The 112,316-nt window shown below is 45.2% G+C and carries 124 protein-coding genes, 1 tRNA gene and 2 pseudogenes (2 of these 127 cut by a window edge); 80 read left to right on the top strand and 47 right to left on the bottom strand.

What is annotated here, in order from left to right; translation table 11 throughout:
• Positions 1-91, bottom strand: partial view of an HD domain-containing protein gene (locus LP107_RS13155; protein WP_078274371.1) — the beginning only. 515 nt of this gene lie to the left of the window's left edge; only the first 91 of its 606 coding nucleotides appear in the window; the start codon lies at positions 89-91; the stop codon falls past the left edge of the window.
• Between the two features lie 55 nt (positions 92-146).
• Entirely contained in the window at positions 147-722 is a 576-nt protein-coding gene (locus LP107_RS13150; RefSeq protein ID WP_078274373.1) for a biliverdin-producing heme oxygenase, read from the bottom strand.
• A 271-nt stretch (positions 723-993) separates the two neighbouring features.
• On the opposite strand from LP107_RS13150, the gene LP107_RS13145 reads away from it, so the two are divergent.
• Together LP107_RS13145 and LP107_RS13140 are read left to right on the top strand one after the other, a co-directional pair.
• Complete coding sequence (locus tag LP107_RS13145) at positions 994-1,443, top strand: YbaN family protein (RefSeq protein WP_078274375.1); 450 nt, start codon at positions 994-996, stop codon at positions 1,441-1,443.
• Between the two features lie 73 nt (positions 1,444-1,516).
• Positions 1,517-3,325 carry a DUF294 nucleotidyltransferase-like domain-containing protein gene (locus tag LP107_RS13140; RefSeq protein WP_078274376.1) on the top strand — a complete coding sequence of 603 codons (1,809 nt, stop codon included), beginning with the start codon at positions 1,517-1,519 and terminating at the stop codon, positions 3,323-3,325.
• A 110-nt stretch (positions 3,326-3,435) separates the two neighbouring features.
• Here LP107_RS13140 and LP107_RS13135 read toward each other — a convergent pair whose 3' ends face one another.
• From LP107_RS13135 to LP107_RS13125, 3 genes are all read right to left on the bottom strand, one after another.
• Positions 3,436-4,023, bottom strand: a complete 588-nt coding sequence (locus LP107_RS13135) for a hypothetical protein (protein WP_078274378.1) — start codon at positions 4,021-4,023, stop codon at positions 3,436-3,438.
• A 66-nt stretch (positions 4,024-4,089) separates the two neighbouring features.
• Positions 4,090-4,212, bottom strand: coding sequence for a hypothetical protein (locus LP107_RS13130; protein WP_264676064.1), 123 nt, complete (start codon positions 4,210-4,212; stop codon positions 4,090-4,092).
• Positions 4,213-4,244: 32 nt separating this feature from the next.
• Entirely contained in the window at positions 4,245-4,709 is a 465-nt protein-coding gene (locus tag LP107_RS13125; protein WP_112742845.1) for an Lrp/AsnC family transcriptional regulator, read from the bottom strand.
• Between the two features lie 139 nt (positions 4,710-4,848).
• On the opposite strand from LP107_RS13125, the gene rarD reads away from it, so the two are divergent.
• Complete coding sequence (gene rarD, locus LP107_RS13120; RefSeq protein ID WP_078274380.1) at positions 4,849-5,763, top strand: EamA family transporter RarD; 915 nt, start codon at positions 4,849-4,851, stop codon at positions 5,761-5,763.
• A gap of 7 nt (positions 5,764-5,770) precedes the next feature.
• On the opposite strand, the gene argA is transcribed toward rarD, so the two are convergent.
• Positions 5,771-7,063, bottom strand: a complete 1,293-nt coding sequence (gene argA, locus LP107_RS13115) for an amino-acid N-acetyltransferase (RefSeq protein ID WP_078274382.1) — start codon at positions 7,061-7,063, stop codon at positions 5,771-5,773.
• Between the two features lie 242 nt (positions 7,064-7,305).
• On the opposite strand from argA, the gene LP107_RS13110 reads away from it, so the two are divergent.
• Together LP107_RS13110 and LP107_RS13105 are read left to right on the top strand one after the other, a co-directional pair.
• Positions 7,306-8,040 carry a hypothetical protein gene (locus LP107_RS13110; RefSeq protein WP_228157722.1) on the top strand — a complete coding sequence of 245 codons (735 nt, stop codon included), beginning with the start codon at positions 7,306-7,308 and terminating at the stop codon, positions 8,038-8,040.
• A 257-nt stretch (positions 8,041-8,297) separates the two neighbouring features.
• Entirely contained in the window at positions 8,298-9,575 is a 1,278-nt protein-coding gene (locus tag LP107_RS13105) for a glutamate-5-semialdehyde dehydrogenase (protein WP_078274385.1), read from the top strand.
• 36 nt (positions 9,576-9,611) lie between these two features.
• On the opposite strand, the pseudogene LP107_RS13100 reads toward LP107_RS13105, so the two are convergent.
• The 8 genes and pseudogenes from LP107_RS13100 to gatC form a co-directional block, all read right to left on the bottom strand.
• Positions 9,612-10,414, bottom strand: a pseudogene (locus LP107_RS13100) (SIR2 family NAD-dependent protein deacylase).
• On the bottom strand, positions 10,369-10,710 hold the full coding sequence (locus LP107_RS13095) for a hypothetical protein (protein WP_078274387.1): 342 nt from the start codon (positions 10,708-10,710) through the stop codon (positions 10,369-10,371). The pseudogene LP107_RS13100 and the gene LP107_RS13095 overlap by 46 nt, the downstream one beginning before the upstream one ends.
• Positions 10,711-10,817: 107 nt before the next feature.
• Positions 10,818-11,192 (bottom strand): hypothetical protein, encoded by a 375-nt coding sequence (locus LP107_RS13090; RefSeq protein ID WP_078274388.1) that lies wholly within the window; start codon positions 11,190-11,192, stop codon positions 10,818-10,820.
• A 52-nt stretch (positions 11,193-11,244) separates the two neighbouring features.
• Entirely contained in the window at positions 11,245-11,772 is a 528-nt protein-coding gene (locus LP107_RS13085; protein WP_264676065.1) for a hypothetical protein, read from the bottom strand.
• Between the two features lie 55 nt (positions 11,773-11,827).
• The gene (gene gatB / locus LP107_RS13080) at positions 11,828-13,297 is read right to left on the bottom strand and encodes an Asp-tRNA(Asn)/Glu-tRNA(Gln) amidotransferase subunit GatB (protein ID WP_264676066.1); all 1,470 of its coding nucleotides are present in this window, start codon (positions 13,295-13,297) and stop codon (positions 11,828-11,830) included.
• A gap of 33 nt (positions 13,298-13,330) precedes the next feature.
• Positions 13,331-14,272, bottom strand: coding sequence for a class A beta-lactamase (gene bla / locus LP107_RS13075; RefSeq protein ID WP_036364342.1), 942 nt, complete (start codon positions 14,270-14,272; stop codon positions 13,331-13,333).
• A 54-nt stretch (positions 14,273-14,326) separates the two neighbouring features.
• Entirely contained in the window at positions 14,327-15,805 is a 1,479-nt protein-coding gene (gene gatA / locus LP107_RS13070; RefSeq protein ID WP_264676067.1) for an Asp-tRNA(Asn)/Glu-tRNA(Gln) amidotransferase subunit GatA, read from the bottom strand.
• A 133-nt stretch (positions 15,806-15,938) separates the two neighbouring features.
• The gene (gene gatC / locus LP107_RS13065) at positions 15,939-16,226 is read right to left on the bottom strand and encodes an Asp-tRNA(Asn)/Glu-tRNA(Gln) amidotransferase subunit GatC (protein WP_112742709.1); all 288 of its coding nucleotides are present in this window, start codon (positions 16,224-16,226) and stop codon (positions 15,939-15,941) included.
• 366 nt (positions 16,227-16,592) lie between these two features.
• Here gatC and LP107_RS13060 point away from each other — a divergent pair, with 366 nt between their 5' ends.
• The 34 genes from LP107_RS13060 (at position 16,593) to LP107_RS12895 (ending at position 37,830) form a co-directional block, all read left to right on the top strand.
• Complete coding sequence (locus LP107_RS13060) at positions 16,593-17,624, top strand: rod shape-determining protein (protein WP_078274397.1); 1,032 nt, start codon at positions 16,593-16,595, stop codon at positions 17,622-17,624.
• Between the two features lie 93 nt (positions 17,625-17,717).
• Positions 17,718-18,569 carry a rod shape-determining protein MreC gene (mreC, locus tag LP107_RS13055; RefSeq protein WP_112742708.1) on the top strand — a complete coding sequence of 284 codons (852 nt, stop codon included), beginning with the start codon at positions 17,718-17,720 and terminating at the stop codon, positions 18,567-18,569.
• A gap of 31 nt (positions 18,570-18,600) precedes the next feature.
• Positions 18,601-19,089, top strand: a complete 489-nt coding sequence (mreD, locus tag LP107_RS13050; RefSeq protein WP_029102626.1) for a rod shape-determining protein MreD — start codon at positions 18,601-18,603, stop codon at positions 19,087-19,089.
• A complete protein-coding gene (locus LP107_RS13045; protein ID WP_112742707.1) occupies positions 19,089-19,676 on the top strand; it encodes a Maf family protein in 588 nt (195 codons plus the stop codon). The genes mreD and LP107_RS13045 overlap by 1 nt, the downstream gene beginning before the upstream one ends.
• A gap of 151 nt (positions 19,677-19,827) precedes the next feature.
• On the top strand, positions 19,828-21,486 hold the full coding sequence (locus LP107_RS13040) for an Rne/Rng family ribonuclease (protein WP_112742706.1): 1,659 nt from the start codon (positions 19,828-19,830) through the stop codon (positions 21,484-21,486).
• 478 nt (positions 21,487-21,964) lie between these two features.
• Positions 21,965-22,276 (top strand): 30S ribosomal protein S10, encoded by a 312-nt coding sequence (gene rpsJ / locus LP107_RS13035; protein ID WP_003656991.1) that lies wholly within the window; start codon positions 21,965-21,967, stop codon positions 22,274-22,276.
• Between the two features lie 44 nt (positions 22,277-22,320).
• The gene (gene rplC, locus LP107_RS13030) at positions 22,321-22,959 is read left to right on the top strand and encodes a 50S ribosomal protein L3 (RefSeq protein WP_029102628.1); all 639 of its coding nucleotides are present in this window, start codon (positions 22,321-22,323) and stop codon (positions 22,957-22,959) included.
• 14 nt (positions 22,960-22,973) lie between these two features.
• Positions 22,974-23,576, top strand: a complete 603-nt coding sequence (gene rplD / locus LP107_RS13025) for a 50S ribosomal protein L4 (protein WP_078274407.1) — start codon at positions 22,974-22,976, stop codon at positions 23,574-23,576.
• Positions 23,573-23,902, top strand: coding sequence for a 50S ribosomal protein L23 (gene rplW / locus LP107_RS13020; protein WP_029102630.1), 330 nt, complete (start codon positions 23,573-23,575; stop codon positions 23,900-23,902). The genes rplD and rplW overlap by 4 nt, the downstream gene beginning before the upstream one ends.
• 11 nt (positions 23,903-23,913) lie before the next feature.
• The gene (gene rplB / locus LP107_RS13015) at positions 23,914-24,741 is read left to right on the top strand and encodes a 50S ribosomal protein L2 (protein WP_029102631.1); all 828 of its coding nucleotides are present in this window, start codon (positions 23,914-23,916) and stop codon (positions 24,739-24,741) included.
• A 12-nt stretch (positions 24,742-24,753) separates the two neighbouring features.
• A complete protein-coding gene (rpsS, locus tag LP107_RS13010) occupies positions 24,754-25,029 on the top strand; it encodes a 30S ribosomal protein S19 (protein WP_062498708.1) in 276 nt (91 codons plus the stop codon).
• A gap of 9 nt (positions 25,030-25,038) precedes the next feature.
• Positions 25,039-25,368 carry a 50S ribosomal protein L22 gene (gene rplV, locus LP107_RS13005; RefSeq protein WP_029102633.1) on the top strand — a complete coding sequence of 110 codons (330 nt, stop codon included), beginning with the start codon at positions 25,039-25,041 and terminating at the stop codon, positions 25,366-25,368.
• 2 nt (positions 25,369-25,370) lie between these two features.
• Positions 25,371-26,096 (top strand): 30S ribosomal protein S3, encoded by a 726-nt coding sequence (rpsC, locus tag LP107_RS13000; RefSeq protein WP_029102634.1) that lies wholly within the window; start codon positions 25,371-25,373, stop codon positions 26,094-26,096.
• Between the two features lie 3 nt (positions 26,097-26,099).
• Entirely contained in the window at positions 26,100-26,513 is a 414-nt protein-coding gene (gene rplP / locus LP107_RS12995) for a 50S ribosomal protein L16 (RefSeq protein ID WP_029102635.1), read from the top strand.
• Positions 26,513-26,710 (top strand): 50S ribosomal protein L29, encoded by a 198-nt coding sequence (gene rpmC / locus LP107_RS12990; RefSeq protein ID WP_029102636.1) that lies wholly within the window; start codon positions 26,513-26,515, stop codon positions 26,708-26,710. Before rplP ends, rpmC begins: the two co-directional genes overlap by 1 nt.
• Positions 26,707-26,979, top strand: a complete 273-nt coding sequence (gene rpsQ / locus LP107_RS12985) for a 30S ribosomal protein S17 (protein ID WP_029102637.1) — start codon at positions 26,707-26,709, stop codon at positions 26,977-26,979. The genes rpmC and rpsQ overlap by 4 nt, the downstream gene beginning before the upstream one ends.
• 131 nt (positions 26,980-27,110) lie before the next feature.
• Complete coding sequence (gene rplN, locus LP107_RS12980; protein WP_029102638.1) at positions 27,111-27,479, top strand: 50S ribosomal protein L14; 369 nt, start codon at positions 27,111-27,113, stop codon at positions 27,477-27,479.
• Positions 27,480-27,497: 18 nt separating this feature from the next.
• Entirely contained in the window at positions 27,498-27,815 is a 318-nt protein-coding gene (gene rplX / locus LP107_RS12975; protein ID WP_029102639.1) for a 50S ribosomal protein L24, read from the top strand.
• Between the two features lie 20 nt (positions 27,816-27,835).
• Entirely contained in the window at positions 27,836-28,372 is a 537-nt protein-coding gene (rplE, locus tag LP107_RS12970) for a 50S ribosomal protein L5 (RefSeq protein ID WP_029102640.1), read from the top strand.
• A 10-nt stretch (positions 28,373-28,382) separates the two neighbouring features.
• Positions 28,383-28,688, top strand: a complete 306-nt coding sequence (gene rpsN, locus LP107_RS12965; RefSeq protein ID WP_029102641.1) for a 30S ribosomal protein S14 — start codon at positions 28,383-28,385, stop codon at positions 28,686-28,688.
• An 11-nt stretch (positions 28,689-28,699) separates the two neighbouring features.
• Positions 28,700-29,098 carry a 30S ribosomal protein S8 gene (gene rpsH, locus LP107_RS12960; protein WP_078274408.1) on the top strand — a complete coding sequence of 133 codons (399 nt, stop codon included), beginning with the start codon at positions 28,700-28,702 and terminating at the stop codon, positions 29,096-29,098.
• A gap of 183 nt (positions 29,099-29,281) precedes the next feature.
• Entirely contained in the window at positions 29,282-29,815 is a 534-nt protein-coding gene (gene rplF / locus LP107_RS12955) for a 50S ribosomal protein L6 (RefSeq protein WP_065255090.1), read from the top strand.
• Between the two features lie 15 nt (positions 29,816-29,830).
• Positions 29,831-30,181 carry a 50S ribosomal protein L18 gene (gene rplR, locus LP107_RS12950; protein WP_036387459.1) on the top strand — a complete coding sequence of 117 codons (351 nt, stop codon included), beginning with the start codon at positions 29,831-29,833 and terminating at the stop codon, positions 30,179-30,181.
• A 2-nt stretch (positions 30,182-30,183) separates the two neighbouring features.
• Positions 30,184-30,681 carry a 30S ribosomal protein S5 gene (gene rpsE, locus LP107_RS12945; RefSeq protein ID WP_029102645.1) on the top strand — a complete coding sequence of 166 codons (498 nt, stop codon included), beginning with the start codon at positions 30,184-30,186 and terminating at the stop codon, positions 30,679-30,681.
• A gap of 15 nt (positions 30,682-30,696) precedes the next feature.
• Positions 30,697-30,876 (top strand): 50S ribosomal protein L30, encoded by a 180-nt coding sequence (gene rpmD, locus LP107_RS12940; RefSeq protein ID WP_078274409.1) that lies wholly within the window; start codon positions 30,697-30,699, stop codon positions 30,874-30,876.
• Complete coding sequence (rplO, locus tag LP107_RS12935) at positions 30,876-31,316, top strand: 50S ribosomal protein L15 (protein WP_078274410.1); 441 nt, start codon at positions 30,876-30,878, stop codon at positions 31,314-31,316. The genes rpmD and rplO overlap by 1 nt, the downstream gene beginning before the upstream one ends.
• Positions 31,317-31,319: 3 nt before the next feature.
• On the top strand, positions 31,320-32,642 hold the full coding sequence (secY, locus tag LP107_RS12930; protein ID WP_078274411.1) for a preprotein translocase subunit SecY: 1,323 nt from the start codon (positions 31,320-31,322) through the stop codon (positions 32,640-32,642).
• A 14-nt stretch (positions 32,643-32,656) separates the two neighbouring features.
• Positions 32,657-32,773, top strand: a complete 117-nt coding sequence (gene rpmJ, locus LP107_RS12925) for a 50S ribosomal protein L36 (RefSeq protein WP_036364264.1) — start codon at positions 32,657-32,659, stop codon at positions 32,771-32,773.
• Between the two features lie 128 nt (positions 32,774-32,901).
• Positions 32,902-33,258 (top strand): 30S ribosomal protein S13, encoded by a 357-nt coding sequence (rpsM, locus tag LP107_RS12920; protein WP_029102649.1) that lies wholly within the window; start codon positions 32,902-32,904, stop codon positions 33,256-33,258.
• A gap of 20 nt (positions 33,259-33,278) precedes the next feature.
• A complete protein-coding gene (gene rpsK / locus LP107_RS12915; protein WP_003656963.1) occupies positions 33,279-33,671 on the top strand; it encodes a 30S ribosomal protein S11 in 393 nt (130 codons plus the stop codon).
• Positions 33,672-33,681: 10 nt separating this feature from the next.
• Entirely contained in the window at positions 33,682-34,323 is a 642-nt protein-coding gene (gene rpsD, locus LP107_RS12910; protein WP_029102650.1) for a 30S ribosomal protein S4, read from the top strand.
• Positions 34,324-34,345: 22 nt separating this feature from the next.
• The gene (locus LP107_RS12905) at positions 34,346-35,350 is read left to right on the top strand and encodes a DNA-directed RNA polymerase subunit alpha (protein ID WP_078274412.1); all 1,005 of its coding nucleotides are present in this window, start codon (positions 34,346-34,348) and stop codon (positions 35,348-35,350) included.
• 18 nt (positions 35,351-35,368) lie between these two features.
• Positions 35,369-35,728, top strand: a complete 360-nt coding sequence (gene rplQ, locus LP107_RS12900; protein ID WP_029102652.1) for a 50S ribosomal protein L17 — start codon at positions 35,369-35,371, stop codon at positions 35,726-35,728.
• A gap of 575 nt (positions 35,729-36,303) precedes the next feature.
• Positions 36,304-37,830, top strand: a complete 1,527-nt coding sequence (locus LP107_RS12895; protein WP_078274413.1) for a fumarate hydratase — start codon at positions 36,304-36,306, stop codon at positions 37,828-37,830.
• 83 nt (positions 37,831-37,913) lie between these two features.
• On the opposite strand, the gene LP107_RS12890 is transcribed toward LP107_RS12895, so the two are convergent.
• Positions 37,914-38,564 (bottom strand): phosphoglycolate phosphatase, encoded by a 651-nt coding sequence (locus LP107_RS12890; RefSeq protein WP_078274414.1) that lies wholly within the window; start codon positions 38,562-38,564, stop codon positions 37,914-37,916.
• A 498-nt stretch (positions 38,565-39,062) separates the two neighbouring features.
• Here LP107_RS12890 and LP107_RS12885 point away from each other — a divergent pair, with 498 nt between their 5' ends.
• Entirely contained in the window at positions 39,063-39,617 is a 555-nt protein-coding gene (locus LP107_RS12885) for a porin family protein (protein WP_078274416.1), read from the top strand.
• A 256-nt stretch (positions 39,618-39,873) separates the two neighbouring features.
• On the opposite strand, the gene LP107_RS12880 is transcribed toward LP107_RS12885, so the two are convergent.
• The 11 genes from LP107_RS12880 to LP107_RS12825 form a co-directional block, all read right to left on the bottom strand.
• Positions 39,874-41,229, bottom strand: a complete 1,356-nt coding sequence (locus LP107_RS12880; protein WP_078274417.1) for an FAD-dependent oxidoreductase — start codon at positions 41,227-41,229, stop codon at positions 39,874-39,876.
• An 18-nt stretch (positions 41,230-41,247) separates the two neighbouring features.
• Positions 41,248-42,366 carry an acyl-CoA dehydrogenase family protein gene (locus LP107_RS12870; RefSeq protein ID WP_078274418.1) on the bottom strand — a complete coding sequence of 373 codons (1,119 nt, stop codon included), beginning with the start codon at positions 42,364-42,366 and terminating at the stop codon, positions 41,248-41,250.
• A 109-nt stretch (positions 42,367-42,475) separates the two neighbouring features.
• Positions 42,476-43,831 (bottom strand): anthranilate synthase component I family protein, encoded by a 1,356-nt coding sequence (locus tag LP107_RS12865; protein ID WP_078274419.1) that lies wholly within the window; start codon positions 43,829-43,831, stop codon positions 42,476-42,478.
• 65 nt (positions 43,832-43,896) lie between these two features.
• The gene (locus LP107_RS12860; protein ID WP_078274420.1) at positions 43,897-44,106 is read right to left on the bottom strand and encodes a hypothetical protein; all 210 of its coding nucleotides are present in this window, start codon (positions 44,104-44,106) and stop codon (positions 43,897-43,899) included.
• Positions 44,107-44,410: 304 nt separating this feature from the next.
• Positions 44,411-45,643, bottom strand: a complete 1,233-nt coding sequence (locus tag LP107_RS12855; protein WP_112742705.1) for a beta-ketoacyl synthase N-terminal-like domain-containing protein — start codon at positions 45,641-45,643, stop codon at positions 44,411-44,413.
• Between the two features lie 305 nt (positions 45,644-45,948).
• On the bottom strand, positions 45,949-46,689 hold the full coding sequence (locus LP107_RS12850) for a single-stranded DNA-binding protein (RefSeq protein ID WP_112742704.1): 741 nt from the start codon (positions 46,687-46,689) through the stop codon (positions 45,949-45,951).
• A 459-nt stretch (positions 46,690-47,148) separates the two neighbouring features.
• A complete protein-coding gene (locus LP107_RS12845) occupies positions 47,149-47,466 on the bottom strand; it encodes an H-NS histone family protein (RefSeq protein ID WP_078274423.1) in 318 nt (105 codons plus the stop codon).
• A 208-nt stretch (positions 47,467-47,674) separates the two neighbouring features.
• Positions 47,675-48,745, bottom strand: coding sequence for a 5'-nucleotidase (locus LP107_RS12840; protein WP_078274424.1), 1,071 nt, complete (start codon positions 48,743-48,745; stop codon positions 47,675-47,677).
• Positions 48,746-49,031: 286 nt separating this feature from the next.
• Positions 49,032-49,457 (bottom strand): MAPEG family protein, encoded by a 426-nt coding sequence (locus tag LP107_RS12835; RefSeq protein ID WP_078274425.1) that lies wholly within the window; start codon positions 49,455-49,457, stop codon positions 49,032-49,034.
• A 2-nt stretch (positions 49,458-49,459) separates the two neighbouring features.
• Positions 49,460-49,873 (bottom strand): OsmC family protein, encoded by a 414-nt coding sequence (locus tag LP107_RS12830; RefSeq protein ID WP_078274435.1) that lies wholly within the window; start codon positions 49,871-49,873, stop codon positions 49,460-49,462.
• 32 nt (positions 49,874-49,905) lie between these two features.
• Positions 49,906-50,091, bottom strand: a complete 186-nt coding sequence (locus LP107_RS12825) for a hypothetical protein (protein WP_181879547.1) — start codon at positions 50,089-50,091, stop codon at positions 49,906-49,908.
• A 323-nt stretch (positions 50,092-50,414) separates the two neighbouring features.
• Between LP107_RS12825 and LP107_RS12820 the strand changes: the two genes are divergently transcribed.
• Positions 50,415-50,906 carry an RNA pyrophosphohydrolase gene (locus LP107_RS12820; protein WP_078274427.1) on the top strand — a complete coding sequence of 164 codons (492 nt, stop codon included), beginning with the start codon at positions 50,415-50,417 and terminating at the stop codon, positions 50,904-50,906.
• 112 nt (positions 50,907-51,018) lie between these two features.
• Here LP107_RS12820 and trxA read toward each other — a convergent pair whose 3' ends face one another.
• A complete protein-coding gene (gene trxA / locus LP107_RS12815; protein ID WP_208624111.1) occupies positions 51,019-51,345 on the bottom strand; it encodes a thioredoxin in 327 nt (108 codons plus the stop codon).
• A 222-nt stretch (positions 51,346-51,567) separates the two neighbouring features.
• Here trxA and LP107_RS12810 point away from each other — a divergent pair, with 222 nt between their 5' ends.
• Complete coding sequence (locus tag LP107_RS12810; protein WP_078274429.1) at positions 51,568-52,311, top strand: RluA family pseudouridine synthase; 744 nt, start codon at positions 51,568-51,570, stop codon at positions 52,309-52,311.
• A 15-nt stretch (positions 52,312-52,326) separates the two neighbouring features.
• Here the strand turns inward: LP107_RS12810 and LP107_RS12805 are convergent, their stop codons facing one another.
• The 3 genes from LP107_RS12805 to LP107_RS12795 form a co-directional block, all read right to left on the bottom strand.
• Positions 52,327-53,562, bottom strand: a complete 1,236-nt coding sequence (locus LP107_RS12805) for a hypothetical protein (RefSeq protein WP_264676068.1) — start codon at positions 53,560-53,562, stop codon at positions 52,327-52,329.
• A gap of 85 nt (positions 53,563-53,647) precedes the next feature.
• Positions 53,648-54,586, bottom strand: coding sequence for a D-2-hydroxyacid dehydrogenase (locus LP107_RS12800; RefSeq protein ID WP_078274431.1), 939 nt, complete (start codon positions 54,584-54,586; stop codon positions 53,648-53,650).
• A 78-nt stretch (positions 54,587-54,664) separates the two neighbouring features.
• Positions 54,665-55,633: a leucine-rich repeat domain-containing protein gene (locus LP107_RS12795; RefSeq protein ID WP_078274432.1), complete on the bottom strand. Its 969-nt coding sequence runs from the start codon at positions 55,631-55,633 to the stop codon at positions 54,665-54,667.
• 550 nt (positions 55,634-56,183) lie between these two features.
• On the opposite strand from LP107_RS12795, the gene LP107_RS12790 reads away from it, so the two are divergent.
• Positions 56,184-56,492 (top strand): IS630 transposase-related protein, encoded by a 309-nt coding sequence (locus LP107_RS12790; protein WP_112742399.1) that lies wholly within the window; start codon positions 56,184-56,186, stop codon positions 56,490-56,492.
• On the opposite strand, the gene LP107_RS12785 is transcribed toward LP107_RS12790, so the two are convergent.
• The 8 genes from LP107_RS12785 to rnr form a co-directional block, all read right to left on the bottom strand.
• Entirely contained in the window at positions 56,454-57,098 is a 645-nt protein-coding gene (locus tag LP107_RS12785; RefSeq protein WP_264676069.1) for an amidase family protein, read from the bottom strand. The two genes, LP107_RS12790 and LP107_RS12785, sit on opposite strands and share 39 nt — an antisense overlap.
• 165 nt (positions 57,099-57,263) lie before the next feature.
• Complete coding sequence (locus tag LP107_RS12780; protein ID WP_264676070.1) at positions 57,264-57,386, bottom strand: hypothetical protein; 123 nt, start codon at positions 57,384-57,386, stop codon at positions 57,264-57,266.
• Between the two features lie 76 nt (positions 57,387-57,462).
• The gene (gene hemJ, locus LP107_RS12775) at positions 57,463-57,888 is read right to left on the bottom strand and encodes a protoporphyrinogen oxidase HemJ (protein ID WP_078274281.1); all 426 of its coding nucleotides are present in this window, start codon (positions 57,886-57,888) and stop codon (positions 57,463-57,465) included.
• Positions 57,889-57,944: 56 nt separating this feature from the next.
• Entirely contained in the window at positions 57,945-59,795 is a 1,851-nt protein-coding gene (locus LP107_RS12770; protein WP_264676071.1) for an autotransporter domain-containing protein, read from the bottom strand.
• A gap of 157 nt (positions 59,796-59,952) precedes the next feature.
• Positions 59,953-60,780 carry a substrate-binding periplasmic protein gene (locus tag LP107_RS12765; RefSeq protein ID WP_079326087.1) on the bottom strand — a complete coding sequence of 276 codons (828 nt, stop codon included), beginning with the start codon at positions 60,778-60,780 and terminating at the stop codon, positions 59,953-59,955.
• A gap of 141 nt (positions 60,781-60,921) precedes the next feature.
• The gene (gene bioB, locus LP107_RS12760) at positions 60,922-61,971 is read right to left on the bottom strand and encodes a biotin synthase BioB (protein ID WP_112742701.1); all 1,050 of its coding nucleotides are present in this window, start codon (positions 61,969-61,971) and stop codon (positions 60,922-60,924) included.
• A 122-nt stretch (positions 61,972-62,093) separates the two neighbouring features.
• Complete coding sequence (locus LP107_RS12755; RefSeq protein WP_078274277.1) at positions 62,094-62,471, bottom strand: roadblock/LC7 domain-containing protein; 378 nt, start codon at positions 62,469-62,471, stop codon at positions 62,094-62,096.
• A gap of 368 nt (positions 62,472-62,839) precedes the next feature.
• Complete coding sequence (gene rnr, locus LP107_RS12750; RefSeq protein ID WP_112742700.1) at positions 62,840-65,080, bottom strand: ribonuclease R; 2,241 nt, start codon at positions 65,078-65,080, stop codon at positions 62,840-62,842.
• A gap of 82 nt (positions 65,081-65,162) precedes the next feature.
• Between rnr and rimI the strand changes: the two genes are divergently transcribed.
• Positions 65,163-65,642, top strand: a complete 480-nt coding sequence (gene rimI, locus LP107_RS12745) for a ribosomal protein S18-alanine N-acetyltransferase (protein ID WP_112742699.1) — start codon at positions 65,163-65,165, stop codon at positions 65,640-65,642.
• Between the two features lie 142 nt (positions 65,643-65,784).
• Here rimI and LP107_RS12740 read toward each other — a convergent pair whose 3' ends face one another.
• A complete protein-coding gene (locus LP107_RS12740) occupies positions 65,785-66,348 on the bottom strand; it encodes an NUDIX hydrolase (protein ID WP_112742698.1) in 564 nt (187 codons plus the stop codon).
• Positions 66,349-66,396: 48 nt separating this feature from the next.
• Between LP107_RS12740 and LP107_RS12735 the strand changes: the two genes are divergently transcribed.
• Complete coding sequence (locus tag LP107_RS12735) at positions 66,397-67,137, top strand: NUDIX hydrolase (protein ID WP_228157721.1); 741 nt, start codon at positions 66,397-66,399, stop codon at positions 67,135-67,137.
• A 29-nt stretch (positions 67,138-67,166) separates the two neighbouring features.
• Here the strand turns inward: LP107_RS12735 and rsfS are convergent, their stop codons facing one another.
• The 3 genes from rsfS to LP107_RS12720 are packed head-to-tail and all read right to left on the bottom strand — an operon-like array spanning position 67,167 to position 69,075.
• Positions 67,167-67,538, bottom strand: a complete 372-nt coding sequence (gene rsfS / locus LP107_RS12730) for a ribosome silencing factor (RefSeq protein ID WP_078274271.1) — start codon at positions 67,536-67,538, stop codon at positions 67,167-67,169.
• A 32-nt stretch (positions 67,539-67,570) separates the two neighbouring features.
• A complete protein-coding gene (nadD, locus tag LP107_RS12725) occupies positions 67,571-68,254 on the bottom strand; it encodes a nicotinate (nicotinamide) nucleotide adenylyltransferase (RefSeq protein WP_078274270.1) in 684 nt (227 codons plus the stop codon).
• Positions 68,254-69,075 (bottom strand): NYN domain-containing protein, encoded by an 822-nt coding sequence (locus LP107_RS12720; RefSeq protein WP_264676072.1) that lies wholly within the window; start codon positions 69,073-69,075, stop codon positions 68,254-68,256. The genes nadD and LP107_RS12720 overlap by 1 nt, the downstream gene beginning before the upstream one ends.
• A gap of 83 nt (positions 69,076-69,158) precedes the next feature.
• On the opposite strand from LP107_RS12720, the gene LP107_RS12715 reads away from it, so the two are divergent.
• From LP107_RS12715 to tuf, 11 genes are all read left to right on the top strand, one after another.
• Positions 69,159-70,109 (top strand): hypothetical protein, encoded by a 951-nt coding sequence (locus LP107_RS12715; RefSeq protein ID WP_115368758.1) that lies wholly within the window; start codon positions 69,159-69,161, stop codon positions 70,107-70,109.
• A gap of 119 nt (positions 70,110-70,228) precedes the next feature.
• Positions 70,229-71,266: a hypothetical protein gene (locus LP107_RS12710; RefSeq protein WP_264676073.1), complete on the top strand. Its 1,038-nt coding sequence runs from the start codon at positions 70,229-70,231 to the stop codon at positions 71,264-71,266.
• 10 nt (positions 71,267-71,276) lie between these two features.
• Positions 71,277-71,672 (top strand): lysozyme inhibitor LprI family protein, encoded by a 396-nt coding sequence (locus LP107_RS12705; RefSeq protein WP_158079657.1) that lies wholly within the window; start codon positions 71,277-71,279, stop codon positions 71,670-71,672.
• A gap of 229 nt (positions 71,673-71,901) precedes the next feature.
• Complete coding sequence (locus tag LP107_RS12700) at positions 71,902-72,291, top strand: hypothetical protein (protein WP_143821689.1); 390 nt, start codon at positions 71,902-71,904, stop codon at positions 72,289-72,291.
• Complete coding sequence (locus tag LP107_RS12695; RefSeq protein WP_078274265.1) at positions 72,269-72,760, top strand: hypothetical protein; 492 nt, start codon at positions 72,269-72,271, stop codon at positions 72,758-72,760. The genes LP107_RS12700 and LP107_RS12695 overlap by 23 nt, the downstream gene beginning before the upstream one ends.
• A gap of 62 nt (positions 72,761-72,822) precedes the next feature.
• Entirely contained in the window at positions 72,823-73,026 is a 204-nt protein-coding gene (locus LP107_RS12690; RefSeq protein WP_143821688.1) for a hypothetical protein, read from the top strand.
• Entirely contained in the window at positions 73,023-73,250 is a 228-nt protein-coding gene (locus LP107_RS12685; protein WP_078274263.1) for a hypothetical protein, read from the top strand. The genes LP107_RS12690 and LP107_RS12685 overlap by 4 nt, the downstream gene beginning before the upstream one ends.
• A 152-nt stretch (positions 73,251-73,402) precedes the next feature.
• A complete protein-coding gene (rpsL, locus tag LP107_RS12680; RefSeq protein WP_029102685.1) occupies positions 73,403-73,777 on the top strand; it encodes a 30S ribosomal protein S12 in 375 nt (124 codons plus the stop codon).
• Between the two features lie 153 nt (positions 73,778-73,930).
• On the top strand, positions 73,931-74,404 hold the full coding sequence (rpsG, locus tag LP107_RS12675; RefSeq protein WP_078274262.1) for a 30S ribosomal protein S7: 474 nt from the start codon (positions 73,931-73,933) through the stop codon (positions 74,402-74,404).
• 121 nt (positions 74,405-74,525) lie between these two features.
• Entirely contained in the window at positions 74,526-76,652 is a 2,127-nt protein-coding gene (gene fusA, locus LP107_RS12670; protein WP_078274261.1) for an elongation factor G, read from the top strand.
• A gap of 108 nt (positions 76,653-76,760) precedes the next feature.
• Positions 76,761-77,951 carry an elongation factor Tu gene (gene tuf, locus LP107_RS12665; RefSeq protein ID WP_029102688.1) on the top strand — a complete coding sequence of 397 codons (1,191 nt, stop codon included), beginning with the start codon at positions 76,761-76,763 and terminating at the stop codon, positions 77,949-77,951.
• 135 nt (positions 77,952-78,086) lie between these two features.
• Here tuf and LP107_RS12660 read toward each other — a convergent pair whose 3' ends face one another.
• Positions 78,087-78,926, bottom strand: coding sequence for an MFS transporter (locus LP107_RS12660; protein WP_078275290.1), 840 nt, complete (start codon positions 78,924-78,926; stop codon positions 78,087-78,089).
• 267 nt (positions 78,927-79,193) lie between these two features.
• Here LP107_RS12660 and LP107_RS12655 point away from each other — a divergent pair, with 267 nt between their 5' ends.
• The 7 genes from LP107_RS12655 (at position 79,194) to LP107_RS12625 (ending at position 87,168) form a co-directional block, all read left to right on the top strand.
• Positions 79,194-80,426, top strand: coding sequence for a multidrug effflux MFS transporter (locus LP107_RS12655; protein WP_228157719.1), 1,233 nt, complete (start codon positions 79,194-79,196; stop codon positions 80,424-80,426).
• A gap of 305 nt (positions 80,427-80,731) precedes the next feature.
• Positions 80,732-80,808: transfer RNA gene (locus LP107_RS12650), tRNA-Met, on the top strand.
• 208 nt (positions 80,809-81,016) lie between these two features.
• Positions 81,017-81,139 (top strand): hypothetical protein, encoded by a 123-nt coding sequence (locus tag LP107_RS12645; protein ID WP_264676074.1) that lies wholly within the window; start codon positions 81,017-81,019, stop codon positions 81,137-81,139.
• A 106-nt stretch (positions 81,140-81,245) separates the two neighbouring features.
• A complete protein-coding gene (rimP, locus tag LP107_RS12640; protein ID WP_078275289.1) occupies positions 81,246-81,743 on the top strand; it encodes a ribosome maturation factor RimP in 498 nt (165 codons plus the stop codon).
• 24 nt (positions 81,744-81,767) lie between these two features.
• Positions 81,768-83,249 carry a transcription termination factor NusA gene (nusA, locus tag LP107_RS12635; RefSeq protein ID WP_078275288.1) on the top strand — a complete coding sequence of 494 codons (1,482 nt, stop codon included), beginning with the start codon at positions 81,768-81,770 and terminating at the stop codon, positions 83,247-83,249.
• A 198-nt stretch (positions 83,250-83,447) separates the two neighbouring features.
• On the top strand, positions 83,448-86,255 hold the full coding sequence (infB, locus tag LP107_RS12630) for a translation initiation factor IF-2 (RefSeq protein WP_078275287.1): 2,808 nt from the start codon (positions 83,448-83,450) through the stop codon (positions 86,253-86,255).
• 73 nt (positions 86,256-86,328) lie between these two features.
• Positions 86,329-87,168, top strand: a complete 840-nt coding sequence (locus LP107_RS12625) for a 2OG-Fe(II) oxygenase (protein WP_158079716.1) — start codon at positions 86,329-86,331, stop codon at positions 87,166-87,168.
• 88 nt (positions 87,169-87,256) lie between these two features.
• On the opposite strand, the gene LP107_RS12620 is transcribed toward LP107_RS12625, so the two are convergent.
• The gene (locus LP107_RS12620) at positions 87,257-87,508 is read right to left on the bottom strand and encodes a helix-turn-helix domain-containing protein (protein WP_078275285.1); all 252 of its coding nucleotides are present in this window, start codon (positions 87,506-87,508) and stop codon (positions 87,257-87,259) included.
• Positions 87,509-87,672: 164 nt separating this feature from the next.
• On the opposite strand from LP107_RS12620, the gene LP107_RS12615 reads away from it, so the two are divergent.
• The 6 genes from LP107_RS12615 to LP107_RS12590 all read left to right on the top strand — a co-directional run bounded on the left by LP107_RS12615 (position 87,673) and on the right by LP107_RS12590 (position 89,988).
• Entirely contained in the window at positions 87,673-87,840 is a 168-nt protein-coding gene (locus LP107_RS12615; protein ID WP_158079715.1) for a hypothetical protein, read from the top strand.
• The gene (locus LP107_RS12610; protein ID WP_078275284.1) at positions 87,803-88,369 is read left to right on the top strand and encodes a hypothetical protein; all 567 of its coding nucleotides are present in this window, start codon (positions 87,803-87,805) and stop codon (positions 88,367-88,369) included. The genes LP107_RS12615 and LP107_RS12610 overlap by 38 nt, the downstream gene beginning before the upstream one ends.
• Positions 88,366-88,515 carry a hypothetical protein gene (locus LP107_RS12605; RefSeq protein WP_158079714.1) on the top strand — a complete coding sequence of 50 codons (150 nt, stop codon included), beginning with the start codon at positions 88,366-88,368 and terminating at the stop codon, positions 88,513-88,515. The genes LP107_RS12610 and LP107_RS12605 overlap by 4 nt, the downstream gene beginning before the upstream one ends.
• A 64-nt stretch (positions 88,516-88,579) precedes the next feature.
• Positions 88,580-89,287 carry a tetratricopeptide repeat protein gene (locus LP107_RS12600; protein ID WP_078275283.1) on the top strand — a complete coding sequence of 236 codons (708 nt, stop codon included), beginning with the start codon at positions 88,580-88,582 and terminating at the stop codon, positions 89,285-89,287.
• A 6-nt stretch (positions 89,288-89,293) separates the two neighbouring features.
• Entirely contained in the window at positions 89,294-89,617 is a 324-nt protein-coding gene (locus LP107_RS12595) for a surface lipoprotein assembly modifier (protein WP_264676321.1), read from the top strand.
• A complete protein-coding gene (locus LP107_RS12590; RefSeq protein ID WP_112742695.1) occupies positions 89,614-89,988 on the top strand; it encodes a surface lipoprotein assembly modifier in 375 nt (124 codons plus the stop codon). Before LP107_RS12595 ends, LP107_RS12590 begins: the two co-directional genes overlap by 4 nt.
• Here the strand turns inward: LP107_RS12590 and LP107_RS12585 are convergent.
• The 3 genes from LP107_RS12585 to LP107_RS12575 form a co-directional block, all read right to left on the bottom strand.
• Positions 89,985-91,676 carry a HAMP domain-containing sensor histidine kinase gene (locus LP107_RS12585; protein ID WP_078274809.1) on the bottom strand — a complete coding sequence of 564 codons (1,692 nt, stop codon included), beginning with the start codon at positions 91,674-91,676 and terminating at the stop codon, positions 89,985-89,987. The two genes, LP107_RS12590 and LP107_RS12585, sit on opposite strands and share 4 nt — an antisense overlap.
• A 127-nt stretch (positions 91,677-91,803) precedes the next feature.
• The gene (locus LP107_RS12580; protein ID WP_029103939.1) at positions 91,804-92,526 is read right to left on the bottom strand and encodes a response regulator transcription factor; all 723 of its coding nucleotides are present in this window, start codon (positions 92,524-92,526) and stop codon (positions 91,804-91,806) included.
• 231 nt (positions 92,527-92,757) lie between these two features.
• A complete protein-coding gene (locus LP107_RS12575) occupies positions 92,758-94,035 on the bottom strand; it encodes an efflux RND transporter periplasmic adaptor subunit (RefSeq protein WP_162860448.1) in 1,278 nt (425 codons plus the stop codon).
• Positions 94,036-94,269: 234 nt separating this feature from the next.
• Between LP107_RS12575 and LP107_RS12570 the strand changes: the two genes are divergently transcribed.
• The 11 genes and pseudogenes from LP107_RS12570 to LP107_RS12525 all read left to right on the top strand — a co-directional run.
• Positions 94,270-94,617 carry a response regulator gene (locus LP107_RS12570; RefSeq protein WP_036388546.1) on the top strand — a complete coding sequence of 116 codons (348 nt, stop codon included), beginning with the start codon at positions 94,270-94,272 and terminating at the stop codon, positions 94,615-94,617.
• Between the two features lie 63 nt (positions 94,618-94,680).
• Positions 94,681-95,055 (top strand): response regulator, encoded by a 375-nt coding sequence (locus LP107_RS12565; RefSeq protein ID WP_078274806.1) that lies wholly within the window; start codon positions 94,681-94,683, stop codon positions 95,053-95,055.
• A gap of 3 nt (positions 95,056-95,058) precedes the next feature.
• Entirely contained in the window at positions 95,059-95,589 is a 531-nt protein-coding gene (locus LP107_RS12560; RefSeq protein WP_112742693.1) for a chemotaxis protein CheW, read from the top strand.
• Between the two features lie 280 nt (positions 95,590-95,869).
• The gene (locus LP107_RS12555) at positions 95,870-97,933 is read left to right on the top strand and encodes a methyl-accepting chemotaxis protein (RefSeq protein ID WP_228157718.1); all 2,064 of its coding nucleotides are present in this window, start codon (positions 95,870-95,872) and stop codon (positions 97,931-97,933) included.
• Positions 97,934-97,952: 19 nt separating this feature from the next.
• Complete coding sequence (locus LP107_RS12550) at positions 97,953-98,822, top strand: CheR family methyltransferase (protein WP_078274804.1); 870 nt, start codon at positions 97,953-97,955, stop codon at positions 98,820-98,822.
• A 76-nt stretch (positions 98,823-98,898) separates the two neighbouring features.
• A pseudogene (locus LP107_RS14525) lies at positions 98,899-102,777 on the top strand (Hpt domain-containing protein); the annotation flags it as partial.
• A complete protein-coding gene (locus tag LP107_RS14520) occupies positions 102,763-107,052 on the top strand; it encodes an Hpt domain-containing protein (RefSeq protein ID WP_410173942.1) in 4,290 nt (1,429 codons plus the stop codon). The pseudogene LP107_RS14525 and the gene LP107_RS14520, both read left to right, overlap by 15 nt.
• A gap of 30 nt (positions 107,053-107,082) precedes the next feature.
• Complete coding sequence (locus LP107_RS12540) at positions 107,083-108,192, top strand: chemotaxis protein CheB (RefSeq protein ID WP_244893677.1); 1,110 nt, start codon at positions 107,083-107,085, stop codon at positions 108,190-108,192.
• Positions 108,193-108,318: 126 nt separating this feature from the next.
• Positions 108,319-108,819: a hypothetical protein gene (locus LP107_RS12535; protein WP_029103932.1), complete on the top strand. Its 501-nt coding sequence runs from the start codon at positions 108,319-108,321 to the stop codon at positions 108,817-108,819.
• A gap of 84 nt (positions 108,820-108,903) precedes the next feature.
• The gene (locus tag LP107_RS12530; RefSeq protein ID WP_078274802.1) at positions 108,904-109,431 is read left to right on the top strand and encodes a cytochrome b; all 528 of its coding nucleotides are present in this window, start codon (positions 108,904-108,906) and stop codon (positions 109,429-109,431) included.
• 573 nt (positions 109,432-110,004) lie between these two features.
• Positions 110,005-112,316, top strand: the 5' portion of a protein-coding gene (locus tag LP107_RS12525; protein WP_158079687.1) for an autotransporter domain-containing protein. Its footprint extends 376 nt past the window's final position; only the first 2,312 of its 2,688 coding nucleotides appear in the window; the start codon lies at positions 110,005-110,007; the stop codon falls past the right edge of the window.

Here is a 112,316-nt window from a genome sequence, read left to right as displayed (position 1 = left end):
GCTGTTGGTAGTGGGTGATGAGATTATCAAAAAGGGTTTGATGACCGTGATAAAATATAAACTGCCAATGAGAATTTAGATAATTTATCATATCATATACCAAAAACTAAGCCGTTTGATGAAGCAAACGACTTAGTATAGCATAATTACGCTTGAGTACCGTACACTTTACGAATCACTCGTTTAAAATACGCAAAGGCATCGTCCGCCCCTTTCATAGCGCTTTGTTTTTGCTCATCGCTCAGGGGTAGGGCGTCAATTTTGGCTTTGGTGGCACGCCAATGAGGCATACGTCCGTTTGCATGAGCTGCCAGATGAGATGCACCGAATTCATCGGACAGGTCAATTTTGCCTGCTTCTTTGTATAAAATCGCCGCCCCCACGTTTGAGCCTTCTAGGCAGTATAGCCAGCCAATGGCTTCACTATCGGTAAAGGTGGGGGTTTCTACGTCCCTGCCAAAAGGGGTGGCTTCTAGGTCTTTCATGTCGGATTTGACACGGTCAAGACGGGCAAGCTGTGCCAAGCCGTCAATTTGACTGGCTAGCTTTTCATTATGATAAATGGGGTTTACGGTGCTGTGAAACTCATACTGGGCTTGCAAAAATTTGCGGTAGTTGTCATGACTGGCAAAGGGCTCCATACTCATGACAAGGTTGTCCACGGCATCGTGGGTAGTGCGTGAATGCTCTTTTAGGGCTTCGGTTAGGGTAAGTTCGCTCATAAATCACCTGTGTGAAACACATATTAAAAACCGATATAAGATAACCTATTTTTATCAATTTGTAAACAAAAAATAATAATCATTTATGTTTACAAACATGCCTTATTTATGCTATGCTGTATCGCTCTATAAAGGTGGGTGATTTTTATTTTCAATATTTTAAATCTCGCCCTGACCGCCAAAGTGCTATAATAGGGCTTTTATGGCAAGATGAGCCTGCCTACCGTCTTGTCGATAGCAGGTACAAGCCTGCCTTGATTGTTGTATTGCCATGTCCGACCACACTGACCCTGATTATACCGACCCCGACCATACCTCATCATCACAACTGCCCAAACACGGCCTACATCAGAATGTCTTACTGCGTTGGGCGTTTTTTATCATGGGGTTTATTTTTGTGGGGCTTGGGATTTTGGGGGCGATACTGCCCGGTATGCCGACCACGGTGTTTATCCTGCTGGCAGGTTACTGCTGGGCGAAAAGCTCACGGCAGTTTCATGACAGGCTCATTAGGCACAAGATTTTTGGTAAAATGCTCATCGATTGGGAAGAGCGACGTGCCATGCCACGCTTTGCCAAATATTTGGCGTGGGGCATGATGACGGCATCCAGTGCGTTTTTGTTTTGGCGACTGCCTGCCGATAAGCTGTGGGTGGCGGTGCTGACAAGCATACTTTGTTTGGTGACTGCCATTTGGATGTATCGCCTGCCTGACGCTTAGTATGCCTGATGCCTTGTCCTGTGGTTATTTTATGCTATAATGTTTACCAACCAAAAAGCATGGATAAGCCATCATGGACAGATTTAATTTCAATTTTACCCCCTACAACACCCTAAACCCTGCCGAACAAAAACTTTTGCAAAAACAAGTGCAAATCGTCTTTTTTGACGACAACGCCCCGATTATCACCGCAGGCGAGCCGATGGACGCTCTGTATGTCGTCATCAAAGGCGTGGTCAAAGAGCTTGGCGATGATGGCGACGTGGTGGCGTTGTACCGCACCAATGACAGCTTTGAGGCTCGTGCTCTGTTTGAAGCAACTTCCGCCCACAGCTTTATTTCTGCCGAGCAGTCTTTGGTGTATGCCATTCCTAAGTCTTTGATTTTAAATCTGATTGGCTCAAATGTCCGCTTTGGGGCATACTTTTATACGGGCATTGTCGAACGCTTTAACAGCCTTACCCCCCACGATATAGGGCAGGACATCTCTGGGCTATTTCACGCCAAAGTCGCTGACGCTTACCACCACAGCACCCTAAGCGTTGATGGAAAACTGACCCTTGCCGAGCTTGCCCGCCTGATGAAGGATAACAAAAGCAAATCGGTGCTGGTCAATGATGGCAAAAAAATCGGACTGATTACCGAATCGATATTTCGTGATGTCATCGCGGGTGGGGCAAGGACGGACGACCCGATTCACACCTATGCCAATTTTAATATCATTGGCATTGATGGCGAGGATTTTTTGTTCAATGCCTTACTCACGATGATGAGCCACCGCATTCAACGCCTTGCTGTCAAGGACAATGGACGCATTATTGGGCTTTTGGAGCAGATGGACATTTTGGCGTATTTGTCCAGCCACAGCCATTTGGTTGCCGAACGCCTACACCGCGCCGATACTTTGTCCGAGCTTGCTCAAATCGCCCAGCAAATGACCGATTCGGTATCGTCCTTGCAAGCAGGCGGTATGAGTGCCGTTCAGCTTGCCAAACTCATGCAAGTCTTAAACGGGCAACTCTTTGAAAAGGCGTGGGGGCTGATTGCACCGCCTGAGATGGTTGCCAAAACTTGCCTGATTGTGATGGGTTCAGAAGGACGGGGCGAGCAGGTATTAAAAACCGACCAAGACAACGCCCTAATCGCCGATGACGATGTGGATATGGAAGCACTGCACGGCTATGCGGTAGAGTTTTCGGACACGCTTGCCAAATTTGGCTATCCGCCATGTATGGGTGGAATTATGGCATCCAATCCCAAATGGTGCCAGACGGTGAGCGATTTCAAACGCACGGTCGCCCATTGGTGCAAAAGTGCTGATGGTACAAGTCTTATGGATATGGCGATATTTCTGGACGCACGGACGGTGGCAGGCAAGGCGGATTTGTTTGATGAAGTCAAACGCCATCTGAATGCCCATTTGGATAAAGATGTGGGCATGCAGATGAATTTTGCCCGTGCGATTATGCAGTTTGACGAACACAATCGGGGCTTTTTTGCCAAGATTTTGGGTAAGGGCGAAACACACAAAATGGACATCAAAAAAATGGGGTTATTCCCTGTGGTGCATGGCGTGCGTGCGTTGGCACTAAAAGCCTGCCTTGATGAAACTTCCACCTTTGACCGCCTAATTACCCTTAAAAATCAAGGGATTATCAGCGAACAACTTGCCAAAGACACAGCAGATGCGTTGGCGTATTTGATGAATTTACGCCTAAAAGCAGGGCTGTTTTATGTGCGAAATGGCGAGCCGATTAGCCCCAATCAGGTGGATACCGAACTGCTTTCTACCTTGGAGCGTGATTTGTTAAAAGATGCGTTGGCAGTGGTCAAACGCTTTAAACATGAAGTCAAATCGCAGTTTGGACTGCATAATGTGTGATGATAAATTGACACAAGCACTCATTTAAATACAATACATAGGCAGGGCGGGCTATTATCCGTCCTAACCATGCCTTGAAAATAACATCTTTAACATCATTTCTTTTAACATCATTCCTTGGGCTGTATTATCACTGGCAACACCAAACCACGCCCGAACTCATCGGCAAAGACATAATCAAACTTATCCGCCACGACATCAGGGGTGGTCGTGATGACGAGCGTCATGTCTGCCCCATCGGTGAGCTGATGGGCGATGTATTTGCCGTCTCTTAATTGGTCTAGGATTTTGCTTAGCACTTCGGGGCTTGCCATGGCGATGACCATGCTGTGTTGGGCTTGTTTGTCCGTGATGTTATAGGCTTTGGCGTAGTTTTTTACCGCCATGCTGTCAAGGGCGATGGGGTAGTCATACGTTGCTGTGTCTGCCTTAGGCGTGTCGGTGAGAATGTGGGTCTTGTCAAGGGCGATTTTGCCATCAGTGGTGGTTAGTGGCTGTACATCAGGCAGGACAGATGGGTCGGATGTGCTAAGCTCACTGGCAAGGGTTTGTAAGTCGTGAGGATTCTCGGGGGTGGACGGCTTGCTCGGTTGCTCGGCAGGCGACTGACTTGTGGCAGGGGCAAAGTTATGCTCGGTGGCGGATTTATCGCAGGCACACAGGGCAAGCATGGCGACTAAAAAGGGGGTGTATTTCATGATAATCCTTAGGGCATGTTGAACATTGATAACATTTTTATAAAATAAGATGAAAATTTGACAATATCAATCAATTTTTGCATGAAAAATGGCTAAATCTTGTTTTTCATCGTCAAAAGCTCGTTTGATAGAACGACTATCAAACTTCATTTTTTCCTTGAAAAACGGGCGATTTTTCTCATTTTTCATTGCAAATACCAATATTCAACACGCCCTAGCAGTTAAAGCGTGATTTTGGTGCTTGATTTGACAAAATTCATGATAAATTGGCTGTTAAAATGGGCGACATTATTCTCGGCAGTTGGCACCGCTCGGGTAAAGGCGTGGTAGGCTTGCATGGACGGGCTATGTACCATGAGAGCAAAATCATAATCGCCCGAAATCTCATAGCACGCCACAATCTCGCTGTGGTGCTGACTGATGCGCTCAAAACGCTGTTGCATGGACACGCTAGACTGTGCCATTTTTACCAGTACGATGACGCTTAGGGTTTGACCGACTTTAACAGGGTTGATGATGACGACTTGTTTGGTGATGATTTTGTCTTGACAGAGCTGACCGATACGCCGTTGTACAGTGGCAGGTGTTGTGCCTGTATGCTCGGCAAGGGTTTTAAGCGGTAGGGTGCAGTCGTTTTGGAGTAGGTTTAGCAGGGTTTTGTCGGCGTCATCTGTGTTTTGAGTCATGATTGGCAAGCAAAATTTTTGGTAAATTTTATCAAAACCAGTCAATATTTGCAAAAATTCGTCATGATGATAAAGTTTAAAAATTTTATCAAAAAACCTTTTATAATACATCATCTTTTACCAGCACACCAACCAAGTCATGAACCTTGCCCTACCACGCCAATTTGCCCCACCCAAAAACACCCTTGCCTTAGGCGTAATTCTTGCCATTTTGTCCAATGTCATGTTTGCCATGGTCTATGCTTATAGCAAGTGGCTACCGCCTTTGACAGGGACAGCGGTGTTTTTGTGGCGAATGGTCATGATGTGGGGGTGTTTGGTGGTACTCATCAGCGTGCTTGGCAAATGGGACGCTGTACTGGGCGGATTGTCTCGGGTCAGAGGGGTTCGGGGCTGGGTGTGGTTACTCGCCCCCACGCCGATTTTCGCCAGTCAATTGTGGCTGTTTGTCTATGCACCCCTAAACGGTCATGGCGTGGCGGTGTCTATGGGCTATTTCTTGTTTCCGCTGGTGATGGTGCTGGTCGGCTTTGTCATGGGTGAGAGACTGACTCGTTTGCAGCGGCTGGCGGTGGCATGTGCAGGCGTGGGCGTGGGCATGGAGATTATGCGGACAGGGCAGGTCAGCTGGGCGACGTTTTGGGTGTGTTTGACTTATCCGATTTTTTATGTGATGAGACGGCGACAAAATATCCCTGCCTTGACAGGGCTGTTTGTGGATTTGAGTATCATCGCCCCCATTTGCCTTGTGGCATTGTGCTTTCATGCGTCTGCGATGTCGGCGGTCATCGGCTCGCCTGTGATGATATTAAAGGTTATCGGTTTGGGGCTCATCAGCGTGTTATCACAACAGGCGAACCTAGAAGCCAACCGCTTATTGCCCACGTCCTTGTTCGGATTGCTTGGTTATCTTGAACCTGCGTTATTGTTTATCCTTGCCATTACGGTGCTGGGCGGGGTGTTTGAATGGCAGATGCTGACAAGTTTTGGGCTGATTTGGGTGGGGATTATTTGTTTGTTAATACAGGGTGTGGCGAAGCGGTGGGTGCGGTAACATCAGGCTAAATGTGTTTAATCAGTACCTTGGAATTTCGCCCGTTTTGCCATTGTTTAAACCGCTCACAAGGTAGCTCGTTTGGGGTGGTTTCGCCAAATCCATGTTCAATAAACCAATGCAAGGTGCGTGTGGTCAGGGCAAACAGACGGGATTTGCCCCTGCGTTTGGCACTTTGTTCGGCAAATTTTAAAAGGTTCGCCCCACGCTCGCCACTACGATAGTCACCATGCATGGCAACGCTGGCAATCTCCACGCTCTCATCGTCTAACTCATGCATGGCGATACAGCCGATGATTTTGCCGTCTCGCTCCATGACACTAAACTCATTTATCATCTCTTCTAGGCGTTCACGACTGCGAGCAACCAAAATGCCCTGCTCTTCTAGGGGGCGAATGATTGCCATGATACCGATGATGTCAAGGGCGGTGGCTTGCCTGATGTGGTCATAGTTGCTTTGGCTTATCATCGTGCCACGCCCGTCTGTGGTGAACAGCTCGCCCAGTAAGGCATCATCTTTGTCAAAGTCGATAAGCTGAACACGCCCCACACCATGCTGGCAGGCGTGAATGGCGTGCGTGAGTATGGGGGCGAGCGTGGATGTTTCGATATGCTCGTGAGCTTCTGTGGCGGTGAGTTCTTTGATGAGCGAGCCGTGCGAGTCGGTCAGACTTTTGTCTAAGATGATGAGTTTGTCCGCCACCAGTGATGTGGCGATGTGCGTGGCGACATCTAAGGCATCAAGATTAAACAAATCACCCGTTGCTGAAAAGCCGATGGAGTTGGCGATGACGATGTGATGATTGTCAAGGCTGTGTTTGATGGCTTTGGTGTCGATACGGCGGACTTCGCCCGTCTGCATAAAGTCCACGCCGTGACGTACGCCAAAGGGCTTGGCATTGACAAAGTTGCCTGTTACTGTACTGATTTTTGCCCCAAATAAGGGAGTGTTGGCAAGCCCTTTGGAAAACTCGCCTTGGATTTTTAGGGTAAGCTGTCCGACCACCGCCAAAATGGTCGGCATGGCAGATGTGGGGGTAACACGCACGCCATGGCAAAAGGGTGTGTCATCGGACAGTCTCGCCTGTGCTAGGGCATCATTTATCTGCACCCTTGCCCCATGCACCAGCACCAAGCGAATACCCAAACTGTGCAGTAGTGCCAAATCCTGCACCAGCGTGGCAAAGCTGTCATGGGCGAGTGATTCACCAGTCATCATGACGACAAAGGTCTTGCCCCTGTGGGTATTGATGTAGGGCAAGGAGTGGCGAAACCAGTGGATGGGGTTTGGGTGGGTCATGGCGTGCTATGATGGTGTTTTTGATGAATTTTATCATAAAATCAGCAAAACTCATCAAATTATTGTCTCATGACTTGTCTTTTGTGCCTTTTTTATCGTGCCGTCTTTTGTTATGTCTTGCCATTTAGCCAAAATTTGGCAGAAAGTTACCATAAATAAACGCACGCTTAACGCACGCAACAGCTTTTCATGCTATCATGGGTAACATTTATTTTTACCATAGAGTTAATGAAGGAATGATTATGCCTATCCAAATGTTGCGTGGCGGTGTTGCCGTGTTGTCCCTGACCGCCTTGTCGGTTGCCGTGTCAGCCCATGCCATGCTACCCACCCCGACCGAGACCACAGAGTCAGTCCCAAACCAAGCCAGTGCAGGCGAGATTAGCTATACCGCCAACCCCCAAGCCAATCGGAATGCCCCAACGCTAAACACCCCAACGGCAGGCAGGGTGGTCACGGTCGCCCCGCAAAGTACCCCCATTTATAACCCATTGGGTCAAAACCCTGCCCCTGCCGTGATTCCGATGGCGGTTAGCCCCTTGCAAGCCCCTGCTCAAACCCAAGCTCCCCAACGCCAAGGCTCATCAGCAGGGATTCAAAGCGTGGTGAATGCGTTCATTGTGCAAAACATCAACGGTCAAGAAACACTAACCCCCATTAATGCCGGTACGCCCGTTAAATCAGGCGACATCTTAGAATATCAAGGTCTATTCACCAACAACAGCTCGGAGCGAGTGCGTTCGATGGACGTTACCCTAAGCATTGCCGATGGTTTGGCGTTGGTTGGCGGTATCCACCCCAGATTCCCCCATGCGACCATTGATGGCAGTCGCTTTGTCCGCTCGCCCATCCGTGCCAATGTCGGCGGACAAGTCCAAGAGTTGCCTCTGTCGGATTATAAAGCCCTAAGATGGACGCTAGAAGATATCGGTCTTGGTGGTACGAGCGTCGTTAAATACCGTGCTAAGGTAAAATAAACCACAAACAAATACATTTCTAAAACCTTAAAATGACGGCTTTGGGTTGTCATTTTTGTGTGTGTTTGTTTTTAAAAATCATGGCTTAAAAAGTGTGATGTTAAAAAATGGTTTTAAAAAGATGGTTTTTACAAGACCATTTTTAAAAGTCATGGCGTATCAGCGAGACAAAGCTGTTTTTACTGCTGTTTTGATAAAAGTTGCTTTTTATAAAAAATGCCTTTAATATAAGCCCATCACTCACATTAAGGATTATCATGACCGACCTTAGCACCTACATGAATGACGTGGGCGTGCGTGCCAAAACCGCTTCTGCTACGCTTGCCCGAGCCGACACCAAGACTAAAAACCACGCCCTAGCCTGTATCAAATCGGCTCTCATCGCCCAAAAAGATGAGATTTTATCCGCCAATGAGATAGACGTACAAAACGGCAAGGATAAAGGGCTAGATAGTGCCTTACTTGACCGCCTTATTATCAGTGATAAAGTGTTTAATGGTATATTAAGCTCGCTTGATGACGTGATGGCTCTTGCCGACCCTATTGGCGAGATGAGCGAGATGACCTACCGTCCCAGTGGCATACAGCTTGGCAAAATGCGAGTACCGCTTGGCGTGATTGGTATGATTTATGAAAGTCGTCCCAACGTTACCATAGAAGCAGGGAGTCTTGCCATCAAATCAGGCAACGCCATTATCCTGCGTGGCGGTTCAGAAGCCTTTCACTCCAACCAAGCCCTAGCCCATGCGGTGCATATAGGTTTGGAGCAGGCAGGGCTACCGACCGACTCGGTGCAAGTCCTAACCACGACCGACCGTAATGCGGTGGATAAGCTCATCGCTATGGTGGGCGTGGTGGACGTGATTATCCCACGGGGCGGGCGGGGACTGATAGAGCGTATCGCCAATAACGCCCGTGTGCCAGTCATCAAGCACCTAGACGGCAACTGCCACACTTATGTGGACAGTCTGGCGGACATGGACATGGTGGTCAAGGTGTGCGTCAATGCCAAAACGTCTCGCTACTCGCCGTGTAATGTCATGGAGACTTTGCTCGTTCATGCGGACATTGCTAATACCGCCTTGCCACAGATTACCCAAGCCATGCATGGCGTGGATGATGCCATGATATTTAGGGTGTGCGACAAATCTAAAGAGATTTTGGCAAATACTGGCGTAAACATAGAGCCTGCCACCGATGACGATTGGTACACCGAATACCTTGCCCCCATGCTGGCGGTAAAAGTCGTGGACGACCTAGACCATGCCATTGCCCACATTAACCACTACGGCTCGCACCATACGGACGTGATCATCACAAACAGCTATGAGAACAGTGGGCGATTTATCCGTGAAGTGGATTCAAGCTCGGTCATGGTCAATGCGTCTAGCCGTTTTGCAGACGGCTTTGAGTATGGACTGGGGGCGGAGATTGGTATCTCAACAGACAAAATCCACGCTCGGGGGCCTGTGGGACTACATGGGCTGACTTCCCAAAAATGGGTGGTGTTTGGACATGGAGAGATTCGCTCGTGATTGAAATTTGTTGTTTTAAGGTATATTGCCAAGCAATCACTCACACAACGCCCGCCAAATCTCATCTATCCCATGTATGCCCGCCATACCAAGCCCAATACCGCCTTGGGGCGTGGCAGGTTCTCGCAGGTTAATGCGAATCAGACGTGGGGCAAAGCCATCGCCAAAGCGTCTAACCGTCGGGATTGCTGTTCCTGCTCCAATCTCAATGACAACAGGATTTTGGTGGGTCGTCAAAAACTCGTGCAGGCGGGTCTCTTGCTTGTCCGTGCGATGAGATTGCCAAGCAAAATCGCCAAACATCAAAATATTAGGACGAGCCAACCCGCCACAGTCAGGGCAAGTCGGCAACGCCCCAAGCCACTCGCATTTGTCATTGTCAATCACAGGCGTTAAGTCGTCCGCCGTCCAAATTTTATCAGAGCAGGGTATGACACATTGCAGATGATGAATAGAGCCGTGACATTCATAAACCTTGTCAGCGTCAAACCCTGCCTTGATAAATTGCCCATCCACATTGCTGGTAAAGACAAAATAAGGCAAATCAAGGCGGTCAGCAAGTGCCAATAACTCACCAAAGCCTGCGTGGGGCGTGGTGGCTTTGTACAGTGCCAAACGGTGTCCATAAAATCCCCAAGCAAGGGGCGTGGATTTTGGGCGAAGGCCTCAGGGTTGGCGATGGTGGTAAAGTCCATCTGCTGTCTGCCAAGCTCGGGATAGGCTTGCCACATGCCAGTATTGCCCCGAAAATCAGGTAAGCCAGAATCCACGTCCATGCCTGCCCCTGCACTAATTAGTAGGCTATCAGCGGAGCGGAGTAGGGTTTTGATGGTGGGTATTTTTCATTCTCTTTTATGGTAAAAAATTCATCAATCAACCGCTCGTTTTTATCAAAATACAAGCGACAATCCGCCACCGCTAAATTTTGGTAAGTGATTTGACAAGTTGTTAAAATCATTGGTGCTGAATTTAAGGTGGGATTAATATGATATTCATCAATTTGCCAATGTTTTTCTACTTGGTCAAGTTTATAAGGAAATTCCGCCATAAACCGTTTATCATTACCATTTTGTTTAAATAAATGGGTTAAACGGTTATTGGTAAGGGTTAATAATTGGGTGTGGTTTGATTGCATTTATTAACACCAATGAATAGAATTTCCTGTTTCAATGGACGCTTTGGCGACTTGGGTTAATGACTGTAAGATACAATTAAAATCCCCCTGTCTTTCTGGAATATTCTCTAATTTGCATAATTTTTTAATAGTGGTTCTGCTAATTTTGGCGGTATAATGCCTTCATTTACTGTTAGTAAATATTGATATAATATTGGATAATCATCTTTATAAGTTTTAATAAAGTTTTTAAATTTATTCATTGTAGGAATATTGGCTACATCTTGATTGAATAAGTGCATATTTCTATGAGTACACGCTATTTCTACCCAATCATAGAAATCAATAAAAATGTCTTGCGATTTTTCTTGGTTGTTTTCTAATTCTTTTGGTAAATAAATATATAAACCACATTCATCATATTTTATAAAATCGGCAAAATAGGGTTTTGGAATTTTATCGTCTTGAAAACAGCGACAATGTACGAAAGCACCATAACTCATTTTTTTGTCCTTATATTTTTGGTGGTAAGGTGTGTATTGCGCACCAGTTTTACTACCTACTTTCTCGCACCCATAAAAAACGAATATTTTCGTCTTTATCTATCCAAAATATCAATTTGGATAATTTGTCAATCGGGTCTTGTATTTGGTCTAAAATAGCACTTCTAAATTTTTCTTGGTTTAATTCAAAGGTGTAAATTTTATCAACTTCATTTAGTTTTTCTAGTTTCCCGTTTAAAATTTGTTGTAATGAATGATGGTTATTGGTTTGATTTTCTGAATTTTGAATTTCTTGAATGGCTTCATTGATATAATTGCTTAATTTTAATGGATAACCTTCCTTAAATCTATAATAATCAAACCAAGTGGGTGATGATTGTAAAAAGTTTTCACAAGATTTAAGAATAAGATAAATGTTGGTTTCTAAATCAAAACGATAGCAATTCATTTGGCAATAGACAATGTAGCCACTATCGTTATAATTTGTTATCTCATTGGAGCAATATATTTTTAAAAAACTTTCTGAAAGATGGAGTTCTGGTTTCTTAAAATTCTGAGTAACTTTTGCAATATCAATCATCGTTATTTCTATAAATAAAACCCCAAACACCAACCGATATTTGGGGCTTATTATCCTACCCAATCAACTTCTTCAATAATTCATTCACCTGTGCAGGATTGGCTTTGCCCTTGCTGGCTTTCATTACTTGTCCGACCAGTCCATTAAAGGCTTTTTCTTTTCCGCCTTTATATTCATCAACCATTGCTTGATTATTAGTAAGCACTTCTTTAATAATGGCTTCAATCGCCCCTGTGTTGGTTTCTTGTTTTAAGCCTTTCTCGGCGATAATCTCATCGGCAGATTTGTCGGACTCCCACAGATAGCCAAACACTTCTTTGGCGATTTTACCGCTAATGGTATTATCCAATATGCGAGCAATCAGCCCCGCCAGGCGTTCGGCAGAGATTGGTGATTTATCAATGGTCAGCTCGTTTTTATTGAGTGAACCTGACAGCTCGCCCATGACCCAGTTTGCCCCGATTTTGGCGTTATTTTTGCCAATGATTTCAACCACTTGCAAAAAATAATCCGACAGCTCACGGCTACCATTTAGCACGTTAGCATCATAAGCGGTCAAGCCAAATTCATTGACAAATCGCTCTTTACGCACGCTCGGTAGCTCTGGCATGTCGGCACGCACTTTGGCAAGCGTCTCATCAGAGATAACGACAGGCAACAGGTCGGGGTCTGGGAAGTAGCGGTAATCGTTGGCTTCTTCTTTGGTGCGCATGGCACGGGTTTCGTCTTTTTCGGGGTCGTATAGGCGTGTGGCTTGCACGACTTTTCCGCCGTCTTCGATGACGTCAATTTGCCGTTCAATTTCGGATTTAATGGCTCGCTCAATAAAGCGGAACGAGTTTAGGTTTTTGAGCTCACAGCGAGTGCCAAAAGGCGTGTTTGGCTTGTGTACAGACACGTTGATGTCCGCACGAAAAGAGCCTTCTGCCATAATCGCGTCCGAGATACCAAGCCAAGTAACCAGCTCATGAATGGTCTTGACGTAAGCAACCGCTTCGCCCACCGAACGCATATCAGGCTCAGAAACGATTTCGATGAGTGGCGTACCAGCACGGTTCAAATCCACGCCCGTCATCTGTGGTACAGCGTCATGCACCGATTTGCCAGCGTCTTCTTCTAGGTGGGCTCGTGTGATACCAATACGTTTGGTGTATTCGTCTTTTTGTCCTGCGTTTACAAGGATGTCAATGTAGCCACGTCCGACAATGGGGTTTGCCATTTGCGTGATTTGATAGCCTTTGGGTAGGTCGGGGTAGAAGTAGTTTTTGCGGTCAAAGGTGTTGTATGTGCCAAGCTCGGCATTGACACCCATGCCAAATTTTAAGGCACGCTCAATCACGCCTTCATTTAGCACAGGCAATGCCCCTGGAAAGCCCAAATCCACAATGGTGGCTTGGGTGTTGGGTTCTTGCCCAAATTCGGTACTGGCGGGCGAGAAAATTTTGGTGGCGGTGTTTAATTGGCAATGGATTTCAATGCCGATGACAACTTCATAGCCGTCAATTAGGGGGGCTTGGTTAGTCATAAATTTTCCTATTAACTATAAAAATTTAATGGGTTATAAAAATGGATAAATTTCTTTACCAATTTGTGCCATTATTTCATCTTTTTGATTTTTAAAATCAAGGGATTTACCATCATGTGGCTGAGTGATAAATAAGCTGACAAAATAAGATTTATTATTTTCATTCCAAATCACAGCAATGATATTTTTTGATTCACTACCTGTGCCTGTTTTGTCGCCAATTCGCCAATTTTTTGGTAAATATTTTCTCAATAAATTATCAGCAACTTTATCATTGATAAGCCAAGTTATCAACTGTTCTTTGCTTTGATTGGATAGGATATTGTCTGTAATCAATGCTTTTAGGCTTCTTGTATAAGGAATTGGTTTTGCGGTATCACTGGTTTCACCATAATGTGAGCGATTTAGTAAAGGTTCATTATTTGCTAACACCATATCCGCCCCAATCTCTTTCAAAAATTGATTGAATGCAGTCAAGCCCCCAGCTCTATCCAACAAGATATTGGCAGAGCCATTATCACTCAGTGTTATGGTAGCTTCGCACAATTCACTAATAGAAATTGGTTTATTTTCATTAAAGTATTTTTTGCAGACAGGAGAATATTCTATCAAATCGCTTTCTTTAATGATGATTTTTTCATTTAAATCCAATTTTCCTTTATCTACAAGTAATAATATATGGCTTGCGATAAAGGCTTTAATGGTGCTATTAACAGGAAAATATTCATCACCACGATGGCTGGATATTTCACCACTGTCAGCAATAATCGTCATACCAATTTTGGCATTAAATTTATTTTCCCAAATTGGCAATATTTCTTTTAATTTATTTTGTAATAAATTTGGATTTTTTGTTATCTTGTCATTAGGTAAATGGTTATTGGATAAACTCGTTTTGCATCCAGTTAATAAATTGCCAGAAAAAATAATAGGTAGTGCCAATAAGGTTTTTTGTAAAAAATGACGGCGTTGCATCATTATCCCCTTTTATTGCTTGGGATAAATTTATCATTTATCCCAAATCCAAAATCACTTCACCAAATCCGCCATCTCTTGATGAAACTTGGTATTCGCCTGATACACATGAGCGGTTTTTAGAAGTTCGCTTTCCGCCCAATGTTTGCCAATTAGTTGCAAGCCCACAGGCAAGCCGTTCGCTTGTCCCACAGGGTGCGATAGGGCGGGCAGACCTGCCAAGTTCACGCCAATGGTATATACGTCACCAAGATAGATGCTGGCAGGGTCTAAGTTCTCACCCAGCTTATAGGCGGTGGTCGGTGCAGTAGGGCTTGCGATGATGTCGCATTTTTCAAACGCCTTTTTAAAGTCGTCCACGATAAGACGGCGAACCTTCTGGGCTTTGGTATAATAAGCGTCAAAGTACCCTGCCGATAGGGCATACGTTCCCATGATGATACGGCGCTGAACTTCAGTACCAAAGCCTTCAGAGCGGCTGCGCGTATATAGATCGATCAGATCTTTTGGATCTTCGCAGCGATAACCAAAGCGCACACCGTCATAGCGAGACAGGTTTGAGCTGGCTTCGGCAGGGGCGAGCAGATAATAAGTGGCAAGCGTTACGGCAGGGTCGGTGATGTCCACTTCCACGATTTGGGCCCCCAGCTCTTCATATTTGGCTAGGGCGGTGCGAATGGATTTTTCTACTTCACTATCAAGACCTGCCCCAAAATACGCCTTTGCCACGCCGATTTTTTTGCCTGCTAGGGGTTTGCCGTCTGTTTTTGTCACCAAAATGTCCGCCACATAATCTTCGGTGGAGCGGTTGATAGATGTTGCGTCTTTGGGGTCGTGTCCTGTCATCGGGGAAAGCAGGTAGGCACAGTCTAGGGCGGATTTGCCAAAAGTACCTGCTTGGTCAAGGCTTGACGCATAAGCAATCATGCCATAGCGAGACACACGCCCATAGGTAGGCTTAATGCCCGTGATGCCACAAAAGCTGGCAGGTTGGCGAATAGAACCGCCCGTATCTGAGCCTGTCGCCACAGGCACAAAACCGCTTGCCACCGCCGCCGCTGACCCACCAGACGACCCCCCTGGCACACGAGCGGTATCCCAAGGGTTGTGTACCGCCCCAAAGTATGAGCTTTCGTTGTCCGAACCCATGGCAAATTCGTCCATGTTGAGCTTGCCTAGGCTGATAAATCCAGCGTTGGCGATGTTTTCCACTACAGTTGCGTCATAAGGCGAGACGAAATTGGATAGGATTTTTGAGCCTGCCGATGTCAGCACGCCTTTGGTGCATAGGTTGTCTTTGTGAGCCATTGGCACGCCAAGCAGGGGGCGAGTGTCGCCTTCGGCACGCAATTTGTCGGCAAGTTCGGCGTGTTTTAGGGCGTTGTCAAAATCTTTGGTGATAAAGCTGTTGATTTGCTCGTCTAGGCTATCAATGCGACTGGCAAAATGTTTGACCAGCTCTTGACTGCTAAATTGTTTGTTTTTTAAGCCGTCTGCTAATTCATGGACGGATAGGTGGTGTAGGTCTGTCATAAAATGCCTTTTTTGTGTGTCATTTTCAAGATTTTAATATTGGGTATTGTAGGGGTGAATCACATTCGCCCTATCGGTTTTTTTTGGGCATTGTTTAAAATGTATCTTAATTTAACAATGCCAAATTTTGATATTATTCAATCACCTGTGGCACAAGGTATAAACCGTCTTGTACCGCAGGGGCAACCGTCTGAAAGCCGTCTCGGTTAATGCTCACATTGGCGACATCGGCACGCAGCTCGGTGCAGGCTTCATGAATGTTGGCAAGGGGCTTGATGTCATTGGTATTGACATCGGACAAGACATTCATCATGAGAAGGATTTTGTCAAGGCTGCCTGCGTAGCTTTGGGCGGTGGTGTCGTCAATGGCAAGACGAGATAGGTTGGCACAATTTTGCACATCTTGGGCGGTGATTGTCATAAATTTTCCTAAAATAACAGTTAAAATGTTAATGTTTGATAAAAGCGAGTAGACTGGCTAATTTTACCATAAAGTTAATGATTTCAAAAAATTAAAATTTACTCAATTATACTCTTACGTTTATCTTAATTTTTGGTAAAATTTAGTAACTTTGGTTAAAAATCGGCAAATTTAACCGATTTTGTAAAAATTTCTTGCAAATTAGGCAAAATTTTTCATAAATCATCATGATTTTTTTGCCATAAATCGGTATAATTTACCACAATTTTTTAACTATTTGGCATTTGGCTAATTTTTAATCATATTTTCACTCATGGATTAAGATGAGTGATGCCTTGCCACTCTTATTTTTTGGAATCATGCGTTATGAACCTGCTGGGATTTTTATCGACCAACATTGCCATTGACCTAGGTACTGCTAACACCTTGATTTATGCCCCTGGTAAGGGCATTGTGCTTGATGAGCCAACGGTGGTGGCACTGCGTTCTAACCGCACCCAAAACCCAACGGTGGCGGCGGTAGGTATCGATGCCAAGCAGATGCTTGGGCGTACCCCTGATAACATTACTGCCATTCGCCCCTTAAAAGATGGTGTGATTGCTGACTTTGAAGTTACCCAGCAGATGTTAAAGCATTTCATCAAAAAAGTAAAAGTCAAAAAATTCTTGGCTGACCCGAATGTGGTTGTGTGTGTGCCATGCAAATCCACGCTGGTAGAGCGACGTGCGATTGAAGAAGCGGTGCGTTCGGCAGGTGCGAACAGCGTGCATATCTTAGAAGAGCCGATGGCAGCAGCGATTGGAGCAGGTCTGCCTGTACATGAAGCCAGTGGTTCGATGGTGGTGGACATCGGCGGTGGTACGACCGAGATTGCGGTGATTGCCTTGTCGGGGTGTGTGTATGCAGATTCTATTACCATCGGCGGTGATAAATTTGATGAAGCCATCATCAATCACGTCAAAAAGACCCATGGCTGTTTTATCGGTGAGACGACCGCTGAGCGTATCAAAAAAGAAGTGGGTACGGCTGTCTTTGATGAAAAAGAAAATCTAGAAGTTGAAGTGCGTGGACGCTCGATGGCAGAAGGCGTGCCAAAGACTTTTACTGTCAATTCCAAAGAAATCCAAGAAGCACTTGCCGAGCCTGTATCAGGCATTGTTGATGCAGTCAAACTTGCCTTGGAGCAGACCCCGCCAGAGCTATCATCGGACATCGCCGAGCATGGCGTGGTACTGACAGGGGGTGGGGCGTTACTGCGCAACCTAGATAAGCTCATCTCCAAAGAGACAGGACTGCCTGTGTTTGTCGCCGAAGACCCATTGACCTGCGTGTCTCGTGGCGGTGGTAAGGCACTTGACTTTATCCATGATAAGTCGCTATCGATGATTTTTGTCTAAATCCACGAAATCATGAGCGGTGTTTACGCACCGCTTTTTGTGTTTTAGGCTTGTGAAATTATTTGTTCATAAGTACATAAAAAAGGTCTGGCAATGCTCCCAAGTATATTTTCACAAAAACCTGTATTTGCACGCATGACGGTTGCGTTTTTGGTGCTTGCCTTGATTTTTATGTTGCTTGACAGCAAAAACCCCCAATGGTTTGATGGCATTCGTCGCCTAAGCCATGCATCGATGCAACCCATTTATCAGGCGTCCCTAGGGCCGTCTTATGCCATGGAATATGCCAGCCATGCCGTCCACACCAAAGAAGCCTTGCGTCGTGAGAATATCCGTTTGCAAACCGAGCTACTCCAAGCTCGTGCCAAGCTCCAAACCCAAGATTATCTACTCGCCCAAAACGCCCGTCTAAAAGGCGTACTCAGCACCACGCAGTCCAGCGAGCATCATCTACTGCTAGCACGCATTATCGGCACGGATTCTAATCCCCTAAAACAAGTGGTGGTGCTTAACAAAGGCACCAATGATGGCGTGCAAATCGGGCAGACGGTCATCGATGAGCATGGCATCATCGGACAGGTGCTAAACGCCTACCCAAATACATCTCGCCTACTACTCATCACCGATGAACAGCAGTCGGTGGCGGTCGTGGTGGCACGCACAGGGCAGCGTGCGATGGTCTCGGGTGGGGGTAAGCCTGATAGTCTAAGCCTAGATTATATCTTTAAGACTGCCGATGTTAAAGTGGGCGATGAGCTTATCTCGTCAGGGCTTGGTGAGCGTTTCCCTGCAGGCTATAAAGTGGGAGAAGTCTCGGACATTGACACCACTCGCACCGATAATTTTGCCGACATTCGTGTCAATCCCGCCGCTGATTTTCTAAACAGCAGTTATGTGCTGATTTTACAGCCCAAAGATAGCCCTGCCTCAAAAAAGAACAGCTAATCACGCCATATAGGACTCATAAAGCCCACTTATGAACTCAAAACCCTTTTTAATCATCGGTATCATCATCAGCTTCGTGGTGGCATCCATGCTGAGTGTCTACCCTTTGGGGCATGACATGGCAAGTGTTCGCCCCATGTTTTTGGCGATGGTGCTTGCCTTTTGGGTGATGTATCGCTCGCCCATGATGGGGGTGTGGGTGGTATTTTTGGTGGGACTGGTCTCGGATTTGCTCTTGGGTACGCATTTGGGGCATCAGGCATTTAGTGCAGTGCTTATGGCGTTTGTCATACGGGTACTACTGCTGTATGCCAAAGAGCTTGCCCTGTCGCAGGCGTGGGTATTGGGGGCGATTGCTCTGAGCGTCTATCAGGTGTCGCTGTGGATATTGCAGGCATTTTCTCATGCTCAGTTTGTGTGGACAGGCATGGGGTCGCTCATGAGTAGCATTGTGCTGTTTCCTGTGATGTGGTATCCGCTGTACTGGATAAACCGCCAACTAAAAGAGCGAGCGTACTGATGATACCCCTTATCCTAGCGTCCACATCGCCCAGACGACATGAGTTATTGACGCAGTTGCAGATTCCCTTTACGGTCAAATCGGTGGAGATTGACGAGCGTTTTTATCCCCACGAAAGCCCCCACAACTACATCATGCGTATGGTTAAGACCAAGGCGGAAAAGGCGTGTGCGGACGTGTCATCGGCTATCGTTATCACGGCAGATACCATTGGCGTGGCAGAGGATGAGATTTTAACCAAACCTGCCGATAAGGCTCATGCTTTTGCCATGTGGGATAAATTATCAGGTGGTACGCACGAGATTTGGACGGCGGTGTGTGCCAGCATCGTCAAAGATGGGCAAATCATTTTTCAAAAAATCATCAAAGTCGCCACCGATGTGGTATTTATCAAACTCACCGACCACCAAAAAGAGCGATACTGGGCAACGGGCGAGCCTGCCGACAAAGCAGGGGCGTACGCCATTCAAGGCGGAGCAATGGCGTGGGTACGAGCCATCAATGGCAGTTATACCAACGTGGTGGGCTTGCCCCTTGCTGAGACAGCAGAGCTGATTGATGACTGTCTGCAAATATTGGCAGAGTGATGGCGTATTAAATGACGATAAAATCAGCCCACTAGCATAGCCAAGTGACTTCCTTCTAACTTGCCCAATCAGCGTTCAATCAGTCTACCAAGCCAACTTATCTTCAACCAACTTACCCTAACTTAATTCATCTAGTCTGCACACCATCTTTATGTCAAAACACGCCCTAATCAACGCCACGCCCTTTGAGACTCGCCTTGTTATCGTTGATGACGGTAGGCTTGATGAGGTGTTTATTGAGCGGGTACAGACACGCAGTTTGGTGGGGGATGTCTATTTGGGGACGGTGGTGCGGGTACTGCCTGCCATGGGGTCGGTGTTTATTAACATCGGGCGTGAGCGTTCGGCATTTTTGCACCAAAGCGACATCATGCTACCGACTCGCCTATCATCCCAAGATGATGTTGCCACGCCCACACTCATCACGACATTGCCCATGGCTCATCAGGCAAAAGATAAAAGCCCCACGCAGTTACAGTCTAGACCTAAGCCTAAGCCTGCCAAGCCCAAACTTGACCCCAAACTTCTGCCCAAGCTCCTACCCAAAGTTGGCGAACGAGTTGTCGTCCAAGTCACCAAAGATGAGTTTGGCACCAAAGGGGTGCGTGTGACCATGCACATCGCATTGGCAGGGCGGTATTTGGTCTATCTGCCCACATCGCCACAGTCGGTCGGTGTGTCCACTCGCATCGGCATAAAGGCTTATCGCACCAAGCTAAAAGCTCATTTGACGACCCTACTTAGCCAATCATCGCATGCAGGTGGGCTCATCGCTCGTAGTGCGTGCGAGCAGGCATTTGGTGATGATGAGATATGGGCAGACATGGGCGAGCGTATGCAGGCAGAGCTTGACCATCTAGGTGCGTTGTGGGCGGACATCAGCCAAGTACGCACACAGGCAAGCCTGCACAAAGCCAAGCACGCCTTGCTCTACCAAGAGCTACCTTTGGCTGAGCGTGCCTTGCGTGACATTATCACTGACGATATCCAAAGCGTGTGGATTGACGATAGGGCGACTTATGAGCGAGTACGGCATGCCAGTTGCACACTCATGCCGTCCATCACATCTGCCATTTATCATCATGATAAGCCGACACCACTGTTTGCCCAGTCTGTGCCTGATGAGCGTCGCTCGTCTACGCCTGACATTGAGACTCAGCTGGCACACGCCTTGTTGCGGCATTGCCCGTTGCCGTCGGGCGGTTATCTCATCATTGAGCATACCGAAGCGATGACGACCATCGATGTCAATACAGGCTCGTATGTGGGGCAGGGCAGGGCAAGCGTGGACGTGGTGTATGAGACCAACAAAGAAGCAGTAACTGCCATCGCTCGTGAGTTAAAAGTGCGTAACATTGGCGGTATTATTATCCTAGATTTTATTGACATGGACAAATCTGCCTATCGGCAAACAGTGCTAGACATGCTCGCCCATGCATTTAAAGCCGACCCTGCCACGACCAACATCACCCAAATCAGCGAATTGGGCTTGGTTGAGATGACTCGTAAACGCACCCGTCCCAGTCTGTCCGATGAGCTGCGTGAGCCTTGCCCTGTCTGTCATGGCACGGGCAAAATCAAAAGCGTGCAGACAGTGGCATTTGAGATTCTAAGGTCACTCATGGGTCAGCTGGCAAACAGCACTTCTTTTAAAAAACCTAATGTGACGATAAAGGTCAGTCAGTTGGTGGCGGACTATTTGTCATCACATCAGGATTTGTCAAATTTACAAAAATTAACAAATATATCCATTTATCTATCCATAAATACATCTTATCATCAAGAACAATATGTGATTTTGGTGGAGTAGAAATGGTTTTTTACCAATAAATCTGCCTAAAAATCAATCAATTTATTAAAATTGTAACATTTTGTAAATTTGATGAATTTTAAGGCAAAGACAGGTAAATTTAGCCACTTTTTTATCCAAAAATAAAGCATGGCTCTTGTTTTATCTGATTTTTCGTGTATAATACGCACACTTTTCTTGTTTAGCGTTGCATTTAAGCAAAAGTCTGTTTTTGACTACATTTGGCTTAGATGAGTAATTATCTTCGGATACATTACAAGTAGTGAGTAAGGCTTGCCCCAAAGCGAATCAACGCCACAGCCGAAGCATCGATTTTGGCACTATAAACAACAGCTCTGTTGCCAACATTCATGTCTGGCGGACAGGGATTGTATTATTTTGTCCAAAGCGGTTCTAGGACAAAATTTAATCAAAATAACATGACTGAAATCCAAGCGATGGAAGTTTTATAAAGCACTTAATTTAGGAGCTTGTTGGCATGGCTAACCAGAGAATCCGTATCCGACTAAAATCTTTCGACCATCGTCTGATTGACCAGTCGGCACAAGAGATTGTCGATACCGCAAAGCGTACAGGTGCACAAGTTTGTGGTCCTGTTCCCTTGCCGACTCGTATTGAGCGGTTCAACGTATTGACATCACCACACGTCAACAAAGACGCTCGTGACCAGTATGAAATTCGCACCCACAAACGCATGATTGACATCGTTCAACCTACTGACAAAACAGTAGATGCATTGATGAAGTTAGATTTGGCGGCCGGTGTTGATGTTCAAATCGCCCTAGGCTAAGAACAACTGGTTTAATATAAACGATTATAAGTAAGAGGTCTAAAATGGCGATTGGTTTAGTCGGTATTAAGCGTGGTATGACCCGAATCTTCACTGAGGCAGGTGCATCTATTCCTGTAACAGTGGTTGAGGTTAACGCAAACCGTATCTCACAAATCAAGACAGTAGACACTGACGGTTATGACGCAATTCAAGTCACCACAGGTGAGCGTCGTGAAAGCCGTGTAACTGCTGCACAAAAAGGACACTTCGCAAAAGCTGGCGTTGCCGCTGGTCGTGGTGTTTGGGAATTTAGAGCTGACGCAAGCGAACTTGAAGGTCGTGAAGTTGGTGGCGATATTTTGGTGGATTTATTTGAAGTTGGTCAGTTGGTTGATGTCACTGGTCAGTCTAAGGGTAAAGGCTTCCAAGGTGGCGTAAAACGTCATAATTTCCGCACTCAGGACGCCACACACGGTAACTCTGTGTCGCATCGTGTACTTGGTTCTACTGGTCAGAACCAAACACCAGGTAAAGTATTCAAAGGCAAAAAAATGCCAGGTCAAATGGGTAACAAACGTGTTACTGTTCAAGGCCTTGAAATTGTGTCTATTGATACCGAAAAAGGTGTACTGGTCATCAAAGGCGCCTTGCCTGGTGCTAATGGTGGCGATGTTATCGTACGTCCGTCAGTCAAAGCCTAGTTGAGGGGATTAACGTGAATTTAAAAACTGTTACAGGTGCGGCGGTTGAACTATCAGAGACGACATTTGGTCGTGAGTTCAATGAAGCCCTAGTACACCAAGTCGTAACTGCTTACCTAGCTGGTGCTCGTCAAGGTACTCGTGCACAAAAAACTCGTGGCGAAGTATCTGGTGGCGGTAAAAAACCATGGCGTCAAAAAGGTACTGGTCGTGCCCGTGCGGGTTCTATCCGTGGACCAATTTGGGTAGGTGGTGGTCGTGCATTTGCCGCCAAACCACAAGACTGGTCTCAAAAAGTAAACCGCAAAATGTATCGTGGTGCCATGCAGTGCATCCTAGCAGAGCTTGTACGCCAAGAGCGTTTGGTTTTGGTGGACTCTATCAGTGTTGATAGCCCAAAAACCAAAGGTTTGGTTACTAAACTTGCCGAGCTAAATGCCCCACGTGCATTGATTGTTACTCACGAAGTTGATGAGAACCTATACTTGGCAGCTCGCAACATTCCACACGTGAATGTGCTAGGTACTCGTGAAGTTGACCCAGTTAGCTTGGTTTCTTTCGACAAAGTTATCATGACGGTTGAAGCCGCCAAGCAATTTGAGGAGACACTAGCATGAGTAACGCAAGACTATATCAAGTACTAAAAGCCCCTGTTTTTTCTGAGAAATCTCAACGTTTGGGTGATAGCCTAGGTGTTCAAGTTTTCAAAGTGGACAGCAGTGCAACTAAGCGTGAAATTAAACAAGCCGTTGAGCTGATGTTTGAAGGCGTTGAAGTTGTCAAAGTAAACACGCTAAATACCAAAGGTAAAACCAAGCGTTTTGGTCGTGTTGTTGGCAAGCGTTCTGACGTTAAAAAAGCGTATGTAACACTAAAAGCAGGTTCAGACGTACAAATCGGTGCTGGTGAAGAAGCCACTGGCGAAACAGCGACTAACGAATAAGGATCATAACCATGCCTATCGTAAAAGCAAAACCAACCTCACCAGGTCGCCGCTTTGTTGAAAAAGTTGTGCATCCACACCTTTATAAAGGTCGTCCTTATGCACCGCTTGTTGAATCAAAAGCAAAAACTGGTGGTCGTAATAACAACGGTCGTATCACTACCCGTCATATCGGTGGTGGTCACAAGCAACATTATCGTCTAATTGACTTCAAACGCAACAAAGACGGCATCATTGCAACTGTTGAGCGTATTGAATATGACCCTAACCGTACTGCACACATTGCTCTACTAAAATATGCAGACGGTGAGCGTCGTTATATCATCGCACCTAAAAAATTGGCAGTAGGCGATCAGGTTCAATCTGGTGAGGGTTCTCCTATCCGTCCAGGTAACTGCTTGCCACTTAAAAATATCCCAGTGGGTACCGTTATTCACAACATCGAACTAAAAATTGGCAAAGGTGCACAACTTGCACGTTCTGCTGGTGCAGCGGTTCAACTGCTTGGTCGTGACGGTGCTTATGTGATTGTTCGTTTACGTTCGGGTGAGACCCGTCGTATTCACGCAAATTGCCGTGCGGTTATTGGTGAAGTGTCTAACACTGAAAATAACCTAAAATCACTTGGTAAAGCAGGTGCGGCACGCTGGCGTGGCGTTCGTCCTACCGTTCGTGGTACGGCAATGAACCCGATTGATCACCCACACGGTGGTGGTGAAGGACGTAACTTTGGTAAACACCCAACCAGTCCTTGGGGTCAGAAAGCTAAGGGTCTTAAGACTCGTTCTAATAAGCGTACTGACAGTATGATTATCCGTCGCCGTCGTGCCAAGAAATAAAGGAAGAGTTTTATGCCTCGTTCGTTAAAAAAAGGCCCGTTTATTGACGCACATCTGTTTGCTAAGGTAGAAAATGCCCTAGAAACAAACAGCCGTAAGCCAATCAAAACTTGGTCTCGTCGTTCCATGATTCTACCACAAATGGTCGGTTTGACCATTTCTGTTCACAACGGTCGTACCCATGTACCTGTTATCGTGAGTGAGCAAATGGTTGGTCACAAACTTGGTGAATTCGCCCCAACCCGTTCATATCGTGGTCATGGCGTTGACAAGAAATCTAAGAGATAAGGTGCTACCATGGAAGTAACTGCAAAATTACGTGGTGCCGCCATTTCGGCACAAAAAGTAAGATTGGTTGCGGACGAAGTTCGTGGTAAATCAATCGAGCGTGCTTTAGACATTTTGACATTTAGCAACAAAAAAGGTGCTAAACTTGTTAAAAAATGCCTACAATCAGCAATTGCAAACGCTGAACACAACAATGGTCTAGACATTGACACACTGCGTGTTTCTACCATTTATGTGGATGAAGGTATTACTTTGAAGCGTATTATGCCCCGTGCCAAGGGTCGTGCTGACCGTATCAGCAAACGCACTTGCCACATCACTGTTAAAGTAGGAGCATAATCATGGGTCAAAAAGTACATCCAATTGGTATTCGTTTGGGCGTTATCAAAAAGCACAACGCTAACTGGTACGCAAATCCAAAGCAATACTCTGAATATTTGCTAAATGACTTCAAAGTGCGTGATTTTCTACGCAATAAGCTAAAAGAAGCCATGGTAAGCAATATCAGCATCGAGCGTCCTACGGGTGCCGCTAAGATTACCATTCACTCAGCACGTCCTGGTGTGATCATTGGTAAACAAGGTGCTGACATTGAAGCACTTCAAAAAGACCTAACCAAGCTTATGGGCGTTCCTGCTCAGGTAAATATCCAAGAGATTACTCAACCTGATCTGGACGCACGTTTGGTTGCTGTTGGTATTGCCAGACAGCTTGAAGGTCGTGTGATGTTCCGTCGTGCAATGAAACGTGCTGTGCAAAACAGCATGCGTGCTGGTGCTGGTGGTATCAAAGTTGAGCTGTCAGGTCGTCTAGGCGGTGCTGAGATTGCTCGTACTGAGTGGTATCGTGAAGGTCGTGTGCCACTACACACATTGCGTGCTGACATTGATTATGCAGAAGTTCGTGCAGAGACCACTTACGGTACTATCGGTGTGAAAGTTTGGATTTTCCGTGGTGAAATTCTAGACGGCATGAACAGCGTTTACAATCCAGTTGCAGAAGAGAAGACTCGTGCACCAAAACGCCGTGGTCGTACCAGCAACCGTCGTAATTCAGACAAGGGGTAAGCCATGTTACAACCAAAACGTACCAAATTCCGCAAAATGCACAAAGGTCGTAACACAGGCCTTGCCCAACGTGGTAACACCGTTGCATTTGGTGAGATTGGTCTAAAATCTATCGGTCGTGGTCGCATGACTGCTCGTCAAATTGAAGCAGCTCGTCGTACCATTACTCGTCGCATCAAGCGTGGCGGTAAAATTTGGATTCGTGTATTCCCAGACAAGCCAATTACCGAAAAGCCATTGGAAGTTCGTATGGGTAAAGGTAAAGGTCCAGTTGAGTACTGGGTAGCCGAAATCAAGCCAGGCAAAATGTTATACGAAATCCAAGGTGTGAGCGAAGAGCTTGCGCGTGAAGCCTTGACATTGGCTTCTGCTAAGCTGCCTTTCAAAACCACCATTGTTAAACGGACGGTAATGTAATGAAAACAAGCGAATTACGTGAAAAATCAGTAGAAGAGCTGGCTACATTGCTTGACGAAAAGCAGCTTGACGCATTTCGCCTACGCATGGCAAAAGCAACAGGTCAGCTAGGTAACACTCACGAAGTTAAAGCAAATCGTCGCACGATTGCAAAAATCTTGACTTTGCTTAACGAAAAACAAAGAGGCGACGCATGAGCGAGAATAACCAAACTCAAGAAGTCGGTGTTGTGACTGGTAAAGTTATCAGCAACAAAATGGACAAGTCTATCACTGTCCTTGTTGAACGCCAAATTCGTCACCCAATGTATGGCAAGCAAGTTCGTCGTTCTACTAAGCTTAAAGCTCACGATGAGAACAACGTTTGTCAAGAAGGTGATATCGTTCGTATCAAAGAAACACGTCCTATCTCAAAGACTAAAACTTGGACTTTGGTAGACGTGGTTGAAACTGCGGTAAAAATTTAAAGTTATTTGCATTAAAAGTCATTTGCTAGTATAATGAATGTCTTTATTGGCGTTCATCTACCAAATTTGTGCAAAATAGCATAAATTGGAGCGAATGGCTTTTATTGTATTATTATTTATGGAGTAATGCGATGATTCAGACTGAAACAATGCTGGAAGTTGCAGATAACAGTGGTGCAAGACGTGTACAGTGCATTAAAGTACTGGGTGGCTCGCATCGTCGTTATGCATCAGTTGGCGATATTATTAAGGTAACAGTAAAAGAAGCCATTCCTCGCGGTCGTGTTAAAAAAGGCGACGTGATGAATGCGGTTGTTGTACGTACCAAAAAAGGCGTACGTCGTCCAGACGGTTCTGTACTACGTTTTGATGATAATGCGGCAGTTATTCTAAACAATAACAAAGCCCCTATCGCAACTCGTATTTTTGGACCTGTTACCCGTGAACTACGTGGTGAGCAATTCATGAAAATTGTTTCACTAGCACCAGAAGTACTGTAAACTTTTAGAGGCTATCCTATGGCAAAGTTACGCAAAGGCGATACCGTGGTTGTGATTGCTGGCAAAGATAAAGGCAAGCAAGGCACAATTTTGGCGGTTAAAGCAGACCGTGTAAAAGTTGAAGGCATTAACATTGTAACCAAACACCAAAAACCTAACCAAATGCTAGGTAAAGAAGGTGGTATTGTTAAGCAAGAAGCATTTCTACACATTTCAAACGTTGCGATTTATAACGCAGCAACCCAAAAAGCAGATCGTGTTGCTTACCAAGTAAACGAAGAGGGCAAAAAAGTCCGTATCTATCGTTCTACTGGTGAAGTAGTGGCGACTGCATAAGATACTAAGGGTATATAGTAATGGCAAGATTAAAATCTTTATACAATGATAAGCTAAAGCAACAAATCAAAGATGAGCTTGGCTTAGAAAATGTCATGCAAGTGCCAAAAATCACCAAAATCACTCTGAACATGGGTGTTGGTGGTGCAGCACAAGATAAAAAACTACTTGAAGGTGCCTTGGCAGACATGACTGTCATCGCTGGTCAAAAGCCAGTTGTTACCAAAGCACGCAAATCAGTGGCAGGCTTTAAAATTCGTGAAGAGTGGCCGATTGGCTGTAAAGTTACCCTTCGTGGCGACCAAATGTACGAATTCTTAGACCGCTTAATTGCCATTGCGATTCCTCGTATTCGTGACTTCCGTGGTTTTTCTGCAAAAGCATTCGATGGTCGTGGTAACTACTCGCTAGGTATCAAAGAACAAATCGTTTTCCCTGAAGTTGATTTTGATAAAATTGACCGTATTCGTGGTCTTGACATCACCATCACAACGACTGCTGCTAATGACGACCAAGGTCGTGCATTGCTAAAAGCATTCGGTTTCCCATTTAGATAAGGTAAATGTTATGGCTAAGAAAAGCATGATTAATCGCGAATTAAAACGCGAAAAAACAGTTGCTAAGTACGCCGAGAAGCGTGCACAGCTAAAAGCAGTCATCAGTGATGTAAATGCCAGTGATGAAGAGCGTTTAGACGCAATGCTTGCTCTACAAGCATTGCCACGTAACTCATCACCAGTTCGTTTGCGTAATCGCTGTGGCTTGACTGGTCGTCCACACGGCTATTTCCGTAAATTTGGTCTATCACGCAACAAACTGCGTGAGCGTGTAATGCAAGGTGATGTACCTGGCGTTCGTAAAGCTAGCTGGTAAGGAGTATCGCAATGAGTATGCAAGATCCAGTTGCTGATATGCTAACCCGCATTCGCAACGCACAATCAAGAAATAAACCCAGTGTAGAAATGCCTGCTTCTAAGCTACGTAAATCAATTGCTGATTTATTGGTTGCTGAAGGCTATCTAACTTCTGCTGAAGTTATTGACGGCGAAAACAACAAAAAAGTTCTAAACATTGAACTAAAGTACTACCAAGGCAAAGGCGTTATCTCTGAACTCAAGCGTTATAGCCGTCCTGGTCTACGCCAATATCGTGGGAAAGATGAGCTACCAAGCGTTCAAAAAGGCTTGGGCGTTGCCATCATCTCTACCAGCAAAGGCATCATGAGCGACCGTGCAGCACGTGCAGCTGGCATCGGCGGTGAAGTTATCGCTTTGGTTGCCTAATCACTTTATTTGTTATTTTTATTTAAAGTGATAAAAATAAAAATCCTTAGTTTACTCTAAGGATTTTTTGTGTTATAATACCCTGCTTTTTAACCAATTTAAATTATCTTGGATAGTGAGAGTTGGTTGCTATTCGTTGCCATCAGTTATTGATGGTTGTTTTTATCATTAAAGGAAATTCCTATGTCTCGTGTGGCTAAAGCCCCAGTAACGCTACCTGCGGGTACCAGCGTTACTTTGAACGGTCAGCAGGTTGAAGTTAAGGGCAAAAACGGTTCTTTGTCTTTACGCCTGCATGATTTGGTCGAGCTAAAGCAAGAAGATAACGTGGTTACTCTTGCTCCTGTCAAAGACACCAAAGAAGCGTGGATGCACACAGGTACTGTGCGTGCATTGTTGAACAACATGGTTCAGGGTGTGAGTGAGGGTTTTGAACGTCGTTTGCAACTTATCGGTGTTGGTTACCGTGCCCAAGTTGCTGGCAATGTGGTAAACCTTAACTTAGGTTTCTCTCACCCGATTGCTTATAATCTTCCTGAAGGTGTGACTGCTGAAAGCCCAAGTCAAACTGAAATCGTTCTAAAATCAAACGACAAGCAAAAATTGGGTCAAGCAGCAGCTAAGATTCGTAGCTTCCGCCCACCAGAGCCTTATAAAGGTAAAGGTGTTCGTTATAGCGATGAAGTGGTTCTTCGTAAAGAAGCTAAGAAAAAATAAGTAAGGTGAGCAAACATGTTGGATAAAAAATCAGCTCGTCTTCGCCGAGCAAAAAAAACCCGTGCCCATATCCGTCAATTAGGTGCTAACCGTTTGACCGTTACTCGCACGCCACGTCACATCTATGCCCAAATCATCGCCCCAACAGGCGGTGTGGTTTTGGCTCAAGCATCAACTCTTGATTCAACCCTTCGCTCAGGTGCGACTGGTAATGTTGAGGCGGCAAAAGCTGTGGGTGCACTGATTGCAGAGCGTGCAAAAGCTGCGGGCATCACTAAGGTTGCATTTGACCGTAGTGGTTTTAAATATCATGGCCGTGTTAAAGCATTAGCTGACGCTGCTCGTGAAAACGGATTGGAGTTCTAATCATGGCAAAAGTTGAACAAACTGACGGTTTGGTAGAAAAATTGGTTGCCGTTGACCGTGTGGCAAAAGTTGTAAAAGGTGGTCGTATATTCTCCTTCACTGCACTGACAGTAGTTGGTGATGGTAATGGTCGTGTTGGTTTTGGTCGTGGCAAGGCTCGTGAAGTGCCTGCTGCCATCCAAAAAGCACTAGAAGCTGCTAAGCGTAATATGATTACTGTTGAGCTTGCTGGCACAACACTACAACACCCTATTAATGCTCGTCACGGTGCCTCAAAAGTATACATGCAACCTGCATCAGAAGGTACTGGCGTTATTGCTGGTGGTGCAATGCGTGCTGTGCTAGAAGTTGCTGGCGTTCAAGACGTATTGGCGAAATGCTACGGCTCTACTAATGCTGCCAATGTGGTCTATGCAACCTTTAAAGGTCTGCGTGACATGGTTTCACCAGAGCAAGTTGCTGCTAAACGTGGCAAATCCGTTGAAGAAATTTTGGGCTAAGAGTAGGTGGGTGTTATGAAAATAATGAAAATTACTCAAACTAAGTCTAGCTCACACCGTTTGGCAAGCCACAAAGCCTGCCTAAAAGGTTTGGGACTACGTCGCATTGGTCATACCGTAGAAGTAGAAGATACACCATCTACTCGTGGTATGGTAAATCGTGTATATTACATGGTTAAAGTGGAGGAAGCGTAATGGGTCTTCGTTTAAATGAACTTGCCCCAGCAGTGGGTGCAAAAAAGACTGCCCAACGTCGTGGTCGTGGTATCGGTTCAGGTCTAGGTAAGACTGGTGGTCGTGGTATCAAGGGTCAAACTTCACGTTCAGGCTCAAGCATTCCAGCAGGCTTTGAAGGCGGTCAAATGCCTATCTATCGCCGTTTGCCAAAATTTGGTTTTACCAGCCAACTGGCCTTGACAACAGCCGAAGTGCGTTTATCAGAGCTTAACAAAATTGAAGGCAATCAGGTAACACTTGAAACGCTAAAAGCTGCCAACATCATCCGTGGTGACATGAAGCGTGCTCGTATTATCCTATCAGGCGAAATTAGCCGTGCTTTAACCTTTAAAGGCGTAAAAGTTACTAAAGGTGCAAAAGAGGCCATCGTTGCCGCTGGCGGTAGCGTCGAGGAGTAATCCATGTCTAAATCAACGTCTAAATCAGGCATTCCATTAAATCCATTGGCTTTTATTCGTAAGTATGATGAGCTATGGCATCGCATGTTATTTTTGCTTGGGGCGTTGATTGTCTATCGTTTAGGTTCGCACATTCCTGTACCAGGTATGAATCCTATCCGTCTTGCTCAATTTTTTGATGGCAGTCAAAACACCTTTTTGGGCATGTTTAACATGTTCTCAGGCGGTGCTTTGGAGCGTATGTCCATCATGGCACTGGGTATCATGCCTTATATCTCAGCATCCATTGTGGTACAGATGATGTCAGCGGTGATACCTTCGCTTGATGCCCTAAAAAAAGAAGGTGAATCTGGTCGGCGTATTTTAAATAAATACACGAGGCAAGGTACACTGGCTTTAGCATTTGTGCAAGCGGTTGGTATGTCAGCAGGTCTTGTTGCTGGTGGTTTGACATTAAGCTCTGGTTTGACTTTCATGATTCCTGCGGTGACTTCATTGGTCGCAGGAGCGATGTTCTTGATGTGGCTTGGTGAGCAGATTACTGAGCGTGGCATTGGCAACGGCATATCCATGCTTATTTTTGCCAGCATCGTATCAAGTGCCCCTGGCATGATTGCAGGTGCATTTAGTCAAGACATGAACTTAATGGTTGTCCTTATCTTTGCGTTGTTGGGCTTGGCAGTGACGGCTGGCATTGTTTATATTGAACGTGCCCAACGTCGTGTGCCTGTTAATTATGCTCAAAAACAGCAAGAAGGGCGTAAAGTTTATGCTCAGCAACAATCACATTTGCCATTAAAGCTCAATATGGCAGGGGTGATTCCAGCGATTTTTGCTAGCTCATTGCTGATGTTGCCTGCAAGTTTGGGGCAATGGGCAGGTTCTTCGGCGAATCCAACCACACTGCAAAATATCATACAGAACATTTCACTCATCTTACAGCCAGGCAGTCCTTTGTACTTATTACTGTTTGGCGTGCTAATCATCTTTTTCTGTTATTTTTATACAGCATTGATGTTTAACCCAGGTGAGGTGGCAGAGAATTTAAAGCGTAGTGGTGCTTATATTCCTGGTATACGTCCAGGACAGCAAACGAAACGATATTTGGATTTTGTCCTAAATCGCCTAACGTTTATTGGTGCGATGTATATGGCGATCATTTGCCTAATGCCAATGGTAATTCAAACGTCATTTGGCGTGCCTTTTCAGTTAGGTGGTGCATCTTTATTGATTATGGTGGTTGTACTTATGGACTTCATCGCACAGGTGCAAGCACATCTGATGACCCATCAATACCATGATCAAACTTTAATCCAGTCTAAATGACATTAGGAGTAGACATGAAAGTTCAAGCGTCTGTAAAAAAAATCTGTGGCAGTTGCAAAATCGTACGCCGTAAAGGTAAAGTACTCGTTATTTGCAGTTCAGAGCCACGTCATAAGCAACGTCAAGGTTAATTTTACAAATTAATACTTGCAATTTTGTAGCGGATATTGTATTATCCGCTACTTGCCATGCTGTTATCTAGGATATCAGTAGAGTAAAACAGCAAATGCCTAGCATTTGTGCTAACGGAGAGAAATCAATGGCTCGTATTGCCGGTGTAAACATTCCGGACAACAAACACGCTGTGATTTCGCTAACTTACATTTTTGGTATTGGTCGCACTACTGCTAAGAAAATCTTGGCAACCGTAGGTATCAGCGAGACCACCAAAATTGGTCAGTTAGATGATTCACAACTGGATGCTGTTCGTGCAGAAGTTGCAAATTACGCTACCGAAGGTGACCTTCGTCGCGAAATTTCAATGAACATCAAGCGTTTGGTCGATTTGGGTTGCTACCGTGGTCTTCGTCACCGCCGTGGTCTTCCAGTTCGTGGTCAACGCACTAAAACCAACGCGCGTACCCGTAAAGGTCCTCGCAAAGCAATTAAAAAGTAACTAATTTAGGAAGCTAAAAGATGGCAAAAGACACTCGTAGCCGCAAAAAAGTGGCACGTCGTTCGGTATCTGAAGGTATCGCCCATATTCATGCGTCTTTTAATAACACCATTGTAACCATTACCGATCGTCAGGGTAATGCATTGGCTTGGGCCACCTCAGGTGGACAAGGCTTCCGTGGTTCACGTAAATCAACGCCTTTTGCTGCACAGGTTGCTGCTGAAGTTGCTGGTAAAACAGCACAAGAAACCTATGGTGTTAAAAACGTTGATGTCTTGGTTAAAGGTCCAGGACCAGGTCGTGAGTCTGCGGTTCGTGCATTAGGTGCATTGGGTTATAAAATTAACAGCATCAGCGATGTAACCCCAATTCCACACAACGGCTGCCGCCCGCCTAAGAAACGCCGCGTTTAAGGAGATACTCATGGCCCGTTATATTGGTCCAAAACTAAAATTGTCTCGCCGTGAAGGTACTGACTTGCAACTCAAATCAGGTGTAAAAGCTTACGACGTTAAGACAAAAAAATCAGGTCGCGTACCTGGTCAGCATGGCAATAGCCAAAATAAGGCTTCTGAATACGCCCTACAACTTCGCGAGAAGCAAAAAGTAAAACGTATGTATGGTGTGCTTGAGCGTCAATTCTCAAACTACTATAAAGAAGCTGCTCGTATGCGTGGCGCTACTGGTGAAAACCTACTTGGTATGCTAGAACGCCGTTTGGATAACGTTGTTTATCGTATGGGCTTTGGTGCTACTCGTGCAGAAGCACGTCAGTTGGTAAGCCACCGTGCAATCCTGCTAAAAAAAGCAGGTCGTGATGAGTTTGTTCGTGTGAACATTCCTTCAATCCAAGTTCAAGACGGTGATGTGATTGCTGTGCATGAGAAGTCAAAAGAACAACTTCGTATTAAAAACGCAGTAGAGCTTGCGACTCAACGTGGCATTCCAGAATGGCTAGAAGTTGATCACAGCAAACTACAAGGTACGTTCAAAACTGCACCAGATCGCAGTGACCTACCTGCTGAAATTAACGAAAGCTTGATTGTAGAACTATATTCTAAATAATCCGAACTAATCGAGGTGACTTATGACAAATGTAACTGAGTTTCTAACACCGTCTGCAATTAATGTAGATACGGTTAATGAAACGACTGCTAAGGTCACGCTCGAGCCGTTAGAACGTGGCTTTGGGCATACATTAGGTAATGCTCTTCGTCGCATTCTTTTATCTTCGTTGTCTGGTGCTGCCGTGATTGAAGCTGAAATTGAAGGCGTTGATCATGAGTATTCAACACTAGAGGGTTTACAAGAGGATGTGCTAGATTTGCTTTTGAACCTAAAAGGTTTGGCAATCATTTTACATGACCAAAACGAAGCTTATTTAACATTGGATAAAAAGGGTGCAGGTGTTGTAACTGCTGCTGACCTTGAGTTGCCACATAATGTTGAGATTGCCAACCCTGAATTGGTACTTGGTACATTAAGTGAACGTGGGCATTTAAAAATGCGTTTGCGTGTGGTAACGGGTCGTGGCTATGAGCCTGCTAATCAGCGTCGTGAAGATGCCAATTCTAAAGCGATTGGGCGTTTGAAACTTGATGCAAGTTTTAGCCCTATTTTGCGTGTGGCTTATGACGTTGAAAATGCTCGTGTTGAGCAACGTACCGACCTTGATAAGCTCATCATTGAGCTTGAAACTAATGGCACGATTGACCCTGAAGAGGCGATTCGTAAGGCGGCTACGATTTTGCAACAACAAATTGCAATCTTCGTTGATTTAGAAGCCGAAGAAGCCCCTGAACCAGTTAAAGAAAAAGAAGAGATTGACCCTGTGCTATTACGCCCAGTGGACGACCTTGAACTAACGGTTCGTTCAGCAAACTGCTTGAAAGCTGAAAACATTTACTACATCGGTGATTTGGTGCAACGTTCCGAAACTGAACTTCTAAAAACACCAAATTTAGGTAAGAAATCATTGACTGAAATCAAAGACGTACTTGCGTCAAAAGGTTTGGAGTTGGGCATGCGTTTAGAGACCTGGCCACCAAGCGATTTGCGAGTTGATGACCGTTTTTCTTACCGTAGCCGTTAATTTTAAAGGATACTGACCATGCGACATCGTAATAGCGGAGTCAAGCTGGGTCGCACCAGCAGCCATCGTAAGGCTATGTTCCAAAACATGACCAATTCATTGATTGAACATGAGCTAATTAAAACTACGTTGGTAAAAGCAAAAGAGCTACGTCGTGTAGCAGAGCCACTCATCACTCTGGCAAAAGAAGACAGCGTTGCAAACCGTCGTCTTGCTTTTAATCGTACTCGTAACAAGGCAACCGTTGGTAAGCTTTTCAATGAGCTAGGACCACGTTACAAGACTCGTCCAGGTGGTTATTTGCGTATCATCAAATGCGGTTATCGTGATGGTGATAATGCACCAATGGCTTATGTAGAATTGGTTGACCGTCCATAATAGTCAATACTTCTACAAAAACCAAATCTTTTTTAAGGTTTGGTTTTTTTGTTGCATAAATTTTGGTTTGTTGGTGCTTCTGGCAAATAAAAATACGATTGGTGTTAAATTATAGCTAAAAACTTTAAAATTAGGGTGAGTCTGTTTTTGTTATTTCCCATGCAAAAATTGATTAAATCATCAAATTTTTATCATATCTGTAAAGATGCCATCAATGATGAGTACGCCTTGTTAATTTGTACTGTATTAAATTTAGTTTGAGTAAGTGGTTATGTCAAACTTTCTATTAAACATAGTAGAGTGAGAACTTTGTAAAATGGGTCTTATTTTAAACACTTGTTGTTTTGTGGGATGTGGTACAATTACCCTGTGCGGTAATTAGGAAAAGCATTTTAAAGCAGTAATAATCTGTGCTACAATAATACCGCTTTTAGTAAATGGTCTGCCAACTTTGCAATAATACTTGCGTCACACCCACTCATAGTACTATTTGTACAACTTCGTTTGTCTTATTGTAAATTTGTTTGACCATAAAAACAGCCAGCTTTTTAGCGAGCCAATCACAAGGAATTCACATGACTGTCATCAAAAAAGACGACTTTATCGCCTCCATCGCAGACGCATTTCAGTACATCAGCTACTATCACCCCACCGATTATATCGAAGCCCTGACCGAAGCCTTAGAGCGTGAAGAAAACCCTGCCGCCAAAGATGCCATGACTCAAATTTTGGTAAACAGCCGTATGTGTGCCGAGGGCAAACGTCCGATTTGCCAAGATACAGGGATTGCGACTGTATTTTTAAAAGTTGGCATGAATGTAACGTGGGACAGTGACATGAGCGTGGCGGACATGGTCAACGAAGGCGTTCGCCGTGCCTACAATCACCCTGATAACACCCTGCGTGCGTCTGTACTTGCCGACCCTGCAGGCAAACGTACCAACACCAAAGACAATACCCCTGCCGTCATTCACATGGAAATCGTGGCAGGCGACAAGGTAGAAGTTACCTGTGCCGCCAAAGGGGGCGGTAGTGAGAACAAATCCAAACTTGCCATGCTAAACCCGTCTGACAGTATCGTGGATTGGGTGTTAAAGAGCGTTCCTGAAATGGGTGCAGGGTGGTGTCCCCCGGGTATTTTGGGTATTGGTATCGGTGGCACGCCCGAAAAAGCCACGCTACTTGCCAAAGAAAGTCTTATGAGCCATATTGATATTCATGAGCTAAAAGCCAAAGCTGAAAGCGGAGCAGAGCTTTCTACCACAGAGAGTCTACGCCTTGAACTCTTTAAAAAGGTAAACGCACTTGGCATTGGGGCACAGGGCTTGGGCGGATTGACCACCGTGCTTGATGTCAAAATCCTAGACTATCCAACGCACGCAGCCAGTAAGCCTGTGGCGATGATTCCCAACTGTGCCGCCACTCGCCACGTGGAATTTGAGCTTGACGGCACAGGGGCGGTAAACCTAGAACCGCCAAGCATGGACGTGTATCCTGACATTACTTATAGTCCTGACAGTGGCAAGCGTGTCAATGTGGATACCCTAACCAAAGAAGAAGTGGCGACATGGCAAACAGGCGATGTGCTACTATTAAACGGCAAAATCTACACAGGGCGAGATGCCGCTCACAAACGCATGACTGACATGCTAAATAATGGCGAAACCTTGCCAGTAGATTTTACCAACAAGCTCATCTACTACGTTGGGCCTGTTGACCCTGTGCGTGATGAAGTGGTGGGGCCAGCAGGACCGACAACCGCCACTCGTATGGATAAATTTACCCGTCAAATGCTAGAACAAACAGGTCTTTTGGGTATGATTGGTAAATCCGAGCGTGGTAAAATCGCCTGTGAAGCCATTGCTGATAACAAAGCAGTCTATCTCATGGCGGTGGGCGGTTCGGCATATTTGGTGTCAAAAGCCATTAAAAATGCCAAAGTGGTCGCCTTTCCTGAGCTTGGTATGGAAGCGATTTATGAATTTGAAGTCAAGGACATGCCTGTAACGGTGGCGGTAGATAGCAATGGCGTATCGGTACACGCCACCGCCCCAAAAATCTGGCAAGCCAAAATCGGTAAAATCCCTGTGTTGGAAGGCTAAACGTCCAAATGTTCGGTCAATAAACCACAGCACACACCCCAAGCAAGGTCTCAAGCAAGGTCTTTGGGGTGTGTTTTTGTGAGTTATAAAAGAGATGTAACCAAATCGCCAAACTCATCAAACACTCCATCAGGGCGACTGTCGGCAATCGGCTCGCCATAGTTATAGCCATAGGTTAGGGCAAGCGTGGTTATCCCTGCGTTTTGTCCTGCTAAGATGTCATTTTTGGAGTCGCCCACCATGACCGCTTGCGATTTATCCATGCCAAGCGTGGTGCAGATATGCAAAAGTGGGGCGGGGTCTGGCTTGTTAGTAGGCAAACTGTCGCCCCCAATGACACAGGCGAATTTGTCCGTCCAGCCCATGTTATTTAAAATTTCGGGCAAAAATTGGGCAGGCTTATTGGTACAAAGAGCCAGTGTAAATCCTTGTGTTATAAGGCGGTTTAATCCGTCCGTTACCCCATTGTACTCCACCGTTTTGCCTTGACAAGTGGCGTATTCTTTTAAAAATATCTTATGGGCGTGGTGCAGATTGTCAAGTGATAGCTCCGCCCACACTAATGCCCGCTCCACGAGTTTTACCGAGCCATTACCCACCCACGTCCGTACGTTATCCGTGCCAGCAGGGGATTTGTCAAAATGAGCAAGCATTTTGTCCACGCCATCCGCCAAATCAGGCACGCTGTCAATGAGTGTGCCATCCAAATCAAAAATGATGAGTGATTTTGTCATAAATTTGCCTATTTTTTAAAATTTACCAAAAGATTTAACTTAGATTTTATCAAAAAGTTTGTAACATTGACCAAAAAATCATGAAAACTTGGCGTAAATTGTAACAATTTATGTAAAACTTACCCATTTTTACCAAAAATCGCCCAGAATTTTTGATGATTTTAAAAATTTTTGGGGAAAATTTGCTGAAATTTTCAAAAATTTTAAAAAGATTGAACTGATTTTGGGTGTTTTTGATGATAAATAAGAATGTTTTTTTTGGCAAAATAACGTAATATTTGGGCGTAGATTGTGATAAAAGTAACAAAATATTGCAAAATTGGGCAGATGTAAAAGGGGGTAGGGCGAAATTTTGCAAAACTTTACATTTAACACCACAAACACGCACAGTTTTTAAGAAATATTTTGTTACTATACACACATCGGCACTGATGACGAACCATCAGATGACGAGATAATAAACAAACTCGGTGCTTGCACCACAATTGGAGAGAAACCATGAAAACACTAAACAAAACCCTATTAGCTCTTGGTGCGTCATCACTATTGGCAATGAGTGCCAGTGCTGCCGTAAGCTACGGTGCAAATAGCGTGGGTCAGCCTTATGTGGGCGTAAAAGTAGGTCAATTTGACGTTGATAACGCTCGTGGTCATAAAGGTGACTTGACTGCTTATGGCGTATATGGTGGTTATAACTTCGACCAAAACGTCGGTGTTGAGCTAGAATACCAAGGTGCTGACAGCGAAAAATATAACCATAATGGCAATGAGTACGAACTAAAAGCGAAGACTTATGGTGCGTATGGTACTTATCGTTACCACTTCAACAACTCACCAGTCTATGCCAAAGGTAAATTGGGTCTGTCTAAAACAGAAGTTGAAAACAAAACAACCAACAGCAACCTATATTTTAGCGAAACAGACAAAACGTCAATCGCTGGTGGCGTGGGTCTGGGTTTCCAACCAACCGCTAACTTCGGTATCGAAGCAGGTTATAACTACCTAAACTCTGATGCCAACATGTGGGGCGTAGGTGCTCACCTAGCATTCTAATTTTGGCACTCCATGACATGAACAACCGTAGAGCGATTTACGGTTGTTTTTTTGTCGTTCAAAGTATTGTAAGCTCAATTATGGCAAATTAACCCCAATTTGCACCAATGCAAATATGAAAAATGTCTTTGTGGGGGCGTGCTTTCCATGCCCTTTGATGGTTTATTTGAGATGAACCGATTATAAAATCTCGTCGTTCATAAAAAACAGGGCAAATCATCGCCCCGAATATTTTTTATCTTTGTATTTTTACTTGTTAGGGCGATTTTATCGTTGCTGTTGCCACGACATTACCATGTTCTCTCATCTCAAGCACAAGCCCGTTTTCATCATCGCTAAGCACATGCCAGTTGCCCACGCCTTTGGGCAGACCGTTGGCGGTGACGCTGATGCATTTATTTTTTAGGCGAATCATCGGTGGGGTGTGTTTGTAGATGGTGCCCTGTCCGTCTTGTTGGGTGATTTGCCCTGCAATGACGCTCGCCTGTGAGCGGTGGGGGGCGACATATCGACAAGGCACGCCATCAATGCTGATACAGTCGCCTAGGGCGTAGATGTCAGGCACGCTCGTTTGTAGGGTTTGGGGATTGACGGCGATGCCTGTGTGTTTGTTAAAGGTCAGATTGGCACGCAAGGGCAGGCGTTCGTGAACGTGAAGCCCTGTGGCGACGATGATTTCATCGACCAGTAAGGGGCTGACCGTCTCGCTGTCGCAGTCAAATAAGTCAATCTCATAGCCGTGTGCGGTGGCATTTACACCTTTGACCATGCTATGACCGAGCCAATTTACCCCAAGGGCTACAATGGCGTTTAAAATCCGCTCACCTGCCATGGCAGGCAGTAGGGCGGATAAGGGTCGGGGGTGTACGTCAATGAGACTGACCTTATGACCTGCCTTTATCAAGTCTTCGCTAAGCTCGGTGCCAATCATGCCTGCCCCGATGATGGCGACGTGCTTGGGAGTAGTTAGGCGGGATTTGAGTTCGTCAAACCGTTCCAAATGATTGACGTGCCATGCCATCTCTTTGGCGATGGTGGGCGGATAGGCAGGGCTAGCACCGATGGCCAGAATGAGTTTATCATAATATACCGTGCCACGGGTGGTGTGCAGGCTCTGGGTGTGAGTGTCAATGTTGGTGACGTAGGTGTTGGCAAGCAGACGTACGTTGTTATCAAGGGCAGACTGACTGCCCGTGGCACGCACCAGTTCGGCTCGTCCTTTGTTTTGGGATGGGGCGACCGACAGCATGGGCTTGTGATAACGGTCAGCATCATCGGCACTGATGAGTGTGATGAGCAAGTCCTTGTCCAAAGCACGCAAAGCGTCTACCATCGCCCAACCTGCAAGACCCGCCCCAACGATGACCACGCCACGCTCGGTGCGGTCAAAGACGACGGCAGGGGCGATGTGGCTTGTCTCTTCATAAGGCTCAAAGTCGCTTTTGCGTACACCACACAGCGGACATTGCCAGTCATCGGGAATGTTTTCAAAACGAGTGCCAGCAGGCAAGCCGTCTTCGGGGTCGCCCAGTTCTTCATCGTAGATATAGCCACAGGCAAGGCAGATAAATTTACGCCATGCACCACGACCATCGGTGGGGGAAGTTGTCATGATTACCTTTTTATAAATTTAAATGAAATACTCAATCGGTTTAACTTTGGGTTCATCCATCAGCTGATGAGATAGATGACGCAAATGCTTGATGGCAGGCGTGACAATCGCCACAAACTGAGCTTCACGCAGACGACGTTGGGGGTGGGCAGTCATCAGATAGCCTTTTGCTCCTTGGTGAAGCATGGCAGATTGGGTGGCTTTTAGGGTCAGCATTGCCCCTTGTTCACGCACGTTTAGCACGTCTAAGAAAAACTCTTTGTCGCTGTTAAAGGGGTCTTTGCCAAGGCTTAGGGTTTTGGCGACCAGATTGTCAAGCTCCAAGGTTAGACTGCCTGCTTGGTCTTCTAAAAAGGCGTTGGAGACCGCCGTGCCTTCTTTGATGTCGTCAATGGCTCCCATGATAATCCCTGCTCCGATACCAAGTTGCATGAGCACAAATGCCGAGCGAATACGGGCGATGAATGCTTTGCAGGGTAGGGCGATGATGTCGTCGGTACTGATGGGATAGTCGGTCAGCTCAATACGTAGCGTGCTAGACCCTTCCATGCCACTAAATGCAGGGCAAGGGTGCAGTTGCCACGAACTTTGGCGTGCTTTATCAAACTGCAAAAGGAAAAACACTTCATCGTCCGTGCCATCTATCTGTGCCACGGCACCGCAGTATTGACCGTCTTTGATGTGGCTAATCCACGGCAGGATACCGCCAACTTTGTAGCCGCTGCCGTCCTTTTTGGCGACAAATTTCATGCTCTCGATGTTTGCCCATGCCTTCATTGGGTTGGACAGAGCGGTACCGCCAAAGGTGTGGGCAAGGGCGTGGTTGTCCAAAAATTCGCCCTTTAACAGGCTGTTGTCCGATTGGTCAATATACAGCCCCATCACTTGATGACACCACGTCAAAAAAGCGGTCGTGCCACACACTCGCCCCACGTTGGCATTGGCAAGGATTGCCAAATCAAAGCGGTTGCCGTGGGCGTTTAGGTGTGGGGCGAACAGTCCTGCCTTGCCCAGCTCAGCCATCTCAGCTAGGGGGTAATAACCCTTGTCAATGTCAATGACTTTGGGGGCGATGTGTGTGTTGGCAAGTGTGGCGATGTTGTCTAAAAAGGCAGTTTGGTCGGTAAAGTGAAACATGAAAAGGCTCTTATGTCGTTTTGGAATAAGTGGTATTATAAAATGAAAGAACGGGCTTATTATTTTCCGATTTGGCATAAGTATAGCATATTTGGGAACATGGGTGCATTTATTCGCACTTGTCATGTATCATCTGCAATATATTCCCCACCTTATCCAAACATTCTTGGTATTCACTCTCCATATCCGATTTTATGGTAATACCGCCCCCTGCCCAAAGTTCTGCCTTTTGCCATTTTTGCAACGTGCGAATGAGTACATTCCAATTGCCCGTACCGTCAAAATTCATATAGCCCATGGTTCCGCAATACGCCCCACGGGGGGAGATTTCTAATTCATGGATAATCTCGCACGCCCGTTTTTTTGGTGTGCCTGTGATTGACCCTGCGGGCAAACTGCCAAATAAGACTTCTAGGCTATGTACGTCCTTTAATTGGGCGGTAATGGTGCTAACCATGTGATGTACATTTTTAAAAGTTTCAATGGCAAAGCGTTTGGGTGTTTTTACCGTGCCGATATGGGCGTATTTGCCTAAGTCATTACGCAGTAAATCCACAATCATTAAATTTTCGCTAATGTCTTTTTCGCTGTTCGCTAATTCATTTTTTAACTCATTGTCTATATCAATATCATCATGGCGTGGGCGTGTGCCTTTTATGGGTTTGGTAATAATATGAATGGTATTTTCTATTTTATGAAATTCAAAAAACAATTCAGGCGATACCGATAAAATTTCAAATTCACCTAATTTTAAAAACCCTGCAAATGGGGCATTGATTTTATCTTGCAAATGGGGCAAATAACTGGCCAAATTACCCAAATCTGCTTGCCATTTTTGGGTAAGGTTAATTTGATAAGTATCGCCTGCCTTGATATATTCTTGGGTTTGGTTAAATGCGTGATTATAATTCGATTTTTGCCATGATGAGATAAATTGGGCAGGTGTTGGTTTTGGTAATTGTTGATTTAATAAATCAGTTAAACTATTTTTTATTTCATCAAAAATATCTTTATCAGCATTTATGCCAATCAAGTCAAATCCATGCTCGCACGGCTTAATATAAATATCATAATGCCCAAAATAAGCACAAGGCTGGTTGGGCTTGATAGCGATGTTAGGATTTAATTCATGAGCTGATAGGTCATAACCGATAAAGCCCATTAAGCCGTGTGTGTATTCGTCTTTTTGGCTAGGGCAATCCAAGTTTTTGCCATAGGCGATGAGTTTATTTTGCCAATCGCTGTAAGTGGTGGCGTAGGCGGTAGTTTGCCCTGTGTGGCGGTCAAAGCGGTGGGTAATGAATGTGCCGTCAAATTCAATCTGCCAAGCGGTTTTTGGGCAAATGCCGATGACAGGGCGATGAGCGTTGTGCAAAAAACACACCTGCCAATCGGGGTGGTGCGTGGCAATCAAGGCGGTAAGGGTGCTTGGACTGTGGGTGGTGGTAAAGTGGTGTGTGAGCATTTTTAAAATGATAAAGAAAAAAGGTGAATTGTAAGGGAAAATGGGGAAAAGGGAAAGGGTTAAATTTATGCCAAATCATTCAATCCACAGCTTTTATCATCAATACAATCAAGTTTTTCTCGCTCTTGGGGTGGCTCATTATCCCTATCTTTTATGGCACAAATAAAATCATCGTCAAAATTGGCAAATAATTCAAACAACTCATCACCCAATCCTTTGTTTGAGACAGACGATTGAAAAGTTAAATTGTCATTTTGAATTTCTTTTGTGTTCATTTTTGGTCTAGTAAGGTGCTTTGAAATTTGATAGTAGTCCAAAAAGTATGCTGAACTAGGTTTTCCGTTCGCCCTGAGCTATGCCTACGGGTAGGAAAACCGTTATGGGCAGGCATAGCTCGCCACGAACGGTTTTCTTTGTAGCATACTTTTTGAACCAAAGCCTGAAATTTTAATGGTGCGTGATACGCACCTTACTTAAACACTCATTTTATGGCAATTTTAAAAACCCTTTGGTTTCTTATTACCCCAAACCATATTAACACAAAAAAGCCCGTCATCACAACGGACTTTTTTAAGTTTATTAACCTTCAAACTTTTTAACCACCAACGCCGAATTTGTCCCACCAAAACCAAAACTATTGCTCATGACGGTGTTAATCTCGGTTTGGCGTGTGGTCTCAACGATGTCAAAAGGCTTGGCTTTTTCGTCCATGTCGGTGATATTAATACTCGGGGCGATAAAGTCGTTATTCATCATCAGCACGCAATAAATCAGCTCTTGCACGCCCACTGCTCCTAAGCTATGCCCTGTCATGGATTTGGTTGAGCTAATGGGTGGAGTTTTGTCCGCACCGCCAAACACGTCTGCAATGGCGTGTAGTTCCGTGATGTCGCCAAGCGGTGTTGATGTGCCGTGCGAATTGACATAATCCACCGTGTCAAGCCCTGCCTGCGATAGGGCGATTTGCATACAGCGAGTTGCCCCTTCTCCGCTTGGGGCGACCATTTCCGCTCCGTCTGATGTTGCCCCATAGCCTACGATTTCCGCTAGGATTGTCGCTCCACGAGCCTGTGCGTGCTCTAAGCTCTCCACAACCACCATACCGCCACCACCTGCGATGACAAAGCCGTCTCGAGTGCTATCATAAGGGCGACTTGCGGTTGTGGGGGTGTCGTTGTAGCTCGTACTCATTGCCCCCATGGCATCAAACATACACGACTGTGTCCAATGCTCACTCTCCCCGCCCCCTGCGATGACCATGTCCGCCTTGCCAAGCTGGATAAGCTCCATGGCATGACCGATACAGTGGCTAGACGTGGCACAAGCGGACGACAACGAATAGCTAATGCCCTTAATCTTTAACCCTGTGGCAAGCGTGGCGGACACCGTGCTACTCATGATTTTTGGTACTGCCATGGCTCCCACGCCACGCAGTCCCTTGGCTTTCATGTTATCCACTGAGCCTACCACATCTGCCGTGCTTGCTCCGCCTGAGCCCGCCACCACCGCCACACGCACGTTATCCGCCACATCATCAAGGGTGAGACCTGCGTTATCTATGGCAGACAAGGCGGACACATAGGCGTATAGGCTAGCATCCGACATAAAGCGTTTTAATTTGCGGTCAATGCCTGATACGTCAAGTGTGCTTTGGTCAATCGAGCCTGACACGCACGATTTGAAGCCATTATCGGCATAGCTTTGGTTAAAGATAATGCCTGATTTGCCGTTTTTTAGGCTGTCGGTAACGGTAGCTAAGTCATTGCCGATATTTGAGACAATGCCCATGCCTGTGATGACGACTCTTTTCATAAATATTTTCCAGAAAGTTTACAAATGTAATGATGATATTGTAACAAATTATGAACTAAAAAGGTAAAATTTTCAATCAAATTTATCGTGCCATACAAAAGAGCATAGGTAGTAGTCCAAAAAGTATGCTGAACTAGGTTTTCCGTTCGTCCTGAGCCTGCCTGCGGGTAGGAAAACCGTTATGGGCAGGCATAGCTCGCCACGAACGGTTTTCTTTGTAGCATACTTTTTGAACCAAAGCCAGAGCATAAAAAGCACATAAAAAACGGCGACCGCAGCCACCGTTTTATTGTCAATAAATATAACTAAAAAGGCATGTCATCGTCTGCCACGCCACTGGCTGATGGCGGGGTTACCGCTTTGGGGGCGGGTTTGTCACCCATGAATGGATTGTCTCCATTTTGAGCGGGGGCGTTATTGTCTTGACCGCCTTGATTGGCGTGCTGTGGGGCTTGACCGAAGCCTTGATTGGGGTTGTTATTTTGGTAGCTTGGGGTATTTTGCCCAAAACCATTTTGGGACTGGTTATTAAAGCCGTTTTGATAGCCGCCTTGTTGCGGTGCACTGCCACCAAAGCCATTATTGCCCTGATAACCGCCATGCTGACCGCCCCCGTTACCCCATTGGTTATTTTGTTGGTTGTTGTAGCCACCGCCAAAGTTGCGGTTGTTGTAGCCCTGATTGCCCTGCCAGTCGCCACCGCCATTGTTGTCACGTCTGTCAAGCATTTGCATTTGATTGGCTCGTACTTCGGTGCTATAACGCTCGATGCCTTGTTGGTCGGTGTATTTCCTAGTGTGCAGACTGCCTTCGATATACACGAGTGACCCTTTGCGTAGGTACTGGGCGGCAATCTCGCCTAGGCGGTTAAATAGGCTGATACGGTGCCATTCGGTCTGCTCTTTTTGCTCGCCTGTGTTTTTGTCTGTCCAGCGGTCAGAAGTCGCCACGTTAATACTGGTCAGGCTACCGCCATTTTGGAATTGACGTACTTCTGGGTCTTGACCTAAGCGACCAACGATAATTACTTTATTAATACTTGCCATGATGGTTACTCAACTTTTGATGTTTAAAAATAATGATTTGATTCAATAAATTTGTTTTAAATAAACGGTTAAATTCACATATTTAGCGTGACGATATTTTCACTAAATGGGTTTACTTTTTCGGTTTGTCTTTTGGCATGCCGTCGCTTTTATTTGTGCATTGTATTGCCATTATCTTAATTAAAATAAGTCAGAATAAGATATCCTGACTTATCTATTTGCAGTCAAGGTAGGGCGTATTGAACATTGATAACATTTTATAAAAATGAGATAAAACTTATTGTTTTGTTAATTTTTGCATGAAAAATGGCTAAATCTTGTTTTTCATCGTCAAAATCCTTGTTGATATTTCAATATCAACTGCCGACTTTTCCTTGAAAAACGTGCGATTTTTCTCATTTTTCATTGCAAATACCAAAGGCAGGCACGCCCTAATAATCTCTTATCTTGTTTTACTGCTTAGTTTACTTTGTAGTCTTCTAGTTTTTTGCCTTTGGCTAGGGCTTCTTCTAACCAACCTGGCTTACGACCACGACCTGCCCAAACGTTTTTTGGGTTTTGTGGGTCACGGTAAGCAACAGATGCTTCTTTTTGAGCCTTTTTGCCTACTTTTAGAATCTCATCGATGGTGGTGCCGTTTTCTTTGGCGATTTGTTTAAATTGCAAGTAAGCATCTTTTAGACCTTGGGCTTGCTTTTGTTTGATTTTGGCTTGGGCATCTTTGGTAAGTGCTTCTAGCTGTTCTACGCTAAGTGCGTCAATATTTACATTAGACATGGTATTTCCTCTTTAAAATAACCGTGAGAATAATCAAAGGTAAATCCATCAATGTGCATACATCAATACATCCGATGATTATTGGTGGTGCCAGTTGGGATATTTTAGGTTTATTAAAAATAAATTTAAAATATCGCTATTTAAAAAGATAAAAACGCTGATTTTTATCGTATGATTATATTAACACATTTTATTTTAAAAATACAAATCATTTATTCGCCTTTTTGGGGTTTTTTAACACTTTTTTATCAGTTTTGACAAATTGGGCATGATCGATATTATCAATGACCGCCTTATCAAGACTGTGGTATTCATTAAGTAAAGACGTGGAATGATAAGGCACTAAGGCAGACGGCACAACCGATTTGGCGGCGTCAATATGCTTAATAGAATCATCAAAAAAGATATGCGGAGCAAATGTTTTTAATACCCTTGTTTTTTCAATACCGCCCAAGAAAAACGCCAAATCCACATCCACACCCCATTCCCTTAATGTCTTAATGGCACGCATGTCGGCAGGGGCATTACGAGCGGTCACAAGGGCGATACGAATCGGATTGTGGGTGCTGTCTAGGGTGTCGTGGGGCAGGCTCTTTTGTAGGGCGGAGAGCTTGATTAAAAAGTCGGCATAAGGACCTTTGTCGATGGGCAAATCCGCCATGCTCTCTTCGCGATGATGAAAGGCTTGTAGCCCCTCTTGTTTGAACACCAGCTCGCCTGAGTCGTCAAACAGCACCGCATCCCCATCAAAGGCAATGCGAAGCTGTTCGGTGTCCAGCTCCAATATCTCCACAGGCGTGGCATCCAACACCGCACAGGCACACAGGCGAGCATCGGTGACGGCTTGAGCATCATCGATGTTGGTCGTCAAAAACAAATCCACATCAAAGTCATCAATATAATCCGCCACACTCGCCCCCGAGATGAATGCCGAGCGAGTAATACCCAAACCATGCGTGCGTATGGCGTTTAGCACTTGTATGCCTAGGTCGGGGGTGGATTTTGAGACGATGACGACTTCGATAAAAGGCGACTCATCGTGGTAGTCTTTGGGCGGTTGGTATTTGTTTAGGTTTAGCAGGGCTTCGATGAGTGGGTAGCCTGTCCCTTTTTGTAATGGCTCGTTTTCGACCGATTTCATGTAGTCGCTAAACCGAGCAGATGCGGTAGCTTTGTCTTCTGCCAAAAAGCGTTTTAACATCTCATCATGCTCTTTTAGGTCAAATAATGCCGTCGCTGAGATTGCTACGATGAGTGTGTTTGAAAAATTAACCGCCATGATAAAGTCCTAGTTTTAAATAAATGTAAGGCGTGGTTTTAAAATTTATTTATGATGATTAAATGGTTATTAACAGGGATATAAAAATCGGTGGGTAAATTTTGCCTTTGTTAATGTGGTTAATTTGGTTTTTGTGGATTTTAAATATGAAAAATCTTACCAAAACATCATTTATCTATCATGTTTATCTATCATGCCCAATCTTAATCCATCAAAACAACCATTTTAAATAACAACAACAAAGCACTCACGCCAAAAGCAAAAACCCATCCACAGGACAGGCTTTTTACCAAATCATCTTTATGGCAAAATAAAATAACTGCAAACAGCAAACCAGCGACAAACCCCAAATCACCGAGCGAAATGTCGCCAGATTCATGGCATATGCCACGCCATAGATAAGGCGTAACACGACATAAAGCCACGCCATGCCATTCACCACGTTTTGGGGGACAAAACAGTACATGGCGACCAGCACCGCCCCGATAAAGATAGGCAGACTCTCAAAACTGTTGGCTTGCACGGCATTTAGGCGAGCCGATAGCCCTGTGGTCTGTGCTAGGAACGCTCGTGGGTTTTGATTGTCGCTTTTAAAGTTAAATCCGCCAGCCATCTTTGCCAAAAACGCAAAGACAAAGGGCAACACGCAAGCGACCATGAGCGCCACAATCGCATAATGAGTGCCGTTCGGCACGTGCAAAATCCAGTTCATGCTTATGCCGTCGCCACTATTTCAAAATCATGGGTGATGTTCACCCCGCCATCGGCGAGCATTTTTGATGCTGAGCAGTATTTATCTGCTGACAGTTCAATGGCTTTGGCGACCTGCGATTCTTTGATGTTCTCGCCTGCGACGATAAAATGCAGATGAATGTCCGTAAATACCGCAGGCACGCTGTCGGCACGGCAGGCGGAGACTTCACAGCGAACATCGCTAATGGCTTGGCGGGATTTTTTTAAAATGCTTACCACATCATAACTGGCACAACCGCCCAGCCCCATTAGGATAAGCTCCATCGGTCTTGCCCCAAGCTCTTGGGCTGAGTCAATGATGACTTTATGTCCCGAACCGCTCACGATCTCAAAATTAATCGCTTCGTTATTTAGCCATGTTACACTGGCACTCATGTCGCTCATGGGATTACCTTTTTTGATAAATTTTAATAAACATAATTAGGGCGTGCCTGCCCTTTATAACACAATTTAACATTTAGAAATTTTATAAAAATAAAATAATGTTTTTGCATGAAAATGGCTAAATCTTGTTTTTCTTCGTCAAAAACTTGTCTGATAGAATAACTATCAACCTCAAGTTTTTTCCTTGAAAAACGTGCGATTTTTCTCATTTTTCATTGCAAATACAAAAGGCAGGCACGCCCTAAACATAATGGGTATTGTAGCACAAAATGACAAGGCGGTAAATTTTTGAGCGTTAAAGGTTGGGTTTGGTTTTTGTGTATTTTGACGATATTTTGACAACGTCCGCAATCACAAAGAGGGTAATTTGCCAACAAAAACGCCCAAAATCGGCATTTATTGCCATTGTTTACCATTTGCAACATTTTTAAGCAAAATAATGTTACACTTTTTGGCAAAAATTTGGTTTAATAGACAGCAATAATTTGCCAAAATTTTGGCGTTCTTTAAATTTATTACATTAAGGTTAGTCATGATTGATTCAGACGGCTTTCGAGCCAATGTCGGTATCATCTTGGCAAATACAGAAGGGCAAGTGCTTTGGACAAAACGAATCGGACACGACAGCTGGCAATTTCCACAAGGTGGGATTGACAAGGGTGAAACACCGTTTGATGCGATGTACCGTGAATTGTATGAAGAAGTGGGTTTGTGTCCGTACCACGTGGAAGTGCTGGGGGTAACACATGATTGGCTTCGTTACCGTCTGCCTAAGCGTTATGTGCGACTGGGGCAAGAGCCACTCTGTATCGGGCAAAAACAAAAATGGTTTTTGCTACGCTTGGATGAAAAAAACACCGACTTTATCCGCTTTGACACCGCAACTCCTGAGTTTGACGAATGGGCGTGGGTGAGTTACTGGTATCCTTTGGGGCAGGTTGTGCCGTTTAAACGGGGCGTGTACCAAAAGGCATTGTTAGAACTTGCCGAGCGGTTGCCCCTAAAAAAAGGGCTAAGGCTTTGATAAAGCTGTGATATAAGTTAAGTCACAAAAACAAGTCATGATGGTCATGGCTTGTTTTTTATGCAAAAAACAAAAAACCTGCACAAGGGCAGGCTTTTGGGTGTGTTTGACATTATAAATGCTTGTTTAGCAATTCAACAAACTCTGATTTAGGACGGCTACCAACCACAGTATCGACTTTCTCGCCATTTTTGAACACGAACAAAGTCGGAATGCTACGAATGCCAAAGCGTGCTGATGTCTCTGGGTTGTCGTCCACATTGACTTTGACGATTTGGAATTTGTCGCCATATTCTGCATCTAGGTCTTCTAGGACAGGGGCAATGGCTTTACAAGGACCGCACCACGCTGCCCAAAAATCCACGAGAACGGGCTTGTCGGCTTGTAGTACGTCTTGGTCGAAGCTTGCATCGGTGGTGTTAATAATGCTCATGAGTATTACCTTTATAAATAAGTGAATGCGTGTATAATGGGGGTGCCTTGATGACTTTCAAGTGTGTGATGATAAGTCCTATTAATCGGTGGATTAGGGCGAATCAAATCATCACAATATCCCCAAAACTTCATGCTATAATAACAAACTTTTTGCCAGATGATGATTAAATTTACAAAAATCATCAATTCGCCCCATTAATCCAAATCATTAAACGACCCCAAACCCATGACCGACCGCCACGACCGCCTATCCGATGACAAAATCGCCCTAATGAACGCCCAAGAGTGCGAATATGATGATGAATTTTTTAAAAATTTTATCCACTCAATCACCGTCTATGAAGACGATGATATTTGGGTGGGGGATAAGCCAGCTGGACTTCTTAGTGTGGACGGACGCACGTTAAAGGTCAGTTTGCAATCACGGTTATTAAAGGTTTACCCCAATATCAAACTCATTCACCGCCTTGACATGGATACATCAGGACTCATTATTTTTGCCAAAAATGAGCACAGCCAAAGCCACATCGCCAAGCAGTTCATCGACCGTATGGTGAGCAAAGAATATCAAGCGGTGGTGTTTGGCACGATAGAGCAAGTGGACAAAAAAGGCGTGATTGACGTGCCTGTCCGCTACGAACCCACCACCAAACCCCGTCATATCGTGGATATGGATTGGAATAAACGAGCCTTGACGCATTATGAAGTCATGCACCACGAGCTACGAACCGACAAGGCAGGCAAGTCCCATGCCGTAACCCGCCTGGCTCTGCGTCCCATCACAGGCAGAAGTCATCAGCTACGAGTCCACTGCGTACATATCGGTCATGTAATGATTGGCGACCCGATTTATGCTGAGGGCGTGGCATTGTCATTATCTAACCGACTAAACCTGCACGCCCACAAACTAAGGCTTAAACACCCTGTGCATGGGGCTTGGCTGGATTGGGAAAGTGAAGTGCCGTTTTGATGACCATTAAACACTTTAAATGTTTAAACACTCAAATTTTTTATCTTGCTTTGTTGTGGCAACATCATTGCCACTTGTGGGGTTTTGCAAACAAATATGGGTGCTTTCTATCAGACTGCCTGTTAGGGTGGGGGCAAATACATTATTTAATGGCGTGCCATTGATATGATGATTGGCGATAGTGATAAGATTGTCTAGGGATTTTATCCTAACTGCATAATGACGATAATCAGGCGGGGCGATATTGGCAAGCGTGCTACCGATATAATTAGTATAATCAATCTTTGGCGGTGTCAATTCGTCATCAAACCGCTTAGCGATTTCTGGGGCAGATAAATTGGCGTGGTCAATGCCTTGTTGATAAAAATTGGCAACTTGATTTAAAGTTTTATTTTTATTATAAAGCAATGTCATTTTTAATTTTTCAAACACACCATAATCCAATCTTTCAAGATTTTCAAAAGTTTCATAATTCATCATAAACTCTGCCGTCCATGCGTGATTTAAACTTAATTCATCAGCAGTTAAAGGTGGTATGATGTCGGTGGTCAAATCAGGGTTTTGACTTTTAAACAAAGTCATGGCTTGAAGCTGATTGATGATAAGATTGGCATAAATCATTTTTTCTATCAATGTATTAGCATTTGCCAAATGCTGTCTTAATAACGTCAATTCTTGTGATAATGCCGTCATGGATTGTTTGGGGCCATTATTTAAATGATGAATCAGATGAACTCTTTGCCCATAAATCAATACCCGATAATCGGGTATTTGTACATCTACTCTCATGCTATTTTTAATAAGAGCAGGTGGATTTGTTAAAAATGTCAAATACCGCTCATGAATGATAGGATGAGGCGAAATATCAGTATCACTTTTGGCTAAACTTTTAAAACAATCATGGGCGTTGTCATTATCAGACGTGATTTTACAAAATATGTCATCATCTGTTTTTATTTGCTTGGATAATCCATTAAGGTTATGTTTTTGATTTAATTGGTGGATATTTTCATCTAAATTACCAGATTGATTTAATACAAGCCCCAACTCATCATGATACGCCTTACCCGCCTGTAACGGCTCATCACTCGCCCCAATGCCCAAAAGATAATAATAACTGTCTTTTTGGGCGGTCGTGGCAGTATTTTGGCGGTCGTGATAGTTTTGGATAAGCGTGTCGGCATTTTGGTTTAGCGGTACATCACTACACGCTGATAGCAAAAGACAGGATAAGATGAATAATTTTTTCATAATGGTTTTTGAGTATATAGATTAAACGCCACGCACCGAATAATTGCCAATTAAACGGTACGTCATTATTTTAATATTTTAGCAATCAACCCCGAACGAACTCACTTACCTGCTTACACAAAATCCCCCAAAGCCGACTTTGTGCTGAGTGGCTTGCCCATGCGTTGTGGGGCGTGATAATCACTCGTGGGTGGTTGTGTAGTACCAACAGTGGCTCATCGGCAGGGGGTGGCTCTTGGGCGAATACGTCTGTGGCATAGCCTGCAATCTGCCCACGCTCAATCCCACGCACAACCGCCCCACTATCCACGACCGCCCCACGAGCGACATTGATGATGAGTGGGGTTTTGCTCATTTTGCTAATTGTTTTATCATTGATTAAGTGGTGCGTGTCGTCTGTTAATGGGCAGTGCAGACTAATCACGTCCGAGCCTGCCAGCACATCATCAAAGGTGGTGTAGCTGTCGTCTCTTGGTGGTTTGCCTGTCCGTTCGGCATATAGTACATTCATGCCAAAAGCGGTGGCGATTTGTCCAACCTTTTGTCCGATTGCCCCTTTGCCGACAATGCCCAGCGTCCGCCCTGCCAAATCAAAAATGGGCGTATCAAGCAAACAAAACCGTCCGTCCGCTTGCCATGTGCCGTCCGTGGCTTGTCTGTGGTAATGCACCCCTGCACGCATGGCGGTGAGCATCAGCATAAAAGTGTGTTCAGGCACGCTGTCCACCGAGTAGCCTGCGACATTTTTGACGGCAATGCCACGCTCATCACAAGCGGTCATATCCACGTTGTTCATGCCTGTGGCGGTGAGCTGGATAAGTTTGAGATTGGGCAAGCGGTCAATGACGGCACGGTTTAAGATAACTTTGTTGGTGATGATAATGTCGGCATGAACGCACCGCTCCACGATAATATCATCGTCTTGGGGTGTGCTGTCATACACGGTATAATCGTCAATGCCGTCTGGGGCAGGCAAGGCGACATTGTCCGAGAAGGTGGCACGGTCTAAAAATACGGCTTTCATAACTTATCCTAAAAATAAAAAAACACGCCTAATGTATACCAGCGTGTTTTTAATGTCAATCGTTCAATGATAAATGGGTCAATCACAACAATCATCACCAAAGCAAATGTTACACTCGGGCAGTTGTTCTTGGAGCCATGCTATGTCATTGGCATTTACAGGGTTGCCCTTTAAACCAAGCCAAAGCAAGTTTTTCAAATTTGCTAATGGACGAATGTCGCTGATTTGGTTATAGCTCAGATAAGCTTCGGTAAGATTGGTTAGCTCTGACAAAGCAGAGATGTCGCTAATTTGGTTGCGTCTTAGGCTCAGCGAACGCAGTTCTGTCAAATTAGCCAATACACTGATGTCTGATATTTGGTTGTAGGACAAATCCAGCGTGTTAAAATACGCCAAGCAGCCCACTTGTTTTAGTGCAGAGATGTCACTAATCTCATTATTGTTCAGATATAAGTATGACACCAAAAACAGCTTCGCTAAGGGCGAGATGTCTTTGATGTGATTGTCGGAGAGCACTACTGTTTTTAATCTGCTAAGCTGAGAGATGGCAGAAATGTCTGTTACTTCATTATTTTCAATGTTAATTAGCTCTAATCTTGGCAGGCGAGCGAAAATAGAAATGTCTTTGATTTGGTTGTGGTTTAGGCATAGGTCGGTCACTTGTTGTAATTTGCCCAAAGGCTCGATATCACGGATTTGATTATAGCTAAGATTGATTTTCGTAAATTGGGTAAGGTTGGATAGGGCGTTGATATCACTAATGTTTTGATCGGACAAATCAAGATCAATCTGTCGAAAACGTTGGCGAGGTGATGGTGTTTCGGTTCTGATCGTCCCTGTCAGGCTTTGTGAGCTTTGATTGCTTTCTGGGTCCATGATGGGGTCGCCAAAGTCAATGGTAATCACGCCTTTGTCCTTGCGTAAAAATGGGCGATGATTGCTTGATTTGGATTCTATGACATCAAAGATATTCTCAACATCAAGCCCGCTTTCATAGCCAGTATCATAACCCTGTGGCGTAGTCGTGGAAAAGTTGTCTAATCGCATAGGTTTGCCCTTGTCATGCTAAATTTGTTTAAAGACGCATCAAATCTATGTTCTTTTTGATAATATAAACAAATTTTAAGCCATTAATAACTTCATTTATTTGTGATTGAAATTAAAAATAAATAATGAAGTGCTAAATAATATTTTATAATATATAACAAATTGGCATTTAATTAATTAAATTTATTTAACTAAATTTAATTATAAAACACTGATGTCCAAAAAAATACGTTACACAATCGTTTTGGATGACTTATATTAACAAAAATAAAATAAGATGAAAACACCTTTAAGATAAATTTTTTTGTAATACGCCAAGAATCTCACGTTAAATTTTAGTTTTATTTTAAAAATATATATTTTTACATTGGCTCTGGTTCAAAAAGTATGCTACAAAGAAAACCGTTCGTGGCGAGCTATGCCTGCCCATAACGGTTTTCCTACCCGCAGGCAGGCTCAGAGCGAACGGAAAACCTAGTTCAGGATACACCCCACAAACCCCAAATATGCTACAATACCCTAACATTCATTAAATAGAGCTTTAAATACCATGACCTACTCCTTAGACTTTCGTAAAAAAGCTTTGGCACTCATCAATGACAAAGGCATGTCTTATCGCAAGGTAGCTTCTTTACTTAATGTCTCTACTCGTACCTTACAAAACTGGCAACAAAACATACAGATTAAACCCACCAAAGAAGTAAAGCCTAGAAAGATAGATGATGAGGCATTACTCAAAGATGTAGAAGATTATCCCTACGATTATCTGTATGAGCGAGCAAGACGATTTGGTTGTACTGACATGGGCATTTACAAAGCTTTAAAAAGATTGGGCATTACTCATAAAAAAACAAAATAATACACCCGCTAGGGGGAATACGCCTTGCTTGTCATAACGCTGACGACTGGCACGAAATCCCACCAAGCCATTAAAACTGGCAGGAATGCGAATCGAGCCTGCGGTATCCGTCCCCATGGCAAGCGGGACAATGCCATGCCCGACCACCGTTGCCGACCCTGATGATGAGCCTCCTGCCACGTGGTCAGGATTGGTAACATTGGTTGGGGTGCCAAAATGGGGATTTAGCCCCAATCCTGAATAGGCAAATTCGGACAGATTGGTCTTGCCCACACAAGTCAAGCCCATATGGTGCAAGGTTGAGACAACGTGAGCGTCCTGCGTGGCAGGTGGGGCGTGCATTCTAAGCTTTGCCCCTGCGGTTGTGATGGTCTGCTTGATGTCAAACAAGTCTTTGTAGGCGATGGGTATCCCGTCAAATATGGATAAGGGATTGCCCCGTTGCCAACGGATTTTGGCGGACTGGGCTTGGGCGTAGGCAAGCTCTTTGGTTAAGCTGATGAACGCATTGGGGGCGTCATCGATATGCTCATACAGCGTGTCTAATACCTTGATGGGGCAGGTGTCGCCTGTGGCATAAGCATGGGCAAGGTCAAGGGCGGTCATGGCTGGCTGATGATGGATGAATACACAGCCAGTGTACGCTTATTTTAATGGGTAGTTAAGTTATCATTTGGTGGTAGTTTCTTACAGTTTGGTATCAGTAATGTGTACTAGGGCGTGCCTACCATTGATAACATTTTTATTGGAATTTAATAAAAAATTGATGATTTAATTAATTTTTGCATGAAAAATGGCTAAATCTTGTTTTTCATCGTCAAAAGCTCGTTTGATAGAACAGCTATCAAACTTCACTTTTTCCTTGAAAAACGGGCGATTTTTCTCATTTTTCATTGCAAATACCAACGGCAGGCACGCCCTAATATAACATTATGTTTTTACCATGTTACTCATGACCGCCCTTGTTTTATCAAAACGGCTTTACCACCACCAAAATGACCACCGCAATTAAGATAAAGACAGGGATTTCATTAAACCACCGCCAATAGACGTGGGTTTTTAGTTTGGGGTTGTCGGCAAGGCGAAGACGAAATCGTCCGCAAGCGATGTGATAGATGGTAAGTAGGATAACGAGCGTGATTTTGGCGTGTAGCCAGCCTTGGGTTTTGTAGATTTGCCAATTCATGATGATCATAGACAGCCCCAGTACCCACGTTGCCATCATCGCAGGATTCATGATGCCACGGTAGAGTTTACGCTCCATGATAGCAAACCGCTCTTGGCTAATCTTATCATCGCTCATCGCATGATAAACAAACAGCCGTGGCAAATAAAAAATCCCTGCAAACCAGCAAACCATGGCGATGATGTGAAAGGCTTTGATGTACTCAAACATAGATTTTTGGCAAAATAAAAAGTGGCATGATACCACTTTTTATCTTTAAAAGCCAATCAAAACATCAAGCGAACCCCAAGCGAACCACCCACGTCTGTATCGCTGTCTTGGTGGGTGGCGTGAACGCCTGCATGAATATTTGCCTTGCCAAGTTGCCCTTGTACGCCCAGATGAGCGGTGGTGGCGTGAGATTTGTCGGTGCTAACGCTTGTATTAAAGCCCTTCGTGTATTCACGAATGGAGGTTAAAGTGGCATTAATGGTGCGTTCATCATCGTTAAACTCATGAGCGTGAGCGATACCGCCCGTCAGAGTCAAAGCAGGGCTAATCGGATAAGCCACATCGACGCCAATCTCGCCTTGTAGGGACTTTTGTTCTTGCTCGCCAAAACGCATGGCGGTGGATAGGGTAGGCTCATTCTCTACCAAATCACGCACTTTGACTTTTTGGGCATGTACGCCGATAAGCGGACGCACGGTGGCTTTGCCCATGTCTATGCCATAGCTGGCTTGTAGCCCTGCATGAAAACGTCTGGCGGTGGTATCTGCGGTGTGCGAACGGCTTGCCTCCTCCCAGTCGATATGGCGGTGCGTATCCACGCTAAGTCGGTCGATACCTGCCACGCCTTTTAGACGGACATTGCCGATGTCATGGCGATGATACAGCCCCATGCCAATGGTTTTGACATCTGATGATAGGGTGTCATCCAGCACATAATCTTGGTTTTGGTGGCTCAGATACGCCCCTGTATGGCTTGATGAACCTGCCACGTCCAAGCCGATTTGGGTGGTGGGGTCGGTACGGTCGCTGGCATGGACGTTTGCCCAAATGCTGTGCTGTGAGCCACTAAGCCTGTCAAGCTGACGGTAAACATGACGGTCGTGGGCTGAACCTGTTTTGACAAGCTCGCCTGAGAGTTTACCCATGTGAGTAGGGGCGTCCATGATAGAACGGTAATACTGTGCCAAAATGCGGTGCGTGCGTCCCGATGGGTGAATGTCATCGGCAAAGGCGTAGGTGTCATTTGCCCCGTTTTCTATAAGATTGGCTTTGGTACATGCCAAGGAAGTAGAAGCCACATCATCCGCCCCTGTGGTACGAGCGGGCATTTGACACGCCACGCCTTGCGTGTTTTTAAAACCAAAGGCTTCTTTATTTGTGGTCGCTTCTTGGAGTAGGGCAAAGGTGTTGGCAGGGATGATGTTGGCGGTGGATTGATTTAATGCTTCAAACAGACCGCTATTATACAGACTTGAGGCGAGTTTGGCTTTGTCTTGCACGCCTGCCATGAGGCTTTCGCCATAGATGGCTCGGGGCGTGAGGCTCAAATCAGGCACATTTGGCACCAAAATGGTTGTCGCCCCTGCTTGATTGAGTGTTTCGATGTCTATCACGGTGCGAGTTACCGCACCTTTAATGGCGTTTTGGGCTTCGGCTGTTGTGGTGGCTTGAGAAGCTGAAATTAAGTCATTAGAGCCAATCCAAATGGCATACAGGGTATTAGGGTCGGCTTTGCCACCTGTGGCGGTCAAATGGTCGGTGATTTGCGTTTTGGTGGAGGGTACACTCACAAAACCATTCCAATTGACCTCCGAGCCAGAGCGAGCTCCGCCCACGGCATAGTTAGTGCCAGTGGGATTGTAGGGCGTGTTGGCACTGGCGGTTTTGCCATAACTTTGGGCAAATAAGCTTGACCATACAGGGTCGGGGTTGGTGGTAAAAGATGGCTGTAAGGTGTTGCCAAGGGTGCCATCTTTTCGGGCGACCATATCTTTTAGGCGACCTGTATCGGACAAGCTGTCCCCAAAAATGATGACTTGGCTAAACTCCTTGGCGTAAGCGGTGTGCAGGCACATCCCAACCATTAGGGCAAGTGCTGAGTATTTGGCAAAGGCGGATTTTTTCATTATTACTCTCTGAGTTGCTTTCAAAGTAAAAACACTTGTAAAGTGTAACAAGATATTACAAAAATTACAAGTGTTTTTTTGATTTATGGTTGCTTTGGTCTTTGATGGGTTATCTGCCAATGCCAATTATTTGTCAGTACCGATTTGCTTTAATTACTTATTTGGCGGTAGGTAGGGTCAGATATTTTGACGTGATTTTATTTATCTCCCCTGAGTTTTTCAGGTTAGTAATGCCTGCGTTAAGCTTATCTAGCAGTTTTTGGTCGCCTTTTTGGGTGTAGATAACAATATCTGCTGCGTTCGGAGTTTTATCATACTCTACCACGCTCATCTGATGATCGGGATAATTAAGAGCGATATATTCTAAGAAGTATTTGTCTTGCAATACCGCGTCATATTTGTCTTGAACCAAACCTTGATACAGTTGAAATACTGTATCCACGGTTTCGTGTGATGCAACAGATAACTCGTTAATGAGTTTTTCTTGCGTGGTATCTTTCATGGTTGCCACACGCAACGGTTTTAGGCTTGCGATGTCTGTTACCGCAACGTTGGGCTTATGCATGATGATGGATGGGTTTTGCAAGTAAGGATTGGTGTGATCGAATTTAGCAATACGTTCAGGTGATGGAGATAAGCCACTAATGACAACTTGATATTTACCTGCTTCTAGATTGGGAAGCATGTCAATAAATCTTTCTTTGTGTAGCTCCACCTTAAAGCCTTGGTCTTCTCCGATGGCGTGAATGATGTCCACGTCTATGCCAGTTAGGTTGCCATTTTCGTTTAAAAAAGTTAAGGGTGGTAGAACCCCTGAAGTCACAACCTTTACCACAGGGGCATCATTAGGTAGTTTGCTTGGTCTTTCGGCAGGGGCGGTGGTGGCTGTCGGATGGCTGTCGGCTGGGGCGGGTGTCTCGGCAGGCTTATCGGTGCATCCAAATAGTCCTGCACATAAGGCAAAAGAAAGCGTGATTTTTTTCATGACTTGTCCAATAAACTGATAAAAATAGATGTCTATTTTAACAAACCTTTAAGACTTTTGTAAACTTATATTTTTTTATGTTTATGATGACAAAGTAAGCATAAATTTTATTGGGCTTAAGGGTGTGTTATTGTTTTGCTATCAAGCTGATAACGGACAGCCTTGTGGCAAGTCGTCAAACTCTGCCTTGCCCGTCATGGCGTTCACGATTTTGGGCTTGGGGGTGGGTTTTTCGGCAGTTAGCCCTAGCATTGCCATAAGGCGGTCATCATTGGCTTGGGACTGATTGCCTGTGGTCAGTAGCTTATCACCATAAAAGAACGAGTTCGCCCCTGCCATAAACGCCAACGCCTGCTCACCGTCCGTCAAGCTCTCACGCCCTGCTGACAGTCGCACGTAGCTTGTCGGACAGCAAATACGAGTAACGGCAATCGTGCGTATCCACTCAATGACGGACAACCTGCCCTCTTCTAGTACCTTATCGCCCAGTGGCGTGCCTTTGATAGGGACGAGTAGATTGACAGGAATGGACTGGGGCGGTATGGGCATGGTGGTTAGCTCATGTATCCAGTCGATCCTATCATCACGGCTCTCGCCCATACCCACGATTGAGCCACTGCACACATTTATCCCTGCGTTTCGGACGTGTTCAAGCGTCTCTAGGCGGTCATCATACGAGCGAGTGCTAGTTACTTGGCTATAATAATTGCGAGAGGTGTCAAGGTTGTGATTATAATAGTCAAGCCCTGCGTCTGCCAAAGTCTGGGCTTGGTCGGGCTTTAGCATACCCAAAGTCATGCACGTCTCAAGCCCTAACGCCTTGACTTCACGGATAAGCTCCACCAAGTACGGCATATCCTTGGCTGACGGATGTTTCCATGCTGCCCCCATACAAAAGCGAGATGAGCCTGATGCTTTGGCACGCTTTGCCGATGCTAAGACCTTTTGGATTTCAAGGCGTTTTTCGGCGGTCAGACCTGTCTTATTACGATAATGTCCTGACTGCGAGCAGTAGCCACAGTCTTCAGGGCAGTTGCCCGTTTTGATGGATAATAGCGTGCTGATTTGGACTTCGTTGGCATGAAAATGCTGACGATGAACGCTTTGGGCTTGCATGAGCAAATCCATGAGTGGCAAATCAAACAGACGAGCGATGTCTTGGCGAGTGATTGACTGATGGTTTGGTGGCATGATTTTTCCCTAATCAATGAATAAGTGGTTATTTTAAAAAATAAGTGAATGATTGTAAAGAAGTTTCATGACTTTATAAATAGCACAGTCAAAAAAACGGCATTGCCTGCCGTTTATGATGATTATACCTGACCGTTTAGTACCGCTTGCACACTTTGCGACGCTTTTTTGATGTCGTGAAAGACCATGCCCAACTTGGCATCAGGACGTGCGACAACTGTCAATAACAGGTTCTCAGCCACGGCACTGACGATGACATAGCCCACTTTGCTTTGTACCATCACACGCTCACTCTCATTGCCCGATAGCGTGTCAATCATGCGTTCACTGACCGACAGCAGAGCGGCACTCATGGCACTAATCCGCTCTTCGTTCACACCCATGGGCAGGTGTGATGCCATCATCATACCATCATCAGTGATAAGTGCTGATGCCTCAATCTCGGCAGAGTCGGCGTGTAATTCATCTAAAATCTCATTAAATTTGGCGATGTCTAGCATTTATTTATATCCCACTATTTTGCATATGATATTTTAGAAACTGATATTGAGACTAAAATACAAATGCCATAATTATTAATCATTATAAAACAGATAAATTAATTTAAAAAACAAAATACGATTGTTAAATAAATTAATCTCTATCAAGTTTAGCCATTATACGCCCATAAAATGCAAATGCAAGACATTTTTTAAATAAATCCATAAAAATTTTAATGAATTTACTGTCGTGTAAGTGATTGATAAATATGAATTAAACTTTATTAAGATTTGCTAAATAATAAAAATCATTATAATAAAAAAGACAAACTGCCATAACGAACAGTTTGTCTTTACTGGGGTGGATAATCGCCCTTTTGTGGGATAAATCAGCTTTTCTTTCTGCTCGCCTTTTTCTTAGCACTCTTAACCACCTTCTCATCCCCCACTTTCTCAACCAACGCAAAATCCACTTGCAATAAATCCATATTCACGCCAGCAACCTTAATCAAAAGCTGTTCGCCAAGTTTAAAGATTGAGCCTTTCTCGCCAATCAAGGCTTGTTCACGCTCGTTGTACTCATAGTACTCGGCAGATAGGTTTGAGATGTGAATCAGTCCGTCAATGAACAAGTCATTTAGCGTAACAAACAAACCAAAACTCGTTACGGTGGTAATCGTCCCCACAAACTCATCGCCCAAATGCCTTTGCATATAGTGGCATTTTAGCCACGTTTCTACATGACGGCTTGCTTCTTCGGCACGGCGTTCGGTGGTGGAAGTTTGCTCGCCTGCATCGTCTAGGGTTTTATAAATGGCAGGCTTGGGCTTGGTGTTTGTAACTTTATCCTTAATGGCTCGGTGGAGCATGAGGTCAGAATAACGGCGAATGGGGCTGGTAAAGTGGCTATACTCATCATACGCCAAGCCAAAATGTCCGATGTTGTCAGGGCTATAGTTCGCTTGCATCATGGAGCGAATTAGCATGGCGTGAATACTCTCGGTGTCCGCCCTGCCTTCGGTTGCCTTGATGACTCGTTGATAGTCGGCATGGGTGGGCGACTCGGTCGGGAATGCCAAACCAAAGGATTTAAGATATTCGGCAAGTTTACCGCTTTTTTCATCAGAGGGTTTATCATGGTTGCGATAAAGGGCGGGCAAGTCGTGTTTTAGGGCGAAATTCGCCCCACAAGTATTGGCAAGGAGCATCATCTCTTCGATGAGCTTATGAGCATCGCCACGAGTGCGTTTTTTGATGTCCTTGATGTCGCCATCTTCGCCAAAGACGATGTAACTCTCCGCCGTCTCAAATGCCATCGCTCCTCGTTCCTCACGCTTTTTATCAAGGATTTGATACAGAGCAAAAAGCGTGTCCACCGATTTACAGACATCAGGATTTTTGACCAAATCATCAGGTAGGGTCTCATTAGTCGGGTCGTCAAAATAGGCGTTTACTTGGTTGTAAGTTAGGCGAGCCTGTGAGTGCATGACCGCAGGGTAGAACTCATAGCCTGTTACCTTGCCCACACGAGACAGCTTAATATCCGCCACCATGCACAGCCTATCGACTTTGGGGTTTAGCGAGCATAAGCCGTTGGACAGCATTTCTGGGAGCATGGGGATGACACGGTGGGGAAAATACACGCTCGTACCACGCTCGTACGCGTCCATATCAAGCGGAGATTGGGGTCTTACATAGTGGCTCACGTCCGCAATGGCAACCACGACACGGTAATTACCGCCTGCTCGTTTGCAAGCATACACTGCATCGTCAAAGTCCCTAGCATCCTCGCCATCAATGGTAATGAGTGGCAAGTCCCTTAAATCCACACGTCCTTTCATGTCCTTAGCAGTCGGCTCGCCATAGCTGTCGGCTTGCTCTATGGTGGCTTTGCTAAATTCAGACGGTATGGCGTGGTTTAGCAGGGTCGTTTCAATGATAAGTTCACGGTCATTAAGATTGGTCAAAAGCTCGCTAATCTTGCCTGTGGCGTACTCTTGATAAGTCGGCATATCAATGATAGTAACTTTCACGCTGTCGCCCACGCTCGCCCCATGATGAGCCACGTCATCATCGGTCAGCGTAATGGGCTGATGAGCATTCGCCCCTGACAGACGCACAAAGTAGCCCTCATCATCGCTGTCAATCACGCCCACAAACTCAGTGCTGGCACGGTGTAGCACGTTTTGGATGCAGGCTTCGGGCTTGCCACGAAACTCGGTCGCCACCGCTTCTACCGTATCGCCATCAAAGACCACTCGCATTTGCTTTTCGTGGATAAATAGGTCAGGCATATCGTCAAGCACGACAAAGCCAAAGCCCTTGGCATTTGCCGACACCTTGCCCGTTACGGTGGTCGGCAGAGGGGCAATGCTAAAATGAATGCCGTCCGTGCGTTCTAGTTGGTTGTCTCTTAGCATGGCTTTTAGGCGGTTGGTTAGGGCAAAAAACCGCTCCTCATCACCCAAAATCTCAAAATGCAGTCCCAAACTCTCCATCGTGGCAGGTTTGCCGTCATTGTTCATTTGGGCGACAGTTTGTAGGATAAGCAGGCGTGAGGGAATGGGATTTTGGTATTTATTGGCTTCATCGGTGGCGTTGGGGTCGTTCCACGTTGGTGTTTTTTTCATACATTTTCTCTTTATAAAAATTGGTTAAATCTTCATGTTTGAGTTATCATAACATATTTAGCCACGAAATCATGTAACTTTTATGACAGTTTTTTTAAATTTTGCCACGCCCGACATCGCCCGATCATCAGGCTATTTGTCCGACATTGCACGGGTGGAGCGTGAGCTGTTTGATGACGCTTGGGACGGCTTGGCGGTGCATTCGGTGCTGGGGCAGTTTGGGGCAGGGGTGCTTGTCGCTTGTGATGACGATGATGAATGTGATGAAATGCTTGGTTATTGTATTTATCAAATTGTCTTTGAGACGGCAGAGATTTTACGTATTGCCACAGACAGCCGTCATCAACAGCAGGGCGTGGGCGGTGGTTTGCTTAGCGATTTTATCAAATTATGCAAGGACAAAGGGGCACAGCGGATACTCTTAGAAGTGCGAGCTGACAACTTGTCCGCCATACGTCTGTATGAGCGACATGGCTTTTATCAAATAGACGTGCGAAAAGGATATTACAAGGACGAATGGGGGGCGGTGGATGCACTGATTTTAGAGAAAGATTTGGGGTAAAACCAAACCCTAATTTACGGGTTTGTACCAACCGAACTCAATTTGTGTTCGGATATGTAGGGTCGTGCTTTCCACGCCCTTTGTTGGGGTCTTTAATTGGGCGTGCTCAGCACGTCCCTACGCCACAAACAAATTTAAAACCTTATGGATTCAAACACACCTCATGAAGTGGGTAACAACCAAAATCCCCACCATCTTTACCCAATGTTTCTAAGCGTTCTTTATCCGCCAGATACCGTTCAATGGTTTGGCGTACCGTCTCAAAAGCGAGATTTTCCATGTCAATTTCATCAGGGGAGAACAGTCCGCATTCTAGGCTTTCGCTCCCTACACCAAATTGACCGTCTTTTAAATTGGCAAGATACATCGCATGAATCTGCCCCCATTGTGGCAAATCAAATAGGGTGTAGAGTTTCAGATTTTCCGCCACGCCTTCGGCTTCTTCGACCGTTTCACGTTTTGCCCCGTCCGCCATGGTCTCGCCATTTTCCATAAAGCCAGCAGGGAGCGTCCACAGTCCGTAGCGTGGCTCAATGGCTCGGCGACAAAGTAGGATTTTGCCTTGATGAACGGCAAGTACCCCACAAATCATCTTGGGATTTTCATAATGGATATAACCGCAGGACGTGCAGACTAGGCGTTGACGGGTGTCGCCGTCTGGTATGGCGTGCGTGGCGGGCTGACCGCATTGTAAGCAGTAGGACATAATGATATGATAAGCTAAATATCACAAGTTTAAATGAAAATGAGTAAAATGACAAATGATTTTATAGACAAACAAACAGTCAATGTGCCAGATTTGCACCGCTTTTATCCGCTCGCCCAAGCCTTAGCACAGTATCGTGGGGCGGATATTTTACCCTTTACGGATAACAATGAGCTTTTGACAGGGCTTGTGCGTGAGCAGGCGATAAAGCGGTATGATAAGCTGATAAACGAAAGCCCCTTACCGCAGGCGTGCGTGCTTATCGTCATCACAGACGAACCTGTGCCAAAGCTACTTTTGACAAGGCGGTCAAATCATCTTAGTAGCCATGCAGGGGAAATGTCCTTAGTCGGTGGTAAGCGTGATGAGACGGACATATCATCGGCAGATGTCGCCTTGCGTGAAGCGTGCGAAGAAGTGGGACTACATCGGGCGGACGTGGAGATTTTGGGGTATCTGCCCATGCAAATCTCCAAAAAAGGCTTGCTTGTCCGTCCTGTGGTGGCAAGCATACCGCCTGATGTGGTGGATAGACTTACGCCTAGTGAAGATGAGATAGCACGGCTGTTTTGGCTGCCCTTTGATGTGTTATATAGTGAGCCTGTGGATTTTGTCTTTGACCGTCAAATCACGAATAGTACCGCCAAACTGCATACCCCTGCATGGGTCTATGACTGTGATGATGACGGTACGCCCGAAATCGTGTGGGGGCTGACAGGGCGGATACTATCAAGCCTTATGGAGATTGGCTTTGGGGTAGGGCATGAGTGGTATTATCGCATAACATAAAAGGGCAATCACGCCCTTTTATTTGTGTATCACGCCTTTTGCATGGCGAGTTGTTGTAGGGATTCTGGCGATGACCATAAGCCTTCTAAGTCGTAGAACTCACGAGCCTCATGGGTCATGATATGCACCACGATACGCCCTAAGTCCACCAGCGTCCAGTCGCTGTCTTTGTCGCCTTCACGCCCCAGTGGCATAAGCCCTGCTTCTTTGGCAGCGGCTCCAAGCTTGTCGGCGAGTGCCTTGACATGGCGTTTTGAGGTGGCGTTGGCGATGATGATACGCTCGGCAATCTCGGTTAAATGCTCAACCGTCAGCACGGTAATTTCTTTGGCTTTTAGGTCGTCTAGGGCAGTAGTTACGAGCGTGATTTGCTCATCTAAGGATAGGTTATGTGTGGTCATAATGTTCAAATAAAATAAATATTAACCGTCTATTATAGCACACTTTTATAAAGCTCGTGCGTTTTAATATAAGCAAAAATCGGCTCGGGCAAATGACATGGTTTGTCGTTTTGGGTTAGGGCGTGGCGGATTTGGGTGGACGAGACGGCAGGCACGGGCGATGTGTCATAAAAAATGCTTTTGGTGTTAAAAGAGTTATTGGTTTTTAACAAATCATCTTTTAAAAAACCATCTTGTAAAAATTTACCAAAATCATCAGTCATTCTTACCAAAACATCTGGCACGACATCATCACTGCCAGCTCTGTCAAACGCCCAAATTTTAACGTACGCCAAAAGCTCTTTATAATCCCTCCACAAATGCAAACTTGCCAAACTATCACCGCCCATGATAAAAATCCGTTCATCATCAGGATAACGCTGTGCCAATGCACGCACCGTGTCTATGGTATAGACGGGTGGGGCTTGGTGGATTTCTGATGTGTCAATGCTTGCGGTAATGTCTTGATTTTTTAATATATCACACGCCAAAGACAGCATGTTTAGGCGGTGCGTGGGGTCGGTGGGTGTGCCTTTAAAGGGGTTGCCTGCGGTGGGCAAAAACGAGATGACAAAGGGCAAACCCAAAGATGACAGGCGATGATGAACAAGGCGTATCATCGCCAAATGTCCGTCATGCACAGGGTCAAAACTGCCCCCCAAAAACACCCGTCTCATCAAATGGTCAACTCAACGTCAGTCAATAGGTCGTTACGGCGATTGCGGACGAAGACCACTTTGTGATTGTCGCCGTTGGGGTAGCGTTCGGTCAGCTCAAAGTAGCGGGGATACGCCTTTAAGAAGTCGCTAAATTTATCATAGTGAAACAGGCGAGCGTCAAAATCAGGCTCCACTTTTAGGATGTAGTTTTTGACAGGGGCGATGTTTGCCCAGCCTTGCTCGTCTGCCATGGTGGCGATGGCGTTTTTGACCAATGCAATCGCCACGTCCACAGGCTTGAATTGGTTATCGTCTGAGAATAGCATGTCGGCTGAGTCATAAAAGTCCACGTTACTGGTCTTTTTCTGCTCTTCAAAGACTTCTAGGTAGGTAAAGCGGTCGCAGGCTTGCATAAAGGGCTTAGGCGTATGCTGTTTGCCAAAGCCATACACCATAAGACCCTGCTCACGGATACGCTGGGCAAGGCGGGTATAATCACTATCAGATGACACAAGGCAAAAGCCATCAAACCGCTCGGTATAGAGCAAATCCATCGCGTCAATAATCAGGCTTGAATCGGTGGCGTTTTTACCCGAAGTGTAGGCGAACTGTTGCATGGGCTGAATGGAGTGCGACAACAGCACGCTTTTCCAACTGGCAAGTTGGGGCTTTGTCCAGTCGCCATAAGTACGACGAACGCTTGCCCGCCCAAGCGTGGCAATCTCGCTGAGCAAGGCTTCAAGGTACGTGGTGGATGCGTTGTCGGCATCAATCAAGACGGCAAGATTGGCATCGTTAGGTAGCATGGTGGTTGCCAGTGTTGGGTAAATTGCCGCCATTATACCACAAAATCATACCACAGTGAGGGTGGGGTTTTTGAAATAATTTTGTATTTTTGGCGTGGGTGTGCTATGGTGTGTGAATGATGAATGAAAAATGGAGTGATGTCATGCACCAAGAAAAATTAACTTCCTATCAAAAGCTCAGTCTGTTTGGCAAAATTGGCGGATATTTGAGCGACACGTATGCTTCTGGCAAGACTTATGAAGCCCTTGATTTGTCAGGGTTTGACAAGCCATCTTTACAAAAATACACCAGTCAGTTCGGCTCATCGCTTGGTAAAGAATTGCTTGGCAGGCGTGTGGGCGGGGCGTTGGATTTGTTAAAAAAGGTTGTCCCTGCCCAGACGTGGGCAAGCTTGTCGGACGATGTTTATCAAAAGCTGGCACAGGGGGCGTACTGTTTGGCACGCTTTAAATTGCAAAAAGACGCCCGTTTTGCCGAGTTGTCCATGCTGACGGACGACCAAAAAGAGGCATTCGCCCAAGACCTCATCAACCAAAACCGCACGTGGCTCAGTACTGGCGGAGTGTTTGGGGTGCTTGGGGTCAAAGGGGTGGCTCTGGATACGGCGTGGGTGCTGTTGGTATCGCTGTGTACGGTGTACGAGCTTGCACTTATTTATGGTGCGGACATCGAAGGCGATGACGGTGTGCGTACGGTTTATGGAATTTTGGTGGCGACAGACGAAACACTCATTCACCAAAAACAGGTACTGCTCACCGCCTTGACGCTTGGGCAAATGGTGCTCAAAAACGCCCAAAATACAGGGCTTGCCGATGAGCTGTTGGCACTGTCCACAAGTCCTTTGGCAGGGCAATACACCAAGCATTTGGAGGAATTTTTTGGGATTTTTAACTTAGACAAAACCGATTTGGACAAATTCAACACCGCTTGGCTACGTCATCTGTGCACGCTTGGCTTTGTGGGCGTGGCGGTGCATTACAACAACCAACTTTTTGAAGAGGTGGTGGGCACGGCAAGGGCGACTTTTGGGAGGAAAGTGGCGGTAAAGTTGCTAGAAAACTCTTAGAAATCTGAGGGTTATTCTATGATATGTCATAACAAAACAACAACAGTTGATGAGCGTTTTTGTTACATTTGTTTGTTATGATAATGACTATCATTCATTAACTTATTAGGAGTGCTTGTATGGCAAGGCAGTATCGCACCAAACTCAAATCTATCTACGGTGGTCGTTCGGCAGCGGGTCGCAACGAATACAAGCCAGATGATATTTTAAAAGGTCAAACACCTAAGCAACACTGTGAAGCACTCATCGCCCAGCGTGGTGAGGGTCGCTTTGAGAAGGTGTCCGAACATGAGGATGTCTGTTATTTGCTTGGTGGGAATTATTTTGGTACATCGGTTGGGGCAGAGTACAGTTATTATTATGATGTGTGTACAGAGATTGCTTTTACAGGCACGCTCAATGATAAAGCCACCAACATTAAAGAGCTTGCCAATCTCAAAGGTGGCGAGCGTGTTATCATCACCGCCAACCAAAAAGTAACATGGACAGCCACTAACGAAAAAACACTCATCAAAGTCGCCAAAAGCGACACAACTTATTCATTTACCGCACCCAAATCAGGTACTTTTACGATTAAAGCCAAAGGGGTGTGCGACCCTAAGGCAAGTAAATCGGTGAGTGTGAAGGTGGTGCAATCATTGTCAAAATTAACACTTTCTGAACAAGACGTGATAGATATTATCAAGGTTACATCGACAGAAGTGGTTGTTAATTTGCCAGATGATCAATTTGCCAAGCAGACCGCAGGTGTGGTGGATACGATACTGAATAGAGCATTTTTAGCAAAGGGTGATGTGAGAAAAGTGATAAATGCACCGAATCAATTTAGTGAGATATCAGGCAATGCAGGTGCTTATGGTAGTGTGCAAAAAATGCCTGATAAAGATATCAAACCAAAAGTGCAAGCTCAGGTATTAGCCCATTTAAAAGATCGTGCTAATGGCATGTCATCAATAGTAGGGGGACATGTTAATTATTTAAACCCTGTTAAATCTGGCAAAGTTCCTTTGGAACAATGGGGTAATGCAGTAGTGGAGCAAGCTAAAAAGGAAGGGTTGGTTTTTGGTGTGGGTCAAAATACGCATTATCATGGTACAGCAAAAGGTGCAAAACAAGCCCCTAAGTTTCAGTTGGTTATACCTGCTAAATACCGCTAATGGAGATTGTATGAAACCACTCTCATTTATAATGTTGTGCATTTCTACTTTATTAATTACCACTCCTAAAGTTTATGCTCAGCAAGATAACTTCCAAAGAATATGTACAGGCGGTGGGCGTTGGGAATGCTTTGATCAAAAACGTCAAAAACTTGCCCTGCAAATTGCCCAAACCAATCGCAGAATGGGACAACTAAATCCATACAATAAATCCGCTTTATTAGTGGCTCATAAAAGTTGGGAACAGTTCATTCAAGATGATTGTGAATACCATAGTACATTTAGCCCAGATACTTTGGGTTCTGGTTATGGTAATATGTATGCAGAATGTATGTATAAACATCATGTGAGCAGATTAAAAGAATTGCAAAAAACAGAAAAATGGTTGCAGTCGCTTAAAGAGTAGAAACTGTTGTGGCGTGTTAGTTATCCAACCAAAGTGTGAATTTTTAGTGCTTTGGTTTTTTATTAAATGAATGGATGAAATATGAAATTGTATTTTGGACGTCTCATTGTCTTGCTGTTGATCGCGATATTTCAGCCAGCCCGCTCCCCCTGAGTTACCTAACAACTGGCTGGAATTGGCAAAACAGACCGTTTATTATGAAAATTCCACACCTCAAAATCATGTTTGTATGATGAAACAACCCAATTTAGATTTTCAAGAAATGAATTGTTGGCGATTAAATATCTATTTTGGGGTAACAGGATTGGATTTGTTTTATACTGACGATGAACGATATAGATCGATTTTGCTTGGTGGATATTATGGCAGTGATAATGCAGATAACCATAGTTATACTATGGAGGCGATAGGCAAGCATGTATTTGCTAATGTATTAACAGATAGCAGTTGGAGTGTGCACCCAAAATATCCTGCTTATCGTTATTTTATGAATCATAACAAACAGGTCATTCCTAAAAAAGACAGGCATAAACCATACAGCCAGTGGGAATGCTTTGCCCAATTTAGAGGTAATTATCATTATTGTCGCAAGATTGATGATAAAAGTTTGTTGCATTAATATTTATCTGGAATTGAATGCTGTGAATAAAATATTTATTGGTTTATTATTGATTTTCTTTTCCCAAATCTCTGTGGCACAATATGATGTTAATCAAGAACAACTTATATTCGCTTGTCAATTAAAAAATCAAGCCACAATCACCATACATCGCAGTCATCATATAGAACCAAATTATACTTACCGTTTTACTAGAAATGGCAAAGTTGAATTAAAACTTACGCAAACACAAACGCAAATGCGTTTAAATAGTAGAGTTAATCAACTTCAGTTTCGTGGTAATGGGGTAAGTATGTTTTTTCCTAATGGTAATTATGGTTATAATATATTTTCTGCTTTTGAAATACCAGAAAAAGAGGAGGATGACATTATTTTGCGTAGTGGCGTAATTGTCAGTAATGGTGATGACTATAATAAACACATTTATTGTTATAGGACTTTTAAACAATTATCTGATGAGTATTTGTAGAGAAATTTGTTATGCAAAAAGTTATTATTGTATTGCTATTACTGTCATTTTCTCACGCATCTATGGCAAAAGATACCCTGTATTTCTCTTGCCTAACAGAAAATAATGCCAAAGTTACCGTTCATCGTACGGCTGATAAATCGCATTATATTTATCGCTTTGTGAGAAATGGTAAAGTGGAGTTAAAAATCACACAGCATGCAAAGGTTGTGGTCAAAATAGTCAAAAGCACCCCGTATTTCATCGTTATGATGCACACAGCATGATGTTTACAAACGGTGATTATCATTACCATCTTACCAGCACTTATGACCCAAAAGATTTGACACGTGAAGACGGAAAAATCACGTTTTATTCTAGTGTTGATGTTGAGAAAAAATTACCTAGCGGTGAATTGGAATCTTTGAGGAGTGTTAAGTGTACTCGTGTTTATCAGCAACTGTTGGATGAACACCTGTTTGAATATCGTATAAATGAAGGTGGGTCGTGATGGTTGTGGATGTTGAGTGAGGTCTGTCTATACAGACTCCAAGATAAAACTTGCAACACCTTTTAAAATCACGTATAATAGTATATTAGCCCTATAAAGGGGCTTGGTCGGCTTAATTTAAGCCATTATTTTAATAACGGGAGATATTGCCTATGGCAACTACAAACCAACTTATCCGTAAGGGTCGCAAGACCATTACTGAAAAGTCAAAAGTACCTGCACTACAAGCTTGCCCACAACGTCGTGGCGTTTGTACTCGTGTATACACCACCACCCCTAAAAAGCCAAACTCAGCCATGCGTAAAGTATGTCGTGTTCGTTTGACTTCTGGCTATGAGGTATCTAGCTACATCGGCGGTGAAGGTCATAACCTACAAGAGCACAGCGTTGTGCTTATCCGTGGTGGTCGTGTAAAAGATCTACCAGGTGTGCGTTATCACACTGTTCGTGGTGCACTTGACTGTGCAGGCGTTAAAGACCGTAAACAAGGTCGTTCTAAGTATGGTGCTAAACGTCCTAAGGCGTAATTTAGCTCAATAACCCAAATTTAACCTGTGCATGGCTTGTGATGATGTGTGTTAATCTACCCCATGCCCACAATCATGCAGTAAGGCTGGCTAAATGCTTGATTTATTTTAAGATTGTATGCCAGATTTACCCTGAAGACATAAGGAACTATTATGCCAAGACGTCGTGTCGTCGCTGCCCGTGAAATTCTACCTGATCCTAAGTTCGGCAGCCAAACCATCGCCAAATTCATCAACCACGTTATGGTTGACGGCAAAAAATCAGTCGCTGAAAAAATCGTTTATGGTGCGTTAGAGAGCGTTGCTGCCAAGCGTAACATCGAAAACCCAGTGGCTTTCTTTGAAGAAGTGCTAGAAAGCGTTCGCCCAACGGTGGAAGTAAAAGCTCGCCGTGTTGGTGGTGCCACCTACCAAGTGCCTATGGAAGTCCGTCCCTCCCGTCGTACTGCCCTAGCCATGCGTTGGTTGGCTGACGCTGCCGCTAAGCGTTCTGAGAAGTCTATGGCTCTACGCCTAGCAGGCGAGCTAAATGACGCCGCCGAAGGTAAAGGTGCTGCCATCAAAAAACGTGATGACGTTCACCGTATGGCTGACGCTAACAAAGCGTTCTCGCACTTCCGCTTCTAATTTTATTAAAAGCGTGTTTGGCTTGCCAAACAATATCAGTCGTTTGTCATGGTGCGGTCATAATTATGTCTTATCATGACAAACTGACACCCAATTACTCGCAATTTTTCTAGGAAAAATTATGGCACGTAAAACCCCCTTAAATAGATACCGTAACATCGGTATTTCTGCACACATTGACGCAGGTAAAACCACGACCTCAGAGCGTATTTTGTTCTACACAGGTAAAAGCCACAAAATCGGCGAAGTGCACGAAGGTGCTGCAACGATGGACTGGATGGAGCAAGAGCAAGAGCGTGGTATTACCATTACTTCTGCCGCGACCACTTGCTTTTGGTCAGGTATGTCTGATCAATTCCCAGAACACCGCATTAACCTGATCGACACCCCCGGTCACGTTGACTTTACCATTGAAGTTGAGCGTTCTATGCGTGTGCTTGATGGTGCATGTATGGTGTACTGTGCGGTTGGTGGTGTACAGCCTCAGTCAGAGACGGTATGGCGTCAAGCCAACAAATACAAAGTGCCACGTCTTGCCTTTGTTAACAAAATGGACAGAACAGGTGCCAACTTCTTCCGTGTGGTTGAGCAAGTTAAAACCCGTCTGGGCGGTAATCCTGTGCCTGTAGTTGTGCCAATCGGTGCAGAAGATAACTTTGAAGGTGTTGTTGACCTGCTTGAGATGAAATCCATCATTTGGGATGTAGAATCTCAAGGCATGAAGTTTGAATATGGCGAGATTCCTGCCGACCTAGTAGATACTGCCAACGAATGGCGCAACAACATGGTTGAAGCAGCTGCCGAGTCATCAGAAGAGCTGATGGACAAATACCTAGAAGAAGGCGATTTGTCTCGTGAAGACATCGTCGCTGGTCTTCGTGCTCGTACACTAGCATGTGAAATCCAGCCAATGCTTTGTGGTACTGCCTTTAAAAACAAAGGCGTACAGCGTATGCTTGATGCCGTCATCGAGTTCTTGCCTGCCCCCACTGACGTTGAGGCCATCAAAGGCATTCTAGATGACAAAGACGAAACCGAAGGTAGCCGTGAATCTTCTGATGATGCACCATTTGCCGCCCTTGCGTTCAAAATCATGAATGACAAATACGTGGGTAACCTAACTTTCGTTCGTGTGTACTCTGGCGTTGCAAAACAAGGCGACAGCGTTTATAACCCTGTTAAGATGAAGCGTGAGCGTATCGGTCGTATCGTTGAGATGCATGCCAACAGCCAAAACGAAGTTGATGAAGTTCGTGCGGGCGACATCGTCGCATTTGTGGGTCTAAAAGACGTAACCACGGGCGATACCTTGTGTGATAATGACAACATCATCACCTTGGAACGTATGGAGTTCCCAGACCCAGTTATTTCGCTAGCGGTTGAGCCAAAAACCAAAGCCGACCAAGAAAAAATGTCTATCGCTCTAGGTCGTCTTGCCAAAGAAGACCCTTCGTTCCGTGTACGCACAGACGAAGAGAGTGGTCAAACCATCATCTCTGGTATGGGTGAATTGCACCTTGACATCATCGTTGACCGTATGAAGCGTGAATTTGGCGTTGAAGCCAACATCGGTGCTCCACAGGTTGCCTACCGTGAAACCATCCGTCAAACGGTTGAAGTTGAAGGTAAGTTTGTTCGTCAAACAGGTGGTCGTGGTAAGTTTGGTCATGTTTGGCTACGTCTTGAACCACTTGATCCAGAAGGTGATGTGGAATACGAATTTGCCGAAGAAATCGTGGGCGGTGTTGTACCAAAAGAATACCACGGTGCGGTAGATAAAGGTATCCAAGAGCGTATGAAGAACGGCGTTCTGGCAGGCTATCCAGTCGTTAATGTTAAAGCGACCCTATATGATGGTTCTTACCATGACGTGGACTCTGACGAGCTATCGTTTAAAATGGCGGGTTCTATCGCATTCAAGAAAGGCTTCATGCAAGCATCTCCTGCCCTGCTAGAGCCTATCATGAAAGTAGAAGTTGAGACCCCAGAAGACTACATGGGCGACATCATGGGCGACCTTAACCGTCGTCGTGGCGTGGTTCAAGGCATGGACGACTTGCCTGGTGGCACCAAAGCCATCCGTGCAGAAGTGCCACTTGCTGAAATGTTCGGCTATGCCACCCAAATGCGTTCTATGTCTCAAGGTCGTGCAACTTACTCTATGGAATTTGCCAAATACCAAGAAACGCCTAAGAATGTGGCAGACGAGATCATCAAGAAATTCACTGCCAAAGATGATGATGAGTAATCATAATCATCTCACTTAAATCCCGTTTTGGTTTGTCCATAAGTGGTAAGCTAAAACAATCATTTATCAAAACCTTGTGCAGTTTGCACGAATCAAAAGGATATTATCATGGCCAAAGCCAAATTCGAACGTAACAAACCACACGTAAATGTTGGTACCATCGGTCACGTTGACCACGGTAAAACTACCCTAACTGCTGCTATTGCAACCGTTGCTGCTAAGCATCACGGTGGTGAAGCAAAAGACTACGCTGCCATTGACTCAGCGCCTGAAGAAAAAGCTCGTGGTATTACCATTAATACCTCTCACATCGAGTACGACACTGCTAACCGTCACTATGCACACGTAGACTGCCCCGGTCACGCCGACTATGTTAAAAACATGATTACTGGTGCGGCTCAAATGGACGGTGCTATCCTAGTTGTTGCTGCCACCGACGGTCCTATGCCACAAACTCGTGAGCACATCCTTCTATCTCGTCAGGTTGGCGTACCTTACATCATGGTATTCATGAACAAGTGCGACCTAGTAGATGACGAAGAGCTACTAGAACTAGTAGAAATGGAAGTACGTGAACTTCTGTCTGACTACGACTTCCCAGGTGATGACACGCCTATCATCAAAGGTTCTGCACTACTAGGTCTAAATGGCGACCAAGGTCAATACGGCGAGCCTGCTATCCTAGAGCTACTAAGCACTCTAGACAGCTACATCCCTGAGCCAGAGCGTGACATCGATAAAGCATTCCTAATGCCAATCGAAGACGTATTCTCAATCTCTGGTCGTGGTACTGTGGTAACTGGTCGTGTTGAATCTGGCATCATCAAAGTGGGCGACGAAGTTGAAATCGTTGGTATCAAAGACACTGCCAAGACTACCTGTACTGGTGTTGAGATGTTCCGTAAGCTACTAGACGAAGGTCGTGCGGGCGAGAACTGTGGTGTGCTACTACGTGGTACTAAGCGTGAAGAAGTTCAACGTGGTCAAGTACTTGCTAAGCCCGGTTCAATCACCCCGCACACCCAATTTGACGCAGAAGTATATGTACTGTCAAAAGAAGAAGGTGGTCGTCATACGCCATTCCTAAACGGCTATCGTCCACAGTTCTACTTCCGTACCACTGACGTAACTGGTGCCATCACTCTACAAGAAGGTACTGAAATGGTTATGCCTGGCGACAACGTTGAGATGAGTGTTGAGCTTATCCACCCAATCGCCATGGACAAAGGTCTACGCTTCGCCATCCGTGAAGGCGGTCGTACCGTAGGTGCTGGTGTTGTTGCTAACGTTAAGAACTAATCTAACAAGATTGGCTTAACAGCAAACAAGACTAACCAAGTCAAACCCAAACCCCCTGCCAGAGATGGTGGGGGGTTTGGGTTTTTGGGGAGTTGGGTTTGGAAAAAGGGGAGTGAAGTTAATGAAGTATGACTTCTAAGCGACTAAAACCTGACGCAGGGTAGATGGCATGGTCAAAGTAGTCATCACGCTGCCCAAATGAGTAGAGTGGTCTTTAATGACCTTTGGCAAAAAGCTGGCTAACGGGGCTTTGAGTTTGGCAGATTGAGTTTGGGCGGGCAGTTGCCAGTTGCCTTGTTTGCCGATTTTGTGGGCGATGTTGGTGAGTTTGGTAAGGGCGTTGGCAGGTTGTTTTTGATTTAAGAAATCCACCGATTCAGGCAGTAGGGCGATGAGTGCCACCAGTGCCAGCCCTGTCAAAACTGCCCCTGTCATAAATACCGAGCGAAAGCCGAACTCATCTTGGAGCATGACCGCCGACAATCCGCCAAGCATTGCACCCACCCCAAAGCCACACGCATAAATGGCGATGGCAAGCCCACGCCATTTTTGGTTGGCGTATTCGCTCACGATGACGTTGGTGCATGGCAAAATACCGCCCACGCCAAGCCCTGTTATCACACGCCAAAAGGCAATGGATTCGGTTGTGTGCGAAAAATAAGTCATCAACATACCCACCGCTGATAGGGCGGTTGCGATGATAAGTAGCGGACGTCTGCCAAATTTATCCGCCAACGGAGCCAGCCCCATAGAGCCAATCGCCATGCCGATAAAGCCTGCACTCATGAGCGTGCCAATCTCTGCCCCTGTCAGCCCAAGCTCGGTTTGAATGCTTTTGGCGGTAAAGGCGATCACCAGCACGTCAAAGCCGTCTAGCATATTTAAGATAACGGCTAAGGCAACGATGAGCCATTGATAGGCACTCATGGGCGTGTGGTTAATGGCGTAGGCTAGGTCGGTTTGGTGCGTGGTCATGGTGTATGATGATAAATGGTGATAAAGAGGCGTTACTATAACAAAAAGTTTAGGGTTAATCAATTTCAATGTTTTCAATATATGGCGAACATTTTTAAGGTTAAAATGTCAATGTCGGTATTGCAATTTTTTACCGTCAAATGGGGCAAATCATGGTAAAATAGTCGGATTTTCTCATTTGTTTTTGTTTTGAAAAATTTTGCTGATTGACATAATAATAACCAATAACCATAACCATCAGTCAGCATTAAGATAAGTGATATTGATATGCCACATAATACCCCCCAAGACCAAGCCGCACACGCCAAGCCCTTTCCCACCCTGTGGGTGATGATGATGGGCGTGATGATTGCCATCGGTCCGCTTGCCATTGACATGTATCTGCCTGCTCTGCCGACCATGGCGGATGATTTTGGCGTGAGTGTGTCCGAGGTGTCCAAATCAGTGCCGTTTTACTTTATTGGTTTGGTGTTTGGACAGCTGTTTTATGGACCGTTTTCTGACCGTGTCGGGCGAGTGCTACCCATGTACATGGGTATGACGATATTTGTGATTGCGTCCGTCATCTGTGCGACCACCACGAGCGAGCTGGTGCTGTTTGTCGCCCGTACGTTGCAGGCGTTGGGGGCGTGTGTGACAGCCGTGGTAACCCGTGCCGCCATTCGCGACACCCTAAACCCCATACAGGGGGCAAGGGCGTTTAGTCTTATGGTACTGGTCATGGGATTGGCTCCAATACTTGCCCCGAGTTTGGGGGCATTGATTTTGGGATTTACCGACTGGCATGCTCTGTTTTGGTTTTTGGCGGGTTATGGGGTATTTAATATCATCTTGACCAAGCTGTTTTTAAAAGAAACACTCGCTCCAGAAAATCGCAATACCAAGCCCATCAGCCAAACTTTTGCCTCTTATCTTGACTTAGCCAAGGACAAGACGTTCATCATTCCTGCGGTTGCAGGGGGCGTACTACAAGGGGCATTTTTCATTTATTTGTCCATTTCCAGTGAGCTGTTTATGGTCAATTTTGGCTTGTCTGAAAAGCAGTTTGCCATCGCTTTTGGGGCGAATGCCTTTGGTTTTATCGCCTTAACGCAGGTCAATCAGTTTTTGACCAGTCGTTTTCGCCTTGTGCAGCTGCTACGCTTTGGGGCTCTCATGCAACTTGTCTCTGCCAGTTGTCTGCTGATGCTGGCATTGACGGGGCTTGCGTATTTTCCGCTGGTGTTTATGGCGATATTTTGCTGTATTGCAGGGCTTGGGTTTACTCAGCCTAATGCTACCGCCATCGCTTTGGCGTATCAAAAAAAGCGGGCAGGTATGGCGTCTGCCATGCAAGGCGCATTGCAGTTTAGCGTGGGGATTTTTGGGGGGTTACTGCTAAGCCTGTTTGATGTCAGTCCTGTGTTAAAGCTGGGTATTGTTATCACGGTACTGGTGTCGCTTGGGACGTTTTTGTTGTATCAGCTTGACCCTAAGATGGATTTGTCAAAGATGGATTAACCCGACTCTCAATTTAAATTTATGAACCATTGATTTTTCAATGATTATTTTTCAGATTGTGGGGGCGAATTGCAATTTACCCCTGGTAAATCAATGGACTGTACAAAGTTGAGAGTGGGGCATGGATTAGCAAATCCAATTAAAGAGTGTAAGAAAATGACCCAAACGGGCGATGATTTATTTTATAAAAAATCAGGGCGCGCCTGCCTTTTACATTTGTCATGAAAAATAATAAAAATCGCAAAGAAAATCAAATTTTCTCTTGACAATACCAAAAACCATGTTATAATGGCGTTCTAAATTGATGCGGGGTGGAGCAGTCTGGTAGCTCGTCGGGCTCATAACCCGAAGGTCGTTGGTTCAAATCCAGCCCCCGCTACCACTTTTTAAATCCTTATTTAAAATTATTTTAAAATTGTAAAAAATAAGGTATCTTTCCATAAATTTATCATCAAATTTTAAAATTGATAAATTAAACATGGTTAAGATGTCGGCGAGCAATGATTTTAGCCCACCAACGTGTTTTGTGGGTTTTTTTGTATTTGCAATTTGCCAAACCGCTTAGGGCATGTTGAATATTGGTATTTGCCATGAAAAATGAGAAAAATCGCCCGTTTTTCAAGGAAAAAATGCAGGCTGATAGTCATTCTATCAGACAAGTTTTTGACGCAGAAAAACCAGATTTAGCCATTTTTCATGCAAAAATAGGCTAAACCATCAAATTTTATCAAACTCTAATAAAATGTTATCAATGTTCAACACGCCCTAACTCTTTTTGATTTTTAATTTGTGCTTTAACATAGGATTAACCAAGCCAAAATGAAACCATCTAGCAAGATTGCTGAACTTACCCAAATGATTGCCCCTGCGGTGTCCGCTTGTGGCGTAGAGCTTTGGGGGATTGAGTTTATGCCCCAAGGGCGTAAATCACTGCTCCGTATTTATATTGAAGTAAATGCCGATGCCCGTGAGCGTGGCGAGCATATCACCATCGAGGACTGCTCAGCGGTCAATCACCAAGTCTCAGGCGTACTAGAAGTGCATGACCCCATCGCAGGCGAGTATGTGCTAGAAGTGTCAAGCCCTGGCTTTGACCGTCCGCTGTTTACCCCCAAGCAGGTGGCGATGTTTGTAGGTGAGACCGTCAGTTTGCGTCTGATTCACGCCATCGGACAAGGCGACACCAAACGCCGTAAGGTCGTCGGTCGTCTGGTGAGTACGAGTGAGACGAGCATGAATGTGGTCACCGAAGATAAACTAGAATTTGACATCGCTTTTGATAATGTAGACAAAGCCAATTTGATTTATCAAGACTAAAATTTAACCAAAAAGGTAGATAAGATGAGCCGTGAGATTTTGACCGTTGTTGAGACCGTCAGTAATGAAAAAGGGCTTGACCCTGATGATATTTTTGGGGCGATTGAACAAGCACTTGTTTTTTCAACCAAGAAAAAAGTCTACACCGACCAACCCGAGGTAGCGGTGCGTGTTGCCATTGACCGTAAGACAGGCGATTATGACACTTATCGCTACTGGACGGTGGTGGCAGATGAAGACCATGAGATGCCTGCTTGCCAAAAGGCGATTAGCGATTTGGACGAAAACGAATACCAAATTGGCGACATCATCGAAGAGCAGATTGAGTCGATTGAGTTTGGGCGTATTGCCGCTACCCAAGCCAAGCAGGTCATCATCCAAAAAATCCGTGAAGCCGAGCGTGCCTTGATTGCCGATGCTTTTGAAGCTCGTGTGGGCGAGCTTATCACGGGCGAAGTCAAAAAAGCAAGCCGTGATGGTTACATCATTGACTTAGGCGACGGGGCGGAGGGTTATCTTGCCAAAGACCAAACCTTGCCCCGTGAAATGCTACGCCCTAAGAGCCGTGTGACGGCACTACTTGTCAAGGTCAATCGTGATGGGCGTGGCAGTCAGCTGGTGCTATCTCGTACGAGCAATGAGATGCTTGTTGCCTTGATGACCAAAGAAGTCCCTGAGATTAGCGAAGGGATTATTGAGATTCGTGATGTGGCTCGTCTGCCTGGTTTGCGTGCCAAAATCTCGGTAAAAACAGGCGACAGTCGTATCGACCCTGTGGGGGCGTGTATCGGCATGCGTGGCACTCGTATCCAAGCGGTGCAACAAGAGTTAGATGGCGAGCGTATCGATGTCGTGGTGTGGAGCGATGACCCTGCCCAGTACATCATCAGCTCATTGGAGCCTGCGGACGTGTCTAGTATCGTGCTAGACGAGGACAACCAAACTGCTGACATCATTTTTGGGGCGAACGATCAGTTGGCTCGTGCCATTGGCTCACAAGGTCAAAACGTGCGTTTGGCGTCTGATTTGACCGGCTATAAGCTTAACATGATGCTAGAATCTGAATACCTAGAACGCCAAAAAAGCGAGTCTGAGGCGATTATCACGCTGTTCTACGAGCGTTTGGAAGTGGATAGAGATTTGGCGGAAGCGTTGGCGGAGATTGGTTTTACCACCATCGAAGAAGTGGCTTATGTGCCTGCTGAGACTTTTTATGACATTGACGGCTTGGATGATGAGACCATCGGTGCCATCCAAGAGCGTGCCAAAGAAGTCATCATTAATGATGAACTTATCAAACAGCAAAACATCAAAGAACCTAGTGGCGAGCTACTTGCCCTAGAAGAGATGACTCCTGCCATTGCTTATAAATTGGCGGAGCGTGACATCATTACCCTTGACGACCTAGCCGAACAAGCGATGTTTGACATCGAAGACATCGAAGGCATGGGCAGTGAGCTGGCGGGCAAGCTGATTATGGCAGCACGTCAGTCATGGTTTGAATGACCATGCGTGCGTCATGGGGCGTACTGTCATGAGTACGTAAGGACGTTGCCAAATTTGGTTGGTGAGAATTTGGCAACTTGTAAAAATGGAGGGTAAAGTGGGGATGAACAAAATACATCCTGCCTATCCATTTTCACCAAATTCATCATTTTATGATAAAATCATTCATTAGATAACCAAACAAATTTAGGTAAACCAATGGCAACAAAAACCGTAAAAGAATTAGCAAAAGATTCTAACATTACCACTGGCGTGCTTTTAAAACAACTAAAAGACGCAGGTCTGCCCACTCGTGGCGAAGATGATTCTGTCTCAACCGATGAGCAGGCGACGTTAGTGGCGTTTTTAAAACAAAGTCATGGTCAAGCCCAAAAAACCCGCATTGGCATGACTCAAAAAACCACCACCACTAAAAAAATCACTACCACCACCGGCAAAGCCCAAAACATCAATGTCGTGCGTGCCAAGAAAAAGCAGTTTGACATCCAAAAACCTGACTTAGCTGCCGAAAAAGCCAAAGCCCAAGCAGAGCGTGAAGCCGAACAAGCCAAAGCCATCGCCGCCCTAGAAGCCAAACAAAACGAAGAGCGTGCCAAACAAGAAGCTGCCATGCGCCAAGAGGCGACATTGGCTGCCATGCGCGCCAACTCGGGCAGTGCAAATGGTGGCGAGAGTAAGCCCAGTGCGTCTGTGGTCGTCAAAAAAGCCAAAAAAGATGAAGCCGATAAAGACGACAGCGTGGTCAGCTCATCTGTGGTCAAAAAAGGCACAGCTGCCAAGAGTGACGTAAAATCTGACAAAAAAGAGACCAAGACAGACAAAGCTAAAAAACAACCTGCCAAACCTGCCAAGAGCGAGACCGAAGAAGAGCGTCAAGCTCGCCTTGCCCGTGAAGCCGAAGAGCAAAAACTGCGTGAGATAGAAGCGGAAAACCGTCGCCGTGCTGCCATTGACGCCCAAACTCGCACTTTGGAGCAGATGAAACAAATGGCAAATCGTTATAGTGAAAAAGACGAGGTGCCAAGTGCGGTCGTGCGTAAAGATGAGCCATTGGCGGCAGGTCTGGTCGGAGCGGCATTAGAAGAGTCTTTTGAAAAAGAGCGTCGTGAGATTAAGCGTGGTACCAGCAGTACATCAAGCCGTGCCAAAGGCGGTAGGAAAAAAGGCAAAGAAGAGCTTGAAATCAGACCTAAGTCACGTGGATTAAAATCATCACAAGCAAGCAAACATAAGTTTGAGATGCCTGTGGAAAAAATCATCCATAATGTTGAAGTGGGTGAAGAGATTGTCGTGTCTGACCTTGCCCAAAAAATGGCGGTCAAAGTGCGTGAAGTCATCAAGTCGCTCATGAAAATGGGCGAGATGGTGCGTGAGGGCGATGTCATCGACCAAACCACCGCCGCCCTTGTCATCGAAGAGTTTGGGCATAACTTCATCGCTGTGTCTAACACCCAACTAGAAGACGACCTACAAGAGGCTGCCACCGAGAAACAAGGCAACGTCCAAACCCGTCCGCCTGTCGTTACCATCATGGGTCACGTTGACCATGGTAAGACATCACTACTGGATAAAATCCGTGAAACCAAAGTGGCAAGCGGTGAAGCTGGCGGTATTACCCAGCACATCGGGGCGTACCATGTTGAGACTGACCGTGGCGTGATTACTTTCCTTGATACCCCTGGTCACGCTGCCTTTACTGCCATGCGTTCACGTGGGGCTCAGGCGACCGACATCGTGGTCATCGTGGTGGCGGCAGATGATGGAGTTATGCCACAGACCGAAGAAGCCATCGACCATGCACGAGCGGCTGGCACACCAATCATCATCGCCATGAACAAGATGGATAAAGACACCACTGACCCAGAGCGTGTGTTAAATGAGCTGTCAGTCAAAGAAATCATCACGGACGCTTGGGGTGGGGATACGTCACTGGTCAAGGTCTCTGCCAAAACAGGCATGGGTATTGATGAACTATTAGAGACCATCAGTATCCAAGCCGAAATCATGGAGCTAACCGCCCCTGTGGATGGTGCTGCCCAAGGCGTGGTCATCGAATCTCGCCTAGATAAGGGGCGTGGTGCGGTGGCAAGCCTACTGGTCAAAAAAGGCACGCTAAAACAAGGCGATCTAGTACTGGCAGGCGAGTTCTATGGCAAAGTGCGTGCCATGACCGATGAGAATGGTGAGCGTATCAAGTCGGCAGGGCCTTCTATTCCCGTGGAGATTTTGGGCTTGCCTGATGCTCCGATGGCAGGTTCTGAGTTCTTGGTGGTCTCTGATGAGAAAAAAGCCCGTGAAGTGGCGGATTTTCGTATCGCTCGTGAGCGTGAACGTTTGCTTGAACGCCAAAACAAAATGCGTCTAGAAAACATGTTTGCCAACATGGGTAGTGAAGCAAAAACCCTAAATCTTATCCTAAAAACAGACGTGCGTGGTTCGCTAGAAGCCCTGCTTAGTGCGTTAGATGAGCTGTCAACCGATGAAGTCAAAGTGCGTGTGATTAGCTCGGGCGTGGGTGCCATCACTGAGTCTGATGTCATCTTGGCGGAGTCTAGTGAGGCGGTTCTGCTGGGCTTTAACGTGCGTGCTGACAATGCCGGCAAGCGTAAAGCAGATGAAGTGGGGCTTGACATTCGTTATTATAGCGTGATTTATGGCTTGATTGACGATGTCAAAGCAGCGATGAGTGGCATGCTTGCCCCTGAGCACCGTGAGAAAATCTTGGGTATTGCCGAGGTGCGTGAAGTGTTCCGTTCTAGCAAGTTCGGGGCGGCGGCAGGCTGTATGGTACAAGAAGGCACGATTTATCGTAACAAGCCCATCCGTGTTCTGCGTGATGATAAAGTCATCTTTACAGGACAGCTCCAATCCTTGCGTCGCTACAAAGACGATGTGAACGAGGTTAAGGCAGGCATGGAGTGTGGTCTGGCGGTCAAAGGCTATGAAGTCGCTGCTGGTGATAAGATTGAAGTCTTTGAGATTCACGAAGTGGCGCGCACCCTGTGATGTCATGACAAAAACCGCTTGCCCTAAGGTGAGCGGTTTTTTGATAATAAGTTGCACAAATAGGAGTATTCATATGACATCATTTGCCTTTTCATCATTAACTCATGAAGACTTGCTGGCATTGAGCTTGACACTTGATGACAGTTGGAGAGCGTGGATAGAGACTAACATTGAACGGGGGTGTAGCCCTGCCAGTATCGCCAAAGTTTTGGCGGACAATAAAAAATTGCCAAGCAAGTATCTGCCTGCCGTGCGTCCAAATATCACCAATGATGATGAGAATTTTGTTGATATTGATGGGCATGTCGTGCAGGTGGTTTGCACTCTAAAATCGCCCCTAGTGGTAGTGTTTGACAACCTGCTTACACAGGCGGAGTGCGATGAGCTGATTGCATTGGCGGATGGCAGGTTGGAGCGTGGTAAGGTTGTTGATGACAAAACGGGTAATTCACGTCTGCACGCTCACCGCAGTAGTGATAACGCCCAGTTCACTTTGGGTGAGTTTGAGGTCATTGACCGCGTGGAGAGACGATTAGCGACCCTGCTAAACTGGCCTGTGGAAAATGGCGAGGGTTTGCAGGTACTGCGTTATCAAAAAGGCGGAGAATACCGCCCACATTTTGATTATTTTGGTGACAGCGTGGGCGGTCGCAAGCATTTGGAAGTAGGCGGACAGCGTGTCGGCACTTGTGTGATGTATCTGTCAGATGTGCAGGCAGGAGGCGGAACATCATTTCCCAGTGTGGGTATGGAAGTCAAGCCCAAAAAGGGTGGTGCGGTGTTCTTTGCTGATGTAGACGAGCAGGGGGATGTAGACAAACTGACCTTGCATTCAGGTGTGCCTGTCATTGCAGGTGTGAAATTTATCGCCACCAAATGGGTGCGTGAACGTCCTTACAGACGTGAGAGTTAATGTTTTGGTTTGATGATAAATACCACAAAATCGCCCACAGTCATGTCGGGCGATTTTTTATGCTTGAATATTTTTCAAAAGCGTTTACTTAAAACATCTTGGTTGGGTCTTGCTCTATGAGTAATTTATCCAGCGGAGTTTCTAGGGCGTCGGCAATCTGCCCCATCAGGTCGATGGATACCGCCCGTCCACCATTTTCAATCTCACAGACATAAGTTTTGCTGATGCCCGCCTGAAATGCCAGCTCTTCTTGGGAGAACTCTTTGATACGCCGAAGTTGTCTCATGTTTTGGGCGAAGATTAGGTGGTATAAATGGGGTGTTTGATTGAATTTTTCCATGGGGTTATTGTAAAGTTATTGACTATCAATCTCAATTAACTAACATTAAATAAAATTCAATAATAGTTTAATTTTTAAAAATTATCTTATAGAATATATTCACTTTGGTTAAATGTTGTTAACAAAAATCAAAGTTTATTTCTGATGTAATCTAGGAGTGTACTGTGAAAAAATCTCATCTATGTCAAGCGATGGCGTTGGTTGCTGTGGTTGGTCTGACCGCTTGTTCATCAAATTCTAGCTATTCGGTTAAAAAACCTACTGCTACGCCAATCACGTCTGGTGCTGTAAACTATGGTTCGGGTGTGGTTCCAAGCTGCCCAGAATGCTAAGCTGTTATCAGAGCAAAATAAAGTCTCCACCGATGCCGATGGCAAGTTGGTATTGGCTGATGCTGACTTTAACGGCTCAAGCCAAGGTCAGAGTGGTTATGATGCAGGCATGAACGCCAATAAAGATGGCAGTCTAGATAACCCTGCGTTGTCGGCAGTCAAGGGGTATGTGGATAACACAACAGGTCAAGCAGTCTATCTAAGAGACCCTGCGGTGGCAGGTTTTAGCTATCAAACCTTTGGGCAGGTGTTTGATGGCAGTAATCAGTCGCAGGGTTATGTCAGTGTGGGTCAAAGCACAAGTTTGGCAGATACCGCCACAGTTAAGGCTACCTATCAAGGCGTAGCGATGGGAACTTATGATAAACGCAGTGAAGTGGTCAGCGACATGAGTGCTGAGTTAAATTGGGGTACTAATGCCAAGACGCTTAGTGTTACCACCACCAACAGTCATATCGCAAATGCCAATAGCTTAAAAGGCTATACAGGCATCAGCAAAGATGCCGTTTTGACTTTACCGAAAACATGACATGGGATAGCACCAAAAAAGCCTTTGCCAGTAGCGATGCTCTGGGTTGTACCTATGGTGCTAATGCTGAAGAGATTGGCGGGACATTCTCAAAAACCATTGATGGTAAAGCCTATGAAGGGGCATTTGGCGGTACTAAGCAATAATTTGGCATTCATAAAAATATAAGTTGCTCATTTGGGTGGCTTATATTTTTTAGGAGAAATAAAAATGAATAAAACGGCATTATCTTTGACGATGGCTGTTGGCATATTGATGAAAAATGCCACCGCTAATGTTTGTCATCAAGGTGATTTGGTCTATTATGGCACCGATGATTTTATTAGTCAGCAAAAACTATTGCAATTAAATAATGCCAATCATGATATTGATGTGGAATATTTGCCCGAAAACCCTATGACTCATGAAGAGACCATTGATTTATATTTACAAACAGGGTCATGGCAGTCTTTGGCTGGTTATTTAGATTGGTATGAAACGCAATTAAATCATGATATTGTTTTATTAAATTTTACTTGGGCAATGGTGCATCGTGCCAATCGTGAAAGCCATCTTGCCATACCATTATACCAAAAGATTTTGCAGGATAATCCTGACTATATATTTGTCAGATATGCTTATGCACAGGCTTTGTTTGAAAACAAAAGACATAAAGAAGCCAAACAGGAATTTGATAAATTGCCTTTATCAAAATTTAGCCCTGACACCCAAAGAAAAATACAAGCCTATCAACAACACATATTAAATGCCCAAAAAATACAAACAGGCATAGAGTTAAATTATGAGAAAAGTGATAACATCAATCAAGTATCTGCCGACCCTGTGGTTATCATTGATGGCAGAGTATTTCAAAAGAATGAAAGCTCTTTACCTAAAAAAGACACAAGCATTCATTATGGCTTATCCTTTGATAAATAAAAGAATATCGATGGTAATCATTATGTCATGACGGATTTGTCATTATCATGTCATCATTATTTAGAATTTGATGAATATAACGAACAGCACATTCAAGCAGGTATAGGCTACGCCCATAAAAACCAAACAACAAATTGGCGAATTAAACCGTTTTATGCTCATCATCGTCTCGATGACAAAAGTTACTATGATGATTACGGAGCTGATTTGGGCATGACATATGACATAAGCCCAAATTGGCAATATTGCATGAATTATTTATTAAAAAATAGGGATTATAAAGATTATGATGGCTTAGATGGTATTCATCATCACAAAAATTTGCTATGATTTATCATAAAAATCGCCATGCCATATTCTTTGGGTTAAATCATCAAATAGAAAATACTGAAAATCATCAATATGATAATCAAAAATTAGGCATGATGGCAGGTATGGAATATCATGTGAATGATAGTATTGGTCTGCAGGCTCGTTATTTAACGAGTAAAAGAGAGTTTGACAATGACCACGAGATCATCTCTATACCGAGAGTTGACAGAGAAAAGACGTACCATGTGTCATTATTTAATCCAAAATGGCAATACAAAGGCATGAGACCTACACTAAATTGGGTCTATAAGGATGTAACGAGTAATATTCCCCAGTTATATCAATATCAAAATCAGAGAGTGTATTTGTCGCTTTATCGTGAATTTTAACCATCCTGATTTATCGGCAACACCACCAAAAAGCGAGTTTTGCCCTGCCATGTATCGGTGCTAATATGTCCGCCATGGGCTTCGGCAATTTGGGCGACCAGCGACAGCCCAAGTCCCGAGCCTTTTTTCTCCTGTTTTAGTCGTACAAAGGGGCTAAATATATCTTCACGCTTATCCACAGGAATGCCAGCTCCTTGGTCGATGATTGCCAGTACGGCATAGTGGCTTTTTTTGCCATCATCTTTGTCTTTGTTGCGAGAGAGTAGTTTAAAGAAGGCGCGGGTGTGCTTTTCTAATGACGTATCTTGGGTGGTTTGCGTTTGCTCTTCACTACTCTCTTCTTTATTGTCTATCTGTTCGGTTTGCTCTGGCAAGTCATCATTGACATTAAGATGACTTGCCAGTTCATCATGGTCACTGCCGTGGGTGGTTGTGATGTCATGAATGGCGAGTATGTTCATGTAGTCATCGCCTTTGCCAAGGTCGATGAGTGCTTTGGGGATGAAGCCTGCTTCTTCCACACTGGGCGAGCCATAGGCATAGACTTCCACAGGGGGTGCGCCATGAATGAGAGCGTTATTGATGAGATTACGCACCAAATGCGTCAGCAGTTTGGGCTGTGCCATCATCGTCACAGGCTCAGCAAAGAGCGTCGCTTCGGTATAGTGTTGGCATTCGCTTTTGATAAGCTCTACCAAATCCACGCTTTCATTGGCTTGCAGAGCATGACCTGCGTCCAGACGACTCACCAAGAGAATGCTCTCAACCAAATCATTAAGCCCTGTTAAGTCACGATTGATGGCATTGGCGCGCTTGTCAAATTTGGCTTTGTCGGCAGGGTCGAGCTTTTGGGTGAGCATGTCCATCATCTCAATCTGCAAGCGAATGCGAGTAATCGGCGTTCTAAACTCATGACTGGCGTGGGCGAGCAGTAGGCTGTTGGCATTGATGAGTCGCTCTATCTTCTCGGCAGATTGGTTAAAGCCATAGGCGAGCATGGCAATCTCATCATTGCCCGTCTGATTGACCCGCACACTAAAATCCCCATCGCCCATTTTTGCCATCTTGCGACTCATCTGGTTGAGTCGCCACGTCATGTTATGGGTAATACCCCACAGCACCGCCGTCATGATAAGAATAAGCAAAAACGTGCCAGTAAAGAAGTTAAACATGCCCAAAAACGGACGTTCCTTGGGTGGTTTTCGGCTCTCATACCACACCGAGTAACCCGAGCTGGTCTTTAAGATGACATGATGTGGCTCTTTGCCTGATAGGGTGGGCAATGTCTCGGCAAGCCATGACGGGGTGGGGGGCAGACGTTCGGGCAGTTCGGTGTCTTCGGTCTGCAAAATAAGCCTGCGATTGGGGTCGTAGAGTCCGATTTTGGCGTTTAGGCTTTCATCAAAAATATCAAAGCTTTTTTTGACCACGGCAAGGATAAAACGGGCTTGCAAGCGGTTATTGTCTTTGCTTAGCTTATCCACTTCGACCAAAAAAGGGTCAATTTGCCCCACGATTTGCCCTGCGATGACCTTGGATTTCATGCTGTCGGAGTTGTTATGGACAAGCTGGGCAAGCAAAATCATGGCAATGGCAAAGGCGATAATCGCCAAAAACACGCTGATAAACAGCCGTGCAAACAGCGAGCGAAAGCCAAAGCTGGGCGGTGGGTTGTTTCTGTGGGGCATGGATAGTAGCAGGTGGATTTAAAATAAAATGGCAGTCTAACAGGGTATTGGTTTGGCTGGTGTATTTGCTAAACCGCTATTAAAAAACAAACATCCAATCCCATAGGAATTGGATGTCTGGTGGTGATTATACTTGGTCGGTGGCGAACTGATAACCCACGCCACGCACGGTAATGATACGTTTGGGCTGACGAGGATTGTCTTCAATCAAGGCTCTAAGGCGTGAGATATGAACGTCAATGGCGCGGTCGATGTTCTCAGAGCTGTCATCGTTTGGCATGGCTTGCCAGAGCTGTTCACGGTTTAGCACTTTGCCGGCATGGGTGGCAAAGTAGTGCAGGAGCTGGAATTGGTGTGTGGTCAGACGGACGATTTTATCATCAATGGTTACTTCATGACTGTCGGGGAATACCGTCAAACGCCCAAAGGTCAGACTGCCTGAATTGGTGTCGGCTTGATTGGGGGTCTCATGACGGCGTAGCACCGCACGGATACGAGCCAGCAGTTCACGGGGTTCAAAGGGTTTGGCGATGTAGTCGTCCGCCCCCATCTCTAAGCCCAGCACACGGTCGGTGGTGTCGCCCTTGGCGGTGAGCATGACGATTGGCACTTTGTTAATCATCACATTCTTGGAGGCTCGCACCTTTTGGCAGACCTGCATGCCGTCCATGTCAGGGAGCATTAGGTCAAGCACGATAAGGTTAATGTCACGCTCTTTGGCTTCTAATAGGTCAAGCCCTTCTTGGGCGGTGGGGGCGTGATGAACTTCATAATAGTTCATGGACAGATAGTCGCTGATAAGCTCTGCCAAATCTGGGTCGTCTTCGATGAGTAGGATTTGCTTGGTCATGGTCATGCCTTATGTCAAATAGTATTTAAATTATCTTTTATAAAAAACCCAAAAATAAGGGCGAAAAAATCATGGCTATATCTTGCCAATATTTATTCACTTTGGCAAGGGGTAAATTGTTATTTAATTAAAATGACGGGGTGTATTTTAGCCGATTTTGCCTACATTTACCCACTCTTTGTAACTATTGTTACAGATGATTGTGAGATTGGGCAGATAATAGTCTATGGGTTATTTTAAACGTACTCGTCCGCCATGAGCTTGTTTGGGCAAATCGGCAAGAACGACCAAACCATCTAAGGCAATGCCTGCGATGAGATATTGGTCGCTTTCGGGTTGGTATTCGATGACGACGATTTTGGATAAAGCCAAGCGTTCATCTTGTCCCACTGTCCATAGCCATGCAGGGCGGGGTGTGGCAGGGCGATAGGGTGGTTTGGTCAGCTCGGACAAATCCATGGGGTTTAGCTCATCATCAAAAATGGCAAAGGCAGGCACAAGTACACCCACATCGATTTGTCCATAATTGACATAACCGCCGACCCGTTCGCCAAGCGTGAGTTGGGCTTTTTTGACTTGTTCGGGCGTAATGGCGACGTGGATTTCCATCATGCCACGCACTTTGGGGTTGGGGGTAATCTCTTGTATCTGACCGCCAAAACTTCGCCCATCTTCGGTGTCAAAGCTCACCCCGTCGCCGATGGCAAGATAATTGGCAAAGTCGGCAGGCAAGGGGCTGATGAACTTAATAAACCGCTCATCGGAGATGACAAGCACAGGCGTGGTCTGGGGGTGGATTTTGTCTTTATCATTGATGAATATCGCATCTACCTTGCCTGTCATTGGACTTTTGACATCAAAGGGGGTTTTGGTGATGATGGGGGCTATTGGCATCTCATCATCGGTGCCATCAGTCTGCTCTTGGGGGCTGATTTTTTTTGTGTTTTTAGATGGGTTTTCGGATTTTTCTAGTGTTTTTGTGGTTTGTTTGTCAGTATCATCGGCAATGGTGTCGTCATCGCTTTTGTTGTCATCTAGGCTGTCATTGGAACTGTTATCGGGATTGTCGGCAAAAGTGACGGTTTCTTGATAAAACTTGCCCACGATGTCGCCCACCTTGACCGTATCGCCTACTTTGACGAGCATGCGGTCAAGTTTGCTATCTTGGGGTAGGGGGATGGTTGTCTGCTTGTGGGGGATGATGACCCCTTCTAGGCGAAAGGCAGGCTGATAACGCTCGGACTTGATTGCCATGACATGAGCGGTGGCAAGGGTGACGTTGTCGCCATTGATGGTGATTTTGGCGTTATCAGCATCGGTGGGCGGACGCACAGCCGTGTTGCCATGCACCAGCCCATCTCGCTCGTGCTTGTCATCAAAGCTCTCCAAATCGGTCAGTTTGGCATCAGGCACAGGCTCGCAGGCACTCATCAACAAGGACAGTGCCACAAGGGCGGACAGAGACCGCCAAGATGACTGGCAGGACAATGAGCAAAAAGGTAAGTTCATGATAACAAGACAATAAAAACAGGTCGCTAAAAATATCTTGCTATCGTATCATATTTTTAGCCCATAAATCCTTTGTTTTATCAAAAAAGAGTGGAAAATTTGCCTTATTTGTGCTAAAAAGTAAAGTAGGTTTTTACTGACTAAAATATTGTCAAAATTTAACCAATTTCTAATTTACAATCCATTTCCAAACAAAAGGATAATCCCGTGAGTGAATTTGCTGGTCTTAAAGTCATGATTATTGACGACTCAAAAACCATCCGTCGTACCGCCGAAGCCCTACTCCAAAAAGAAGGCTGTGAAGTGATTACTGCCGTTGATGGCTTTGATGCTTTATCAAAAATCGTTGAGACTAACCCTGACATCATCTTTGTGGACATTATGATGCCACGTCTTGATGGGTATCAAACCTGCTCAATGATTAAAAATCACCCAGAATACGCCCAAAAACCTGTCATCATGCTATCGTCCAAAGATGGTCTGTTTGACAAAGCTCGTGGACGTATCGTGGGCTCAAACGAGTATTTGACCAAACCATTTAGTAAAGAAGACTTGTTTGCGACCATCAGTCGCTTTCGCTAGTCGGCTCTCTTGACTTCTTGATGATTAGTTAGAAGTTAAATTCATTTAATATAGGAGACAGACATGGCAAAAGTGTTAGTTGTGGATGATTCGCCAACAGAAATGTTGCGATTTCGTGAAATTTTGGTCAAAAATGGCTTTGAGATGTTTGAGGCGGATAATGGCGAAGATGGCTGTGCCAAAGCGATTGAAGTCATGCCCGATGTGGTGCTTATGGACATCGTCATGCCTGAGATGAACGGCTTTCAAGCAACCCGTAAAATCACCCGTGAGCCAAAGACTGCCCACATTCCTGTGGTTATTGTCAGTACCAAAAACCAAGAGACAGACCGTGTGTGGGGTAAGCGTCAAGGGGCAAAAGAATACTTAACTAAGCCCATTAACGAAGAAGAGCTCATCAGAGTCATTCGTTCTGTCATGAGTGTATCTGCGGGGTAAATCATGGCATCTTTTGGTTTTATTGAGCTTTTGCGTCTTGCCGACCTTGCCAAGGCTCGGGCGACAGGGCGACATGACTCGGATTATACACAGTGGATTGGCATTGCCTTTGAAGTGGGCGGGCAAGAATTTGTCGCTCCGATGGGCGAGGTGTCTGAGATTTTGGCGGTGCCTGAACTAACCCCCATTCCCTTGACCAAGCCGTGGCTACTCGGCGTGGCGAACGTACGGGGACGGCTGTTGCCTTTGGCGGATTTGGCAAAATTTTTAAACATTGACAGCCATGAGCGCCTTAAAAACAAAAAGGTGATGGTTGTTGACCAAGACGGCTTTTTTTCGGGTATTTTGGTGGATCAAGTGACAGGCATGGTGCAGTTTTTAGGCAGTGAGTACCAAGATGTACCTTTGCCTGAAGAGTCGCCCTTTGCTCCGTATAACCACGGCAGATTTGTCAAAGATGATAAGGCATGGCATGTGGTTATGCCGTCTTTGCTGTTTCATGATACAGAGTATCTAAATGCAGCGTTAGGCTAATTATGCTGGTGGTGTGTTGTTGATTTTGACAGCCTAAGTGTTTGCTATAAAATCAAAACTTGCCAGCATGCTAAAATTTTTTTGCCAATGACAAATTGTGTCATAAATATTTCTAAAAATATCATTTGTGTTATAGGGTGGTCACGCCCAGTGTGTTTGAGCAAATGTAAAACCAATCAAAAGCATTTCATCAACAAGTGGTGGAATTGATGAGTTGTATCAGTTAAGTAAGAAGCGGGCGATATTGATAAGTGGCTCGGTTTTATAAAGGATAAGCAAAATGAATGATGTGAGCAAAGTCTCAGAACCCCTAGTGGTCGCACCAACGTCAGATTCAGAGAAAAAGTGGTGGATGCTACTCATCATCTCTGGGTTCATTGCCATGTTTAGCTTGGCGTATTTGGGGTATTCACTTCTAAAAGTAACCGATTATCTTGGCGATGTCAATCAGCTGGAAGTCAGTGCGGTAAATATCGTCAAAGATGTCAATGACGCCACGTTTTCTCGTGATTTTGATGTTAGTAAAGCTGCTTATGCCAAGTTACTGACAGACGTGCAGTCCTATGAGTTGGCATTATCACGCCTGCAAAATAACAAAATGGTGGGCGATGCAGAGGCGATCAACGCCATCAGCAGTGATTGGCAGTCTAAAAAAGGCAGTGTCGATTATATCGTCACACATCAAAACGACGTCAACGCTTTGCAAGATTTACAAAATCAGGTTCAAGATGCCGCTCGTCAAATGCAAGAGCAGTATGCGAGTGTTACCGATCAGGCGATAAAAGTAGGGCTGTCATCTGCCACCATCAAAGAAATCCAAGAGCAGATTCTACGCCTTGAACGCATCAGCGAAAAAATGGCGGCATTGACCAGCAGTACAGGCACCAATACCGATGAGTTTAAAGAAGAAGTGTCAAATTTTGCACGCATCTTAAAAAACCAGCAAGCAGTCTATGGGCAAGCCTCCCCATCCTTGCAAGCCATTGATGATACCTATCAGCAGATGGTGAAGCCTGTCATCAGTCAATTGACTGACCTAAGTAACCCCACCATCCAATCTCGTGAATCTGCCCAAGCACTCACTGACCTTGCTACTAAGACCCAAGAGCAACTTTCCAAGATTGACCGTGGCATTATTACCCAAAAAAGCATTCTAATCCCTGCACTTTTGTTGCTACTTAGTGCTCTTGCTTTGGCATTTGCTTTGTATCGTTTGCTAAGACAGCAAAACAGTCAAGAATTACGCATTAGTGAAAAAGAAAACATGCGTCAGCGTCAAGAGATGGAAAAAGAAGCGGCACGAGCCAGACAAATCCAAGAAGAAAACGAACGCTCACAAATGGCGATTTTGCGACTGCTTGATGAATTGGGCGACCTAGCAGAAGGTGACTTGACCGTAAACGCCACCGTATCAGAAGATTTTACGGGGGCGATTGCCGACTCGGTGAACTTCGCCATCGACCAACTGCGTCAGCTGGTACTTGCCATTAACACCACTGCTGACCGAGTTGCCCAGTCATCACAACAAACACAGATGACCGCGGTAGAGCTTGCCGAAGCGTCCGAGCACCAAGCCCAAGAGATTGCAGGCGTGTCTGCCGCGATTAATGAGATGGCGGTGTCGATTGACCAAGTATCTGCCAACGCTTCAGAGTCTGCCTCGGTTGCCCAGCGTTCGGTTGCCATTGCTCAAAACGGTGCGGACGTGGTACAACGCTCTATTGAGGGCATGAACACCATCCGTAATCAGATTCAAGAAACCTCTAAGCGTATTAAGCGTCTGGGTGAATCGTCTCAAGAGATTGGTGATATTGTTGGATTGATTAACGACATTGCCGACCAAACCAATATTCTGGCCTTGAACGCCGCCATTCAGGCATCGATGGCAGGTGAGGCAGGTCGTGGTTTTGCGGTCGTTGCCGACGAGGTACAGCGACTGGCAGAACGTTCGGCTGCGGCGACTCGTCAGATTGAGACACTGGTTAAGACCATTCAGGCGGATACCAATGAAGCGGTATCATCGATGGAGTCTACCACTGCAGAAGTTGTAAAAGGTGCAAAACTTGCCAAAGACGCAGGCGAGGCACTAGACGAGGTGCAAACCGTATCGAACACACTGGCAGATTTAATCCAAAACATCTCAAACGCTGCCCGTCAGCAAGCCACCTCTGCAGGTCATATTTCTAGCACGATGAACATCATTCAAGATATTACCTCGCAAACTTCATCAGGTACGATGGCGACTGCTCGTTCGGTGGGTCGTCTAAACGAGATGGCGGCAGCCTTGCAAGAGTCAGTATCTGGCTTTAAGCTATCCAACGATGATGTTTTTGCTGACAACTGATTGTTAGCATGGGGGCGTGATGAATTTGCCTTTGTGGCAAGCGTACATAGAGCGAATCTGTGGATTTGTGTTGCCGTCGGTGCAACATAATTGGCTCATTTATGCCATCACGACCACCGCCCAAAGTCACAACATGAGCGTACATGAGCTGTATGATGCTTTGCAACATGATATTGTTGTACCATCAGAACCATTGCCAGCCTTGACTCAGTCGCTACTTGATAACTTACTCATTGCGGAGAGTCGTTTTTTTCGCCATGAGCCGTCTTTGACATTCGTCGGAGAGCTGTACAAATCTTACATTACTAAGTGGCATAAGGCAACACCATCGTTTGATGTTCCGTCGATGTTTTCGGTATGGAGTGCAGGATGTTCTACAGGTCAAGAGACGTATTCGTTGGCAATGACACTTGACTTGATATCTCGGCAGTTTGTCAGACCTTTGCCGTTTCAGGTCAATGGCTCGGATTTGTCCGTACGCTCGCTGACGTTGGCAAAAAAAGGCGAGTATACAGGCAGACAAATTAATGAAATCCCTGCCCGTTACCACTCCCAGCTTCATGCCACGCACGATGGGGTGGGCGTTTTTAATCACCAAAAAATATGGCAGGTGGACATAAAAACTCGGCAACACACCCAATTTTTTTGGCATAACCTTTTTGCAAAAAAACCGCTTGGCTTGCCCAAGCAACAGGTGATTATTTGTCAAAATGTGCTGATTTATTTTAGAAAATTTGACCAAAGAGACATTTTGGCATATTTTGTGCAGAATTTAGATATTGGCGGTTGTGTTTTGTTCGCTCCTAATGAAGCCATGTTTTGGCAACACCCTAATATGAGGCGTGTCGATAACGGTCAGATTAACGCTTGGCAAAAAATAAGCCAATGACTGACTTGCACCCATGTCAAATGATGATTTAAAAAAATGGCGCAAGCCAATTAAAGTATTGTTTTAGGATGATAAGATGATTAAGCAGTCCAATGAATTAGTGGCATTAGAATGGCTGATTGACCCGTTAAACCAAGAATTTCAAGCATTGCACGCCCATACAGCCCTGTCAGCATCTGAGATGTTGGCTTATTTTGCTCGCCAATATGGTGTTATTGGCAATGTGCTTGTCATGGCAAATCTGCCTGAGTTTACCAAACTTGCCAAAACCATCGGTGAGACTGCTGAGCATTTTGCAAAAACGGGCAACCCTGCGGTTTTGGCACCAAAAATCATCTACGCCAGCCATCTGTTGCAAAATGAGATAAAACGCTATGCCACCACAGGTTTTTTGCGACGTCCTTTACTAAATTCACGCATTTATTATCTTAATTTGGTGGGGGCTCATGTGGGCGGCAAGATAGACAAACAAAGCATCTTGCAGTCGGTGGTTCATGAACGGTTTAGCGAGCAAATAGACCTAAAAGTGGTTCAGTCAGGCACACTAGATGACAAAAGCTATCAAGAGATTAATCAGGCTTGGCGGGCGTTGGCAGGACAGCTTATCCAAAGTGGGGTCAATGGCGAACAACTAACCAAACTGCGTAATCTTGGCACGCACCTAGCAGGAGCAGCAACGGAGCCTGTGCTACAAAAGCTATGGCTCATCACGGTACTATGGCTTGAAAACACCGCATTAAACACCAAGCCATTGCCATCTTATTATGCTCATATCTTGGGCGAACTTGATCGTGTGATTGCTTTTCAAAAGGCAGGCATTGCCCCAGAGCTTGAAGCAAGCATTTGGCTTGAAAATGTTATTGCTGATATTTATGTAGTACTTGCTAATCTAGACGTGTTAAATGAGCAAGCTCAAAACCTCTTAAAGCATCTCAATGAGATGTTGGCAGACGACCAAGCTTTCTTTCCCCATGTATTGGCGACCGTGGAGGGGCTGGTATTTTCGTTGGCGGACAACAAGATTAAGATGGATGTGCTACACGCCTTGCAAGAGCAGTTGTCAGCACGTGGTTGGTCTTTCTATGCCCGTTATGTGGAGCAAATCATTAGTGATGCAACCACCGCCCAAAGCAGTGATGAGATGTTTGCCCAAATGCAATGGCAACTCAACACTCAGCTCCAAGATTTGTATACTGCCATCGCCAGTACCGCCGAGGTTATCAACACCAAAGGCGGTCGTCATGATGACATTGTTGTCAATGAGCGAGATGTGCTTCGTGAAGTTCGTATCTTAATAGAAGAAGTCAAAGATAAGTTCTCAGATTACCTAAACCATAAACAAGCTGATAAACTGCCATCATCTAAGAATTTTGAGTTACTGGTTAAAAACTTTAATGACCTAGGGTTGTTTGATGTGGCGACAGTGGCAACAAAAATTGCGGGGGTATTTACCCTGCTCCAAGAAAAATCACCAAATCATATCCCATGGCAAATCGCTCATAAGATTGCCGAGTGTTTGTCCTTGTTTGAGATGTTCCGTGATAATTTGGCACAACAAGTATTTGACCATGCTCTACTCACCCGAACAGAAGAATGCACCGATGATGCTCAAAGACTACTGCTTGATGCCAATCTAAGCGAGCCTGAACTGTATGATGTGGAGATGGCACGTCACTCTGCTCATCAGCATGCCACGGTTTATGATGACGCAGGCGAGCATGTCCCCACTTTGCCATCACAAACAAACCTTGACGACGCTCAAGATGGTATCCAAGATGTTTTGGATACAGACACAAATACAGATGTGGATTTGGGATTGGGTATTGATGTCAATCTAGATGTTAATGATGAGCAAGACAGCGAAGCAGAAGATGGGCGAGAACTGGCTCATGATGTCGTCTTTGAAAGTCAGATGGTTGAGCCGTCTGTGCAAAAAAATGCCCAAGATGAAAATCAAACCGAGCAGGTTATTGATAATTTTGAGTTAGATGGTACATTGACCATCGATGAGTTGCCAGCGGATGACATGTCTTTGGATGATGCCAAAGCAGAGAATGATGTTGATGTTATTGACGTTAGCATTGATGGCATGCATGATAAGACTTTGGATGAGATTGGTCTAGACATTCATGATGCTCATAAGACAGCCACCATAACACCTGATGAGAGTATTAATATCAGCCATCAAGTCGCCCAAGACAACCAAATCAGCCAAGATGATTTTGATGATTTGTTTGATGATACGCTTACCTTTGATGATAATTTTGGTGTTGATGACATCAAAACACCCACAAAGAGTGAAACAGTCGACTTTGATGTGGCAGATGATGAGCTGTTTGATGATATTTTTGTTGATGAACCAGTTTTGGCAGTCGGTCAAGTAGGCGACCAAAGCCAAAATCCACGCTTAGATGATGACCCAGTCCAAGATGGGCCACAAATCATCAATCATTTGCCTGATGAAGATATTGAGTTGGATTTATTTGATGACAGTATTGCATTGACCTTGGATGATGAGAAGCTTGACGACGATGAACTTATGGTGGATGAGTTGCCCGACCAAGAGCCTCACACGGCAGAAGATGGTGTGTATGCAACCCAAGAAGATGATGAGATTTTGTTGTCTGATTATGTCAATGAAGGCACGGTGGATAATGTTGTACCAAGTCTTGCAAGTAGTGAGTTATTGACTGATGAGCTACCTGAAAATGGCACCAACGAAGATGAGATAGTTGTCGATGATGTAGATGTTGCTCAAGCCGACAATAGCCAAGATTTGCCAGACCAAGATGTGTTTGATGAAGTCGTCTTTGATGATGAGACGATTGGCGAAGCTGATGTTATTTTTGACGATATAGATGATGCAGACGATACGAATAATATCAATATTGCTGATATTGCTGATGAAAAACTTGCCCAAAAAGAGTCTGATGAGCAAGTGACAGTTCTTGGTGAGACAAAACAAGACGTAGCAGAGGGGCAGGCTGCAGATGGGCTAAGTGAGGTTTATCTTGCTGCCAAGGCAAGCCTAAAAGAAGATGATTTTAGCCATGATGAAGAATTCCGTGAGATTTTCATCGAAGAAGTCGATGAAGTCATGGAAGAGATGCATGCGCACCTACCAAAATGGCAAGCTGACCCCCAAAATCTCAAACCGCTAAAAGAGATTCGCCGTAATTGGCACACCCTAAAAGGCTCAGGGCGTATGGTTGGGGCATTTCAAGTGGGTGAGACTGCTTGGGCAATTGAAAATATGCTTAACCGTGTTCTAGACGAAACGGTCAAAGTCAGCCCTGATGTGGTGGCCATCGTTAGTGAGACTGCCGAAATTATCCCTGTTATGGTGCAGGACTTTGCAAGCAGTCAACCCCCGAGCGTGGACAATGCACTGGTAGTCATGCGTGCCAATAATATCTTGGCGGGCAGACCCATGGATGAAGGCAGACCTGACCTAGCAGGCGAGAGTATAGAAGATGAGGTGCAAGACGAGCCATTAGTAGAGACAGTAGAGACAGACGAGTTGGTCAGTGATGATGTGGCAGATGACAACATCATGATTGGCGAGGATGACGATGAGTCTATTGGTGATGAGTTGGCAAATGCTGATGAAATCGAAAGTGTTTCTGAGGAGATTGTTGATGATACCACCAATGATGAGCAAATCCAAACAGCGGACATGCCTGCGGTACTATTGCCATTTATCGAGACTGCCAAAGCAACCACGCATGAGCCGATGGAGGTCGATGAAGACATTCGCGAGATTTATATCGAAGAGGCAGGCGAGGTCTTAGAGACCATCATTCCGCTTTTTGATAAATACCAAAGCAGTCCTGACAAAGGCACGCTGACCGACATCCGCCGGGGCTTTCACACCCTAAAAGGCTCAGGACGTATGGTTGGGGCGTATGAGCTTGGCGAGCTGGCTTGGTCGATTGAGAACATGCTAAACCGTGTCCTAGATGAGACCGTGCCGATGGATGATGGCATGCAGGCACTCATCGGTGACGTGTTGGGCGAGTTTGGTGCGTTGGTGTCCATCTTTGAATCCAAATCTGACGATTACCCTGCCAAGATAAAACTGTGGGAGGCAGTCGCTCACGCTTATAGCAAAGGGCATGGCAAGGAGTTTGACTATCGCACATTGGATGCAGCTGATGGGTTGGACAAAAACACCGATATACAAAATGCCAGTACAGAAGACGGTGATGACATTGACAGTGTTGCCGATAATGGCGCTTTGCAGTCATTAGATGATGGAGTATTGGTGCCTGAGCCTGTTTTGGTGGAATCATCAGTAGAAGGTGAGTCAAATCAAGACGTCATCAATGACAAAAACACCAAACAAACAGACCGCACCCAAGATGATGAGACTGACAAGAAGACCAAGCCCACTCACGAAGCACTTAGTTTGGTGGAGCAGGCAGGTCAGATCATGTCTAACACCACGCCAAGCAGTCCTGTAGATGATGAAGAGGACATGCTGTGCCAAATCTTTATCGAAGAAGCCAGACAATTATTGGCGGAGGTGACAATATTTTTAAATGCACATGAAGCAGATACTCAGACACCCGTGGACAATAACGTGGTGCGTGCATTTCACACCTTGCGTGGAGCATCAGGCTTGGCACCACTGGTGGCAGTGGGTGAGGTGGGTGCTATTATTGAGCGTGGTTTGCAAAGTTTGCAACATCATGATGCACCGATGGGTGATAAGCACAAACAAGCACTCAAAAATGCAGTGGCATTTATTGATGGCTATCTTGATGCCTACAACCAAACCGATGGCGGTCTCATCACCGACCAAGAGTTGGGGGAATTGGCTGAGGATAAGCAAGAAATTGAAGAGTTGATGCTTGATGAGACTAATGTTTATCATGTAGAGAGTCTGATTGATGGGATTGATGAGCTGCTTGATGCTGAGCTTGAATTGGAGGGCATGAGTGCCAAAGAACAAAATGTAATTTGTGATTATGCCAAAACACAGCTTGCTCAGATTGACATGCTTTTAGCACGTACGCAAGATTTGCCAAAATTTCAAAGCCTGCTTGCGTCCTTAAAGCCTGCCTATGAACTGATGGCAGAGCATGCCGAACAAGTCAAAGATGACAGTTTTATTGATGCCTTGCTTGCGGTTCATCATGAGCTCATTGGGCTCTTTGACGCCATGGCAGGTAGCATGGCGTTAACGGTCGATAAATCAATTCTAAATAACCTAAGTACCATCACGTTAGAGCGAGAGAATTATTATCAAGAGCTTGGCAATACTCTAAAAGAGCAGTCTAAGATTAAAGAGGATGCCGATTCATCTAAGGCATCAATTGATGAGGGGGCATCACAGTCTGATTCTCAAGCACCTATTCGTTTAGAGATGATTGCCACAGATGATGAGCTGTTGGAAATCTTTTTAGATGAAGCGTTGGAGCTTGATGCTGAGGTAACTGAAGTTTTCGGTCAATGGCGAAATGATAAGGAAAATCTTGACCATCTAAAAACCCTGCAAAGACATTTGCACACCATAAAGGGTGGAGCGAGACTGGCAGGTATTAGCAGTATTGGTGATCTAACTCACGAAGCAGAGAGTGTATACGAACGCTTTACCAATAAACAAATGACCGTTACCGACCCGTGGGTTCGCACCATGCAACGTGTGCAGGATGTATTATCCTTGCAGCTAGATGCGGTTAAAAATACCAAGCAGTCTTTCTTTGCAGATAACACCATTGCTGATTTACAGGCTTATTTATCCGCAGGAGAAGTGCCAGAAGGGGCTGTGATTGCCATTCCTGTGCTTGATGCCAAAAAAGAAGAGAGTACATCTGCCCAACCTGCCACACCTGAGCTTGATGAAGAAGCCAGATACCAAAGTTTTATTAAAGACTCTTGGCAGGGCAACTTGCCTGACAAAGACATCTTGGGTGTATTCTTAGAAGAAGCTAAAGAGCTTGCTGAGAGCAGTAGTGAGAACTTTGCGGCGTTTCGTAATAACACATCGGACGTGGCAAGTTTGCAAGCATTGCAACGTAAGCTACACACCATCAAAGGTGGAGCAAGAATGGTCTCTGCCAATGGCGTGGCTGACCTCGCTCACGAGATGGAAACGGTCTATGAGGGCTTGGGTAACCGCCGTCTGCCTGCAACACGTATGGTGGCAAATCTACTCTTTGCCTGTCATGATTGGATTACATCAGCAGTTGGGCTGCTAGAACATAACTACAACCCACCTCGCCCTACGCCGTTAGTAGATGCTTTGCACCGTTTCATCAAAAACCCCGATGACCTAAACGAAGTGCCTGTGGTGTCGCTTGAGAATGAAATTGATTTCATCAATGAATATCAAGCCTTCTTGGCAGAATCAAAAAATACCCGTGATATCAGCCGCATGCCACCCATGAAAGGTATGTTTGGAGAAAGTGTGGACAGTAGCAGTAACAATGAGATGATTCGTATCTCAGCCCCACTGCTTGAACGCATGATTAACTTGTCAGGCGAGGCGGCGATTAACCGTGCTCGTATTGACATGAACCTTGCTAGTATCACAGGCAGTATCGAGGAGATGGGGGTTACGGTTCAGCGTCTGTTTGACCAGCTACGTCGCATGGATATTGAACTAGAAGAGCAGATTCTGGCACAGATTGATGATGGTACGTTTGATGAAGATTTTGACCCCTTGGAGATGGACCAGTATTCGTCACTTAACCAGTTGTCCAAATCACTCTCGGAGTCAGCATCAGACTTGCTAGACATTAAAGCGACCATGCTAGACAAAACCCGTGATGGTGAAAACTTGTTGTTACAATTATCACGTACCCAAGCAGACTTGCAGGACAGTCTGATGAATTCACGGATGGTGCCATTTTCACGACTGACCCCACGCCTCCAACGCATTGTGCGTCAAACCGCAAGCGAGCTTGGCAAGAACGTAGAGCTGACGGTGATTAATGCTGATGATGAGATGGATAGAAGTATTCTTGACCGCATTACATCACCGCTAGAACACATGCTTCGTAATGCTGTTGACCATGGTGTTGAGATGCCTGCTAAGCGTAGTGAGCTTGGCAAACCATTAACAGGTCATATCACGTTAGAGGTGCTACGTGAAGGGGGTGAGATGGTTATCTTGCTATCTGATGATGGGGCAGGCGTGAATGTAGATGCGGTACGTAATAAGGCCATCAGTCAAGGATTGATTCACCCCGACGAACAGCTTGCTGATAACGACATCATGCAGTATATCTTTAATGCAGGTCTGTCCACCACAAACAAAGTAACCCAAATCTCAGGTCGTGGCGTGGGTATGGATGTGGTGCGTACAGAGATTCGTCAATTGGGTGGTTCGGTATCAGTGGAGTCGGAGTTTGGTAGGGGCTCTCGTTTTATCATCCGTGTGCCATTGACTGTATCTGTGTCAGATGCACTCATCGTGCGTGTGGCTGACCGCCAATACGCCATCCCGCTGGTGCAGATTGAGCGTGTGGTGCAGATGAATGCCACAGAACTATTAACCTATCATCAATCGGGCAATAACACCATCAAGATTGATAACAAAAACTATCGTTTGCGTTATCTTAATGAAATCTTAACAGGCAATTATTTTAATGAGATTGTCTCAGGTACGACCCTGCCTGTAATTATCATCAAAACTCAGACAGGGCAAGCCCTTGCTTTGCAGGTAGATGAGATTGTGGGTTCTCGTATTGAGATTGTGGTCAAGCCATTAGGTCGTCAGCTTTCTAACCTATCGGGAATCTCGGCAGCAACCATCATGGGTGATGGCTCGGTCATGCTCATCCTTGATCTGTTGGCACTCATGCGTACCGCTCAGGCGAAACGAGAAAACAAAGAGGTGGAACCTGTCGTCAGCCGTCGTCACCTCATCATGGTGGTAGACGATTCTGTGACGGTACGCAAGGTCACATCTCGTTTCTTAGAACGTCAAGGTTTTGAGGTTATCGTTGCCAAAGATGGTGTTGATGCCATTGAGATTTTACAAGACAATATGCCCGATTTGATGCTACTTGACATTGAGATGCCACGCATGGATGGTTTTGAGGTCGCAACTCAGGTGCGTCACAGTCCCCGTTTGAGTCATTTGCCAATCATCATGATTACATCACGAACGGGCGAAAAGCATCGAGACCGTGCCTTCGAGATTGGTGTTAATGACTACATGGGTAAGCCGTTCCAAGAAGTGGAGCTTTTGGAACGTATTGGCAAACTGCTAAACATTTAGCGGTTCGTTCATGAAAGATGATGGTGGGCGATGGAATCTAACAAAGATGTGTCGAAACAAAGACCTTTGAGTGTGGCGGCACAGTACTGGCAAAGCAAGATTGGTGTTAGTCCTACTTGTCAGCACTCGGATGTTGATGATATTTGCACCCATCAAATCATGCCATCTGACGAGCAGATTAAGGATATTAAGGTCATTGTGATAAGTGATCAACGCAGTCAGCGACTTGCTTTTGATGATGGTTTGCGTGAGGCAGGCTTTGACGTTATTGGCTGTTTTAGTACCGAACAGCTTGATGTGATGATAAAGTCAAAATTGCCCAAAGCGATGGTGTGGCTAGTGGAGCCACCTTTATTGGATGGGTTGCAGGCACTCATTGATGGTCATAAGCCACGCCTGATGTTGGTGGGTTTTCAAGAGGCTCCCAATCCAAAGCATGATGAGAGTTATAAAAAATGGCAACGTTCACTGCTACGCCGTCTTTGTAACTCGCTTGGCATGCCCACGATAAAGACTACGGATAAAAAATCCACGACCATCTCCCATGTGTCTGTACGCCCTTGGAAATACGTGCTATTTTTGGGAGCATCGATGGGCGGACCTGATGCTTTGAAGGTATTTTTGGATAACATCTCCCCTGAGTTGCCGCTTGCCGTTTTAATTGCGCATCATTTTGATAAAGAGATGATTTATGGTCTGCCAAAGATACTCACTCGCAATAATGACTGGCGATGTCGGGTAATTGGCATCAGTCAGCGATTACAAACAGGGACTTGCTTGATTGCCCCGATTGAGCAACAAATCGTCTGTGACAGCGAAGGGCGAGTGATTTTACTCGATAAGCCGTGGGGGGGTGAATATCAGCCGAACATCAGTCAGCTCCTTAAAAACACCAGCGACGTGTATGGCAGTGAACTTATTGGCATCATATTCTCTGGCATGGGTGATGATGGTTCTGCCTATCTTGCCCAAATTGCCCAAAACAAAAGCCATCTGTGGGCTCAAAGCCCTGAGAGTAGTGGTTGTCCTAGCCAGCCCCAAGCGATGATTGATTCAGGATTTTGCCAATTTTTTGGGACACCTTTGGAACTTGCCAAACGCATCAATCACATGCTTCGGGGTCTTAAATATTCACAATGACAAACAGCGATGCCTAAATTTGCTTTAAGCGTGCCATCAAATGCATCACGGATGGATGATTCTTGGCAAAACAGCATGATGAATATTAAAGATGATGTCATCATTTACCATTGATTGAGAATAGTTATGAGAAAAATTCAAAAACACCAGTTTGAACCTGTAAGCTTGCTTACTGCTGAGCATGGTACCATTGAGGTGACCGCCATTCCTGCCATCGGTCAGCCTGATTGGTTGGTGCCAACCGCCCTTATCATAAGCGTGGACGAATACCATGAGCGAATCTGGACATATCTGTGGCGAGGTCAAGAGGTCTCGGTGTACCATTTGATTCCCAAAGACATCGAAGTGGACAAGCTCGTCATCTTAGAAGGTAACTCGGACGTTCACCGTTTGGCACTACAAACCGCAGGCGAGCTGACAACCAGAAGGGTTCGTATCTCAGATGTGACAGATATTATTCTAAGTGATGAAGAGATTGCTAACATTCAGCTGTCCATTCCTAATCTACCTAACCGTGAGCAAAGACAAGAAAACTATCTGTATCAAGCGGTCATGCTAGATGGCGAGATGTATGTCGTGCCTGATTTGGACTTAATCGCTCACCGCTTGGTGGATTTGGACAGCTGATTTACCAAAAAGCTACTTTTGTCTTGTAATTTTTACCAAAAACTTCGTTATAATAAAACGAAGTTTTTTATTTAGGGAAGCATCATGACCACGCCAGCCACGAGCCAGCCGACACGTCACACCGATAAATACAGCCTTGCCACTCGCATTTTTCATTGGATGGGGGCGTTACTTATCATCGTGGCATTTGTGACTATTAATATGGGTGATGAGTATATCGGTCTGCACAAATCCATCGGGGCGAGCTTTTTTATTTGGACGGTGCTACGCATCATTAACCGCTTTGTCGTCAAAGCCCCACCGTACCCGCCCATGCCAAAATGGCAAACGGCGATAGCCCATCTGACCCATTTGGGCTTGTATATTGCCATGCTTGCCATGCCTATTACAGGTATGCTCATGAGTATGTATGGCGGTCGTGGCGTGAGCGTGTTTGGGCTGTTTAGTTTCCCAAGCGTGGTCAGCATTAACAGAGATATGGCAAAAGTGATGAACGAGCTACACACAGGGGCGGTGTTTTATGTGCTGGTTTTTCTAGTCATCGCTCATGTTGGTGGAGCGTTGTATCATCAGTTTGTGATGAAAGACAATTTGATAAGTCGCATGAAGTAAAGTGTTAATGCAATGGTAAAAAGCCCCAACATTTGTTTGGGGCTTGTTTCTTTTCGATGAGAAAATTGATTATGTCTATTAAAAGAATATCCTAATGGTTAGTGGTGCTTTCTAGGGTGAAAAAGTGCCATGGTTTTTGTAGTAAGACTCAATTTCATTGGCTGTAATTTGGCTTTTTACTCTTTATAGTCAAACAAATTTGAAATAAGACAAGGAAAACGAGCGAAGTTGTACAAGTAGTACTACGAGCGAGTTTGACACAGTATTATTTCAAAGTTGGCAGACTATATTGTTGCAAGAAAGCGGCTTGATGTATGCTCATTGAAATTTACATGAGATTTTAAAACATCAAAGCAATCCTTGTACTGCCTTTTATATGAAAAATAATACCTTTTATCTTAGCGTCGGAATTTTGAACGATATTTGTAGGTTTTATGTGGTATAACTATGTTTGCTGTTGTATTCATGTATGATTGATGCATGATTTATACAATAGTGTTAATCCACGTCTGTGAGCTGTGCTTGATTAACATATCTCATCTTTTGGCATTTTATATAGAAGCAGGAGTTCCTATGAACCACATTTATCGTATTATCTTTAACCGCAGTTTAGGCATCTATCAGTGCGTGTGCGAATTTGCCAAAGCGTGTGGCAAATCATCGGGTAAGATTTTTAAGGTCAGCGTACTGGCAGGTGCGATGGCAACAAGTGGTACGGCATTTGCTCTTGACATCAATGAGGATAAACACTACACCACAAGTAGCGACAGAGCAGAACCCATCAACATCGCCACCATCAAAGGTAGTCATGTTACCGTAACTGTCTCAGGAAAAGATGTGGTTCGCTCGATGAGTGCAAAAGGTGCATACGACTTAAACAATCCCCACGAAGGTCGTCAATGGATTGGGATTGGACAGTATGGAACGGGCATTGTCAATATCGAAAATGGAGCAACCGTCCGCTCTGCCGACAGCATCTTACTTGGTGTCATGGGCGATGAGGTCAATCGTGTCGCTCACGGTCATGGCACAGTCAATCTGTCTGGCGAATCCAAACTACAAGCCGACCTTTATCTTATGGTGGGTGATGGCGGTGTAGGCACACTCAATGTCAATAGTGGCTCAACCGTGAATGCCAGAGATATTTGGGTTGGCACTACCAACAACGGACAAGCAGGCAGTACCATCAACATTGATGGCATAGGTCAAAGCGAAAACCGCAAATCACAAGTCAATGCCATGACCATTACCGTTGGCGATGAAAATACAGGCACGGTCAATGTCAAAAATGACGGCATGATTAGTGCAAACCGCCTTATCATCGGCGAGCAAGCCACTGGCAATCTGAATGTGTCTAGTGGTGGTAATGTCGCCGTGAATAACATCGAACGAGGTACAGCGGGCAAAGCCAACCTCGTGCTAAATGGTGCTGACATCAAGATAGAGCAAGGCAACCAAGATGACTTCTTTAAAGGTTTTACTAGCACTGATAGCATCACCATTAATAATGGTTTAGAATTTAACACCAACGGTCATGATGTTACCATCAACCCAAATGCCGTCATTACAGGCAATGCAGGTAAATTTACCACCAATGGTGGCGGTTTTGAAAAAACTGGCGAAGGCAATCTTACCATTTCCGAAAACACCTTTAAAAACACCAAAGGCGACATCGCCATTGAAAAGGGCATACTCAAATTAAATGGCAACTTTAAATTTAATGATGGTGAAAGTCTAAATATCGCAGTGCGTGATACTGATGATTATGGCAAATTCCATGTAACAGGCAATCTTGATGCTTCCAAAGGTGCGTTAAATGTCTATGCCTATGACCTCATCAAAGCCACCCTTGCCAATCCAAGCAATACTGCCATTTTTAATGACATGGTAAAAGCGGGTACTTTGACGGGCAAATTTACCTCATTTAAGGTGCTGGACCAAGATGGCAACCCCATTACCTCTAATTTAGACACCGAATACAAAAACAATGCCGTGAATTTGGTAACCAAACCTGCAACGGCAACACCGCCAGTTACTCCGCCTGTAACACCGCCAGTGATAACACTGCCTGCACTCCCAACCACCACACTCTTTACTGATGCGGTGGAACACAACAACAAACCATCAGCCTCAAATGTGGCAGGGGTACTGGATAAAGCGGTTGCCAGCTCTGATAGCAGTTTGGGTAAAACTCTCGTTGCCCTACAAACTGTGGCAAAACTTGATGATGAGCAACTAAGCCAAATCGCCGAAAATCTCCAACCTGCGATTAACACCCAGGCCCCCACCGTCATCAACGAACAGCACAACCTAGCCACCACCGCAGTTACCGACCGCATCTTTACCGCTCGTGCTGACATCACGCAAGGCTCAGACGCTGGCGGACGCTCGCTATTTAGACGCAGTGATAATCTGTCAAACTCTGTGTGGCTACAAGCGGTCGGACAAAAACACAAAGCCGATGAGCGAGGCGGTTTTGCAGGCTTTGATGGCAACTCACACGGCTTTGTGGTGGGGACAGACGGTATGGCAAGCGATGATTTGCGTCTGGGTGTGGCACTGGGACACTCTAATAGCGACATTGACAGCACAGGCACTTCGGTTCGCCAAAACCTACAAACCAAACTCACTCAGGCTTATGTTTATGGCGATTATGCCCTAAGCGATGATACCAATGTCAATGGCTTTGTTGGTTATGGTCGTGCCAATATCGAAACCGAACGTGATATTAACGTGGCCAATGTCTTTGAAGGCAAGGCACGTGCCGACTATGATGCCAAAATCAGTCAAATCGGCATCGGCATTGACCGCCGTATTGGCACCATCAACGACCATGTTTCGCCATTTGCTCAGTTGCGTTATACTCGCCTAGCCAGCGACGGGTA

The sequence above is a fragment of the Moraxella bovis genome (assembly GCF_025985205.1).
Lineage (GTDB): Bacteria > Pseudomonadota > Gammaproteobacteria > Pseudomonadales > Moraxellaceae > Moraxella > Moraxella bovis.
This window is presented reverse-complemented; position numbering and strand designations above follow the sequence as displayed.

Excerpts from the sequence above, each read along its gene's own strand:
- LP107_RS13150 (WP_078274373.1), bottom strand. The coding sequence starts at position 722 with ATGAGCGAACTTACCCTAACCGAAGCCCTAAAAGAGCATTCACGCACT.
- LP107_RS13145 (WP_078274375.1), top strand. The coding sequence starts at position 994 with ATGTCCGACCACACTGACCCTGATTATACCGACCCCGACCATACCTCA.
- LP107_RS13140 (WP_078274376.1), top strand. The coding sequence starts at position 1,517 with ATGGACAGATTTAATTTCAATTTTACCCCCTACAACACCCTAAACCCT.
- LP107_RS13135 (WP_078274378.1), bottom strand. The coding sequence starts at position 4,023 with ATGAAATACACCCCCTTTTTAGTCGCCATGCTTGCCCTGTGTGCCTGC.
- LP107_RS13130 (WP_264676064.1), bottom strand. The coding sequence starts at position 4,212 with ATGAAAAATGAGAAAAATCGCCCGTTTTTCAAGGAAAAAATGAAGTTT.
- LP107_RS13125 (WP_112742845.1), bottom strand. The coding sequence starts at position 4,709 with ATGACTCAAAACACAGATGACGCCGACAAAACCCTGCTAAACCTACTC.
- rarD (WP_078274380.1), top strand. The coding sequence starts at position 4,849 with ATGAACCTTGCCCTACCACGCCAATTTGCCCCACCCAAAAACACCCTT.
- argA (WP_078274382.1), bottom strand. The coding sequence starts at position 7,063 with ATGACCCACCCAAACCCCATCCACTGGTTTCGCCACTCCTTGCCCTAC.
- LP107_RS13110 (WP_228157722.1), top strand. The coding sequence starts at position 7,306 with ATGCCTATCCAAATGTTGCGTGGCGGTGTTGCCGTGTTGTCCCTGACC.
- LP107_RS13105 (WP_078274385.1), top strand. The coding sequence starts at position 8,298 with ATGACCGACCTTAGCACCTACATGAATGACGTGGGCGTGCGTGCCAAA.
- LP107_RS13095 (WP_078274387.1), bottom strand. The coding sequence starts at position 10,710 with ATGCAATCAAACCACACCCAATTATTAACCCTTACCAATAACCGTTTA.
- LP107_RS13090 (WP_078274388.1), bottom strand. The coding sequence starts at position 11,192 with ATGAGTTATGGTGCTTTCGTACATTGTCGCTGTTTTCAAGACGATAAA.
- LP107_RS13085 (WP_264676065.1), bottom strand. The coding sequence starts at position 11,772 with ATGATTGATATTGCAAAAGTTACTCAGAATTTTAAGAAACCAGAACTC.
- gatB (WP_264676066.1), bottom strand. The coding sequence starts at position 13,297 with ATGACTAACCAAGCCCCCCTAATTGACGGCTATGAAGTTGTCATCGGC.
- bla (WP_036364342.1), bottom strand. The coding sequence starts at position 14,272 with ATGCAACGCCGTCATTTTTTACAAAAAACCTTATTGGCACTACCTATT.
- gatA (WP_264676067.1), bottom strand. The coding sequence starts at position 15,805 with ATGACAGACCTACACCACCTATCCGTCCATGAATTAGCAGACGGCTTA.
- gatC (WP_112742709.1), bottom strand. The coding sequence starts at position 16,226 with ATGACAATCACCGCCCAAGATGTGCAAAATTGTGCCAACCTATCTCGT.
- LP107_RS13060 (WP_078274397.1), top strand. The coding sequence starts at position 16,593 with ATGAACCTGCTGGGATTTTTATCGACCAACATTGCCATTGACCTAGGT.
- mreC (WP_112742708.1), top strand. The coding sequence starts at position 17,718 with ATGCTCCCAAGTATATTTTCACAAAAACCTGTATTTGCACGCATGACG.
- mreD (WP_029102626.1), top strand. The coding sequence starts at position 18,601 with ATGAACTCAAAACCCTTTTTAATCATCGGTATCATCATCAGCTTCGTG.
- LP107_RS13045 (WP_112742707.1), top strand. The coding sequence starts at position 19,089 with ATGATACCCCTTATCCTAGCGTCCACATCGCCCAGACGACATGAGTTA.
- LP107_RS13040 (WP_112742706.1), top strand. The coding sequence starts at position 19,828 with ATGTCAAAACACGCCCTAATCAACGCCACGCCCTTTGAGACTCGCCTT.
- rpsJ (WP_003656991.1), top strand. The coding sequence starts at position 21,965 with ATGGCTAACCAGAGAATCCGTATCCGACTAAAATCTTTCGACCATCGT.
- rplC (WP_029102628.1), top strand. The coding sequence starts at position 22,321 with ATGGCGATTGGTTTAGTCGGTATTAAGCGTGGTATGACCCGAATCTTC.
- rplW (WP_029102630.1), top strand. The coding sequence starts at position 23,573 with ATGAGTAACGCAAGACTATATCAAGTACTAAAAGCCCCTGTTTTTTCT.
- rplB (WP_029102631.1), top strand. The coding sequence starts at position 23,914 with ATGCCTATCGTAAAAGCAAAACCAACCTCACCAGGTCGCCGCTTTGTT.
- rpsS (WP_062498708.1), top strand. The coding sequence starts at position 24,754 with ATGCCTCGTTCGTTAAAAAAAGGCCCGTTTATTGACGCACATCTGTTT.
- rplV (WP_029102633.1), top strand. The coding sequence starts at position 25,039 with ATGGAAGTAACTGCAAAATTACGTGGTGCCGCCATTTCGGCACAAAAA.
- rpsC (WP_029102634.1), top strand. The coding sequence starts at position 25,371 with ATGGGTCAAAAAGTACATCCAATTGGTATTCGTTTGGGCGTTATCAAA.
- rplP (WP_029102635.1), top strand. The coding sequence starts at position 26,100 with ATGTTACAACCAAAACGTACCAAATTCCGCAAAATGCACAAAGGTCGT.
- rpmC (WP_029102636.1), top strand. The coding sequence starts at position 26,513 with ATGAAAACAAGCGAATTACGTGAAAAATCAGTAGAAGAGCTGGCTACA.
- rpsQ (WP_029102637.1), top strand. The coding sequence starts at position 26,707 with ATGAGCGAGAATAACCAAACTCAAGAAGTCGGTGTTGTGACTGGTAAA.
- rplN (WP_029102638.1), top strand. The coding sequence starts at position 27,111 with ATGATTCAGACTGAAACAATGCTGGAAGTTGCAGATAACAGTGGTGCA.
- rplX (WP_029102639.1), top strand. The coding sequence starts at position 27,498 with ATGGCAAAGTTACGCAAAGGCGATACCGTGGTTGTGATTGCTGGCAAA.
- rplE (WP_029102640.1), top strand. The coding sequence starts at position 27,836 with ATGGCAAGATTAAAATCTTTATACAATGATAAGCTAAAGCAACAAATC.
- rpsN (WP_029102641.1), top strand. The coding sequence starts at position 28,383 with ATGGCTAAGAAAAGCATGATTAATCGCGAATTAAAACGCGAAAAAACA.
- rpsH (WP_078274408.1), top strand. The coding sequence starts at position 28,700 with ATGAGTATGCAAGATCCAGTTGCTGATATGCTAACCCGCATTCGCAAC.
- rplF (WP_065255090.1), top strand. The coding sequence starts at position 29,282 with ATGTCTCGTGTGGCTAAAGCCCCAGTAACGCTACCTGCGGGTACCAGC.
- rplR (WP_036387459.1), top strand. The coding sequence starts at position 29,831 with ATGTTGGATAAAAAATCAGCTCGTCTTCGCCGAGCAAAAAAAACCCGT.
- rpsE (WP_029102645.1), top strand. The coding sequence starts at position 30,184 with ATGGCAAAAGTTGAACAAACTGACGGTTTGGTAGAAAAATTGGTTGCC.
- rpmD (WP_078274409.1), top strand. The coding sequence starts at position 30,697 with ATGAAAATAATGAAAATTACTCAAACTAAGTCTAGCTCACACCGTTTG.
- rplO (WP_078274410.1), top strand. The coding sequence starts at position 30,876 with ATGGGTCTTCGTTTAAATGAACTTGCCCCAGCAGTGGGTGCAAAAAAG.
- secY (WP_078274411.1), top strand. The coding sequence starts at position 31,320 with ATGTCTAAATCAACGTCTAAATCAGGCATTCCATTAAATCCATTGGCT.
- rpmJ (WP_036364264.1), top strand. The coding sequence starts at position 32,657 with ATGAAAGTTCAAGCGTCTGTAAAAAAAATCTGTGGCAGTTGCAAAATC.
- rpsM (WP_029102649.1), top strand. The coding sequence starts at position 32,902 with ATGGCTCGTATTGCCGGTGTAAACATTCCGGACAACAAACACGCTGTG.
- rpsK (WP_003656963.1), top strand. The coding sequence starts at position 33,279 with ATGGCAAAAGACACTCGTAGCCGCAAAAAAGTGGCACGTCGTTCGGTA.
- rpsD (WP_029102650.1), top strand. The coding sequence starts at position 33,682 with ATGGCCCGTTATATTGGTCCAAAACTAAAATTGTCTCGCCGTGAAGGT.
- LP107_RS12905 (WP_078274412.1), top strand. The coding sequence starts at position 34,346 with ATGACAAATGTAACTGAGTTTCTAACACCGTCTGCAATTAATGTAGAT.
- rplQ (WP_029102652.1), top strand. The coding sequence starts at position 35,369 with ATGCGACATCGTAATAGCGGAGTCAAGCTGGGTCGCACCAGCAGCCAT.
- LP107_RS12895 (WP_078274413.1), top strand. The coding sequence starts at position 36,304 with ATGACTGTCATCAAAAAAGACGACTTTATCGCCTCCATCGCAGACGCA.
- LP107_RS12890 (WP_078274414.1), bottom strand. The coding sequence starts at position 38,564 with ATGACAAAATCACTCATCATTTTTGATTTGGATGGCACACTCATTGAC.
- LP107_RS12885 (WP_078274416.1), top strand. The coding sequence starts at position 39,063 with ATGAAAACACTAAACAAAACCCTATTAGCTCTTGGTGCGTCATCACTA.
- LP107_RS12880 (WP_078274417.1), bottom strand. The coding sequence starts at position 41,229 with ATGACAACTTCCCCCACCGATGGTCGTGGTGCATGGCGTAAATTTATC.
- LP107_RS12870 (WP_078274418.1), bottom strand. The coding sequence starts at position 42,366 with ATGTTTCACTTTACCGACCAAACTGCCTTTTTAGACAACATCGCCACA.
- LP107_RS12865 (WP_078274419.1), bottom strand. The coding sequence starts at position 43,831 with ATGCTCACACACCACTTTACCACCACCCACAGTCCAAGCACCCTTACC.
- LP107_RS12860 (WP_078274420.1), bottom strand. The coding sequence starts at position 44,106 with ATGAACACAAAAGAAATTCAAAATGACAATTTAACTTTTCAATCGTCT.
- LP107_RS12855 (WP_112742705.1), bottom strand. The coding sequence starts at position 45,643 with ATGAAAAGAGTCGTCATCACAGGCATGGGCATTGTCTCAAATATCGGC.
- LP107_RS12850 (WP_112742704.1), bottom strand. The coding sequence starts at position 46,689 with ATGGCAAGTATTAATAAAGTAATTATCGTTGGTCGCTTAGGTCAAGAC.
- LP107_RS12845 (WP_078274423.1), bottom strand. The coding sequence starts at position 47,466 with ATGTCTAATGTAAATATTGACGCACTTAGCGTAGAACAGCTAGAAGCA.
- LP107_RS12840 (WP_078274424.1), bottom strand. The coding sequence starts at position 48,745 with ATGGCGGTTAATTTTTCAAACACACTCATCGTAGCAATCTCAGCGACG.
- LP107_RS12835 (WP_078274425.1), bottom strand. The coding sequence starts at position 49,457 with ATGAACTGGATTTTGCACGTGCCGAACGGCACTCATTATGCGATTGTG.
- LP107_RS12830 (WP_078274435.1), bottom strand. The coding sequence starts at position 49,873 with ATGAGTGCCAGTGTAACATGGCTAAATAACGAAGCGATTAATTTTGAG.
- LP107_RS12825 (WP_181879547.1), bottom strand. The coding sequence starts at position 50,091 with ATGAGAAAAATCGCACGTTTTTCAAGGAAAAAACTTGAGGTTGATAGT.
- LP107_RS12820 (WP_078274427.1), top strand. The coding sequence starts at position 50,415 with ATGATTGATTCAGACGGCTTTCGAGCCAATGTCGGTATCATCTTGGCA.
- LP107_RS12810 (WP_078274429.1), top strand. The coding sequence starts at position 51,568 with ATGACCGACCGCCACGACCGCCTATCCGATGACAAAATCGCCCTAATG.
- LP107_RS12805 (WP_264676068.1), bottom strand. The coding sequence starts at position 53,562 with ATGAAAAAATTATTCATCTTATCCTGTCTTTTGCTATCAGCGTGTAGT.
- LP107_RS12800 (WP_078274431.1), bottom strand. The coding sequence starts at position 54,586 with ATGAAAGCCGTATTTTTAGACCGTGCCACCTTCTCGGACAATGTCGCC.
- LP107_RS12795 (WP_078274432.1), bottom strand. The coding sequence starts at position 55,633 with ATGCGATTAGACAACTTTTCCACGACTACGCCACAGGGTTATGATACT.
- LP107_RS12790 (WP_112742399.1), top strand. The coding sequence starts at position 56,184 with ATGACCTACTCCTTAGACTTTCGTAAAAAAGCTTTGGCACTCATCAAT.
- LP107_RS12785 (WP_264676069.1), bottom strand. The coding sequence starts at position 57,098 with ATGACCGCCCTTGACCTTGCCCATGCTTATGCCACAGGCGACACCTGC.
- LP107_RS12780 (WP_264676070.1), bottom strand. The coding sequence starts at position 57,386 with ATGAAAAATGAGAAAAATCGCCCGTTTTTCAAGGAAAAAGTGAAGTTT.
- hemJ (WP_078274281.1), bottom strand. The coding sequence starts at position 57,888 with ATGTTTGAGTACATCAAAGCCTTTCACATCATCGCCATGGTTTGCTGG.
- LP107_RS12770 (WP_264676071.1), bottom strand. The coding sequence starts at position 59,795 with ATGAAAAAATCCGCCTTTGCCAAATACTCAGCACTTGCCCTAATGGTT.
- LP107_RS12765 (WP_079326087.1), bottom strand. The coding sequence starts at position 60,780 with ATGAAAAAAATCACGCTTTCTTTTGCCTTATGTGCAGGACTATTTGGA.
- bioB (WP_112742701.1), bottom strand. The coding sequence starts at position 61,971 with ATGCCACCAAACCATCAGTCAATCACTCGCCAAGACATCGCTCGTCTG.
- LP107_RS12755 (WP_078274277.1), bottom strand. The coding sequence starts at position 62,471 with ATGCTAGACATCGCCAAATTTAATGAGATTTTAGATGAATTACACGCC.
- rnr (WP_112742700.1), bottom strand. The coding sequence starts at position 65,080 with ATGAAAAAAACACCAACGTGGAACGACCCCAACGCCACCGATGAAGCC.
- rimI (WP_112742699.1), top strand. The coding sequence starts at position 65,163 with ATGACAGTTTTTTTAAATTTTGCCACGCCCGACATCGCCCGATCATCA.
- LP107_RS12740 (WP_112742698.1), bottom strand. The coding sequence starts at position 66,348 with ATGTCCTACTGCTTACAATGCGGTCAGCCCGCCACGCACGCCATACCA.
- LP107_RS12735 (WP_228157721.1), top strand. The coding sequence starts at position 66,397 with ATGACAAATGATTTTATAGACAAACAAACAGTCAATGTGCCAGATTTG.
- rsfS (WP_078274271.1), bottom strand. The coding sequence starts at position 67,538 with ATGACCACACATAACCTATCCTTAGATGAGCAAATCACGCTCGTAACT.
- nadD (WP_078274270.1), bottom strand. The coding sequence starts at position 68,254 with ATGAGACGGGTGTTTTTGGGGGGCAGTTTTGACCCTGTGCATGACGGA.
- LP107_RS12720 (WP_264676072.1), bottom strand. The coding sequence starts at position 69,075 with ATGGCGGCAATTTACCCAACACTGGCAACCACCATGCTACCTAACGAT.
- LP107_RS12715 (WP_115368758.1), top strand. The coding sequence starts at position 69,159 with ATGATGAATGAAAAATGGAGTGATGTCATGCACCAAGAAAAATTAACT.
- LP107_RS12710 (WP_264676073.1), top strand. The coding sequence starts at position 70,229 with ATGGCAAGGCAGTATCGCACCAAACTCAAATCTATCTACGGTGGTCGT.
- LP107_RS12705 (WP_158079657.1), top strand. The coding sequence starts at position 71,277 with ATGAAACCACTCTCATTTATAATGTTGTGCATTTCTACTTTATTAATT.
- LP107_RS12700 (WP_143821689.1), top strand. The coding sequence starts at position 71,902 with ATGATGAAACAACCCAATTTAGATTTTCAAGAAATGAATTGTTGGCGA.
- LP107_RS12695 (WP_078274265.1), top strand. The coding sequence starts at position 72,269 with ATGATAAAAGTTTGTTGCATTAATATTTATCTGGAATTGAATGCTGTG.
- LP107_RS12690 (WP_143821688.1), top strand. The coding sequence starts at position 72,823 with ATGGCAAAAGATACCCTGTATTTCTCTTGCCTAACAGAAAATAATGCC.
- LP107_RS12685 (WP_078274263.1), top strand. The coding sequence starts at position 73,023 with ATGATGTTTACAAACGGTGATTATCATTACCATCTTACCAGCACTTAT.
- rpsL (WP_029102685.1), top strand. The coding sequence starts at position 73,403 with ATGGCAACTACAAACCAACTTATCCGTAAGGGTCGCAAGACCATTACT.
- rpsG (WP_078274262.1), top strand. The coding sequence starts at position 73,931 with ATGCCAAGACGTCGTGTCGTCGCTGCCCGTGAAATTCTACCTGATCCT.
- fusA (WP_078274261.1), top strand. The coding sequence starts at position 74,526 with ATGGCACGTAAAACCCCCTTAAATAGATACCGTAACATCGGTATTTCT.
- tuf (WP_029102688.1), top strand. The coding sequence starts at position 76,761 with ATGGCCAAAGCCAAATTCGAACGTAACAAACCACACGTAAATGTTGGT.
- LP107_RS12660 (WP_078275290.1), bottom strand. The coding sequence starts at position 78,926 with ATGACCACGCACCAAACCGACCTAGCCTACGCCATTAACCACACGCCC.
- LP107_RS12655 (WP_228157719.1), top strand. The coding sequence starts at position 79,194 with ATGCCACATAATACCCCCCAAGACCAAGCCGCACACGCCAAGCCCTTT.
- LP107_RS12645 (WP_264676074.1), top strand. The coding sequence starts at position 81,017 with ATGAAAAATGAGAAAAATCGCCCGTTTTTCAAGGAAAAAATGCAGGCT.
- rimP (WP_078275289.1), top strand. The coding sequence starts at position 81,246 with ATGAAACCATCTAGCAAGATTGCTGAACTTACCCAAATGATTGCCCCT.
- nusA (WP_078275288.1), top strand. The coding sequence starts at position 81,768 with ATGAGCCGTGAGATTTTGACCGTTGTTGAGACCGTCAGTAATGAAAAA.
- infB (WP_078275287.1), top strand. The coding sequence starts at position 83,448 with ATGGCAACAAAAACCGTAAAAGAATTAGCAAAAGATTCTAACATTACC.
- LP107_RS12625 (WP_158079716.1), top strand. The coding sequence starts at position 86,329 with ATGACATCATTTGCCTTTTCATCATTAACTCATGAAGACTTGCTGGCA.
- LP107_RS12620 (WP_078275285.1), bottom strand. The coding sequence starts at position 87,508 with ATGGAAAAATTCAATCAAACACCCCATTTATACCACCTAATCTTCGCC.
- LP107_RS12610 (WP_078275284.1), top strand. The coding sequence starts at position 87,803 with ATGGTTCGGGTGTGGTTCCAAGCTGCCCAGAATGCTAAGCTGTTATCA.
- LP107_RS12605 (WP_158079714.1), top strand. The coding sequence starts at position 88,366 with ATGACATGGGATAGCACCAAAAAAGCCTTTGCCAGTAGCGATGCTCTG.
- LP107_RS12600 (WP_078275283.1), top strand. The coding sequence starts at position 88,580 with ATGAATAAAACGGCATTATCTTTGACGATGGCTGTTGGCATATTGATG.
- LP107_RS12590 (WP_112742695.1), top strand. The coding sequence starts at position 89,614 with ATGATTTATCATAAAAATCGCCATGCCATATTCTTTGGGTTAAATCAT.
- LP107_RS12585 (WP_078274809.1), bottom strand. The coding sequence starts at position 91,676 with ATGCCCCACAGAAACAACCCACCGCCCAGCTTTGGCTTTCGCTCGCTG.
- LP107_RS12580 (WP_029103939.1), bottom strand. The coding sequence starts at position 92,526 with ATGACCAAGCAAATCCTACTCATCGAAGACGACCCAGATTTGGCAGAG.
- LP107_RS12575 (WP_162860448.1), bottom strand. The coding sequence starts at position 94,035 with ATGAACTTACCTTTTTGCTCATTGTCCTGCCAGTCATCTTGGCGGTCT.
- LP107_RS12570 (WP_036388546.1), top strand. The coding sequence starts at position 94,270 with ATGATTATTGACGACTCAAAAACCATCCGTCGTACCGCCGAAGCCCTA.
- LP107_RS12565 (WP_078274806.1), top strand. The coding sequence starts at position 94,681 with ATGGCAAAAGTGTTAGTTGTGGATGATTCGCCAACAGAAATGTTGCGA.
- LP107_RS12560 (WP_112742693.1), top strand. The coding sequence starts at position 95,059 with ATGGCATCTTTTGGTTTTATTGAGCTTTTGCGTCTTGCCGACCTTGCC.
- LP107_RS12555 (WP_228157718.1), top strand. The coding sequence starts at position 95,870 with ATGAATGATGTGAGCAAAGTCTCAGAACCCCTAGTGGTCGCACCAACG.
- LP107_RS12550 (WP_078274804.1), top strand. The coding sequence starts at position 97,953 with ATGAATTTGCCTTTGTGGCAAGCGTACATAGAGCGAATCTGTGGATTT.
- LP107_RS14520 (WP_410173942.1), top strand. The coding sequence starts at position 102,763 with ATGCTAAACCGTGTCCTAGATGAGACCGTGCCGATGGATGATGGCATG.
- LP107_RS12540 (WP_244893677.1), top strand. The coding sequence starts at position 107,083 with ATGGAATCTAACAAAGATGTGTCGAAACAAAGACCTTTGAGTGTGGCG.
- LP107_RS12535 (WP_029103932.1), top strand. The coding sequence starts at position 108,319 with ATGAGAAAAATTCAAAAACACCAGTTTGAACCTGTAAGCTTGCTTACT.
- LP107_RS12530 (WP_078274802.1), top strand. The coding sequence starts at position 108,904 with ATGACCACGCCAGCCACGAGCCAGCCGACACGTCACACCGATAAATAC.